We start from the raw sequence: 81,305 nt of genomic DNA, 5'->3' as shown, positions 1-81,305 counted from the left end.
TGGGTGGCTTTTTTGCGTTTTGGAAAAAAAAAGCACAGTCTGTGCTCATTTTTCGGATAATGAATTAACAACCGGCAATTCTCATAATTAAATGCGTATAATACCCTGCACCGGATTGCAGGACTCACCTGGCATCTGTTCTGATAACCAGATCAAAATGAATCAACGGGAGCATACACAGTGAAAAAACTCACCATTAAAGATATTGCAGCTATCTGTAATGTCGGTAAATCCACTGTCTCCCGTGTGATAAATAACGAACAGAACGTCAATGAAGAGACCCGTCGTAAAGTCCTGGCAGTCATTGAGCAGAATAATTTTACGCCATCAAAATCAGCACGGGCGATGAGAGGATTAACGGGCCGGACATTTGGTATTATTGTTACCCGGCTTGATTCATATTCTGAGAATCAGGCAATTCGCGCGATGCTGCCGGTCTTATATAAAAACAATATTGACCCTATTATTCTGGAAAGCCAGTTTGATCCTGCAAAGGTTGATGAGCATCTGTCTATGCTTGAAAGACGAAAGGTGGATGGCGTTATTTTATTTGCATTTACCGGTCTGGACAGAGAGCAATTAGCCTTCTGGCAAAAAAATATCGTTGTTATTGCCCGTCCGTTTGAAGGGTACACCTGTGTCTGTAATGATGATTCCGGAACTGTAAATCATTTGATGAATTATCTTCATCAGGAGAAGAATTTTACAGCCATCAGTTATATCGGTGTTAATGAACACGATGAAACAACCGGGTTATTACGTTATCAGTCTTATAAGCATTATTGCGAAAAATATAACATAGTATCAGATGCGGCATTAGGTGAATTAAATTATGAAAGCGGTTATCTTCTCGCTGAAAATATCGTACTGAAACGCCCTCAGGCCATATTATGTGCGACTGAATCATTGGCATTTGGTGTCAAAAAATATCTTCTTCATCATCAGATTAATACTATTTTTGTTGCCTGTATCGGACGCAATGACTTATTAACCTTCCTCTTTCCGGATGTAAAAACATGCCGCCTGGGCATTAGTGAAACCGGTCAGAAATCTGTCAACCTATTGATTGATATGGTTAATGGCAATTTTTCACCCAAAATACACTTAGTCCCGTCACCTTCGTTTACTTGTTGATTTTATTGAGTTAAACAAACTTTTGTGTGATGCTTGTCCCGTAATGGGATCGTTCCCATTGAGCCATTCCCATACTGAACGTATTTTAAAAAAGAGACGTTTTATACGGGGATGGGGATATGGAGATTAATGTTCATAGTGATGAGCTGGATCAGATCATCAGATTTACCGGCGGAAAGGAAAATATCAGTACAGTATCTCATTGTCTGACACGATTACGCTTTGTATTAAATAATCCTGAACTGGCAGATATTGAGTCTATTAAGCAAATACCCGGGGTTAAGGGGTGTTTTAATAACGCAGGTCAATTCCAGGTTATCATCGGCATGAATGTCGGTGACTACTACCGCGGTTTAATTGAAAAACTCAATATATCTGAATCAGATAAAGAAAAAACCAAGGTTGCCGCCAGAAAAAATATGAAATTCTGGGAGCGGCTTATTGCCAATCTGGCCGAAATTTTTGTTCCTTTGCTGCCGGCATTAATCTGTGGTGGTTTATTACTGGGACTCCGGAATGTTATCGGTGAAATGCCGATCCGCGATGATAAACCGCTGACGGCGTATTATGACTGGCTAAAGCCAATATATGATTTCCTGTGGTTACCGTGTGAAGCAATATTCCATTTCCTGCCGGTGGCTATCTGCTGGTCGGCAACCAAAAAAATGGGTGGTTCTCCGATCCTGGGTATTGTGCTGGGCATTACATTAGTATCACCTCAGTTGATGAATGCTTATGGTATCGGCAGCCAGACACCGGATGTCTGGGATTTCGGCGTATTTACCATTCAGAAAGTGGGATATCAGGCTCAGGTGATCCCGTCTATTCTGGCCGGTTTATTCCTTGGCTGGTTTGAAGTGAAATTACGCCGCCGTATCCCGGAATATTTAACACTGGTGGTTGTACCGATCATCAGCATTCTGGTTTCTGTGGTAGTGGCTCATGCCATTCTGGGGCCGTTCGGACGTGCTGCCGGTAATCTTATTTCGGATGGTGTCCGCTATTTAATGCTGGGTGATTATGCATTAATCGGCTCAATGATATTTGGTTTTTTCTACTCGCCGCTGGTCATTACCGGGTTGCATCACACCACGCTGGCTATTGATATGCAGTTGACGCAAAGCATTGGCGGAACACCTATCTGGCCTATCATTGCACTATCAAATATTGCCCAGGCCTCTGCGGTTGCCGGCATCATTATTATGAGCCGCAAAAAGGACGAACGCGAAATAACGATTCCGGCGGCAATATCTGCCTATTTGGGTGTGACCGAACCGGCGATGTACGGTGTAAACCTGCGTTACCGTTTCCCGATGCTGTGCGCCATGATTGGTGCCGCATTGGCAGGATTAATTTGCGGTTTTGCGCATGTGTTATCCAATGGTATTGGTGTCGGTGGTATTCCGGGAATTCTGTCTATTCAGCCTGCTTTCTGGGGTATTTACCTTGTTGCCATGATAGTCGCCATTGTTGTTCCGATCTTATTAACAATGATGATGTATCGTTATCAGCAGCGCAAAGGCACCCTGGTAACTTCTCTGTAAATTAATAAAGTGAATTTAATATGTGCTATCTGACTGTGTCTGTAAAAGAAAGTGGGGCTGATATTTTTTCCGGCAGCGATAAATATGACTATGCTTTTTGCTGGCGTGAGATATCCGTTAAAACATGTCTGGATATTTTAACCGAAATCAGCCGTGATTTTCCCGGTATTAAAGGTGGTGTCATTACGGGGGAGCGGGTGCCGGATTATCCTGCATTTTGTGCTGAACTTGCCGGTAATGCCATTATTGATCTGGAAAAGTCATTTTCGGAAATCTTCAATGTGCCTTTCGTTGCACAGCAGGGAACGAGCGTATTGACAGAAAACGATCTGGCGCAGGCACTAAAACAGAAATATGAACAACTTTGCTGGAATATCGATTATTCCGGGTTTACGGCGGGCAAAGAAGAATACGCTGCGGAATCATTATTAACCACCGCAAACGGATATCTTGGGGTACGCGGGGCACTGCCGGATATGCGGGCAGGTGAGGCGGCGTACCCGGCAACCTATCTGGCCGGTTGTTATAACCGCGCTGAGTCAGATGTCGCCGGGAATACGGTATCCAATGAAGATTTTGTGAATGTTCCTGATGCCCGTTCTGTCCGGATAAAAATTGGCGATGGTGAGTGGTTATCGCCGGAAAATTGCCGCAATAAAGTGCTGTACCGGAACCTGTGTTTAAAAACCGGTATTCTGGCGCAGACCTGGATTGCAGAAGATTCCCGTAAACACCTGATTCAGATTAACAGCCGGATGCTGGCGGATATGTCCTGTCCGGAACGGTTTGCGGTTGAATACAGCTTCACGCCCCTGAATTTTGATGCGGAGATTACCGTTGCCACCTGTATTGACGGCACGACCCGTAATTATGGTGTGGAACGTTACCGCAGCCTGACATCAGACCATTACCGGGTATTGTCCCGCGGGGCGGAAGGCAGTTATGTACAGTTAAATGCACGGACACTGCAATCGGGTATCGGTATCGGTGTGACCGCAAAAATAAGCGGGGATTTTTTCACTGACAGTGAGATTCAGATAAAAGAAAGCCCTGATAAAGTACAGCAGCTTATTACCTGTCATGCGAAAAAGGGAAAAACATACCGTCTTGAGAAAAGTATTAACATCCGTCTCTCTTCTGTTTTTCCGGATAACTGGGCTGATGCGGATAAAACAACGCTGACGGATTTTGCCGTTCAGGCAGAAGCGTCTGAGCAGGCATGGAAAAACTTATGGGATAAGGCCGATATTGTTATTGACGGCGATTTAATGTCTCAGAAGTTATTACGTTTGCATATCTTTCATCTGCTGTCATCGTGTTCACCTTACAGTAACGCAAAATATAAGCTCGATGTGTCGGTGACGGCCCGCGGATTACACGGAGAGGCTTACCGGGGGCATATTTTCTGGGATGAAATCTTTATCCTGCCTTTTTATATTATGCATTTCCCGCAAACGGCCCGCCAGTTGCTGATGTACCGTTATAACCGGTTACCGGGAGCGCGGAAAATTGCACAGGACAGCGGTTGTCAGGGCGCAATGTATCCGTGGCAGTCCGGTCTGGACGGCAGTGAGCAGACACAATCGGTGCACCTGAATCCGCTGAACGGTCACTGGGATCCGGATTACAGTCATCTTCAGCGCCATGTGTCTCTTGCCGTTGCTTATAATATCTGGCTGTACTGGAAAAATACCGGTGATGCGGAATTCATGCGGCTGTACGGTATGGAAATGCTGACAGATATTGCCCGCTTCTGGCTGAGTAAAGCTGAATATGATGAGGTTACCGGGCGTTACTCTGTCAGCGGCGTGATGGGGCCGGATGAATTTCATGAGCATATCAGCGGCAGCAGCAGCGCCGGGCTCAAAGATAATGCCTATACCAATATGATGATCTCCTGGCTGTTTTCCGTCCTGGCTGAACTGTATCCGCAGTTTAATACCGGCGGGGAAGACACCGCGTTTATCCGGGAAATTCGTCATGCCGGTCAGCATTTATCGCTGGTCATTGCTGATGATGTCATTGCTCAGTTTGACGGGTATTTTTCCCTGAAAGAGATTGACTGGGAACACTACAGGAATAAGTACGGCAATATTTACCGGATGGACAGAATATTGCGTGCGGAAGGTAAAAGTGCGGATAATTATAAGGTGGCCAAGCAGGCAGATACGTTGATGATATTCAATAATTTTTCCCGTGATGATGTCACCGGGATATTGAATAACATGGGCTATCACTTAGGTCGTGATTACGCACAGACAAACCTTCATTATTATTTAAAACGAACCTCTCACGGCTCCACATTATCCAGAGTGGTGCATGCACAACTGGCCTGTGATACCGGGTTGCACGATTTATCCCGGGAATTGTATCAGCAGGCACTGCGATCGGATTATGGTGATATTCAGGGCGGAACCACCGCTGAAGGTATTCACACCGGTGTTATGGCCGCGACAATCAATACGGCGGTAATGTCCTATGCCGGGGTGGATATTCGTGGTGACCGTTTATCCGTTTCCCCGTCATTACCGGCGGAATGGAAATGTATCAGTTTTAATTTACAGCATCGCGGTGTTCATTATTACTTTTTAATCTCACCGGCATCGGTATCCGTCACGGCGGATAAAGAGGCATATATCGATATTGATAATGAAACTTATCAGATTACAGCAGGCATACCGTTTTCATATAATTATATAAAGGAATATACATCATGAAATCAGGATTTTTATTCGATCTGGACGGTGTGATTGTTGATACAGCAAAGTATCATTATATTGCATGGCGATATATAGCCAATAAGGCAGGATTTGATATCAGTGAGGAGTTTAATGAAAACCTCAAAGGGATCAGCCGGATGGAATCATTAGAAAAAATATTAGAGTATGGCCGTCAGTCGGATATGTACAGTCATGAGGAAAAGATATTACTGTCGGATGAGAAAAATGATTATTATGTGAAATTACTCGGGGAGTTATCCGAAAAGGATATTTTACCCGGGGTTCATGATTTTATTGTCCGGGCTAATATGCTTAATATACCGTGTGCCGTTGCATCGGCATCCCGTAATGCACCTTTTATTTTAAAAAAACTCAATATTGATAATTATTTTAAATCCATTGTTGATCCTGCATTGTTGAGTAAAGGTAAACCGGACCCTGAAATATTTCTGAAGGCAGCGTCATCTGTTAATGTCCTGCCGCAGGATGCAATAGGTTTTGAGGATGCGCAGTCAGGTATTACTGCGCTGAACAGGGCGGGTGTTTTTTCAGTCGGCGTCACCGCAGATCATGCATTATTACGTGGTGCTGATCTTATTATTTCGTCGTTTGAAGAAATCACGCCTGAATATCTATTAAAAATAAAACAATAATTAAATTTCTGATAATAAATTTTTCTGATGAAGGCCCGGCATATTTATATGCCGCAGCCACCTGATCGTCGTGAACAAAGGTAAATATAATGAAACTAACGAAATTAGCATTGATAACAGGGTTTGCTGTTTCTGTGTTCCCTTTTTCTGCCGGTGCTGAAACATCATTAAGTGATATTGAGGCGCGTCTGAACAGTCTTGAAAAAAGAGCGGCTGAAGCAGAAGCCAGAGCTGTGGCGGCAGAGAAAAAAGCAGAACGTCTGGAAAGTTTAATGGCTCAGAATACGGCGCCGGCCGGCAATACCGGTAAGGAAAATACATCGGGTTTCAGTAATATCGTCAGCGCAGATAACGGTAAAGGGTCACTGAAATTATACGGTGATGTGGAGTTCAATATAGATGCTGCCAGCCGGAAAGGGCAGATTACCTCAATGCATACACAGACCGGGCACGGGGCCGATGATTTCGGTGATAAAGAGCGCTGGGATATTAACGGACGGATACTGATTGGTCTTGACGGGCAGCGGAAACTGGATAACGGCAACTATGCCGGCTTCAGTGTTCAGCCGTTAGCGAATATGACCGGTAATATCGGGCTTGATGATGCCGTATTCTATTTTGGTAAAGAAAATAAATGGAAATATAAAATCGGCCGCTATGAAGCCTATGATATGTTCCCGCTGAACCAGGATACGTTTGTTGAACATTCGGGTAACAGTGCCAATGATCTCTATGCTGACGGGTTTGGCTATATCTATATGATGAAAGAAGGGCGCGGGCGGAGTAACCACGGTGGCGGAATGAACCTCAGCAGCCAATATGATAACTGGTATTTTGAGGTGAATACGCTGGTTGAGGATGGCAGTCGTGTCTTTAAAGATCAGGAATATCATGGCCGTAAATTACAGAATAAAAAGAATGTGATTTACGTTCGTCCTGTGGTGGCATGGAATTATGATAATGTCACGATTGCGGGTGCTGTGGATGCCAACGTCATCAGCAATGCCTACGGTTTTGATAATGCTGACGGCAAATTTACGGATCAGTCGCGCCGTACCGGCTATGGCCTGACCATGAAATGGGATACCCTGAAAGATGACCCGGAGAACGGGGTGGTGGTTAACCTCAGCACGGCTTATCTGGATGCGAAGAATGAAAATGACTTTTCAGCCGGGACGAATATCTTATGGCGCAAGTTCCAGTTGGGTTATATCTATGCGCATAATGATATTAAATCCTATCAGGTTGTGAATGCATTTGATGACAGTCAGTATGATACGTTAAATCCGGGCCGGTATAATATTCATACCGTATTCACGTCGTATGAGTTACCGGATATATTGGGCATGGATAATTTTAAAACCTATCTCGGTGCGTATTATTCCCATATTAACGGGAAAGGGGATATGACGATGGTTGACAGTAAAGATAACGACCGTTACGGGGCGCGTGTCCGTTTTAAATACTTATTCTGATCCTCTCTTTTCAGAACAAAAAAATACCGGGATTTTCCCGGTATTTTTTATGTCCGTATTATATCTTCGGCATTTTATCAAACATACTTTTCATCTCTTCCGGGAAACCGGAGGAAAGCGTTGTCCGCAAATCTTTCATGGCGGTATCGAAATCTTTCGGACGCTCAGCCTGCTGCATTTTCTGATGAGCATCCAGATTATCCTGAAGACCATCGAACATTTTTCCCATTTCCTTCATCATCTGGTCACAGGATTGATTAACGTTCTTCAGTATTGAACGGGAGGCATCCGAACCGGACATACTCATATTTTCAACCCCTTCCATAAAGGGTTTCTGTAATTCTGAAGCCGAGTTGTTTCCTGATTCAGTACTGAATTTCAGTACTGACTGTACATTTTTCGGATCTAACATAATAACTGTCCTTTTCGTTTATCAGATATTACCCGGGCAGGAAAATTGTTTTAATGCCCGTGACCACAACGGATAATCCTTCATTGTTGAATTAAGCTCGACAATAAAGAACCCTTTCACCTGACCCATTGCCATAGTGAGCTGACGGCTGTTGCTGCTCAGTTGTACCGGGTTACCGGCGTCATACATCCGGAAAAGTGCCCACGGCCCGTCAAAGCTGACCGTTTCCACCTGTCCGTCCTGTGTTTTGAATGTCAGACGTGTATAAATGCCGCCTTTGGGACCCGGCCAGTTAATTTTGACCGGCTCCTGATAGCCGTGGCTGTAGCGGATTATCTGACCGTCAATATCCAGTACGGCTTCCAGAACCGAAGGCGATAATGAGATCGGGCGGATAATCATGGACATCGACATCGAACCGGACGGATCAAAAAAGGAGTCCCGGATGCGGGCCGCGTTTTCGAATGATGCCACCGTTTTGGCTGACACCACGCCGCGGCTGCCGGGGTGGATCTGCCAGGGGGTTGCCCCGGTATTCACATAGGCAGCCAGATTTGAATCAAAGAAACTCTGGATTGCGCCGCCGCGTGCGAACATGCGGGTGAAATCTCCGATACCGACTTCCTCTCTCGCGCTGCGGTTAAACGGGTAGCGGCCGCTGATGGTTGTCCGGCAGGAATCGGAGGCAATGGATGAGGCACCACGGCTGAGATTCTCTTTACTTTTTTGCAGGCTCTGTTGTTCGCCCGTGGAAAGCAGATCTATCATGACACTGCGTACCGGCTCCGGCTGACGAAGCATATCATCACGTAACCGGTTGATTTCACTGTTTTGCGGCAGGATCTGACCGGCGCGCAGCGAGGCGGAGAGGGTGGCCAGTTTGTTGTAAACCTGGTCAAAAACCGTGAACAGCGGATCATTGGCTCCGGCCGTTTCGGCCTGACGCAGGCGGTGCAGCGCCTCAAAACGGGCCTCCAGACTTTTCTCCGGCGTGCTGCCCGCAGACCGGTCATTGCTGACTCCGTCCAGCAGCGAGCGGCGGGTCTGAGTCAGCTTGTTTTCCTGACGGGCAAACCATCCGGTGGCATCCTGCTGGTTTTCGCGGCTCAGTGTGGTTTGATCAATGGCAAACTGTACCAGCGCCGTCAGTGGTGAAGACGGTTCGGTAAACTGACGGGCGAGTTGCGCCGCATCATCAAGATCACTGATTGGCCGGACACGGATGTCTTTCAGGAAACTGTCCCACTGATTGGCATATTCAGACAGGTAGGCTTTCAGCGCTTCATTGGATAATGTCTGAATCGCCTCCTGTGTACCGATATCACCGCGTTTTTCGGTGTTGTCACTGAGTACCCAGTTTTCTTCGCTGATCATATCCGTGGCTGCATCCTGTAACTGCGGCAGGAAAACATCCTTATAGCCGGCTTTGGTGTAGAAACCGGAAACGGCGGTATCGGTTACCGTATTGGTGCTCTTGCGGCGCAGCATCAGCGATACACTGGGGCCTGCGGCGTCTGCCAGTGAGATATTCTGAATACCTGCGGGCAGCGGTTTATCTTTGATACGGTTAACCACCCGCAGATGGATCGGGGTTTTCATTGCATTAACGCGGGCGATACGCACCAGTTCCGCATTCATTTTGGCCGCCGGGGCGGTGGATGAGGTGTCACTGAATAATTCGTGCAGGTGATAGCGGAACAGGCGGCGGTCAGTTTCGGTATAGCCCTGTACCGCGTAGTTATCCCAGCGGATCATAAACCAGTTTTCCAGCGCCTCCGGCTCTCTGTATGACGGGTAAACCATCATCAGATAGACCTTAAGTGTGTCATATGCATCGGTATTGCCGCTGAGCGCACTCTGTTTCAGTTCATTGGCGATATAATTTTCCACGGCAGGCCAGAAGATTTTGTACAGATGGCGCCGGTAGGTCTGCTCCATCGCATTACTCAGCAGTTTATGCTCGAAATACGGTGTCAGCAGCGGCGGAGAGCTTTCCAGAAACTGCGTGTTGATATAGCCGAGCTGTTCATAAGCGGCAATCAGGTCATCATTAAACTGACTGGTGACCGGGATGTCGCGGACAATCCGTTTGGTTTCCTCAAAGCGGGCGCTGGCATAAGAAATAAAATCCGACTCCCAGAAGTAGCGGGAGGAGAGCAGCATCACCGTTGCCAGCAGTCCTGCCGTTACTGCGGAATAACGGGCGGCGGACATCAGCTTGTTGCGCAGCGGGCGGTAGCGGGCGCTGTGCAGCACACCGCGCTCGGTGATGGCCTGCATCAGCGCCGGGAAGTACATGCCGCCGGACTGACGCTCATCAAACAACCCGTCGCTGTCTGCATTATACAGGCTCTCACGTGCGATCAGCGGGATAGTACTGCCCATCCACAACTGACGCAGACAGCCGGTATAGCCTGTCGCAGAAGCCGGAAAAATCTGTTCGAGGAAGGAAAATAATGGTTTTTGCAGTGCGCCGAGCGATTCAATAAACAGCAGAAGCTGGTGGCGTAATCCGTCATCCGGCACATTGTGCAGGGTTTCCAGGATATAGTTGCTGACCCGGATCTGAAGCTGGTGATAGGTATTTTCATCATGAATAAAATTATTGCGGTGATCGTCTGTGCATTGCAGTTTGATCCCCAGACCGCCGGCGAGCAGGTCGTCATCGGCGATATTCAGGAATGCCTCACCGCCGGGCAGGTGGTCAATATTATTCAGCAGCAGGTAAACCGGAATATCGGACTGAAAAAGTGCCGCCATTTCCAGAATACGGATACGTAATGTGTCAGCCAGCGATTTGCGCTCGGTCAGCGGGGCATACAGCAGTGTACCGATATCCGCACACAAAATAATTCCGTCGATACCGGGGTAACGGCGGTGCTTGCGGATAAGAGAGTACAATTTCTGCCGTGCATTACCGGCATCGTCACTCTGTCCGTGCATCTGTACCCATTCTCCGGCGGTATCAATATACACGGCGCGCTCTGTCAGCCACCAGTTACAGTCAATTGTCGGGCCGATATCGGTTGTGCGGGATAACCCGTACTGCTCGGACAGCAGGAACTGCTCGCCGCTGTTATAAATGACGGAGGTTTTGCCGCATCCGGCGGGTCCCATCACCACAAACCAGGGCTTGTTGTTGATGTATTCACGGCTGAGATGGATTTTCATCCGTTCGCTGCGGGTTTTTTTGCCCGCCAGTGCAATAAACTGCAGTGTCCGGATAGCATCGGTAAAACGGGCAGTGACCCGGTCAAGCTGGATAATCTTCTTTCTCGGCTTCGGCAGCGGTGTCCGCAGAAACCGGAACAGACGGCTGAACAGGAAAGCCACAAACGGCCACAATGCCCAGAAAAGAATAACAGCGATAATAATCTGGCGTACCAGCACGCGGGCCAGCGGATAAAAGTTACCGATGGCAACCATCGGCCCGACCCACCAGATGATGTAGCTGAGAATCAATGCAATGATAAGGATGATAAATCGTCTGATCATAATACGTCCTTGTATACCGTTACTTCATCCAGGCCGGGAGCACAGGCGGTTCCGCTGAAGTGTTGTCATTATGATTACCTGCTGACGGTGCCGGGGTTCCGTTCAGTACCGCCGGAACATCGCCGTCCTGATAGCCCTGCATGGCCTGTTCCGCATCGCGTTTACCGATTTTCCATAAGATATCGACACGGCGGTTACGTTTGCGGCCTTCATCGGTGGTGTTATCCGCGATCGGATCGCTTTCCCCCCGGCCTGTCGCGGTGATTTCGCGGTTGTGAGTCTGATTAATCATGGTATTGGTCCGCAGAATATCGGCGACCACCACCGCACGGGCCTCTGACAGCTTCAGGTTATTATTGGCGGAGGTTTTGCGGAACGGGGTGGCATCGGTATGGCCGATGACTTCCAGATCCCCCGGCCACGGCGCGAGGGCGGCCCCCAGACGCTCGATATTGCGTTTGCTGAGGAAGTCTTCCGTCAGTTCGGATTTACCGGTCAGGAACGCACCGTCAGAGGTGAAAATCAGCAGCCAGCCGCGCGGATCTTTACGGACTTCCAGCCAGCCTTCGCTTAAGATTTGGGTCAGCGGGTTCGGCAGCGTTTCCATAATATTGATTTTGCGCGGCTCCGGCGGAACCCATGCCAGAATGTCATTGCGGATCTGGCGCGCCTGTTCATGGAGATACCAGGCGGAAATACCGTAGGCGATAACGGCCAGGATAAGCCCGGTAATGAGGATACGCAGTGCGGTGATAAACCGGTGTTTCGGCGGTTTGACGTTTTCCGCGCGGACATCGGATAAGAACAGCGTGGTGTTTTGTGCATAGAGCAGGCCGCTGAGGTGATTGCGCAGATCCATCAGCAATACGGCCCCGCGATCGATCATCCGGTATTTACCTTCAAATCCCATGGACAGGATCAGATAATAGAACTCCAGCACATCATGGTTATCCTGCGGATTGCTGATGTATTCTTTCAGATGCTCAAAACAGTTTTCGCCGCCCCAGGCATCTTTATGGAATTCCACCAGCAGACTCAGTCCCGTCATCTCCTCTTTTACCATGTCGTTAAAAATACCGTCGGTATAGGTACAGATAAGATAAGAGAGGTGGTTGATCTCCTCCGGCGGGAATCCTTGTCTGCGCAGATCTTTGCGGAAAAACTCCAGTTTCCGGACGATCTGGAGGCGGGCGCAGACAAAATCGGTCTGCGGCTCATTACGGAACCACTCAATCTGTAACAGCAGCGGCATCCCGGCTGAAATATACGGGTTATGCCAGAGACCGAACAGCGATGTATTTTGTCCGGTGGTACGGGTGCTCTGCTGACGTTCCCGCTGTTGTGCGGGGCGCATCGGCGGAAGCGGATTCTGTTTTCTCTGAGCCGGGTTCGCAGATGACAGCGGGGGATCTTCATTGGCCGCCGTGAATTCCGGCAGATCGTCATCCTGCGGTTGTGTGCTGCCCATCCCCCGCATACCGGCCGGAATGATACCGCCGATGGATGCGGCGGTGCTTTTGGCCTGCCATATCGGGTTGGTTAACGAGTGTTCGGCCTGTTTCATTCCTGTACGGGCCGCAGATATGGCACTCCTGATCTGGCGTTCAAACTCATTCATCCTACTCTCCCCTGACGCAAGCCCCACGCCTCAAAACGTAATCCGGGGAAATCACCGACAATACTCAGTGCTGCGGCACTGCCGGACAGCATATCTCTGTACATCGGGTCCGCGTTATCCACCTCAAAATAAACACTGTTCGGGTAATACGGGATGTGACGCGGCGGTGATGACATCGGGGTGATACGCACACCCGGTAACTGCAGGTCGATAAGCTGGACAATTTTTTCCACCGGCGCCAGTTTGGTCTGGGCTGGGAAATAACTTCTCATGGTATCGCCCGGCAGCTCTGCACTGACGATAAAGATCAGTTTCTCCAGACGTAACTGCGGATCATTCTGGTACAGATAGATATTGTCGCCGCGCTCGATAAACTGCAGGGCGATAGCCGGTGCCTCAATGACCAGTGACAGGGCACGGCGCAGCGCGGCAAACAGGCTGAAATATGCGTTCTGCGGCTCATTATGTGAATAGTGGAAATCCTGGTGCAGCGACGTATTCTCTTTACCCGGGATAATGCTCAGGCGTCCCAGCAGGCCCAGCAGGGTGAAAAACAGCCGCTCCGGATGAACCTGAGGCTGCGCCAGCAGGTGAGCCAGGCGCAGATGGTACTCACTCAGTGTCTGTAGCAGCAGGAGTTCCAGTAATTCAGTCAGTCCGCCGGTGGTCAGCGGCACATCCGGGCGGTAAACACTCTCCAGCCGCTGTACCATCAGGCCGAGCAGTTCGGTGACGGCACTTTTCAGCCAGCCGCAGGCACGGAAATCGAGCATCGGCGGCAGGAATTTATCATCCAGTATCAGGCGGCCGTCACGGGTTCTTTCGGTGATCCGCGCCACGGGCAGCAGGGATTCCGCATCGCTGATTGCACTCCGGACATTCAGCCGTGTACAGAGATCCCCGAGCTGGAGTGTCGCCATCTGCGGCGTGCCTTCGGAGGCCAGACCGGCGTTGCGGTCGCGGATGTCGGCATTAATCACACTGAAACGGCTCTGTCCCTTGCTTTGTGACAGATCGATAAAGGTATTCCCCGGCATATCCATCAGGGCGGAGAGACAGATAATTTGTCCCTGGCAGTCCGGACCCGGATCAAACGGCGGCGGCAGCGGATCATCACTGCCGAGATCAAACGGGGTTCCGTCAGGCAAAACACCGCGGGCACGGGTCAGGGCTATTTTTCCCTGATCGAGTAATCCGGTGTCGAGATGTATCTGACGAAAACCCCAGGCCAGAGCATCTGTGCTGCGGATACGCATATCCGTGAAATGTTCGAAATACCGCTCCTGCTGCTGAAAATGCTGAGGTTCCATCAGCATCCCTTCAACCCAGGCTACACGCTGTTTTAACAACATAATTATGTCCTCAGTTCCGTCCTCAGGCGTGGTGTCAGGGCTTATCTGAAACAGGTATCTTCATCTGTGTCAGACTGCGTTCCCGGACCACGACAACAACATTTGAATTTTTATTAACTTCCGTATTGATCAGAACAGTATTTTTATTTTTTCCGGGGATCTGAAACTCCGCGGCCACCAGCAGCCAGCGTGCCGTTTCCCGCGGGATCTCAAATGAATACCGGCGGGATTCACCGGGGCTTAAAATATGCTGCATCTGACGGATCATGACCGGGTCCGGTGCCGCCTCATCACAGGGGGCATTCCGGTAGAGCCCCGGCGGTATCCAGTCATCCCTGCTGATTTCAAATACACAGACCCGGATCGGTAATGAATTACCTCCGCTGTCAGTATTCACCCCGGCGGCGGCATCAATCCGCAGGCTGACGGTTCTGTCTGCCGGCAGCGGTTCCGGTGCGTCCGGCCAGATCAGGCTGCAACTGCTGAGAAGTACAATACCCGGTACCACCAGCAGGCTGCGTATCCATCTGCTGTGATCAGGCATTGATAAAATACTTTGTCTGGCTCGGGGCAATCTGGGTGCCGGGAGCGTTACAGTTATTCGTCATACTCATATCGCCCAGCCGGGTTGCGGGGCTGCCCTGAATAAAGTATTTGCCTGATCCCTGAACCGGTGTCATCTGCGCCGAGTGTGCTCCGGTGGCACCGAGAATAATGCCGGTGGAAATGGTTGATACCCGGATGCTCATCAGGTTCTGCTCGTTACCGCCGCAGCAGAAATAGTTGGCGACATTGGGTATCCCGGTGGCGTTCGGTGCGATGTTGGGTCCCGGGATCGGGATCATCGGTTCGCACCCTGAAAAGCTGATACCGCCTGCCCGTGTGTTTGCTGCTGTCATGTGATCACCCCATATGTACCTGGCCGCCATCAATACGAAGGACGGCACGTGATGTGATAGCGCCGATTTCATTGTCCAGAACCATGCTTTTTTCAGCATGCTGGGCAATGTGACCGGCTTCGGTGGCATCAAGATTCTCAACCTTTTTGTGGGCATTCTCCGCACTGACAAACAGAGAGCCGGCAATCTGGCGCAGTGTCTGTGCAACCCATTTTGAGGTGTGTGATACCAGGGAAAAACGGGATGTTTTCATGGTGATACTCTCCGTTCCTTCCAGTGCCAGTGACGGCGCGCGGATATGCAGCGGGGTATCCTGAGTACTGAGTGTCAGCGGGGCGGAGGCGGCGTGCCGTTCCAGAACCGACAGCACATAGGCGCTGTCACCCTGAACCATGGCACAGACCAGATCGCCTTTTTCCGGGACAATCAGGCACCCGGCCGCGACAGTCACGGCGGAATACGGATGTGACTGCAACAGCAGTCCGCCGTTATCGCCGGCAATAAGCCGTGTTGCGGCGATCACCGGGGTTTCCGGAGCGGAAAAAAGCGGTCTGCCGGATAAAACCGGTGTATCAGTATGATGTATTGTGTCAAACATAACGGCTGGCTCCTGGGGGTAAACGGGGGGACCCTGTGTCATCTTTCACGCCGGGCTGATGCCTGGCGTACCATAAATCAACGGATGCCAGCAGAGGCTCATCCGATTTCTGTCCGCGATCGGTCAGCCCGGTTTGCGCACCGTGCAGGCGGACTTTCTGTATCACCGCACTGTGCAGCGGCGTTTGTTTAAGCTGACAAAAACGCATATCGGTGCGGGTTAATGTGGTGTCATCCAGAATGCAGAGTGTGAGCACCGCGCGCACCAGAGCGGCGGAAATCAGTTGTGCGCCGCTCAGGTCACACTGATACAGCCCGGCATCAGTAAACTGGGCGCAGGTCAGTTGCGTGCCGGTCAGTGTGCAGTCGTGCAGTGATCCCTCATTGAACTGGGCGTAATGCAGATTACTGTTGTCGAAACGGCATTGTTCCAGCCGGGATTTGGCAAACCCGGCGGAGGCGAGATTCAGTTTCCGCAGATCGGCACGTACCAGATGACAGTTCTGCCAGACCAGGATGTCGCATTCATTGCCGGTAAACTGACAATCGGTCAGTGTGCTGTTACCGGAGACCAGCCGGGTAATCTGTGCACCGCTGCAGCGGAACTGTGTCACTGTGCAGCCGAACCAGTTGCTGTCCTGCATGAGGCCGCCTTCCGTATGCCAGTGACTGATCTCACAGTCATTCGCCGACCAGTAGCTCAGGCTGACCTCTTTCCAGCTGCTCTCACTGAGCCTGCCGCCGGAAATCATGCAGCGCTCCGACAGGCACTTGTCCGCACTCAGCGACTGTATGGTGGTCTGCTGAAAAGAGACACTGAGCAGACCGCACTCTGCCAGCGTGATGGTGTCTATCTCACACTCAATAAACGTGCAGGAATTTAACAGACTTTTACTCAGTGAAACGGCGGCGAATTTACAGCGCAGAAAACAGAGCTGATGCGCCTGCACATTATCCGTGCTGAGATGCTCAAAGCGGCAGTCTGTAAAATGCAGGTGTGACAGGGTGTCATCTTTCAGTTGTAACTGACTGAAATGCTTATCGCGAATCAGTTTCACCGGCTGCAAATCCATAATCTGTTTTGCGGTTTCGTTCATTCAGACCTCCTGTCAGACACTGAGCCGGAAGCGGCGCGGTAACAGATGGACGCCGTCCATCAGACATAAATCAAAGCGGGTGCCGGAATTGCCGTACATCATGGCCAGGTTTGCTCCGGCGAAATTGCACTGACGAAACGTACTGTCACGGAGATCGGCGTTATAGAGCATGGCCTGCTGGAGACTGCTTTTGGTAAAAGAGGCGTGGATCATTACCGCGTCTTTCAGGCGTATCCCTGCCATATCACAGTGACTGAACACGGCACCGGTCAGATTGCTGTCATCGGCACAGGTTTCGATCAGTTCGCATCCGGTAAAGCGGCACTGGTTTAACACGGCATTGCTGAAACCGGTTTTATTCAGGCGGCAGCCGGTAAAACTGCTGCCGGAAAAATCGGTATACTGACCGGATGTCACACTTTCCAGGCCGGAGTCCGTAAAGGAACACGCCGTCCAGTTACCGCCAATCAGGGAACTTTTGGTCAGACTGCACCCGGTGAAGCGCACACCGGCGGCCCCGGTTTTATCGGCGATCAGGGATGTCAGCGTGCATTGCCGGAAGTCCGAATGCGTCAGCCCGGCATGTGACAGCATTGCGCCGCTGATGTCACACTCCGTGAATTCACAGCGGGTTATCCGGGTGTCATTAATCAGGCATTTCGTCCAGGTGCTGCGGGTGAAGACTGTTTTTTCCAGCAGGCAGTCATCCAGCGTAAGATTTTCCCAGCTGGTGCCGGTAAATGTACTTCCGCTCAGATTACTGAGCTGAAAACGGCCGCCGGTCAGTTGTGAACCGGTTATCACTGCCCCGGCAAACAGGCAGGATGTAAACCGGCAGTGCTCAAAGCTGCACTGTGTCAGTTGTGATTCACTGAAATCACACTGATTAAAATGGCAGTGCTTAAAGGTTTTTCCCTGCAATGTTGTGTTGGCAAATGAGAGCGAGATAAAGTCCCGGTTTTCGGTTACCGCATCGCAATCCGGCGCCGGCTGCACTGTTTTCCGGCGCAGCGTATCGCTGACCGGCACGGCGGTTTCCTGCTCCGGCGGCAGGGCGAAGTATTGCTTCTGGTTCTCTTCATGAAGTGCAATCGCTTTTTCCACATCCTGATAAAACGTATCGGTATCCTGTTTTGTCAGAGGACGGGCAGTGTAGCGCTGAGAATCCGGGTGCTCCGCCATATCGCGGATCACATTAAAATGACTGTTTTCCGGCATCAGTTCGCGGTCGCGGAGAAATTCAAAATTAGCGGCATCCGTCCGGCTGCGGCGCTGATACACATCCTGATAATGTGTCAGCGGCCGTTCCGTACCATCATTATCCAGCGCGGCCAGCAGTGTGACCGCAGGGGCGGCAAACAGATGCGGCAACGGAATACTGCCGGTAAAGACCATCAGACAAAGATCATCATCCGGCAGCAGCCACAGGGTCTTTTTCTCCAGGGTGATCTCTTCTGCGGTTGCCGCGTCTTTACCGAACACCAATGCTCTGGCACGCACTGCCGGGAATGTACCGGAAATTACCGCGTCATCCGGCCGGAAGCCGTGCAGTTCAAACGGCACACTGCGCGGCCACTGAGCGGCGGAAAGCTGCTGCTGCGGCGGCGCCATCTGAAAATAACGGCGGTCAATGGCAGGCGGCAGACCGGGAAACCAGCTTTCCATATACTGTTTGTCTGTCATCACGTGAGCCACGGCATCAAGATGTCTGCGGCGGACATAAAAATCCGGCGGCACCGGCGACGGCGCGGCCAGGTCACTGTACGGATCTGCGGCGCCGTCAGCGCGGGCTTCCCTCAGCAGCGGCCGTGCACCGCTGCGGGCATTTTTGCCCAGCGGATTTTCTTTACTGCCGTCCCCGCCGGGGGCTTCGGTGTGATCCATCGCAACCCGGGTGAACGGGTCTCCCTCAAGACACCACGCCCGGCTGAGCGACCCGACCCGGACGGCAGCATCCAGCGCCGTCAGTGTCTGCCCGGTGCCGGCATGACCGGCAAGGATATATTCGGCATGCGGTTTCGGCTCAGCAGTATCTAACATACGGAAGGAAAGGGGGGCAGACTTCCATGCCTGCCAAATCTGTGCTTCAGTGACAAAGTGATCAGGGGCGGATAAATAACTGCCCGCAATCACACTGATACCTGATCGGCACTCCCTGCCAATCTGGTAGCTGTTTCTGAGTACAGCAAGTTGCTGAGGACGAATAATACGCATCATACTTCCCTTTAATTTTTGCTCTGCATGCCGACCGTTTTCAGGTCAATGCCGGTATCGGAATAACTGGCGCCGGTATAACTGAAAGAGAATCCGGTGACGGAGATACCGGAGCCTTTCGCTGAAATATCACTGCCGGTCACACTGACAGAACTGCCGGTGGCTGATACATCGCTGCCTTTCACCCCGACGCTGCTTCCTGTCGCGGAAACGGAAGAGCCGACCGCAGAGACACTGTTTCCGGTGACACTGGTGCTGCTGCCGGTAGTGCTGACACTGACCCCGGTGACACTGGTACTGCTGCCGGTGGTACTGACACTGACACCGGTGCTGGAGGTGCTGCTGCCGGTGGTGCTGACACTGGTGCCGGTATGGGAAAGACTCGATCCGGTGGCACTGTAGCTTTGGCCGGTTTTGGAGGCGGAGCAGCCGGTCATACTGGTGCTGAAACCGGTGAGGCTGTGTGAACTGCCGGTCATGGAACTGCTGGTACCGGTCATACTGGTGCTGCACCCGGTCCGGGAGTTGCTGATGCCGGTTGAGGAATCACTGCTGCCGGTGAAAGATATGGATTGCCCGGTAAAGGACGTGCTCACCCCGGTAAACGATGTGCTCACCCCGGTAAAGGAGGTGCTGACACCGGTAAGGCCGATACTGGCACCGGTCATACTGATGCTCAGGCCGGTCAGACCGACATTGATACCGGTGGCACTGAAATTAAAACCGGTGAATGAGAAATTGACCTCTTTATAAGAGACATGATTTTTAAACCAGTCTGTCGCGGTGCGCTTCACCACCTCATAGCGATCCTGGCCGGTGGTGGAGGAGGCGTTACGCTCAACGGTATATTGCATATCGCGTTCGGCGTGGATCATCACCCGCTCATTGTAGCGTTTATCATCAAAGGTGATCTGGCTGGCATGCTGCGGCATACCGTGACGCAGAGAACGGGAAACCAGACCGGAATAGTTGATATGCTCCGGTAACTGATACGGCGGCGGATTCTCGCCGTTATAGACAATACCGGTTACCATCGGTCTGTCCAGATCACCGTCAATATAGGTTACCAGCACTTCCTGGCCGACACGGGGCATCGCCAGCACACCCCAGCCTTTACCGGCCCAGGCCTGTATCACCCGAATCCAGCAGGAACTGTCCTCTTCGGTGGTTTTGTAGCGATCCCAATGGAAATGCACACGGATACGGGCATATTTATCGGTATGAACCTCAGAGTCCGGCGCACCGACCACGGTCGCGCTCTGAATTCCCGGGATCTGCGGACGCGGTGTCCGGCAGAGCGGACGGTAAACCTCATCATCATTCAGCGCACGGAACCGGCAGGAGACTCTGCGTCCGGTACTGCTGCTGTCCGGCCCGTCCTGGATAAACGTATAATCACAGCCGAGCACTTTAAATCCCCGGTTACGGGTTGAATCCGGGTGCTGATTCAGCTCAAACGTATGGCCCGGTTTCAGGCCGGTGGCATTACTCTCACCCTGTAAAATCTGGTTTTCACAGCGGAATGCCTCCAGGCGTTTGCGGGCAATCACTTCGCCCTGCTGCACATCATCATAACCGGCGGCATAGTCATACCATTCCAGCGGAATACCCTGTAAATGCGGGCGTTTTTCTTCCGCCTGCGTCTGAAGGGAGTGACGTGGTTTGAGAAAATCGAAATCGCGCAATACCACTTCACTGGCGTGTATCCGGCGGTTACGCCGGATGCGCTGGATACCTTCGCGGATAGCCCGGTGCTCTTCGCTGTCCGGCAGGAAACTCAGTGAGTCATAACCGTCACTCAGCGGTTTGAATTGCTGGTGGTCGGTGATCACCATGACATCCCGGTTGTCACTGTGGTCGATGTAATACCAGAGCCCGGCATCTTCCATCAGACGGCTGACAAAACTGAAATCGCTTTCACCGAACTGGACGCAATACTCTTTATCCGGATACGTGCCTTCCGTTTCAATGCGGTAATCCGCCACATTGTAACGGGTAAATATCTCTTCAATAATGGTGAGTACATTGCGGTGCTGGAAGATACGGCAGTTGCGGTTCTGCATCAGAAACCATAACCAACTGCGCAGTTCCAGATGATAAACATACTGATCCTGATGCTGCCCCTCATCACCGCCGGCCACCACCCGGGCAGTGAACGTGCGGCGGCTCTGATCCGGTTGTTCAACAGAAATAAGCGCCTTTTCACCGAGCAGTTCCCCGATATCCAGATCAGGATCCGGCACCTGAAACGTCAGGCGGTAAACCGGGTCCTGCGAAAGATGTTCCTGCGCGGTAAAGCTGAGCGGGAAGGCATCGATCCCGTTGAGCTTCTCATTATCAATTTCAATCAGGGGCATAACACTCATCCTTTCATTGCATATCGGGTTAATTGCATCAGGCTGCGGTGGTATACAGGGACTGAATCCGGATTGTCCCGTCCGGTTTCAGCCAGCCGCTGCGGCCCAGTTTTCCGCTGCCGGTGTGACCGGCCATATCAGGGGAAGTCCGGATAAGCAGCTTCACGTCCAGTACCCGGAGGTGTGAGACAAAATCGTTGCAGATAGCCACCAGAACGTTCAGACGTTCACTGCCGCGCTGGAACAGGTGATAGTGCTGACTGCCCACCGGGCCTATCTGCACATACAGGCTGTGTTCAACATCAAAAAACCGTTTTCCGGCGCGGGTTTTGCCGAGACGTCCCATTCTCTGGCTGGCGGTATTCTGCGGATCATCAATCCACATTCCCCGCCGCGCCTGAACGGTAACCGGCACGGCAAAATAGTGTGTCAGCAGTGACTGTAAGTTTTTCAGGATGCTCCGTCCGGGCAGGTAGCAGCCGGGAAATGCCTGCCGGAGCCGGTGAATATGGTCACCGGCAGAGAGTTGCGGTGAAATCCCGGTGACCTGATTCATCCGTTGCTGAAAGGCATTTTTGTTGTTTTTGTCATGGCCGGCCGCGACATGTAGTTGTGTCTGTGCGCGGTAGGAAAACAGCGCCAGGCGATGACTGATCAGCGCTGAAAAATCCTGAAAAGCATGACTGCGGCGCGCCAGCAATTCGGTACGGGCATGCTCGGTAATATGAATCGGCAGCGGACCATACGGGGCGAACATCCCGAAATGGCGGCACCAGACGGTAATTTCAGCGGCGCTGGTGACCGGATCGGCGGACTGGCGGATATCAGCCACTTCGCGCGGGGCGAAGCCGGTATCTGCCGTCTGGATTATCCGCAGCCGGGCGGGGGTGCTTCCGCGTACCACGCCGTTTGCCGCGAGCGCCGGGCTGACCCGTTCAATGCGGCGCATGACTTCGGCAAAATCCTGCCTGGCGCTGAGGCCGTTGATGCGGAGCGGTGTTTTATCTGCCATCAATCGGCTCCCATTGTGCAAGCGGTTCACCATCAACGTTAAGCTGCATACGCAGCGTCTGCCCCAGTTCGCAATACTCCGCGAGCGCATGGTGAAGGATACGGGCAAACAGCCACGCACCGCGGTCACTGTGATGATTACCCCGCAAATCGATGCTGATTTCAGCCCCGCGGCTCCAGGCGAGCGGTCCGGGCAGCGGGTTGCATTCAAAACGGTGTGAAATAACGGCGTGCCGCAGACTGTCTATCCTGCGCTGCTGACGGCTGTCATCCGGCGGACAGAACAGGGAAAGCCATTCTCGGAGCAGCTGGCTGTTATCCGGAAAATCCGGCAGGGCGTAGCGCAGCGGATTGACAGAGAGCAACTGGAGTACTTTCCACGCCTGTGTGCTGCACGGTACGCCCTGCGGGCGGGACGGTGTGCGCAGGATTTCCACCGGGCCTACCGGCAGAGCGGTATCCGGCCGGAACACCGGCTGTTGCAGGCGGGCAGGATCCAGGTGGCGATCACACACCAGTGCCTCAATGCTCAGGGAACGGACACTGTCCGGCGAAAAATTATCGGGACCGGCGGAGAGTGAGATAAACAGGCTGTCTTTCGGCATAGCCGGTGCGCTGTCATATTTGTCTTCTGTCACCCGGCGGACACGGCGCAGGCTGTAACCGGCGGAAACCGGCGGTTCGTCAAAGCGTGCATAGCCGTGCAGCGGGGAAAACGGCACATAGCCTTTATCTGCCAGCAGGCCGTCCACCTGTAACAGATGATGGATTTCATAAAGACCGGGATTGAGTTTATCGACGATAACCGGATATTCGGTATGCTCGCCGTTGACCAGCACCGGGCTGCACCGGCGGCGCGATAAATTAATCACCGGGGTGGAAAACAGACGGAAATCGTCCTTGCTGACATTACCGGTTAACTTGACCGGTGTTTTATCCAGCACAAAAATCATGTTGAATTCCGTGCACTTATCGCCCGCCTGTAAAAACGGCATCAGGCCGTGCAGTTCAACACTGAAAAAGCGGGACGGGGCGGCAAAATATTCCCGCAGCAGGCGGCTGCCCGGCAATTCCCCGCTGACAGCCGGTAATAATGCATCTTCTGCCTGTAATCCGGCCTGGCGGATCTGTCCCGGGTCCAGCAGATGCATGTGCGGCGTTTTATTATCCTCCCGGCACCACAGGATCACTCTCAGCGTATCGCTCTGGATAGCGGTCAGCAGGTGGTTGGCGTGCACGACATCACCCGCAAACGTCAGAGTCATCGGCGAGAAATTCAGTTCAGATAATGAAACAACGCCCTGTGTGTTCATCGTCAGCGAGATGTGCGCTCTGCCGTCCTGCATGCATTGCAGAACGGACTGCGGCAGTTGTGCTGACGGGGTGGTGGCGCATTCGGCATGTGCGATCACAAGCGGCTGGATATTCAGATCACGGCCGGTGGTAAAAGTGGCATTGCGGAATCCCGGCGAGGTATCGTGAAGTGTCAGTTTACTGCCGCGGGGCAGGGTGACATCCGAATGCCACTGCGGGGATGTCAGATCCGGTTCCACTGCGATGGTGGCGATGGAGGGCAGCGGAGTGAACCAGTAAGGCGCGAGGCGGTTTATCATCTGAATAGCCACTTCCGGCTGTTCATTATTGAGCCGCTCATGCACACGGGCGCTGAGAAACGCGGTGCCTTCCAGCAGGCGTTCGACAAAAGGATCAAGCACGCCGTCCGGCATCATGCCGAGATGCTGTGCCACCTGGGGATTGGCTTTGGCAAACAGCAGCCCCTCCTCCCGCAGGAAACGCAATTCCTCGTTGTATAATGTCAGAAAACGGTCACTCAGCATAAAGGCATCCTGTCGTTCAGATTAGTGTGCCGGATCAGATGACACGGACACTGCCGTATGAATAATCCAGGGCGATACGTAAATTCACGGACAGATCGTCATCCGGTAAATTGGTTTTGGCATAAATGTCGAAAAGCAGTGCCAGGGTCCAGGTTTCATTTTTATTCACAAACGGTGTGACCCGGATTGAGCGCGGATCCAGTCTCGGTTCAAATGTGGCAATGATTTGCTGTATTTTTTTTGCCAGCACTATCGGATCAGTATTGACAGGCACTTTCGCACTGAGTGTCGGCAGTCCGTAATTAATCACGGAATTCATACAGTATGTTTTTTTATCTAATGCTAATGAGGCGCTGTGTGCAGCATCATTTAATAACAACTCAATATCGCGTAATAAAACATCACGCCATTGCGGTAAATGTATTCTTCGTCTGTTCAGACTTAATTTATCAAATAACATTGGCGCTGATGATTTCATATTTCAGTTTCCGTAAAGGGAAAACCATACCCCGATACATTATTTATCCGTCTTACAGACAAATAATAATCGTGACATAGTTTTCCTGTATTACAGCCGGTTAAATACGGGCGTTTGCCTTCAGGTCATAGCCTGCTTTAATAACGGCACCCATAGAACCATCGTTTTTCTGTTCTTTATATTCCACTTCGATGCGGGCAAAGTTCAGACTGATAACATCGGTCGGCAGTACCGTATCCGCATCCACTTTAGTTTGCGGATCAAGCGGCATATTACCGACAGTTTTAAAGGTTGAGACCAGGCAGTTACTGAATGTGACGGTCATAAAATCCTGCTGACCGTTGCCGGATTTACGGCACACCAGTTTTGCCTGCGGAATATGTTCCCCGGTCGCACACATCAGAAACAGTTTTGGTGATGCTTTGTTACTGACCATGCGGAATTCAAAGTCTTTCATTTCCACTTTACCGGAGCCGCCGCCACTACCGAAACCCCAGCGTCCGGCGTTCTCTTCTGACCATTGCCAGGCCTGAAGCTGGATCCAGCCGCCATATTGCTGATCCGGAGATTCGCCTTCAACACCTTCAATTTTTAAAAAATAATCGACTAATGCTGTCATTTAATTCACTCCTGCATTGATATTACGACAATTAAATATATTTAGGATATAAAATATAAACATCATGTTCTCGTCCCTGAGAATGTATCTCCTGATGGAAAAACAGATACTCATTCGTGCTCAGCAATAAATCTTTTATTTATTATTTTCTTTACTTGAAGGTAATTTAGAGACCAGACGTAATGACACCGTCATACCTTCCAATTGATAATGCGGGCGTAAATAAAAATGTGCTTTATAAAAACCCGGATCATCTTCGACATCTTCCACATGAACTTCAGCAGCGGCTAACGGACGTTTTGCTTTTGTGGCTTCCGTGGAAATAGTCGGGTCACCGTCAACATATTTCATCAGCCAGTCATTCAGCCAGACCTGCATATCATCCCGTGAACGGAAAGAACCGATTTTGTCGCGCACAATACATTTGAGGTAATGCGCAAACCGGCAGGTGGCAAAAATATACGGCAGACGGGCGGATAATTTCGCATTCGCCGTGGCGTCCGGATCTTCATAAATGACCGCTTTGTGCAGTGTGCAGGAGCCGATAAAGGCCGCGAAGTCAGAATGTTTGCGGTAGACCAGCGGTAAAAATCCGGCATTGGATAATTCATTTTCACGGCGATCGGAAATCGCAATTTCAGTCGGACAGGTCAGTTCATAACCGCCTTCGTCTGACGGGAATGCATAAGCCGGTAATTCTTCCACCGACCCGCCGGATTCAATCCCGCGGATACGTGAGCACCAGCCATACTCCGCAAACGCCCGGTTGATATTCACACCCATTGCATAGGCCGCGTTTGTCCAGCTGAAGTCATTGACATCATACGGATTCACGACTTCTTCAAAGGCGAAATCCTCAATCGGGTTGGTTTTCTCGCCATACGGCAGACGGGAGAGAAAACGCGGCATGGTCATCACCAGATAGCGGGAGTCGTTGCTGTCACGCAGACGCCGCCATGTCGCATATTCCGGTGTGGTGAAAATCTTGCCGATATCACGCGGGTTCCCCAGTTCCTGCCAGTTATTCATCTGCATGATGGACGGTGCGGCGGAGGTAATAAACGGGCAGTGTGCCGCTGCGGCAATTTTGGAAATTTCCGTCAGCAGGGAGACACTTTTATTACTGTGATCAAATTCAAAGTCACCTATCATGCAACCGAATGGCTCACCACCAAACTGGCCGTATTCCTGTTCATAGACCGCTTTGAAGATCGGGCTCTGATCCCAGGCGGATCCCCGGTAGCGGCGGAGTGTTTTGGACAGTTCATCTTTGCTGATATTTAATACACGGATTTTCAGGGTTTCACTGACATCTGTATTATCAACAAGGTAGCTGAGTCCCCGCCAGGAGGATTCCAGTTTCTGATACTCTTTGTTGTGCAGTATCCGGTTCATCTGGGCGGATAATTTATCGTCAATTTCCGCGACCATGGATTCAATGGTCAGTACCACATCCCGGCTGACTTTTACTTTACCGAAATTGGCGTATTCCGCCAGGGTATTGATGGCACTGCGGACGGCGACAGAGGCTTCCGTGGTGCTGGGTCTGAATGAACGCTGTAACAGGATATCTAACTCACTCTGTTCACCGGGGGCGGTTAATACCGCCTTATCTGCAGCATTCGTACTTTGGGTTAATTGCTCGCTCACTCGTCGTTCTCCCCGTTCGCGTCAGTCATATCCGGTCCGGCAGCGGCAACAGTGGCTTTCGCATCATTCGCCAGGCGGACTAAGAAATCGGGCTGTTCCAGTAATTGCCGGATCACATCCTCTGCACTGGATTTTCCGTCCATATAGGTGATCAGATCCGTCAGATGTGCCCGTGCTTCCAGCAGTTTCTGCATCTGCGGGACCCGTGCGGCAATCGCGCCCGGCTCGAAGTCTTCCATCGACTCAAATTCCAGTTCAATATCCAGCAGCTCTTCCGGATTTTCACTGAGCATGTTTTCAACATAGAAGGCAAGACGGGGGCGGATGGCCCGCATCCGGGAATCAAAATTATCCTGGTCAAAAGTGAGGAACTGACGCTCTTCCACCGATGGCAGAGGAACGGCGCGATGTCCTGATAAATCCGTCATAACGCCGGTGACAAACGGAAGTTCAACTTTCTTTTGCGAGCCGTAAATCTCGACGTCATACTCAATCTGCACACGGGGTGCATTATTTCTGCCGATAAATTTCTGAGAGCTGATATCTTTGGCCATCTCACAATCCTCATTGCAATAAAGGAAATATTACTTTCCGGTAAATTGTTGTAATGTGCTGACTGACTCCGGAAGGAGTTTTTCAACGATTGAGGCGAAATCCATTCCAATCATTTGTTTGGATCGCTGGATAAATATCGGAACCGGGTGGCTGGGTTCATAACGCTGAAAATAATCAAGTATGCAGTCCAGCATAATTAAGACTTCCTGACGGGAGCGTAAGGTAATATCAGTCATTCTGACCGGCCCGTTTAATGAGGCCGTTACCGGTGTTTCCGGGGTGCTGCCGTCAGAGAGTGATTCCTGTGGTTCTGAATGGGTATCGGTATCAGAAAATGAGGCCAGCTGATTAAGGGTGCTGATACAGCGCGTCAGAAATTGTTTTAACGCGCTGCAGTCGAGAATATAACCGTCAGTATATTGATTGGCATACTCTTCAATTTTATCAAGTGACTGTATAACCGATGAAAAATACCCGGAAATATTACTGATATTGATATCATCACTGTTGGTGAGTGATGTTAATAGTGCACTCAGTGATGTGGCATAATTATCCCGTATTTCTCCGCTGTCGATGGAGGCGATATCATTCAGGGTATAATGATGGTCAGCGGTGATTTTTGTCTGCTTCAGTTCTGAAATGCATTGCGATGCGGATAACCATCCCAGTGCGGCGGCATGGCCGCTGCGGATATCACCATCCTCTGATTTCGGATAGAGTAATTCACTGTTATTTTCAACCAGTTCACTCAGGGTTTTTATTCCGCTGAATAATGATGAAATTCCGTCAATATACAGATTTGCCCGTAATGACCACAGCAGGACACGCAGATCTTTATACTGATATAATAACTCACTGGTTTTTTCTGATATGGTGATCCAGTTAATCTGCGGAAGTTCATCTTCTCCGGATAACGGATTGGCTGATTCTTCAGATTGAGTCAGAATAGCTTCAACCTCGCTGAAAATCGGGTCGAATTCCACACCGTAAATGTCGTGATCACTTGTATTCATTATCACATCCCACCGCTATTAACGTCCTGTTTCATTTCATCCTAATATCGGGGACTGTTTTTAATAAAGGGATAAATTTAAAATAATTATTATCACCTTGTAGGTTTTACGAGGACGAATCTTAATGTGATTTAATTTCACAGAGAGTGTCAAATACAAGGATTTGTCTTAAATTTATGTCGCATAAGTATAAAAAAACTACCGGGATATTGTTGATAATCCATTTTTTTCATGAGTTTATTAAGTGTTTTGATGTTGGTTGTCATTTTATGCTCTTGTATTTTGACATGATGTCTACACGGAAATATCATATTGTCATTGCTGGTTACCTGATGTAGTTATATATATTTATTCTGTTATAGTTATGTTATACCTTACAAATTAGTTAAAAAAATACAATTATCTTTATATTCAAATAGTATCAGGTCAGCAGAGGTATTGTTATGGGTATCAAAGGGTGTATCGACATCGCATGGGAGTTTTTGCGCCGAATTCCCGAGTATGAGGAAGACTGGAAATTACACTGCAACACATCCGGAACAGATCACTGTCATAACCCGCAAAGACAAACGGTATCCGATATAAATGCGGAAAAAAAATGGGGGTTGTTAAGGTATGTCGATCCTGAGTGTACAGCAGATAATGTTTTCTGGGCGGAAGGGCTCAGCAGACGCTCATTCAGAGTATTGCTGAGTCACGAAGGAAATTTATCAATAGAGAATATCTTAAAGAAAGAGAACATTGATTACAGAACGATCATTTTAAAAAATGGAATATACTGTATTAAAGTATTTAATAATTATAGTTATTTTCAGTTTTTTGTTAATCCCGGAAGTGATACTGAAAATATTTTTAACAGATATATTTATATATCACTTGAGTTAAACGGAAAAAAGCAAAATACAGATATTATTAATGATGTTCTTAATAATAAATCTAAATGTTCATCACTGTCTGAGGATAACCAATTCTTACTAAGAATTATGGATAGTCTGAATAAAGGTTACTCCCAGCGGGAGATTGCATCACATTTGTTCGGTCAGGAAATAGTTGATAATGAATGGACTCAGGATAGCTGGCTTCGTTCAAATATTCGCTATCGCATAAAAAAGGTGAACGATATTATTAGTCAGGGTTATCTCAATTATATCTGATTATGTTAGTTCACATTATTGTTTGAATGATTGATATACCTGTGCTGAATGTTTTGTATAATAAATATATACTGAACCCGGTAAAAAAAAGCTGCCGTCAGGCAGCTTTTCCGGGAACTGATGAGGTATCAGAAGTTATAGCGGATACCAATCTGTCCGTTGATTGGCGAATAAACCGCATCACCGGCAATGTGCTGTAATTCCATGAACATATTCACGTTGTTATAGCGGGCATTGAAACCGGCACCGAATTTACCGGTGCTGCCGGATAAATCCAGGTTAATCGTGTTATAACGGTTGAACTCAACTTCGTTACCGTCTTCGTACTGGTGATTCCACGCCGCTTTCACATACGGGGAGAACACCAGGCCATTATTAAAGCTGAAGTCTTTACCGGCATTGACACCCAGTTCGCTGGTCAATGAACGCTGATTTTTGATTTCAGCTTCCATTTCATTGCTCAGCGTGATGTTTTTGCTGCCCATCTGGTTATACGCTAACTGCCCGTAAGGCGTGATAAAGGTCTGGTTACTGAAGGTAAAGGTATAACCGGTTTCCAGCGCCATCCCCCAGACTGAGGTGGAGTATTTGTCACTGCTGACATCATAGCCGTTGGTGGATGTTGTCTTCAGTTTACTCTCAAAGTGGTTATATTTCAGTAAGGCATCCGCATACCAGCCATTGGTATTCAGATAAGTGGCATAGGCGCCGAAGGTATAGCTGTCGATATCACTGGTGCCGGACCAGCTGTTTTTGACGTCACCTTTATCAAATCCGGTGAATCCGCCCATAACCAGTTTGCTGTCACTGTTTAACGCTAACTGATAATCCGCACCCAGTTCCAGACCGGCGTGTTTGAGTTTGTACCGGATCTGATCTTTATCCACTTTGGTATTGCTGCCGATGCCCTGCATCCAGAGGCCGTTCTCAATACTGTCACTGGTACGCAGCATCTGCAGACGGGCACGCAGGTGATCCACTTCGTTGTTGTACATCAGCTGCGGCGCACTGGACAGTGCGAGTACTGCACGGGCACTTGGTGTCAGGCGATCGGTCGCGGTGAATGACCAGGTGGTGTCATTGCCGGCACCGGTACGGGTCTGAATATTATGGATGTAGGTACCGGCATCCATCAGATCGAGAATTTTGCCGTCCGCATCCTTCATACCAAATACCGCATTGCTGTCACCGTTCACGTTTTGCACATACGCAAAATCAGCAGACTGAGGGCGGTTCAGAACCGCTTCTTTACCGGTGTCCCGCTCAATGATGGTGACATAGTGCTGGCCATACGCATTTTCAGTATTGATAAAGTCAGAATTACCATTGAGGATATTGCTGTTCATGGTGAAATCTAACGTGGTGTTATCATACTGAGCCGGATCATTGTTACCCAGGTTATTGATATTCATCTGAGTATGGCCGGCCGGGTTGGTCCGGTGGTCAAAATTCACCGCTGCTTTACCGTTTAAGGTGCCGATAGTGACGGCATCGTGCTCCTGAGTACCTTCATAAACGGTGATGGAGCTTTTGCCTTTGGTCTGGCTAAGAGCAAGATCTTCCGCATACGCACCATTGGTGGTGGCAGCATACAGATCCAGATGGTTTTTGCCGTTAAAGATGGTTTTGCCGGTCGCTTTACCATTAGCCTCAACGATCATATCAATATCGCCATTGAGGGTGTTATTTTTCGCTTCACCGCCATTTTCAATGGTTAAGTGAGAATTACCGGTCAGGGTGTTATCGGTGGCCAGACCGCCTTTTTTAATCACCTGGTTAACGTTGTTCAGCTCGTTGGTGGTTGCTGTGCCGCTGACAATCTGCACTCCCGGTTTTTTGGCATCGGTATTATTAATGGTGTTGTTAACAGCGGTACCGTCAACATACTGATTACCATCGGTGATGTCATTTTTAACCCCGGCCATGCCGTCTTTCTTAACAATCTGATTGGTATTAATCAGTGTGTTATTGTCGGCGGTGCCGCTGATAACCTGCTCACCACGTTTATCGGCACTATTGGTGATGGTATTGTTTTCGGCAAAACCATCCACATACTGACTGCCGTTGGTAATGTCGTTTTTAATACCGGCAGTGCCGTTTTTGCCGACAAACTGATCGGTTTCGGTCAGTTTGTTATTATTGGCGGTGCCGTTGATAACCTGCTTACCACGGTTAGCGGCTTTGTTAGTGATGGTATTATTTTCTGCATAACCATCAACATACTGGCTGCCGTCAGTAATATCGTTTTTAACGGAGGCGATACCCTCTTTTTCAACGTGCTGATCAGTGTTGCTCAGGGTGTTATCTTCCGCTTTACCGCGCACAACCTGGACACCGTGCTCAGCACCGGTATTATCGATAACGTTTTTAACGGCAACGCCGGTTTTTTCAATAACCTGATCGGCATTTTTCAGTGTGTTGTCAGTGGCTTCGCCGCTGATTAACTGAAGGCCATGTGTTCCGGTGGTGTTATCGATGCTGTTTGTGGTGGCTTTGCCGCTGATAACCTGATTACCGTTGGTGATGCTGGTATTAATCGCTTCACCTTTGACAAATTGATCGCTGTTACGGAGTGTATTATTTTTGGCAACACCGCCGGAAGAGATATCCTGATCCGCGTAATCAAAGGTGGAGTCGATTGCCAGGCCATTACTGCCGACAGTCTGACCGGTATGTTTTACACCGGCTGTGCCGGTAAAGGTTGCATCAAGGGATATGGCTTTTTGGCCGTCTTTACCTTTGAGGTGCTGCGAGCTCTGACCGTTAAACGTTGCACCTTGTGACAGTGAGCGCTCACCGACATGCTGTTCGGCTTTACCGTTGAAGGTATCACCGGTGGCAACCAGATATTCACCATTATCGGCACCTAAACGGGGATCGTTAACAACAGTACCTTTAATGGTTAAGCTTGAACCATTGCTGTTATTGGTTTTTACATCACCAATATGCTGCCCGTCCAGATACTGTTTGGAATTATCATTATATGTACCGTTCCCGGTGCTGATAATAACCTCATCCCGGCGGTTGTTAGTGAAACCGTGACGGGCGGGTGTATATTGTGAGCTTGCATCAGATGGATTTTGATAATTGGCGCCCTGGTATTGGTCATAGGCATCATTGCCGGTGATAGTCACTACGGAATCACCATTAACGGTTAAATTATCTGCCTTACCATTGATGCGGACGCTGGAATCGGTAATAGTCAGCCCATCCACTTCAACCGGAGAATAATAATATTTGTAGTCATAGTTGGCTCTGGTACCGATAACATTACCGCTGCCATCTGTTACATTGGTGTAATATACGCTGCTTTCTGTTGCTGATTCCCGGCCAACAAATGTGGTTGTGTTCGGGCTGTTACTGACGGTACCCGTATATTTAATGGTATCGTTGGAATTGTTATGTCCGGTGATAACCGGACCGGGAGTGTTATTGTTGATATTAACAGTTTCATTAACAGTTGCAGCAATTACGGCTGACGCGGAAAGCGCACTAACTACCAATACGGTAATTTGTGAAAGTTTAAATTTCATAATAATGGCCTGTATTCGGAATAAAGGTAAAAGGGATAAAATCCTAATATCTATTATTATTAGGCAATTATAGTGTATTTACTACGCCGGAAATAAGGGGATTCCTATTGCGGGTATCTAATGGCATGAATGTATTATTTTTTTATTTTATGCGTGGGTATTTGCACTTAGACATATTATTTTCATTTTTACTTATCTTGATTCCTGGGTATTTTTATTATCAAAGTGACAATGAAAATAATATTTTCATGGCAATGTATTTTAAGTAATATTAATTTTAAGTTTTGTTATTTAAGAAAAGCATAAAGAGTAACGACGATATTTTAATCGAAAGGTTATTCATAATTTAAATTTCCGGTAAAAATATTATCGCCGGATAGTTAAATGTAACAAATTATTTTTGTATGTGATGTTGTTCACAAAATTAACACTGTCCGGTCACCGGATTTTTATTTCACCGATTGGTACAGACTGTAACCGGCAACGGCACCGGCAATATCCCAGACAAAATCTTTCACACTCCAGCCGGTACCGCCGGGGCGGCTGTCATAAAACTCCTTTGCAGCCCCCAGTGCAACGGAAAAACCGATGCCGAACTGTACACTGTGTCGGTGCTGCCAGTTCTGGTGATCGCCGTAAGCATTAGCCGCAATCGCGGTTGCGGCTGAAAAGGCAAAATGCTGGGCTTTATCGCGTCCGGTCCAGCTGTCATTGGCAAGGTGCATCGAACAGCCGGAAGTCAGCAGCAGGCAGAAAGAGACTGTCAGACGGGTACATAATGTAGCGGGCATAATTGTTCTCCGGGAAACAGATAAAAAAATCCCGGCGGGTGCCGGGACGTTTATATCAGAGGATCCGGCTTATCAGGCGATCAAGACGGACACGGCGCAGACGGCGCAGCAGTTTTTTGATCTTGACCGGATAGTCACGGATATTATCCAGTTCAGTGTAGCTGCGGATAATCGTGGTGTTGGTGCGGATATTGGCCAGCTCTTCCTGACGCTGTGCGAGCAGTTCCTGTTTCGGGTCACGGATAAGGATCGCATTTTCCAGATCCAGCCCCCAGGCACGCGGATTCAGGTTATTACCGGTGATCAGCTGCCACTGATTATCCACCCACATTCCTTTCAGGTGATAGGTGTTGTCGTCATCCTTCCACAGACGGATAGTGAGTTGCTCATTGTCAGAGAACCGCTGCAGACGCTGCATAAAGCGGCGCAGATTGATTTCATACAGATAAGGCAGCCCGCCGATGATTTTGAACGGCTCTTCCGGCGGAATATAGAAATCATTGGCGGTTTTATCACCGATAATAATTTCAACTTTTTTTCCGTCCCGCAGCAGGCGGCTGATAATGCGCACCAGCGCTGACGGCAGGTTGAAATACGGCGTGCAGATAACCACTTTTTCCTGTGCGGAACACATCAGGTGCTCAATGGTGTTATTGAGCATATTCTTTTTCCCGAGACCAATCAGCGGAGTAACAGCCAGCTGATCATCAGGCAGTGCCTGCGGGGTGAAGTGGTATGCGGCATGGCGCAGTTTCAGGCGGAAATCGCGGATCAGGTTTTTGATCTCCGGTGTTTTCACCCGGGTTTCGGTATCGAGTTTCTGTACCGCCGGTTCCGGCAGCAGCGTTTCATCAATAAACAGTTTCATTGCCGCCGCCAGTTCCGGATTGCGCAGGAAGTGGTAACGGTCATAGCGGTATTTATCATGCTGATACAGATAGACATTATTGATGCTGGCACCGCTGTAAATAACGGTATCGTCAATAATAAAACCTTTCAGATGCAGAACACCCAGCGCTTCGCGGGTATTTACCGGCACACCGGAGACAGGGATCAGCAGGTCAGGGTGAGATGCCGCAACGGAATGATACCAGTCGGCATTGGTGGCATTCGCTTCTGCACCGATACGCCCGCGCTGTGCGCGGTGCCAGTCAACAAAGACTTTGATATCCAGTTCCGGATTGGTTTTTTTGGCAGCATACAGCGCGTCAAGGAAATCCCGGCCTGCATCATCATGCTCAATATATAACGCAGAAATATAAATGGTTTTCTTTGCACCGGCGATTTCTGCCAGCAGACGGCCTTTAAAGTCGCGGGTATGGAACAGCGTTTCAACATCATCCGCAGACTGGGCTAACTTCGGCAGTTGTGCAAGGTGCTGTTGGTGTTTCGCGGATTTGAATTTTGACAACATCACAGTGCGAATTATCTCTTTAGTTATAGGCGGCGGTGACGGAATAAACAGGTACCGGGCCGGTAATGAAAAGATGAACAGATCAAAGCATTATATCACCAGTTTGTCTGATTGTGCGCAGCAATTCACTTTCTGCTTAAGTGACGGTTAAGTCTGTGCCATATATCACGTTGTCCGTTTTTGACTATTGCACTGCGGAAATTTCAGAATTCAGGTGAAGTGTCAGGTTGACGATACCGTCCTCAAACTGCGTTTCGACAGTAAACCCGAGCTTTTTTGCCAGTCGGATCATATTGCGGTTCTCCGGCATGGTGATGGCGGTCAGCAGGAGGATACCGCGTGATTTTGTATAGGTGAGCAGTTTGCACATCAGCTGATAACCCAGGGTATTGCCTTTCATGTCTGACCGCACCAGTACAGCAAATTCCGCTTCCCGGTTATCCGGATCCGACATCGCGCGGGTAACCCCGATAATCTGACCGCCGCTGTCCACCGCCACAAAGGCCATTTCGCGGTCATAATCAATCTGGGTCATTTTTGCCAGGTCGTCATGGGTAAATTCACTGATCTCACTGAAATAGCGGTAATAAAGATCTTCTTTGGTCACGCGGTCAATAAAGGCTTTCAGCAGGGGTTCGTCTTCCGGCAGGATAGGGCGGACATGCACAACCGCGCCGTCTTTTAACTGAAAATTCTCTTCCAGTTCAGCCGGATACGGGCGGATGGCCAGACGCTGACGACCATCACCGGCAGCCGGTGCCAGTGTCATGGTGGCATCCAGGACCGTGAATTCCGTGCCGGAGGCGAGCAGCGGGTGCAAATCGAGAGCCACCACCTGCGGGCAGTCAATAATCAGGTTGGACACCTGTACCAGTACCCGGCTCAGTCCTGCAATATCCAGCGGATTCAGGGCACTGCCGGCCGCCAGTTTGTTATTTTTAACCGCCTGAATGACCAGATAACGGGCAAGTGCCATATTGAGCGGCGGCAGGGCAACGGCGGCAGGGGACTCATCATCCCGCGGGCGGCTGGCATCCCCCAGCATAATCACCGGGCCGAAAACCGTATCCTGGGTCACTGAAATCCGCAGTTCCTGTGCGCCGGCGCGGTTCGCCATCGACTGAACAATCAGCCCGTCTATTTGCGCATCGGGGAAGTTTTGTGTCACCCGGTCAATAATCGCCGACGCCGAGGTGGCGACTTCCTGTTTATCCCGCAGATAAAGCATCACACCCTGGACATCCGATTTATGTGCGATATCCGGTGAGCGCAGTTTCAGTGCCACCGGGTAACCCAGTGTTTCGGCAATGGTAACGGCATCATCCGCAGAATGGGCAATCCAGGTCGGCAGAATATTCAGCCCGTAAGCCTCCAGCACCGGCTCAACCTCATAAGTATCCAGCACAGTATGCTGACGGCGCAGGGCGCTGTCGATACAGTGATGTGCCTGCTGCCGGTTGGCGGTCAGTCCTTCGGACAGTGCGGGGGTTTCTGCCAGCTGTTTCTGGTTGCGGCGGAATTCCACCATATGCATAAAGGCGGTCACGGCACCTTCCGGTGTGCGGTAAGTGGGGATCCCCGCCTCACCGAACAGGCGGCGGGCTTCCTGTGAGGAGTATTCGCCGCTCCAGTTGGTGAAAATTGTCAGCCAGCGGCTGCGCGGATGCTGCGCGATCGCGGCAATAATCCGGGCGGCGGTTTCTTTGCCCGGTGCAATGGCGCTCGGAGAGTGGAGGATCAGCAGGGCATCATGATCGTGGCTGCCGAGCAGAATATTCAGGGTGGCGATATAACGATCCACCGTGGCATCATCACGCAAATCCAGCGGATTACTGATCACAAAATCATCCGGCAGTACCGCCGCGAGTGCGGCGCTGCTTTCGTCGCTGAGACCGGCAATTTTCCCCCGGCGGCGGAACAGTTCATCCAGTGCCATTGCCGCTGGTGCCGCGCCGTTGCTCATAATGGCGAGGCGTTCACCGCGCAGCGGCTTCATAAAGGTCAGGGTTTCCACGGCGGAAAACATTTCGTGGGTATCCTGTACCCGCAGCAGACCGGCGCGCTGGATCGCCGCATCGTAGGCGATATCCAGGCTCGGCGTTTCACCGACCAGTAATTGCGTGCGCTGCGTGCGGCCGCTTTTGACCACCAGGATCGGTTTATTGCGTGAGGCACTGCGGGCGGCGGACATAAAACGCCGCGCATCATGAATATGCTCAAGGTAGAGCAGAATGGCACTGGTTTTGCTGTCGCGGGCCAGGAAATCCAGCATATCGTCGATATCAATATCCGCGCTGCTGCCGAGTGCGATAAAGTAGGAAAAACCGGTTTCCCGCTGTTGCGCCCAGTCCAGAATGGTGTTGGAAACGGCGGCGGACTGGGAAATAAACGCCAGTTTGCCTTTGAGCACCGGTACCGGGGAAAAACTGGCATTCAGCCCCTGCCAGGGGGCAAGTAACCCCAGGCTGTTCGGACCGAGCAGGCGGATATTATAGTGCTGACAGGTCTGTTTCAGCTCAGTCGTCTGTGATGCCGGGGCGGAGAGAATAATCACTGCACGGCAACCGAGTTCACCGAGTTCATTCAGCAGGGCAACATTACGTTTGGGGTGGGTGCAGATAATGGCCAGATCCGGCACCAGCGGCAGATCCGCGACAGACGGATACGCCAGCACCCCCTGCACTGAGCGGCGTGACGGCGTGACCGGCAGAACCGGCCCGGCAAAACCGCCGCTGAGCAGATTGCTCATCATCCGGGAACCCGCCCGGTTGGGCTTTTCGGATGCACCGATAACCGCAATGGATTGAGGCCGGAGTAATGCTTCAAGGCCGCGCTGACTCATGGTGTTCTCCTCAGACCGGATTCCCGTGTGCTTTAATTTAGCCTAAAAGCAGCTCCTCTGCTCTGATTTGTGCCACCGGAAGATGTGACTTACCCTTCAAATACTGACGGCGGAAGCAGGTGAAGTGATCCAGAAGCTGTTTTCCGGCTGCGGTATCACCCGCCATCATCAGTGCCGCAGCGGCCACTTCGGCGGTACAGTGCTGATCTTCCCGTGCCGCAACCCGCAGCAGATAATCTTTCTGCGCCAGATCGTTGATGGAGAGCAGCGGGATGTTATCGAGATACGGGCTTTTACGGAACATTTTGCGTGCTTCCGGCCAGGTGCCGTCGAGCAGAATAAACAGCGGCGGCTTTGTCTTTTCCGGCACATCACTGAACACCTGACGCGGCGGTGTGGCATACGCCTGAGGGAAAATCAGGTATGGCTGGCGGGTGTCATCTTTCAGGAGCGCGAGCAGAGCCTCGTCCGGTTCGGTGCGCGACCACAGAAAGGCCTGAGTGTCCGGCAGAACATCGGCGATCAGCTTCCCGGTATTGCTGGGTTTGAGCGGCTCGGTATCATACATCAGCAGGCAGAACTGACTGCGCGCATCCCAGGTCTGTATGGTGTCGCACAGACAGTTTTTTTCGGGTAATAAGCAGTAATGACAACGGACTACACGGCATCCCCGGGCACGGAAAACGCGGGTGGATTGTGCCAGACGCCGCTGGCGTAACTGGTAAACAGAATTGGTCTTCATTTTTATCGGCTGGTTTCACAAAAAACAGTATGCATTGTACTGTTAACGCTGCACAATAGCATGATTTTTCGCGGGGGCGCCTGAGTTCAGTGCCTCCGGCGGGGGCGGCCGGTGATCATAACCGGCAGGTCCGGACGATATCGGGTAATCTTCGCCCCCGGAAATGGCGTGGGAGAAACACATGAACGACTCTTTAAATGGTAAAAACGGCAAAGTGAAAGTCATGTATGTCCGCAGTGAGGACAAACAGGACGATCAGAAAAAATCAGACAGACGCGGCGGACGGGGCCCGGATCGCGGTGACCGCAACAGCCGCGGCCCGCGCGGGGATCGCAATGAACGCAGCAATCGCGGAGAACGCAGTGACCGCAGTGATCGCGGCGAACGCAGAGGTCAGGGAAGTTATTCCGGTGACGATCGTTCACCGTGGAAAACCGTGTCCCGCCAGCCGTCAGAAGACGGAGAGGGGCTGATCCCGGATCACGGTGGTATCAGCGGCAAAAGCCAGATCGACCCGGCGCAGCTGCGCCGTCAGCGTCAGGAAGAAACCCGTATTTACGGGGAAAATGCCTGTCAGGCCATGTTCCGCAGCCGTCCGGAGCGCATTGTGCGCGCCTGGTTTGTTCAGTCAGTGACACCGCGTTTCCGTGATGCCCTGAAATGGCTGGCGGCAAACCGCAAAGCTTATCATGTGGTTGATGAGGAAGAGCTGGCCAAAGCATCCGGTACCGAGCATCACGGCGGTGTCTGTTTCCTGATTAAAAAACGCGGCGGTGTGAGTGCGGAGACCTATCTGGAAACCGCCGGTGAGCAGGATTGCGTGCTGGCGCTGGAAAACGTCGGTAACCCGCATAATCTCGGCGGTATTATGCGCAGCTGCGCTCACTTCGGTGTCAACGGTGTGATCCTCCAGGATGCCTCTGTGCTGGAATCCGGTGCGGCTGTCCGCACAGCGGAAGGCGGTGCCGAGCATCTGGTCGGGATTGATGCCGATGGTCTGACTGATACGCTGGATTTATTCCGCAAAAAAGGGTACGCCATCGTCACCACCTCCAGCCACAAAGGCAGCACTGATCTGGCGAAAGCCACACTGCCTGCAAAAATGGTACTGGTACTGGGTGAAGAGAGTGACGGCCTGAGTGACGCAGTCTGGGAAGGCGGTGATATGCGCCTGTCCGTCGGCGGTACCGGTAATGTGGAAAGCCTGAACGTGTCCGTTGCGACCGGGATTATCCTGGCACGCTGGTGGCAGCAGAATAAAGTCAGCTGATACCGGCTGATTATGATGAATGAAACCCGGCATTCGCCGGGTTTTTTAATTGATAAGATGGAGTGTCAGCAGGTTTTTGATAGCGTCTGAGTCCAGTGCCCGCTGATATCTGCCGGGTTCACCGGTAAAGCTGTCAAAAGGTCGCCAGCATTTGATCCGTCCGTCATCTACGGACAGTTTTCCGGCCATCAGCACATCACCTTTATTATTAATGATGTTCATGAATGTTTTTTCTGAAATATAATGCTGAAGATTATTTGTCGGTGATAAGGGTAATACACAGTTCACCTGATCGATATATTCAGTCAGAATATAGAAATAGACATCACCACGCAGGCACAAATAAATATCTCTCGTTATATTATGACGAAAATAATAATGCTCAGCAATTTTTGTCAGATGATAATCCGTCAGGATCGTATCATGCTGTTTATTCTGATTACCGGGAAGATAGTTGTGAATATCCCACTTGGGTATATTACAGAGATTTATGAATTTATCTAACAATGCGCTCATGGATATCCTGCAGTTTGTTCACCTGTCTGTCAGCGTGCCAATCATAACGGCTGTGCGGGGATGGTTGCTATTAGTATCAGATATTAATATTATAAAAAAACCATGCCGGAGCATGGTGCAAAAATGTGCATTAAAAAATAAAAATGATGGCAAACAGTATTAATGATGCTAAATCATGGTCACACTTCCTTGTGAATATAATATTAATAATCATACGTTATATTACTAGTGCAGCAGATAATGACATTGTGCTGCGGTAAAATAAGAATAGCAATTTAATGGTTTTAATAGCAAGGGATTATTCTATTAATAATAGTTGTGTTTTATTATTGTTTAATTAATTTTTGGATGAATGTATTTTGTTTTTTATATTAAAAATATCAATAAAAATAAAGGCACCGCAGTGCCTTTATGCTTTTACTTAATGCGCGCCGCCACCGCCGCCACCGGCAGTAAACGGAGGTTTGGCAAACCAGACCAGCAGCATCAGTACCAGGAAGACACCGGCAGAGAGCCAGAAAATCTCGTTCGCAGAGATAATCAGCCCCTGGTCGGTGATCACTTTGGCGATATAGGCCGATGATTGCTGCTGCGACATCCCCATCTCACCCAGCGTATGGTACATCTGCTGGGTATCCGGGCTGAACGGGTTGATATGCTCAGCAAAATTGGCGTGATGCATGGACTCCCGCTGTGTCCACAGCGTGGTGGTGATCGATGTCCCGATAGCCCCGGCCAGTGTCCGCGTAAAGTTTGACAGGCTGGATGCCGATGCCATTTTCTCCGGCGGCAGGCCGGAAAGGGTAATGGTGGTCAGCGGCATAAAGAAACAGGCGATCGCCAGCCCCTGCACAAACTGCGGCCAGGCTGCAGCGGCAAAGTCCATGCCCGGTTCAAACGTATAGGCCCGCCAGTAGAAACAGACGGTATACATAACGAAGCTGAATGTCACAATGATCCGGTAATCCACTTTATGGGCATATTTACCGATAAGCGGCGTGATCAGCAGCGGCAGAATACCGACCGGCGCGGAAGCCAGCCCCGCCCAGGTGGCAGTGTAGCCGAATACCCCCTGTAACAGCTGAGGCAGCAGAACAATGGTGCCGAAATAGAGCATATAGGCCAGGCTGAGGCTGAGACAGCCTATCGTGAAGTTGCGGCTCTTAAACAGAGACAAGTCCACCACGGGGTGGTCGTCCGTCAGCTCCCAGACGATCAGGAAGGCGAGGGCAACCACGGCTATCACGGTCAGGACAATAATCTCCGTCGAGTTAAACCAGTCCAGCTCCTTGCCCTGGTCGAGCATAATCTGCAGGCAACCAACCCCCACCACCAGCAGGATCAGCCCGACAGTATCAATCGGACGGATTTCCGTTTTGGTTTCCCGGCCTTCCAGGGTTTTTGCGGTCAGCATCATGATCACAATCCCGAACGGCACGTTAATGAAGAAAATCCAGCCCCAGTGATAGTTATCACTGATATAGCCGCCGAGGATCGGCCCGCAGATCGGGGCGATAACAATGGTGACTGACCAGAGGGCCAGTGCCATGGTACGTTTCGCCGGCGGATAGTTATTGAGCAGCAGACTCTGTGACAGCGGGATCAGCGGCCCGGCCACCAGACCCTGGATCACACGGAAGAAAATCAGCATGCCGAGGCTGTTGGAAATACCGCATAACCAGGAGGAGATGGCAAACAGCGCGGTTGACCACATAAACAGACGCACTTCGCCGATCCGTTTGGCCAGCCAGCCGGTGATCGGGATGGAGATGGCATTCGCCACCCCGAATGAAGTAATTACCCAGGTTCCCTGAGAGTTAGAAGAACCCAGGTTACCGGCGATTGTCGGGATCGCCACGTTGGCGATAGTGGAGTCAAGCACCTGCATAAAGGTCGCCAGTGACAGGGCGATCGTCATCCAGGCCAGTCTTGCTCCGGTCAGTGGCGCCTGCATAACCCTGACTCCTTACTGACCGGCATTGCGGCTGATAATCTCAGTGATCATCTGATCCGCCGGTTGCATATCAATGCTCAGGGCACTGGTATGATAGGCCGGATCGGAGCGTACGCTTTTCGACAGCACCGGGCCGTCAGTATTCTGCGTGTCCACCGTGACATCACCGGAAAGACCGATACGCAGCGGGTATTGTTCCAGCTGTGCCGGATCCAGCGCGATACGCACCGGCAGGCGCTGTACGACTTTAATCCAGTTACCGCTGGCATTCTGTGCAGGCAGCAGGGAGAAGGCGCTGCCGGTGCCCATATCCAGCCCGGTAACGGTACCGGTGAAGACGACTTTATCGCCGTAGAAATCAGTGATCACTTTGGCAGGCTGCCCGATACGCATGGTGCTGAGCTGGGTTTCTTTAAAGTTGGCGTCAATCCACATGCCGGTGGCCGGAACCACGGCCATCAGCGGAGTGGCAGGCGTTATTTGTGCGCCGACCTGCACGCTGCGCCGGGAGACATAACCGTCTACCGGGCTGCGGATATCGGTCCGCGCCAGTGCCAGCCAGGCGTTGCGCACTTCGGTAGCGGCCTGTTTCACTGCAGGCTGTTCGCTCAGCGGGGTATCGAGGATCACGGCTTTGTTGGCATTAAACTGCTCGGTGGCAACATCCAGCTGCGCTTTGGCGCTCACCACAGCTTCGCGGGCGTGCTGAAGTTCTTCTTTGCCGATCACATTCTGTGCGCCCAGCACTTCGCGACGGCGCAGATCGTTCTGCAGGCGGGTCAGTTCTGAACGGCGGACGTCGATACCGGCCAGCAACTGACGGCTGTTGATCATCTGCTGATGTGTCTGACGGACGCTGTTTGCCAGCGCGACCTGTGCTTTTTCCAGCGCCAGACCGGCATCCCGTTTATCCAGCTGAACCAGCAGCGTTCCGGCGGTCACATAATCGGTGTTATCCACACTGACCGTCGTCACACTGCCGGATACCTGTGACATCACAATCACCTGGTTACCGGTGACATAGGCATTATCGGTCGATTCATGGTGGCGGAGCACCATAAACCAGTAAACGGTGTAAGCCGCACCCAGTAATACAAACAGTAATGTCAGTAACATCAGCGCATTACGGCGTTGTCGTTTTTTGTTACGGACAGGGGGCTGGGCAGCCTGAGTTTCCTCACTGACACTCATCAGTTATCTCCGGATATTGTTCTTTTTTTAAGGTGTTGCATGACATAACCACAACAAAGACAGGCTTGCTATTGTCGTTACTGTGATAAACGACAACCGCAAGCCGGGATGGTCAGCGCATCAATTGATGGCAGAAATGTCAGCCTGTGAAGGATAAAGGATCCGGGCCAACAGAAAAGGTTTTTTTACACCTGCTTATTGAGAAAAGCTCTTATTCATTAACCTTAAACAATAAAAGGTTATTTAGTTGTCGCCCTTATCGAGCTGAATAAGCAGTTTACGCATCAGTTTCTCCAGATTTTTCTGTTCATCATTGTCCAGTGCTGACCAGATATGACGCAATGAATCATGCTGAGGCGGAAGAAGGTCATGCAGAAAATCAGAGCCTTTTTCTGTCAGGTGCAGATGCAGACAGCGGCGGTCATTATGGCTCTCTTTGCGCTCAATCCAGCCGTTTTTCTCGAGTTCATCCGCAATACGGGTAGCATTGGTGCGGGAAGAGCCGAGCGCGGCACTGAGTTCCGAAGGCTGAATACTGTGAGATTCTTTAGTATCCAGAATCATCAGCGCCATGAACAATGTTTCGTTGATGCCCTGAGATTTCAGCATATTGTTACGTTTTTCTAATAATTTACTCTGAACGTGCATTGAAAGCCGGGTCAGCAAAATTTCCTGATACGGCAGATCCGCACCCAGACTCTTTTGTTGTGAAATCCGGCTGTTAAGCAACTCTTCTGTCGGTGTAAATGAACTTTCCATTATTGAGATACCTTATTAGTTTCTGTTGGTATGTTAACCCGGCTATGACCCGCGAAATGGCCGGTCAAAAGATTAATTTAACAATTATAGCAGGTTAATATCACTACATTTCTTTTGATAATGCTAACTGATTCATAAATTTTATGAATGTTAGTCACAAATATCACTTATTATTTAGCAAATGACTTACATTTTCATTACCGGGTGGCTGACTCTGATTATGCGTAATTTTCGCTTCATAAATTACGTCAATTTTTATTAGTGAACCATGATAATGAAGAATATCAAATGATCTGCATTGCCGTTATGGCAGTGATTATCGCTGTGGTATCTATTTTACGTGGTCAAAAATTATTTTCTTTGATTAACAGTGTTATTTGTAACTTTTTATGAAGGGATAATCTACAAGTGGTAGATTATTATGCGATATTTGTTCGATTTTTGAGTGGAAAAAAGCACCTGAAGGTGCTTTTTCCGGAGGAATCAGGTGTGTGATGTCTGCTGACGGGCCGGAGCGTCATCAGACTGCGGTACATCATACTTCTTCCCGGCAAGCCAGATCACCAGCCCGAGGGCACTGACCGCTGCGCCGCTGCAGCAGACGCCATCCCAGCCGTAGTGGCTGTAGGCATAACCGGACAGCAGTGAGCCGAATGCACCGCCGCAGAAATAGCAGGTCATATAACCGGCTGTCAGGCGACTGCGTGCCTCCGGCATCATCCGGTAGAGGGTACTCTGATTGGTGACATGCACTGCCTGCACCGCCAGATCCAGAACCACCACCCCGGCGACAAAGGCGGCGACAGAATAGCCGCTCAGTGCCAGCGGGATCCATGAGAGCAGCAGGAGCAGCAGACCGGCGCTGGTGGTCAGGCGGCCTTTGCCTTTATCAGCAAAACGCCCGGCAGGACCCGCCATCAGCGCACCGGCAGCACCGGCGAGGCCGAACAGCCCGATAGTGCTCTCAGAGTAATTAAACGGAGCCGATGCCAGCAAAAAAGCCATTGAGGTCCAGAGCAGGCCGAACGCGGCAAACACAATAGCACCGAGTGCGGCGCGGACACGCAGAACCGGGGTGCGGACAAACAGCACCACAACGGAGGCCAGCAGCTGACCGTATTTCAGCTCAGATACCTGTTTGTACTGCGGCAGACGCAGATACAGGATCAGGGCCAGCAGAACCAGCAGCCCGGACGCTGCCCAGTAAACAGTCCGCCAGCCGCCGAATTCTGCCAGCACTCCGGCGACGGTCCGTGCCAGCAGGATGCCGAGCAGCAGGCCGCTCATAATGATCCCGACGGCCTTGCCGCGATGCTGCGGTTTGGCGATAGTCGCCGCCAGCGGGATAAGGATCTGTGCCACGACGGAGAACATGCCGGCCAGTGCGGTACCCAGCAGTAACTGCCAGAGGGTCTGTGACAGAGCGGAAATCACCAGCCCGGCAGCTGACAGCAGTGTCATGGTGACAATCAGGTTGCGGCGCTCGAATTTATCCCCGAGCGGCACCAGAAACATCAGACCGGCAGCATAACTGAGCTGAGCGGTGGTGACGATAAATCCGGCCATACCGGCGGTGACGCCGAATTGCACGGCAATCGTCTCGAGTAAAGGCTGTGCATAATAGTTACTGGCGACTAACAACCCGGTTGCTATTGCCATCAGGCAGATAAGCTGAGGTGTCAGAACCGCATCAATGGTCTTCTTTTTCATGATTATTATAAGATTGATTGAGTATGAAATGATTACGGGTACTACGGAGCGTTACTATATAGAAAGCAGACCGGAAAGGGTATCGATTTTGTGAGGTTGATCACGTTTCATTGAGAATAAAAAAGCGGCCATACTGTGATGGCCGCCGGGAGGATTTTTCAGATCCGGTTATTTATCAGCGGCTTTGCGCGCCTGTTCAATCCAGCCGTCAAATTTCGCCTGATTAGCTTTAATCCAGGCATTGGCGTGACGTTCAATATCCGCCTGTGAATTTTCGCCGTTATGCATGCGCAGGTTCTGGGCGTTAATTGCCGAAACCGGCAGTTTCATGACGGCAAACAGTTCTGCGGCCGCCGGGTTCTGCTCAGCCCAGGCTTTGTTGGCCGCGATATGCATAGTGCTCGGCGGGAAGCCGTAGTTTTTGCCGTTCGGCAGTTTGGTGTCAATTTTCTCACCGTCCGGCATGGAGGAGAACGGCACTTCCAGCCAGACCACATCACGTCCCGGTTTCAGGACATCACTGATCCAGTACGGCGTCCAGGTATAGTAAAGCACCGGTTTGCCTTCTTTGTAACGGGTGATGGTGTCTGCCATCATCGCGGCATAGTTCCCCTGGTTGTGCTCAACGGTGTCTGTCAGCTTATAGGCGTTCAGATGGTTGTTGATGGCGGCCTCACAGCCCCAGCCCGGGTTACAGCCGGTCAGATCTGCTTTACCGTTGCCGTTGCTGTCAAACAGCTTGGCGATTTCCGGGTCTTTCAGCTGTTCAATATTGGTGATGTGGTATTTCTCAGCGGTTTTTTTGTCAATCAGATACCCCTGAGCGGCGTTCACGACATAATCCCCTTTGCGGTAGAATTTATCGTCACCTCCGGCCGCCTTGTACTGGGAATTGTGCAGCGGCACCCAGCTTACTGCCATAAAGGTGGCATCACCGTTGGCGATTGACGCATAGGCCACGTTGTAATCCACTTCCTGGATCGGCTGCACGTCGTAGCCGAGTTCTTCCAGTGCTTTGTTGACGATAAGGGTCTGAAAGGTTTCTTCAGTAATGGTGCTTTGTACAGGCAGCACTTTGACCCCTTTGCCCGGCTGTGCGGTGTCCGCGAAAGCCTGAGTACCAATGAGTGCCGATAAGGCGATTGCTGCGATTGCTGTCTTACGCATCGTTTTCCCTCTTGTTGTGCCTGCCGCCGCGATAACAGCGGCAGGGTGATAATGAGCGGGAGCGGAGGCTCCCTGCCGTGTGTTACGGCGCGCGGCGGAACGGACGGGTAATAAGCCCGGCAGGGCCGGTGTGATACCAGCGGCGGCCGGCTTTGCTGCGGGAATCTTTCCCGAGTGATTGTGTCAGGCGGTCAAGAATAATGGCGAGAATGACAATCCCCGCACCACCGACAGACGCCAGCCCCATATCCAGGCGGCCGATACCGCGCAGTACCATCTGCCCCAGGCCGCCGACGGCGATCATGGAGGCGATTACCACCATGGACAGTGCCAGCATCAGAGTCTGGTTGATCCCGGCCATGATGGTCGGCATTGCCAGCGGCAGCTGTACTTTAAACAGCATCTGGCGCGGGTTGGCACCAAAGGATTCTGCGGCTTCGACCAGGTCAGCGGGCACCTGACGGATCCCGAGGATAGTCAGGCGGATCACCGGCGGCAGGGCGAAGATAATGGTTACCACCACACCCGGTACGTTACCGATACCGAACAGCATAACAATCGGCACCAGATAGACGAAGGCCGGTGTTGTCTGCATGGCATCAAGCAGCGGACGGATAAATTTCGCGGCGCGTTCATGGCGTGCCAGGGCAATGCCGGTAGGCAACCCGATGATAATACAGAACATCAGGGCGGTCAGAACCAGTGACAGAGTCACCATTGCTTCATTCCATGCCCCGATGGCACCGATAAAGGTCAGTGATATCACGGTGGCAAGCCCCAGCCCTTTGCCGCTCATCTGCCAGGCGAGCAGAGCAAAGATAAGAATGGCGATCGGCGCCGGAATGGCGGTCAGTCCCTGTTCAAAGGTCGTGAGCACAAAGTCGATCGGCACACGGATGCCCTGAAAGACCGGACGGAAGTGCAGCACAATCCAGTTGATGGCATCGGTCACCCAGCTGTCAAACGGGATCAGCGAGTGATCAAACGGGTTAGCCCAGTCAAAAGCAGGGCCGGTATCTGCCGGTGCGGCATCCAGCCAGTCACTGCCGCTGTCGGCTGCGCCGCCCCACGGGTCGGCATCCGCACCACCGGTATCGGCGGCACTTCCCCACGGATCACTGCTGTCTGCGGCGTCCGGGACGGTCTGTGATGATGAAGGATCCGGCTCTGATGTCGCCGCCCACGGATCCAGTTCTGTATCCTGTTGATTATTCCGGCTCATTCGGCGTCTCCTTATCTAAAGCCTGCAGCAGCATCCCTTTTGAGATAACCCCGGCATAGCGGTTGTTGTTGCCGACCACCGGAACAGCACACGGTGACTGCGCGACAACGGTCAGCAGCTCATTGAGCGGCGTGTCGGCGCTGACCGCCTGCGGCTCGCTCAGAATGGCATCTGTGATAGGTTTTTTCGCTTTCAGTGCCGCCTCCAGTGAGGCAACAGAAACAATACCGGCAAATTTTTGCCCGCGTTCAATCAGATAGCCGTATTCGCGGTCATCATCATTGAGGACTTTCAGTGCTGAGCGCGGGCCGAAGCCCGGCGCCACGTGCAGCAGCGCATCCGCACGGCGGCGGGCAATATCTTTGGCGCTGAACACATGACTGATATCCACACCACGGAAGAAGGTACGGACATAATCATTAGCCGGATTATTGAGGATCTCATCCGGGGTGCCGACCTGCACCACCACGCCGCCCTGCATAATGGCGATACGGTCGCCGATACGCATGGCCTCGTCGAGGTCATGGGAAATAAAGACGATGGTGCGCTGTTTATCGCCCTGGAGGCTCAGCAGCTCATCCTGCATCTCGGTACGGATCAGCGGGTCAAGGGCGGAGAATGCCTCATCCATCAGCAGGATATCCGGGTCATTCGCCAGCGCGCGGGCAAGCCCGATCCGCTGACGCATCCCGCCGGACAGCTCATCCGGATAGGAATTCGCCCACTGCTCCAGGTTGACCTGTTTCAGCGCATCCAGAGCGCGTTCATGACGTTCCGCTTTGCTCATCCCGGCCAGTTCCAGGCCGAATGCGGTATTGTCGATCACCGACATATGCGGCATCAGCGCAAAGGACTGAAACACCATGCTGATTTTTTTGCGCCGTACCTCACGCAGTGCCTGATCGGAAATCACAGCGATATCTTCGCCGTCAATCAGCACCTGGCCGCGGGTCGGTTCTATCAGGCGATTGAGAAGACGAACTAAGGTGGATTTCCCTGAACCGCTCAGTCCCATGATGACGAATATTTCGCCTTCTTCAATGGCCAGATTGGCGTCCTGTACGCCGACGGTAGCACCGGTCTTTTCAAAGATATGTTCTTTGTCCAGGCCCTGTTCTAATAATTCAAATGCCTGTTTCGGGTGCTCACCGAATATTTTATAGAGATTTTTAACTTCGAGTTTTATTGCCATGCAGTATATCCATTCAGAATAACGTGGATGTGAAATAGGTAAATGTGGATCCTCTCCCTGAAAAAAAGCGTTATTTACCCTAGCATACGAGATAATGCTGACAACCCCTTGTTTATGATAATTAATCAAAAAGAGCGGATATATTTTTGGTGTAAAATCACCGGTATCCGGTAAATATTCCATTTCATTAATATGTGAATAATTTGCGGGGAATAAGAAAGAGAGAGCAGCGGAAAGTTAACCAGGCGCTTGTTTTAACCGCTTTTTATCCGGAATGCCGGAAAAGGGAATATGATGATATTCCGCCGGATAATTCCGGCGTCAGTAAGTTGTGAGATTCATCGCGAAAACAGGGAAAAAAAATCACTCCACATTAAATATATTTATTAATAATGATGTGTAATTAATGGTGCAATAACGGATATTTAGGTTAAGTAAGAAAACAACTCGATAAAAATATCCTGATATCGGGAAAATACCCCCGTAAAAATTGATGATTCAGGTTATTTTGTGAGCGAAAAATGCACTGATACAAATATACTGTAATATCAGTGCATTAATAAAACCGGTATTTATAGTACGATACTTAAACGGAAGTGATTGATTTAAAAATCCCAGTCCTCATCTTCTGTGTTCACCGCTTTACCTATCACATAAGAAGAGCCTGAACCGGAAAAGAAATCGTGATTCTCGTTGGCATCCGGTGACAGTGCCGATAATATTGCCGGGCTGACATCCGTCACACTCTCCGGAAACAACGCTTCATAGCCTAAGTTCATCAGTGCCTTATTGGCGTTGTAATGCAGGAATTTAATCACATCCTCAGACCATCCGGCACCGTCATATAATTTCCGTGTATAACTGACTTCATTTTCGTATAAATCAAATAACAGACTGAAGGTGAATTCCTTTATTTCTTTGCGGGTTTGTTCGTCATAATTCTGTAATGAACGCTGGAATTTATAACCGATATAATAGCCGTGTACTGCTTCATCCCGGATAATCAGACGGATCAGATCGGCAGTATTTGTCAGTTTGGCGCGGCTTGACCAGTACATCGGTAAATAAAATCCGGAATAGAATAGGAAGGATTCCAGAAACACACTGGCAACTTTCTTTTTCAGCGGGTGCGGGTCACGGTAATAGCCGAGGATAATCGCCGCTTTATTTTGCAGCGTGGGTTCCTCTTCACTCCAGCGGTAGGCGTCATCAATTTCCTGTGTGGAGCAGAGCGTGGAGAAAACCGAGCTGTAAGAGCGGGCATGTACCGCCTCCATAAAGCTGATATTGGAAAGTACCGCTTCTTCATGCGGCGTCAGGGCATCTGGGATAAGTGCCGGTGCGCCGACGGTATTCTGAATAGTATCCAGCAGGGTCAGACCGGTGAACACGCGGATAGTCAGTTGTTTCTCTGCCGGAGTCAGTGTCTGCCACGACGGAATATCATTGGAGAGCGGCACTTTTTCCGGCAGCCAGAAGTTGCTGGTCAGGCGGTTCCAGACCTCAAGGTCTTTGTCATCCCCGATCCGGTTCCAGTTAATCGCGGAAATGCGGCTTAATGTGGTCATGATAATATCCTGAAATAAACGGTTTATACGGCGCAGGAAACACAGCCCGCCACTTCGGTGCCTTCCAGCGCGGACTGGCGCAGGCGCACGTAATAGAGGGTTTTTATCCCTTTGCGCCAGGCATAAATCTGTGCGCGGTTGATATCGCGGGTGGATGCCTCATCACTGAAAAAGAGGGTGAGGGATAAGCCCTGATCAACATGCTGCGTGGCGGCGGCGTATGTATCGATAATCTTTTCCGGCCCGATTTCATAGGCATCCCGGTAATACTCAAGATTATCGTTGGTCATAAAGGCGGCCGGGTAATAGACACGGCCGAGCTTGCCTTCTTTGCGGATCTCAATACGGGCCACAATCGGGTGAATGGAGGAGGTCGCGTGATTGATATAGGAAATCGATCCGGTCGGCGCGACTGCCTGTAAGTTCTGGTTGTACAGCCCGTGCGCCATCACACTCTCTTTCAGCTGCTGCCAGTCCGCCTGTGACGGAACGGTAATACCGGCATCAGCAAACAGGGCGCGGACTTTCTCTGTCGCCGGTTCCCATTTCTGTGTGATGTATTTACTGAAATACGCCCCGCTGGCATAGGCTGACTGCTCAAAGTTACGGAAGGTCTGCTGCCGCTCAATCGCCAGCCGGTTGGAGGCTTTCAGGGCATAATAGGCGATGGTTAAAAAATAGATATTGGTGAAATCAATACCTTCTTCTGAACCATAATGAATATGCTCCCGCGCCAGATAACCGTGCAGGTTCATCTGCCCGAGCCCGATAGCATGAGAACCCTTGTTACCGTGATCGATGGACGGCACACTGCGGATCTGACTCATATCTGACACCGAGGTCAGTCCGCGCACGGCGATTTCAACGGAGCGGGCGAAATCCGGGGAATCCATCATTTTCGCGATGTTCAGCGAGCCGAGGTTACAGCTGATATCGCGCCCGGTGTGGCGGTAACTCAGATCATCATTGTATTCACTGGCGCTGTTAACCTGGAGTATCTCCGAGCAGAGGTTGCTCATATTAATGTAGCCGGCGACCGGGTTTGCCCGGTTCACATTGTCCTCAAACATAATGTAGGGATAACCGGATTCAAACTGGATCTCCGCCAGGATACGGAAAAACTCACGGGCATTGATTTTGCGTTTGCGGATGGCCTTGTTATTCACCATGTCCGCATAGTGCTCTGAGATGCTCAGTTCTGACATCGGTTTGCCGTAAATCCGCGCCACATCGTACGGGGAGAAGAGGTACATCGGCTCATTATTTTTGGCCAGCTCAAAGGTGATATCCGGGATCACCACGCCGAGAGACAAGGTTTTGATACGGATTTTTTCATCCGCGTTTTCCCGCTTGGTATCGAGAAACGTGAGGATATCCGGATGGTGCGCATGCAGATATACCGCCCCGGCGCCCTGGCGTGCCCCCAGCTGATTGGCGTAAGAAAAGGCATCTTCCAGCATCTTCATCACCGGCACCACCCCGCTGGACTGGTTTTCAATCAGTTTGATCGGCGCACCGGACTCACGCAGGTTGGTCAGCAGAAATGCCACGCCACCACCGCGTTTGGAGAGTTGCAGGGCGGAGTTCACACTGCGGCCGATGGATTCCATATTGTCTTCGATTCGCAGCAGGAAGCAGGAGACAAATTCACCGCGCTGTTTTTTGCCGCAGTTGAGGAAGGTCGGGGTGGCGGGCTGGAAACGTCCGCTGATGATCTCTTCCAGCAGATGCTCTGCCAGTTGCGTATCTCCCCGCGCCAGTGTCAGCGCCACCATGCAGACGCGATCTTCAAACCGCTCCAGATAGCGCTGGCCGTCAAAGGTTTTCAGGGTATAACCGGTGTAATATTTCAGGGCACCGAGGAAGGTCGCAAAGCGGAATTTTTTGCTGTACGCCAGCCGGAACAGATTTTTAATAAATTCAAAATCATATTGTGCGATAACGTCAGCTTCGTAATAGTTTTCATTAATCAGAAAATCGAGCTTTTCCCGCAGGTTGTGGAAAAACACGGTGTTCTGATTCACATGCTGGCGGAAGTAGTGGTGTGCCGCCGTCACATCTTTATCAAACTGGATCCGGCCCTCTGCATCATACAGGTTGAGCATAGCATTCAGGGCGTGGTAATCCGTGTATTCAGTGGTCATCGTGTTATCCCGGAATCAGGTAAGCAGCACTCAGCAGGCGGTCTCTGCGGCCTGCTGCTGCCAGAATTGGTGTAAGCCGCGGCGGACGTTATTGACATCCGCCTGTGTGCCGAGCAGTTCAAAACGGTATAAAAACGGCACCTGACATTTGGCGGCGATAATGTCACCGGCGATAGCATAAGCGCGGCCAAAGTTGGTATTCCCGGCGGCGATCACACCGCGCAGCAGCGCCCGGTTTTCAGGGCGGTTAAGAAAGCGGATCACCGGACGCGGCACCGCGCCGCTGTGATGGCCGCCGCCGTAGGTCGGCACCAGCAGCACAAAGGGTTGTGTGGCAGTGAGATCACCGTCTTCCGGCAGCCGCGTGGCCGGGATCCCCAGTTTTTCCGTGAAACGGTGACAGGTTTCTGAACGGGTGGAGAAATAAATCAGTGCCTGTGTGGTCATGGTGCCTCCGGTGTGTGCGGTTCAGAGGGCGGCAAGTTTGTCGGGACGGAACCCGGCCCAGTGATCCTGACCGGCGATCACCACCGGCACCTGCTGATATCCCAGTGTGCGGACATGCAGATACGCCTGCTCATCCTGAGTAATATCAATGACACTGAACGGAATGTTTTTCCGTGTCAGCATCTGGTAAGTGGCATTGCACTGCACGCAATCGGGTTTGCTGTAGATAGTCACTGTCATGGCGGTTTCCCGTGGTTTTCATTGCCCGTTATGAGCAGATGTCGTGGGTTAACTGTGTTTTAAATACTATATGTAGATATTAAATATATCAACCACACTATATATGGTGTTTTTATATTTTGAATGATTATCACTATTATTAATCGGAATATGCGTAAACACATGATGAACTGTCTGCACGGTGAATATGAGGAGGGGGAAAATCCGCAGCGACAAATGTCCCCGTCAGGCGTACAATAAAAAAATCTGAACTGTCTTTTGCAGACAGCTGAATTTATTGGCATCTGAACTGAAATCACACATTTATTATGGAATTAGCCCCGTCTTCCCGAACTATCCGCATACTCCTTGCTTCTGATACCCCGCTGATTGATGTCCGCGCGCCGGTTGAATTCAGCCGGGGAGCCATGCCTGCCTCACACAATCTGCCGCTGATGAATGATGAGGAGCGGGCCGCTGTCGGTACCTGCTATAAACAGCAGGGCGCTGAAAAAGCGCTGGCACTGGGACATCAGCTGGTCAGCGGTGAACGCCGTGAGCAGCGTATAGCGGACTGGCTGGCGGCTTGTGCGGAATATCCGCAGGGGTATCTCTGTTGTGCCCGGGGTGGCCAGCGCTCGCATATCGTGCAGCAGTGGCTGCGGGATGCGGGAACGGAATACCCGCTGATCACCGGTGGTTACAAAGCACTGCGTCAGGCGGTGATTCAGGTGACTGAAGAACTGGTGGCGCGTCCGGTGATCCTGATCGGCGGCTGTACCGGCAGCGGTAAAACCACGCTGGTGGGCGAACTGGCTGACGGTATCGACCTGGAAGGGCTGGCGCATCACCGCGGATCGTCTTTCGGGCGTACGCTGGAGGCACAGTTTGCCCAGGCGACATTTGAAAACCATCTCGCTGCCGCCATGATAAAAAAAGAAGAAACCTGTACCCGCTGGGTGCTGGAAGATGAAGGCCGAGCCATCGGCGCCAACGGCCTGCCGGAGCCGCTGCGGGCACAAATGGCACAGGCATCGCTGGTGGTGGTGGAAGATCCGTTTGAGCGCCGCCTGGAACGCCTGAAAGAAGAGTATTTTGACCGCATGACTTATGATTTCACCGCCGCATACGGCGAAGAAAAAGGGCGTGAGGCATACAGTGAATACCTGCATCACGGGTTGTCCGCTATCCGGCGGCGGCTCGGCACGCAGCGGGCAGCGGAACTGACCGCGCTGCTCGGCAGTGCGCTCGCGGAGCAGTGGCGCAGCGGTAATACGGAAGCCCACTTCTCGTGGCTGTGTCCGCTTCTGGAAGAATATTACGACCCGATGTACAGCTATCAGCTGGACAAAAAAGCTGATCGCATCCTCTTTCGCGGTACCTATGAGGCCGTCGCCGACTGGCTGAAATAATTCGTTCTCTTATCATCCGTCACAAAGCTGTTCACCGGGGGATCATTTTCCGGTGAACTGACTTGCATGAATTCATTTGTCTCGTTATTTTCTCTGTTGTGAGATGAATGACGTAAATGATGTTTGTCTCTTTATCACAATTAGGTTTTGCTATAGCAAAACCAGCACAAAGGGCAAACGTATGGCGACGACTTATATAAAGGCTCCAACCGGATTTCCCCGCCGTTTTATCATTATCAGCGCGGATGAGCAGGGGATCACTGAACTGGGATTTGATGATACTGCGCCGGAGCAGAGCGGCAGTGATAACCCGCATATCAGACAGTGTATTCATGAGCTGGATGAATATTTCGCCGGGAAACGGCAGGATTTCAGTGTAAAACTCAATCCGCACGGTACTGAATTCCAGACCAGGGTGTGGGCGCAGTTATCGACCATTCCGTTTGCGATCACCTGGTCTTATAAAGATCTGGCGCTTAAGCTGGGCTCTGCCAATTACTGCCGCGCGGTCGGTATGGCAAACGGGCGTAACCCGATTTGTCTGATTATTCCGTGTCACCGGGTGATTGCACATGACGGTTCAATGGGCGGCTACAGCAGCGGCCTGGATATCAAGCAGTGGCTGTTACGCCATGAAGGTATTATCTGAGTAAAAAGGTGACAACTCCTGCTGACCGTTGAAATAACCAGGACAAATCCTCTGGTATATCAGCGGAATATCTCTCACAATGTCACTATCCGGCGGGTAGTTTAGTCTCGAACCAGATTGCCCGGCAGGATCAATACAGTCTGAAAACGGCTGGCCGGGTACTGATGAAGTACTATCACTTGTAAAAAGGTTTTTTTGAATGTCAAAACGCAAAGGTAACGTGAAGTGGTTTAACGAAGCAAAAGGTTTCGGTTTTATCACTCCGGAAGACGGCAGCAAAGATGTGTTTGTTCACTTCTCTGCAATTCTGAATGATGGTTTCAAAACACTGGCAGAAGGCCAGAAAGTGGAATTTGAAATCGTTGATGGTGCGAAAGGCCCGTCTGCCGCAAACGTTGTCTCGATCTAAGTTGTAACACGCTATACCGTAGCCGTTATTTTAATTCGACATTACCGTGACGAAAACCCGTTACTCACCATGGTAACGGGTTTTTTTATATCAGCGCCGGTTAGCAACCTGGCTGAGCCAGACACTGCCGATCACCACGATAACCCCTGAACACTGTAACAGGCTCAGTTGCTGATCCAGCACAAACCAGCCCAGCAGCACTGCCGTCAGCGGGCTGAGAAAACCGAGTGATGCCACAGAGTTTGGTCCGAGGATTGCCAGTCCGCGAAACCAGAACAGATAGGTCAGTGCCGCGCCAATCAGTCCCAGATACAAAAATCCGCTGATATTGAGCAGTGTCAGCGGCGGCAGTGCCGGTTCAAGCAGCAGAGAGACCGGCAGCAGCAGTAATCCGCCTGCGGTAAGCTGCCAGGTGGTAAAGGTCAGCGGTGAGACGTCCGGCTGCCAGCGGCGGCTCAGCACCGTACCGGCGGCCATGGAGAACGCACCGGCTAATCCGGCAATAATACCGATAGTGTCAAGTTTTGCCTGCGGTGTCAGTAACAGCAGCGCCACCCCGCCTATCCCGCACAGTGCGCCGAGCACCGCCGGGGGCTTCAGCACATTGCCCAGCACCATGCGGGAGAGCAGCAGCACAATCAGCGGCTGAATGGCCCCGACTGTTGCGGCGACACCGCCCGGCAGGCGATAGGCCGAGACAAACAGCAGCCACCAGAACACCGCGAAATTCAGTGCCCCGAGCACGAAAATCCGCCCCCACCAGATCCCTTTCGGCAACCGGCGGATAAACAGCATCAGCAGCAGACCGGCGGGTAAGGCGCGCAGCATGGCAACAGTCATCGGGTAGCCTGCAGGCAGCATTTCGGTTGTTATCAGGTAAGTACTGCCCCAGACGGCGGGAGCCAGTGCTGTCAGGCATAAAACGCCGCTACGTTTCATCATTTACTCATTAATAATGTGATATGGAACGCATCATAATCCGCATCCGTTGCGGGGGGAATAGCGGCAGCGGGGCAGAGCACAAAAGACATACATCATTGAGATGTTTTCCGGTCAGGTAAAACGCCGGTAACGGGCAGGCGAACGAAAAGCGTAAGCGCCATGGATGGCGCGATCCGAGCGCACAGGGATGTGTTTACAGCGACTTTTCGTTTTGCCCGTTACCCGCGTCATCACCGGAGTGGCATAAAAAAACCGCCGTTTTTCAGCGGCGGTTTCCGGTATTCGCAGAACAGCGGGAAATTATTTAACTTCTTCGCCTTTGGCCTGCAAATCAGCATGGTAAGAAGAGCGGACAAACGGGCCGCAGGCGGCGTGGGTGAAGCCCATTGCCATTGCTTCGGCTTTCATTTCCTCAAACTCTTCCGGGCTGACATAACGCTGAACCGGCAGATGGTGACGGCTCGGCTGGAGATACTGCCCCAGGGTCAGCATGGTCACGCCGTGACGGCGCAGGTCGCGCATCACATCAAGGATCTCTTCATTGGTCTCGCCTAAGCCGACCATCAGACCGGATTTGGTCGGGACTTCCGGATGGGCTTCTTTAAAGCGCTCCAGCAGTTTCAGTGACCACTCATAGTTTGCACCCGGGCGTACCTGGCGGTAAATACGCGGTACGTTTTCCAGGTTGTGGTTGAAAACATCCGGCGGGGTGGCGGTCAGAATTTCCAGTGCTTTATCCATCCGGCCGCGGAAGTCCGGTACCAGGGTCTCAATTTTAATTGCCGGGCTGTGGTCGCGGATAGCGGTGATACAGTCAGCAAAATGCTGTGCGCCGCCGTCGCGCAGGTCATCACGGTCAACAGAGGTGATCACCACATAACGCAGTCCCATGTCTTTGATAGTCTGACCGAGTTTCTGCGGCTCATTGGCATCCGGTGCATTCGGGCGGCCGTGGGCAACGTCACAGAACGGGCAGCGGCGGGTGCAGATAGCCCCGAGGATCATAAACGTGGCGGTACCGTGGTTAAAGCATTCGCTCAGGTTCGGGCAGGAGGCTTCCTCACAGACAGAATGCAGGCCGTTACGGCGCATTGCATCTTTGATCCCTTTGATTTTATGGGAATCAGCCGGAAGCTTGATTTTCATCCAGCTTGGTTTGCGTAATCGTTCGGTCGTCTCTGATACCAGGTTTTTGACCGGGATAAGCGCCATTTTATCGGCATCACGGTATTTGATACCGCGTTCCATCTGAATTGGTTTACTCATGTTGATGTCATTTCCGGTTAGATTCATCGGATAGTGATTGATGAGCGCCGTGGTGACGGCCTGCCTGCTGAATGTAACAAAGTCATCAATCTTTTAAAAATCTTTTTAAAAATGTTAAAAAAATTATAACACTATTCTGCGGCAAGTTGGAATCCTAATTGCCTGCAGAATTGTGCGGTCAGCACGGGCTGAACATCCGCAAGGGTAATACCGGGAACAAAATCAGCCATTTGTGTCATGGCGAGACCGGCATAGCCACACGGATTAATGCGGTGAAAAGGTTCGAGATCCATATTGATATTGAGTGCAAGGCCGTGGAATGAGCGACCATTGCGTATCCGCAGACCGAGTGAACAGATTTTGTTACCCGCCACATAAACACCGGGGGCATCCGGGCGCGGGTAAGCCTCAATATTCCATTGTTTCAGTGTCTCAACCACTGAGTTTTCCAGGGCGGATACCAGTTCCCGCACACCGATTTTGTCACGTTTAAGATCAATCAGCACATACATAACCTGCTGTCCCGGGCCGTGGTAGGTCACCTGGCCGCCGCGATCGGACTGGATCACCGGGATATCGCCGGGGGCAAGGACATGCTCGGCTTTACCGGCCTGACCCTGGGTAAAAACACGTTCATGCTCAACCAGCCAGATCTCGTTGCCGGTTTCCGCCGTACGCTGTTCAGTAAATTGGTGCATGGCTTCAGAGACAGGATGATAAGGCCGCAGGCCCAGCTGACGTAAAATGATGGTGTTATTTTGCAAAATGGTATCTTCAGTTCGGTATGCCGGGCCAGCAGTATAACGCGCACGGCAAATGCGTACCAGTGATGCGCATAAAATGTTCAGAAGGATAAAAAAAGGCCGCCCGGAAAGGCGGCCGCAGGCCGTTGACAAACCCGCAGGGGTTGGCGACGACCGACAGAGGTTGTGAAAATAAACCAGGAAAATCAAGTTATTGATTTTCGGCTGATAACACAAAGCAGGAAAAACTACGTTTTATCCTGCTTTGTCAGCAATCTTAGGCCGCTTTGAAAGGCGGCCTGAAATGATGAAGAAATGACGGTGTTACAACACCATTCTCACGCGCTCTAACGCGCCTAATTCTTCGTACAGATTCTCGATCTGCTCAATGTGTGTCGCGTCAATGGTGACAGAAACGGAATGATAGGTCCCTTTGCTGCTTGGTTTGATTGACGGACTGTAGTCACCCGGCGCGTGGCGCTGGATCACTTCCAGAACATCATTCACTAATTCCGGTTCAGCGGCACCCATCACTTTGTAGGTAAATGAGCAGGGGAACTCTAACAGTTCATTGAGTTTGGTTTTCATGGGTGCTCCTTAATAAAGCAAAACGTCAGATGAACTAAATATGGGGATAGTTCATCTGATTTCAAGTCTCAGCCGAACCAGCGGTGAAACAGCAGACGGATATAGTCGATCAGACGACTGAAGAAGTTCCCTTCCGGGACGGCTTCCGTCACGACCAGCGGCCGGGTTTCAATGATCTGGTTGTCGAGCTGGAAGTTAATGGTGCCGACCACCTGGTTTTTCGCCAGCGGCGCATGCAGTTCCGGATCGATCAGGACAAAACCGGCTTTCAGATCTTTCAGGCGGCCGCGCGGAATGGTGAGATAAACATCATTTTCCACTCCCAGCTGCACTTTGTCTTTGTCCCCGAACCAGACGATTTCAGACACCAGCGGGTTGTCTTTCTGCATCGGTTTGACCGTTTCAAAGAAACGGAAGCCCCAGGTGAGCAGTTTCTTGCTTTCCGCATTGCGGGCTTTGGCAGATTTGGTGCCCATCACCACGGAGATCAGACGCATATCCCCTTCGGTGGCAGAGGCGACCAGGTTATACCCCGCACCGTTGGTGTGACCGGTTTTAATCCCGTCCGCATTCAGGCTTTTATCACCCAGCAGGTCGTTACGGTTTTGCTGGGTAATATTATTATAGGTGAATGAGCGCTCTTTATAGATAGCATATTCATTCGGCACGTCACGGATCATTGCCTGACCAATGAGCGCCATATCCCGCGCACTGCTGTACTGGCCGTCGGCATCCAGGCCGTGAACGGTTTTAAAGTGGGTATTTTTCAGACCAAGCTGCGCCACATACTGGTTCATCTGACCGACAAACGTGTCCTGATCACCGGCAACAAATTCCGCCATCGCCACACAGGCATCATTACCGGATTGCAGATTGATGCCGCGTGTGAGATCCGCCACGCTGACGCGCTCGCCCGGTTTGAGGAACATCAGCGAGGAGCCGCGGAATACCGGGTTACCGGTCGCCCAGGCGTTTTCCCCGATGGTGACCATGGTGTCCGGGGTGAATTTACCGGTGTTCATTGCCTGGCCGATGACATAGCTGGTCATCATTTTGGTCAGACTGGCAGGGTCACGGCGGACATCGGCATTTTTTTCCGCCAGTATTTTGCCGGAATGGTAATCCATCAGAATATAGGATTCCGCTTCAATATCCGGAACAGGCGGGATGGTGGTATTCAGATTCGGAACATCAGCGGCAGAAGCTGCGGCGCTCAGTGCCAGGGTCAGACCGAAAGCGGCCAGGCGCCCGGCGCGGTGTTGATAAGTCGTTGCGTATTTCATGAGTGTTAAAACAACATTGATGATGCCGGTGAAAAAGAAACGCTATCATAGCAAAACAGCTATGACAGCGCGTAGTGTTATCACTGCCTGCTTTTACGGTGCCAGGATAAATGAATTCATATTCAGCTGCTGCTGAAGGCGTCCCTGTACTTCGGCGGCCCGCTCACGGCTGGTAAACGGCCCCAGCTGGACACGGAACATATCACCGGAGGATTCAGTCATACCGGGCACACCCAGTTTGTCGCTGAGTTCTTTCTGCCACTGTGATGCGCGCTCCTCGCTCGCCACTGCACCTACCTGGACTCGGTAACCATTCACCGCAGCCTGTTGTGGTGCAGGAGAGGCTGTATTTTCAGTTTGTGTTTCTGCCGGTGCCGCGGGCTGTTTCACGGTCGGGATCAGCGCGGATTCCGGCTGCGGCTGTGCCATAACAGGACGGCTGCTGATCGGCACCACCGGGGTGGTGTTGGTTACCGGTGTCCCCAGCGCACTGGTTTTTCCCAGTTCCGGGCGGCCCGGTAAAGCATAGCTCTGTTTGGCGACCACGGTACCGACAGTCCCGGTTCCGCTCAGGGAACCGTCTTCCGCCACCACAATCGGGTCAATTTTAATTTTGGTGTTCGGCAGCAGGTTCAGGCGATCTGCCACAGCCCGGGAAAGCCCGATCTGTTTGCCCGGCATATACGGGCCGCGATCGTTAATCCGTACCACCATCATGCGGTTATTCGCCATATTGGTGATCCGCGCATAGCCCGGGATCGGCAGTGTCGGGTGGGAGGCGGTCAGTTCGGCGCTGTTGATGATCTCACCGGTGGCTGTCCGGTTGCCGTTCTGGGCCTGACCGTAAATCCAGGCATAGCCCTGCTGACTGAAGTTTTCCGGATCACGGACAATCTGATACTGCTGACCATTACGGACATAATCATTATTTGCGCCCGGATGCAGCGGCTCATAAGCCGGTACGGCGCCGAGGATCTCTTTTGCCGGGCCCGGCGGCGGTGTCTGTTTGACCGGCGGCTGCACTGACGGGCAGCCTGCCAGCAGGGCGGCCATCACGGTGACCGCAATCCATTGTAAACGCATGAAAACCTCGTAATGTATTATAAGCTTTTTGACAGCATCTTACGGTGTGTATGAATTGACATGACAATACCAAACCCTGCCATTAATACAATAAGGGCGGAGCCGCCGTAACTCATCATCGGCAGTGGTACACCGACCACCGGCAGGATCCCGCTGACCATACCGATATTGACAAACACATAGACAAAAAAGATGAGCATCAGACCGCCCACCATTACCCGTCCGAAGGTATTCTGAGCGCGGGCGGCAATCATCAGCCCGCGAATAATGATCAGCAGATAGAGTACCAGCAGGAAGATCACCCCCACCAGCCCGAGCTCTTCCGCGAGGACAGCAAAGATAAAGTCAGTATGACGTTCCGGCAGAAATTCCAGCTGGGACTGGGTGCCCAGCATCCAGCCTTTGCCGGCCAGCCCGCCGGAGCCAATGGCAATTTTTGACTGAATAATATGATAACCGGCACCGAGCGGGTCGGTTTCCGGATCGAGCAGCATCATCACCCGGCCGCGCTGGTAATCGTGCATCAGGAAAAACCAGAGCAGCGGAATAAAGGCGGCAAGCAGCAACACGGCGATCCCGATAAGACGCCAGCTCATCCCGGCCAGAAACAGCACAAAAATACCGGAGGCGGCAACCAGGATAGACGTCCCGAGATCCGGCTGTGCAGCGACCAGCAGAGTCGGTACCACCACCAGCAGCAGGGCAATGGCGGTATTTTTCAGGGTCGGCGGACACTGGTCGCGGTTCATAAATCGCGCCACCATCAGCGGAACCGCAATTTTGGCAATCTCGGACGGCTGAAAACGGACTATCCCCAGATCCAGCCAGCGCTGCGCGCCTTTACTGATCTGCCCGAAGACATCAACAAAAACCAGCAGGAGTACACAGACAATATAGAGATGCGGTGCCCAGGTTTCATACACGCGGGGCGGAATTTGCGCCAGGATCAGCATAATAATGATGCCGGAGAAAATCTGCCCGAGGCGGCGCTCCATCATCTCCGGATCCAGCCCGCTGGCACTCCACAGCACAAATGCGCTGTAAACCAGCAGGATCAGCAGCAGTACCAGCAACGGGAAGTCGATGTGCATGCGGGTCATCAGGGATACTTTGCGCGGATTATCAGTCATGGGCATTACTCTGTTTCACTGCCGGGTGGCGACGGCGGAGCATCCGGCAGTACCGTGTTGTTATCACCCAGCAGGACGTGATCAAGGATCTGGCGGACCAGGGTACCGACTGCCGGGCCTGCACCGCCGTTTTCCAGAATAATGGTCACCGCCACTTTCGGGTTATCATACGGTGCGTAGGCAATCATTAATTTATGGTCGCGCAGACGTTCCGCCAGTTTGCTGGCGTTATAGGTTTCATAACTGAACACCTGTGCCGTACCGGATTTGGCAGCCGCTTTGTACGGTGTACCGGCAAAGAATTTGCGGCCGGTGCCGTTCGGGGCATTGGCAACGCCGAACATCCCGGACTTGGCCAGCTCCCAGTAACCGGAATGAATGTCACCGATAGCAATATGTTCTTTCTGCTCATACGGCAGCATGCCGTTACCTTCTTTGGTACCGAGCAGCAGGTGCGGCGTTTTCACCACACCATCATTGATCAGGGTATTAAGGGCTTTCGCCATCTGAATAGGCGTTGATGTCCAGTATCCCTGACCGATCCCGACCGGGATGGTATCGCCCTGATACCACTGTTTTTTATAGCGCCGCTGTTTCCATTCACGGGTCGGCATCACGCCGTTGTACTCTTCGATCAGATCAATACCGGAATACTCGCCGTAACCGAAGCGGGTCATCCAGGCGGACAGGCGGTCGATCCCCATGTCATACGCCACCTGATAGAAGAAGGTATCTGCCGATTCAATAATCGATTTCACCACGTTCAGGTTGCCGTGACCATAGCGTTTCCAGTCGCGGTAACGTTTTTCCGATCCCGGCAGCTGCCACCAGCCGGGGTCAAAAATGGTGGTGTTACGGGTGATCACGTTTTCGCTGAGTGCCGCCACTGAAATAAACGGTTTCACGGTGGATGCAGGCGGATAGAGCCCCTGGGTGGTACGGTTGATCAGCGGACGATCCGGGTTGTTGAGCAGACCCCGGTAATCCGGACCGGAAATGCCGTTCACAAACAGGTTCGGGTCATAACTCGGGTTGGACACCAGTGCGAGAATTTCGCCGTTACGCGGATCACTGACCACGACAGCCGCCCGGCTGGTGGTCAGCAGCTTTTCGATATACATCTGCAACTCGAGATCAATCGTCAGATAGATATCTTTCCCGGCCTGCGGTGCCTGCTCGTGTAACTGGCGGATCACGCGGCCGCGGCTGTTGACTTCCACTTCCTCATAGCCGGTTTTGCCGTGCAGGACGGATTCATAATAGCGCTCAATGCCCAGCTTACCGATATCATGGGTGGCGGCATAGTTCGGTAAAATACCGTCTTTATCCAGGCGTTCGACATCTTTGTCGTTAATTTTTGCCACATAACCAATCACATGGGTCAGGGCAGAGCCGTAAGGGTAGAAGCGGCGCTGATAGCCTTTGATTTCCAGTCCCGGAAACCGGTACTGATTTACCGAAAACCGCGCCACCTGAATCTGGTTGAGCGGGGTTTTCAGCGGAATAGAGGTAAAGCGGCGCGAACGGCGGCGCTCTTTTTCATAATTCGCGATATCTTCGTCGGTCAGATCGACAATCTCGCGCAGCTCATTCAGTACGTCCGGCAGGCCGGTGACTTTCTCCGGCACGATTTCGAGCTGATAAATGGTTCTGTTTTCCGCCAGCAGGGTACCTTTGCGGTCATAAATCAGACCACGGCTCGGCGGAATCGGAACCAGTTTGATCCGGTTATCATTGGAGCGGGTCTGATAATCTTCATGGCGGTTAATCTGGAGATGATAGAGATTCACCACCAGTACGGCAGACAGAATAACAATACCGATAAATGCAACCACCGCACGGCGGATAAACAGGGCGGATTCCGCGCTGTAATCGCGGAAGTCCATCCGTTGCTTGTGTTTTTTCTTATCGCCGTCAGGCGCGTTCAGACCGGGCACTGCGGTTATTCCCTGTGATACGGATGATTGGCAGTAATACTCCAGGCGCGGTACAGACTCTCCGCCACCAGCACACGCACCAGCGGATGCGGCAGGGTCAGCGGGGAGAGCGACCAGCTCTGCTCAGCGGCGGCTTTACAGGCAGGCGAAAGGCCTTCCGGGCCGCCGATAAGCAGGCTGATGTTGCGTCCGTCCTGTTTCCAGCGTTCCAGTTGCCCGGCCAGCTGCGGGGTATCCCAGCGTGCGCCGGGAATATCCAGTGTGACAATCCGGTTGCCTTTACCCGCCGCCGCCAGCATTAACTCACCTTCTTTTTCCAGGATCCGTTTGATGTCTGCGTTTTTCCCCCGCTTTCCGGCCGGGATTTCGGTCAGTTCAAACGGCATATCTTTCGGAAAACGATGGAGATAATCCTGAAATCCGGTTTCGACCCAGTCAGGCATTTTGGTGCCGACGGCAATGAGCTGTAACTTCAACACTCAGCTCCAGAGTTTCTCTAATTCATACATACGGCGGCTTTCATCCTGCATCACATGCACGATAGCTTCACCGAGATCAACAACAATCCAGTCGGAAATGCCCTGACCTTCCACGCCGAGCGGCATCATACCGGCCTGACGGCAGTCAGTGATGAGGTTATCGGCGACAGACGCCAGATGGCGGCTGGATGTACCGGTACAGATAATCATGTGGTCGGTAATGCTGGATTTACCGCGTACATCAATAGTAATAATGTCCTGTGCTTTGGAGTCTTCGAGTTTATCAATAATAAACTCAAGTAATTCTGTGCCTTGCAAAAGGTTCACCTTATATTCCGGATAAATAGATAACAGAACACATCCCCGTCAGTCGTACCGCCGTGGCAGTTCAGGTGCGGGGTTGCTGTGTGCCGGGGGATAATCGCTATTTTACGTTACAGAGGGCAATTTTGCGAGGCTCACCCTGCGTTGCCGCCGGCACCGCAAGAATAACAGCGAACAGGGGGAATACAAAGCAGTAAAGATTAAAGAAATATCAGGAAATGTACGGACAGGGAAAACAGAAACAGTGTACTTTGTACTATAGTCACTCCGTAACAGATAAAAAGGCGGAAAATATGACATATCAGCGACAGACGGAAAATGATGATGAGGAAGCGTTGTGGCGGCAGCAGGCACAGCAGGAACTGATTCAGGCACTGAATCCGCCGCTCAGTGCGGGCGGTCTGATCCGTCTGCACAGCCGTTACAAATACGCGCTGATGGCTTATTCACCGCAGATATATAAAAGCAGCGGGCGACTGTTATCACAGGCGGGAACACTCTCCCCGGCTGAACTGGCGGAAACGGCGGCGGTCTGGCAGCAGATGTTACTCACTGCATTTTCACAACCCGCGACCCGCGCCAATATGACCAATGCACTGATGCATATGCAGGGGTATTTCAAACGCCTGCTGAGCCCGGCAGAAAAACAGCAGATGAGTGCGGCGATTGAGGCTTACCGTACCGGAACCGGCTCTGCGGCGGCGGTAAAGCATCTGTTACTCACCACTGCCCGTCACTATCAGACAGATTATCTGTGTGAGCAGGCTATCCTGCAGCCGGTGACAGCGGCTCAGTCACACTCCGGGCGCAGCAGTGTGTAGCGGTCGCCCATATTTTCATAGCCCCAGTCACACATCAGCAGCAGAATCGGGATCAGCGAACGGCCTTTTTCTGTAATGGTGTATTCCACGCGGGGCGGCACTTCGGCAAAGACCGTCCGGGTCAGCAGGCCATCCGCTTCCATCTCGCGTAATTGATTGGTTAATGTTTTTTGTGAAATATTGACAATATAAGCCCGTATTTCCCCGAAACGCTGAACGGTTTTTTCAGATAATAAATTTAATATTAACGGTTTATATTTCCCGCCGATAACCGACAGCGTCACTTCTATTTCACTGACCACTACAATTTTCTTTATTTTATCGTCCATTAGTTACCTTCAGGTTACTTTGTGAAATAAATCTGCCTTCTTGATATATGTAAAGCAAGGCATAAAATCATGCAACTTTATTTATATTTTCAGGATAAATGCAATGAAAAAATTAGTGGTTATTACCGGCGCCAGTTCCGGTATCGGTGAATCTGTGGCAAAACGGATGAGTCAGGCCGGACATCCGGTCTTATTACTGGCACGCCGCAGCCGGATTACCGAAGGGTTTCATCTGCCGGACAGCCTGTGCCGCAGCGTGGATGTGACCGATCTTGCGGCAATGAAAGCCGCCATAGCAGAAGCGGAAAGTCTGTACGGCAAAACGGATTTATTAATTAACTGTGCGGGCGTTATGCTGCTGGATAATCCGTATGATCAGGATTATGCCGAATGGCAGCAAATGGTGGATGTGAATATTAACGGTGTTCTGACCGGGATTAATATTGTATTGCACGATATGGTTGCGCGTCAGGAAGGCACCATTATTAATATCAGTTCGATTGCCGGGCGAAAAACGTTTCCGAGCCATTCCGTGTATTGCGGAACTAAATTTGCCGTTCATGCAATAACGGAAAATATCCGTGAGGAAGTGGCTCCGTCAAATGTCCGTTTAATTACCATAGCCCCGGGCGTGGTGGAAACACCGTTATTAAGTCATACCACCAATGAGGAAATTAAGCAGAATTACCAGACCTGGAAAAAAGAGATTCAGTCAGGCCTGGATCCGGAAAAAATCGCGGATTGTATTCAGTTTGCTTATCAGCAACCGCAGGATGTGTGCATCCGTGAGATTGTGATTGCCAAAACCCGGCAGGCGGGGTGAGTCAGCGGTACAGTCCCTGTGCCAGAATGTAGTTCTGAACGGCGGGAGCCAGCTGATCGCTGCAGTCCTCGCCGTTTTTCAGCCGTTCGCGGATATTGGTGGCAGAAATCGGAAACAGTGGTGTATCAGCCAGGAAAATATAACCGCACGGTCGTTTATGCAGGCTTTCCGGCGTGGTGACCAGATGCTGCACAAACCAGTCGGCCAGCTGTTCGGACGGAAAATCGAGCGAATACCCCGGCCGTTTGCAGACCAGGATATGGCACAGGGTCAGGATCTTGTCCCATTCATGCCAGGTATCAATCGTGAGCAGGGAATCCTGCCCGATAATAAAAGCCAGCGGCCGCCGTGAACCAATTTCTGCCCGGTACTGACGCAGTGTTTCCACGGTATAGGAGAGGGCATCGCGGCGCAGTTCGCGGTCGTCCACCAGGAACAGCGGATCGCCGTTAACAGCCAGTTGTGCCATCATCAGCCGCTGTTGCGCATCCGCTTTCGGTTGCGGACGGTGCGGCGGGACATTGTTCGGCAGTAAAATGACCTGTTCCAGACCGGCTTCCGCCGCCATGGCTTTCACGGTATTGATGTGCGCCTGGTGGATCGGGTCAAATGTGCCGCCGTACAGCGCCAGAATCCGGTTATCCGCGTTGTTCGTCATAGAGGATCTGTCCTGTGTGTGCTTTACCGCTCAGGAGCAGTGTCAGTGTCAGTAAGTCATCACTTACGGATTGTCCGTAATCCTGCTTGAGACGGATTTCAATACGGGTGATCAGCGATATCGCCACCTGCAGGGTATGCGCATCAAGGCGATCCAGTGCATCGGTTATCATACCGCGGCGGTTCTGCCAGATGCGGTGCTTGTCAAACAGGGTACGCAGCGGCTGGTTTCGGCTTTCACGCTGTAATGTCAGTAACTGCATCACTTCCCGCTGGACGGTGCGCAGCAGGATCACCGGCTCGTTATCTTCCGCCAGCAGCTGAGTCAGGATATGACAGGCGCGTTTACTTTTGCCGGCCAGCAGGGCATCCACCCAGTGATACGGGGTAAAGTGTGCCGCATCATTCACCGCTGCTTCCACGCGGGGCAGGGTGAGTTTGCCGTCGGGATAGATCAGCGCCAGCCGGGAGAGTGCCTGTGACAGCGCCAGCAGATTGCCTTCGTAGCAATAGCAGAGCAGGCGGACAGCCTGTTCATCCGGCTGCAGCTGTAACAATGCGGCCCGCGCGGTAACCCATTGCGGCAGGCGGTTCAGATCCGGTGTCATACAGGCGATATACACGCCATCCTGTGCCAGTGCTTTAAACCAGGCACTGTTTTCCTGGGCTTTGGTCAGTTTATGGCCGCGCAGTATCAGCAGCAGATCGGGATGCAACTGCCCGGCCAGCCGGAGAAGCTGTTCGCCCATCGCGGCATTGGGGCCGTTTTCCGGCAGATACAGGGTGAGTGTCTGCCGTCCGGCAAACAGACTGAGTGACCGGCAGACAGAAAAAATCGCATCCCAGTCAGTATGTTGTTCAAGTGAAAAGGTGAAATGCTCGTCAAATCCCTGTTCCTGCGCCGCATGGCGGATAGCATCCCGGGATTCCTGGAGCAGTAACGGTTCGTTCCCCCAGAGGAGGTAACGTTCACGCAGCCCCGAACGGAGCTGCGTGATAAGTTGCTCAGGTGAAACTTTTATCATGCCTTCGGTGCGACAATCTCAGCCGCTTCGGCATTTTCAGCCTGTTTCTGCTGTTCTGACGGCTGGATAATCAGCAGTTTACGAACCAGACGGGCGGCGGCCTGCTCACGCATTTCCTGGCGGATCATATCTTTTTCCGCATCTTTTGCGAGGGCTTCCAGCGGGTTATCGAAGAATGAGCGGTCAACGCGGACGTTGATCGGATAGACCGACCCGTTCGGCATAATGACCTGGGCATTCAGGTAATAAACCAGTTCTTTCTCAGCGGCTTTACCGTCCTGGAAAATAGATACCGTCTCTTCCGAGTCTTCGGAAGAACTGGTGATCTTCAGAACCGGGATGGTGGCATCACCGCTTTCAATAATCTGAACGTTATTCAGCAGCAGTTGCTGGCGGATAGCACGGGTCTGCTCGCCATACGGATCACCGGTGCTGATTTGCAGTTTCTGCAGTTCAGGCGGGATTTGCGTGGTGCCGCGCAGATGAAAGCCGCAGCCTGCGGTGACCAGCACCGCAAGCCCGAGCAACAGCGTAATAATGCGATGTCGCACGATATCTCCTTAATTAACCCACGACCAGGTTCAGTAATTTACCCGGCACATAAATGACTTTGCGAACACTCACGCCTTCGAGGTATTTCGCCACATTCGCTTCCTGCGAGGCCAGCGCCATAACAGCATCCTGCTCCGCATCGGCGGCAACCGTGATACGACCGCGGACTTTACCGTTGATCTGGATAACAATCAGTTTGGTATCGTCAATCATTGCTTCTTCGCTGGCGACCGGCCACTGTGCATCATCCACATCCGTTTCGTGACCCAGCGCTTTCCACAGGGTGAACCCGGCGTGCGGGATAATCGGAGACAGCATACGGATAACCGCATCCAGCGCTTCCTGCATCAGTGCACGATCCTGCTCCGTTTCCTGAGGTGCGCGCTGCAGTTCATTGAGCAGTTCCATAATCGCCGCGATGGCAGTGTTGAATTGCTTACGGCGGCCTGCGTCATCGCTGACTTTGGCAATGGTTTTGTGCAGTGAGCGGCGCAGATCTTTCTGTTCCGGTGTCAGGCTGCTGATATCCAGCGGCGCGGTTTTGCCTTTCTGAACATGCTCATACACCAGACGCCATACACGGCGGATAAAGCGGTTCGCGCCTTCCACGCCGGACTCCTGCCACTCGAGGGTCAGTTCAGGTGGTGCCGCAAACATCATAAACAGACGAACGGTATCCGCGCCGTATTTTTCCACCATAATCTGCGGATCAACGCCGTTGTTCTTCGATTTTGACATTTTGCTCATGCCGGTGTGAACCAGCTCGCGGCCTTCTTTATCTGTTGCCTTGATGATTCGGTTTTTATCATCACGCTCAAGAATGGCCTCTTCCGGAGACACCCACACACGGTGGCCGTCAGTGTCGGTATAATAGAAGGAATCGGCCAGTACCATGCCCTGACACAGCAGGTTTTTCGCCGGCTCATTTGAGTTCACCAGACCGGCATCACGCATCAGTTTGTGGAAGAAGCGGAAATACATCAGGTGCATAATCGCGTGTTCGATACCACCGATATACTGATCGACCGGCAGCCAGTAGTTGGCCGCCGCCGGGTCCAGCATGCCTTTGTCATAGTCCGGGCAGCAGTAACGGGCATAATACCAGGAGGATTCCATAAAGGTATCGAAGGTATCGGTTTCACGCAGTGCAGGCTGACCGTTGATGGTGGTTTTTGCCCACTCCGGATCGGCTTTAATCGGGCTGGTGATACCGTCCATGACCACATCTTCCGGCAGGATAACCGGTAACTGATCTTCCGGAACCGGTACCACGGTGCCGTCTTCCAGGGTTGCCATCGGGATTGGTGCGCCCCAGTAACGCTGACGGGAAACCCCCCAGTCGCGCAGGCGGTAGTTTACTTTGCGCTCACCGACACCGAGTGCCACCAGTTTGTCCGCAATCGCGTTAAAACCGGCGGTGTAATTCAGACCATCAAATTCACCGGAGTTGAACAGGGTGTTTTTGCCGGTCATTGCCGCTTCACTGATATCCGGTGCGTTGCCGTCTTCACCCAGAATGACCGGTTTGATTGATAAACCGTATTTGGTGGCAAATTCCCAGTCGCGCTGATCGTGCGCCGGAACGGCCATCACGGCGCCGGTACCGTATTCCATGAGAACAAAGTTGGCGACCCAGACCGGAACTTTTTCGCCGGTCAGCGGGTGAATGGCAAACATACCGGTTGCCACGCCTTTTTTCTCCATCGTGGCCATTTCAGCTTCGGCCACTTTGGTATTACGGCACTCGTCGATAAAGGTTTTCAGTTCCGGATTGTTCTGCGCAGCCTGCTGTGCCAGCGGATGACCCGCCGCCACCGCCAGATAAGTGACACCCATAAAGGTATCTGGGCGGGTGGTGTAGACACTCAGTTTTTCGGTGCTGTCCGCGACATCAAAGGTGATTTCCACCCCTTCGGAACGGCCGATCCAGTTGCGCTGCATGGTTTTGACCTGCTCCGGCCAGTCTTCCAGCGTATCCAGATCATTGAGGAGTTCTTCGGCGTAAGCGGTGATTTTGATAAACCACTGCGGGATCTCTTTGCGCTCAACCGGGGTGTCACAACGCCAGCAGCAGCCGTCGATAACCTGTTCGTTGGCGAGAACCGTCAGGTCATGCGGACACCAGTTCACGGCGGAAGTCTTCTTATATGCCAGACCTTTTTCATACAGTTTGGTGAAGAACCACTGTTCCCAGCGGTAATATTCCGGCGTACAGGTGGTGACTTCGCGATCCCAGTCGTAGGCGAAACCCAGCTTTTTCAGCTGCTGTTTCATGTATTCGATATTGGCGTAGGTCCACGGTGCTGGAGCGGTGTTATTTTTTACCGCAGCGCCTTCCGCAGGCAGACCGAACGCATCCCAGCCAATCGGCTGTAAGACGTTTTTACCCAGCATGCGCTGGTAACGTGACATCACATCACCCAGGGTGTAGTTACGCACGTGACCCATGTGTAGTCGTCCTGAAGGGTATGGCAGCATAGACAGGCAGTAGTATTTTTCTTTACTGTTATCTTCAGTCACTTTAAATGTTTGTTTTTCCTGCCAGTGACTCTGGACTTGTTGCTCTATGTCTTCGGGACGATATTGTTCTTGCATGGCACCGGTATTCCTGTGGTGATGAACTGCCGGACACGGACTGACAACCAGACCGGGCGGACAGCATGAAAATATTGGGTTTCGTTAATTTCTGACCCGTTAGCATAGCCGATATGCCCCTGAGGGAACAACAGTTAAGGGCGTAAAGGGATGAAAAAAGCAGGGGAATGACAAAGAGAAGAAGAAAGGCCGGTCTGTGACCGGCCGGTCAGAACATCAGTGCAGAATTTTGGCCAGAAAATCTTTGGCACGATCGGATTTCGGGTTGGCAAAGAAATCCTCTTTTTTGCTGTCCTCGACGATTTTGCCTTCATCCATGAAAATCACGCGATCCGCCACTTTACGGGCAAAGCCCATTTCATGGGTGACCACCATCATTGTCATGCCTTCGTGTGCCAGTTCAACCATCACGTCCAGCACTTCGTTGATCATTTCCGGGTCGAGGGCAGATGTCGGCTCATCAAACAGCATGGCGACAGGATCCATACACAGGGCGCGGGCGATAGCCACACGCTGCTGCTGTCCGCCGGACAGCTGGGACGGGAATTTATCCGCATGGACAGACAGCCCGACACGCTCCAGCAGTTTCAGCCCTTTTTCTTTTGCTGCCGCTTTATCGCGCCCCAGCACTTTTACCTGTGCCAGGGTCAGGTTTTCCACAATGGAGAGGTGCGGGAACAGCTCAAAGTGCTGGAAGACCATGCCGACTTTGGAGCGCAGTTTCGCCAGATTGGTGCGTTTGTCATTCACCTGAATATCATTGACGAAAATTTCGCCCTGCTGCACCGGCTCAAGGCCGTTGACGGTTTTTATCAGCGTGGATTTACCGGAGCCGGACGGGCCGCACACCACAACCACTTCCCCTTTTTTGACGTCGGTCGAGCAGTCGGTTAAGACACGGAACTGACCGTACCATTTGGAGATATTTTTCAGGGAGATCATGACACAGTCCTTCTCTTGAGATAATTAACCAGCATTGACGCACCAAAGCTGATAACAAAATATACCGCACCCGCAAACAGCACCATCTCGATTTGTGTTCCGTCACGTTCGCCGATATTGCTGGCGGTGCGGAAGAAATCGGTCAGGCTGAGCACATACACCAGCGAGGTATCCTGGAACAGGACAATTCCCTGGGTCAGCAGCAGCGGGATCATCGCGCGGAATGCCTGCGGCAGCACCACCAGACGCATGGTCTGCATTTTGGTCATCCCGAGGGCGAGTGAGGCGGAAGTTTGTCCCCGTGACACACTCTGAATCCCGGCGCGGATAATTTCAGCATAATACGCAGCTTCAAACAGGGAAAACGCTACCATAGCTGAGATCAGACGGATATCTGTTTTTGGTGATATGCCAAGAACATTTTGGACTAAGTTAGGCACAATCAGATAGAACCACAACAGCACCATCACCAGCGGAACGGAACGGAAAGCATTCACATAGAGAGCAGCCAGCCAGCTCACAATCTTTATGGATGACAGGCGCATCATGGCCAGTATCGTGCCCCACAGGATGCCGACAACAATCGCTGTAACCGTGATTTTCGCCGTAATAACCAGCCCCTGTAACAGGAACGGCATACCCGGCATCACTGAACTCCAGTCAAATTCGTACATCAGTGGCCTCCTGTCCCGGGCAGACGCACCCGTTTTTCCAGTAAATGCATGGCCAGCATAATAATAACGTTGATGCCGACATAGGCGAGGGTGATTGCGGTAAAGGACTCATAAGCTCTGGCAGAGTAATCCAGTAACTTCCCGGCCTGTGCGGCCATATCGACCAGCCCGATAGTGGAGGCAATCGCGGAGTTTTTTACCAGATTGAGCATTTCCGATGTCATCGGCGGAATAATAACGCGGTAGGCATTCGGCAGCAGCACATAGCGGTAAGTCTGCGGCAGTGTCAGCCCCATTGCCAATCCGGCGGCTTTCTGGCCGCGCGGCAGCGACTGAATGGCGGCACGTACCTGTTCGGTCATACGGGCGGCGGTAAACAGCCCCAGACAGAGGGTGGAGGAAATAAAGAACTGGATATTCGGGTCGAGATCCATTTTAAACCAGTCGCGCAGGGACGACGGCAGGAACTCCGGGATCACCAGATACCAGGTGAAGAACTGGACGATCAGCGGCACATTACGGAAAATTTCCACATAAATGGTGCCGAGTGAGGAGAGAAACTTATTCGGTACCGTACGGAGAATACCGAACAGGGATCCCACCAGAAAGGCGATAATCCAGGCACAGATTGACAGCAGCACAGTGACCTTCAGGCCGGACAGGATCCAGCCGAGGTAAGTGGTGTTGCCGAAGGGGGCGGGCTGAAAAAAGATGCCCCAGTCCCAGTTAGCTGACATAGCGCGGCTCCCGGTAAAAGAACGAACTCCCTGTATAAGACGGATAACCAGTGGTTACCGGACAGACAGTGTATTTGCATGCAACGGACTGCGGTTTATCGTCCGCGCCCGCGTCAGTTGTGAACGCGGGTGCGGCGGTCTTAGTTATATCCGCAGTCCGGACGGCGCAGCCGGTCAGGCTGTCAGCCGTCGTGGTGATTATTCAAACGCCTTGTCATTCGGCGCTTTGAACAGCCCTTTCATTTCATCGGATAATTCAAAGTTCAGGTTGAGATTCTTAGGCGGAATCGGTTGTTTGAACCAGCGGGTATAGGATTTTTCAGCCTCACCGGAGGTTTGTGCATCAGAAACAGTTTTATCGATCAGCGCTTTGAACTGCGGATCATCTTTGCGCAGCATACAGCCGTAGGCTTCTTCGGACTGCGGTGTGCCGACAATCACCCAGTTATCCGGCTTTTTCGCTTTGGCGCGCTCACCGGCCAGCAGGGCATCATCCATCATAAAGGCGACCGCACGACCGGACTCCAGAGTGCGGAAGGCATCTCCGTGATCTTTGGCGCTGATAATGCGCATTTTCATCTGCTTCTCATCATTGAGTTTGTTGAGCAGCATTTCAGACGTGGTACCGGATGTCACCACCACGTTTTTCCCGGCGAGATCGGCAAAGTCTTTGATGCCGGAGTCTTTACCGGTCAGCAGACGGGTACCGACCACAAAAATAGTGTTGGAGAAAGCGGCCTGCTGCTGGCGCGCCAGGTTATTGGTAGTGGAGCCGCACTCAAAATCGAATGTGCCGTTCTGTAACAGCGGGATGCGGTTCTGGGAAGTGACCGGGATGAGTTTGACCTGTAAATCCGGTTTATTCAGGGTCTTTTTCACTGCATCAACAATATGGTTGGAGTAATCCTGGGAATATCCGACCACGTTTTGCTGGTTATCATAATAAGAGAAGGGCACGGAGGATTCGCGGTGACCGACAACAATCACGCCGCTGTCATTGATTTTTTTCAGTGTACCGGCCAGTTCTTCAGCAGAAACCGCCGCACTGGCAAGCGCGGCTCCGGTGACCAGGACAGACAAAACTAACTTGCGCATAAACAACTCCTTTTCGGGAAACGGTGTAAGGACGTGTGTTGCTCTTGTGGTTGTGTTGTTAAAAATAGAACATAATTGTTAATTAATGGAAGTTAATTTGTTTTAAATCGGGAGATCCCTCTCACTCTGTCCGATAAAGATGTGCAAATTACACACAGAACGTACGCTCATATTAAATTATGATATTTTTGGTTGGTTTGGTTTTATATGCTGTAATTGTCGTGATTATCAGCCTATTTATGGTTGTTTTTGCTGCCGGGCGGGATGCTGTTACGGCCGAGAAGTGTTATTGCGTCATAATCCGCTGTTGTAACAATCCGGCTGTACGGTGAAAACATCATATTGCGGTTAAATGTGTAAAGTTATGGTTATCCGGTTGTCTGAAATCACAGGCTGTGTAAGATAAGCGGTAACTATCGGGGAGCGGGCTATGCTGAAGCAACGCAGGCAGGGTTATCTGCTGCTGTTTTTCACATTATTCTTTATCCTGTTGTGTCTGACACAACGGGTATCTGGTGCGCCGCGCATCAGTCTGAGCCCGTCTGCGGATTTTACCACGCCGGTGCTGCTCAGTGATGCGGAAACCGGCAGCGCCAATCCCGGCGGTACCTGTGATATCAGTGCCAAATCGCTGAGTACGGTGCCGCAGTTCCCGGCAGAACCTCTCTTTTTTGCCCTTCTTTTCTTCGTCATGACGGCGGTGATTGTTCCTGTCCGTTACCGTTCGCGCTCATGGCGTCAGCATATCCCGCCGATGCGGCTGCGCAGGCATCTCCATTTCTGTGTGATGAGGGATTAGCAACCGGCACGCTTTATATTGTCGGGTTTTTTGCTTAATTCGGAGATGAAAAAATTATGCGTTCTGTATTAACAGCATTTGTGCTGTTTTTGTTCACGCTGACCACGGTGCATGCGGCTGATACCGGCTGGATCGAAATGCCGCACAATGATCACGCCCGTGTCAGAGTCACATCAGATCAGTGGAAAGACGGAAAACTGCGTCTGCTGCTGGCGGTTGAGTTACAACCCGGCTGGAAAACCTACTGGCAGTCACCGGGTGAGGGGGGCGTTGCCCCTGAACTGACATGGCAGGAGACATCCGCTGATACACAGTGGTTCTGGCCCGCACCGCAGCGTTTTGACGTCGCCGGGCTCTCCACTCAGGGCTACGGCGGCAGTGTGGTGTTCCCGCTGGAAGTCACGGCGGCTCCGGCGCTGCAGGCGCTCAGCGGAACACTGACCTTATCCACATGCAGTAATGTCTGTATCCTGACCGATTATCCGGTCTCACTGGATACGTCTGAACCTGCACCGGACGATTTTGATCGGCAGTATGTGATGGCGATGCAGCAGGTTCCGCAGACCGGTGGTGATATCACTGTCGGCGGCAGCCGGATAAACGGCGGGACGCTGACGATGGTACTGCACCGCCCGGGCGGCTGGCAGGATCCGCAGCTGTTTTTTAATGCCGATAAAGACACCATTTTTGCCGCACCGTCATTTACCCTTTCCGGGGATAACCTCACCGCCACCGTTAACGTAACGGATGACTGGGGGGAAGTGCCGTCAGATCTGAACGGAAAACCGCTGTCGGTCGTTGTGACAGACGGCCCGGCAGCGCAGGCGCTCACCACGGTGATCGGCAGCGGGCCGGATATTGCGGCCGCATCCGGCAGTGATACCTCTTTTATCATGCTGTTACTGTTTGCATTGCTGGGCGGGCTGATCCTCAACGTTATGCCGTGTGTTCTGCCGGTGCTGGCGATGAAACTCGGCGCTGTGCTGTATGTGGAAAACCGCGAACGGCGGATGATCCGCACCCAGTTCCTGGTCTCCTCCTCCGGTATTATGGTCTCCTTCTGGATCCTCGCGGCGCTGGTGTCGGTATTACGTCTGACACAAAGTGCGGTCGGCTGGGGTATTCAGTTCCAGAACCCGTGGTTCCTCGGCTTTATGGTGGTGGTAACCTTACTGTTCAGCGCCAATCTGTTCGGTGTTTTTTCTATCCGTCTGAGCAGTAATGCAACCACAAAACTGGCGACAGCGGGCGGCAAAGGGATGCGCGGCCACTTTATGGAAGGTATGTTTGCCACGCTGCTGGCGACCCCCTGCACCGCGCCGTTCCTCGGTACTGCCGTTGCGTTTGCGCTGGTGGCTCCGTATTCACAGCTGTGGATGATCTTTACCGCACTGGGATTGGGGATGAGTCTGCCGTGGCTGCTGATCGCCGCATTTCCGGGAATTGCCAGAGCCCTGCCGAAACCGGGCCGCTGGATGAACGGTCTGCGTCTGGTGCTGGGTGCCATGATGTTTATTACAGCACTGTGGCTGATCAGCCTGCTGATCCCGCACACCGGGCCGGAAACCGCTGCGGTGATGGTGGGGGTCGTGCTGCTGGTACTTGCGCTGCTGGCTTTCCGCCGTACCGGTATTAAGCGCGGAACGGCGGCGCTGGTGGCACTGCTGGTGGCCGGTGGTGTCTGGGCCGGTATCAATATGACGGATGACCGGCAGCAGAGCCTGGTCCGTGATCAGGTGGACTGGCAGCCGCTGACGGAAGAGGCGGTGACTACCGCGCTTTCTCAGGGGAAACGGGTTTTTGTGGATGTGACCGCCGAATGGTGCGTAACCTGCAAAGCAAACAAATACAATGTATTATTACGGGATGATGTTCAGGACGCACTCCGTGAACCGGATGTTGTCGCACTGCGCGGGGACTGGACCAAACCGTCACCGGATATTAATGCGTTTTTACAGAAACGCGGGCATCTGGCAGTACCGTTTAATCAGATTTACGGCCCCGCTTTACCTGATGGTGAAATCTTGTCACCATTGCTGGATAAAGAAACACTCTTACATCTGTTAAATCAGTCACAAGGAATTGAACCATGAAAAAAACACTCGCGGCTTTAATGATTGCTCCGCTTATCTTTACAGCCACAGCTCACGCGGCCGCTTTTACCGCTGACCAGGAAGCGCAGGTGCGTGAATTGGTTCGTGACACGCTGGTCAAAAACCCTGAAATTCTGGAAGAAGCGATTGCGGCACTTCAGCAAAAACAGACCGAAAAACAGACTGCACAGATGAAAGATGCCGTTAAGGCGAATGCTGACGCGTTGTTTAATGATAAGTACACGCCGCGTATCGGTTCAAAATCACCGAAGCTGACCATTGTATCTTTCACCGATTATAACTGTCCGTACTGCAAACGTTTTGATCCGCAGCTGGAAGCGATGGTGAAAAAATACCCTGACGTGGCGGTAGTCTTCAAACTGCTGCCGTTCAAAGGGGAAAGTTCCCTGAATGCCAGCCGCGCCGCTCTCTCTGTGTGGGAAAGCAAGCCGGAAGCATTCGCACCGCTGCATAACCGCCTGATGCAGAAAAAAACTGCACTGACTCAGGATGATATCAACAGTGCACTGAAAACCGCGAAAGCGGGTGATGTGAAAGTCACTGATAACAGTATGAATACCATGCGTATGAACATGATGCTGGCGGAACAATTAGGTGTTCAGGGAACCCCTGCGACCCTGATTGGTGACGTGATGCTGCCGGGTGCCGTGGATGAAGCACAGCTGGATGCCATTATTAAGGAACAGCTGGCTAAGGTTAAATAATGCGGTTACTGCGCAGATGGGGAAAGGAATTTTTCCTGCTGCTGGTGATTTTATTTATTGCGTCACAGGCGATGGACTACTGGCGCAAACCGCAGGCACCGGATTTAAATACGGTGCCTTCACTGACACTGACAGACGGCACACCGGTGTCCATTGCGCAGATGAGTGCGGAAAAACCGTTACTGGTCTATTTTTGGGCATCCTGGTGCGGGATCTGCAAACTGACCTCACCGTCAGTCAGCGAACTGTCTGAGTCCGGCTATAATGTGGTGACAGTTGCTATCCGCTCCGGTGACGATGACCGGCTGGCGAAAGGGATGGCAGTAAAAGATTACTATTTTCCGGTGATTAATGATCCGGATGGCCGTATCTCTCAGCTCTGGGGTGTGAATGTCACGCCGACCTTTGTGATTTATCACAAAGGGGAGATAGTCAGTTATACCAGCGGCTGGACCAGCCGGTTGGGTATGATGGCCAGGCTGTGGCTGGCAAAATAATCAGTCTGAAAATAAAAATCCCGCCGTGAGCAATCACGGCGGGATTTTTTTATCTGCGGAATATTTTTGTATCAGCGAAAATGCAGGCCGCGTTCTGTGCTCTTTCTGCGTTTTATCAGAGCAAGACCCA

70 protein-coding genes (1 of these 70 only partly in view) are annotated in these 81,305 nt (G+C 51.6%); 16 read left to right on the top strand and 54 right to left on the bottom strand.

The window, feature by feature from the left end; translation table 11 throughout:
- Positions 1–180 precede the first annotated feature (180 nt).
- From treR to U868_RS0112430, 5 genes are all read left to right on the top strand, one after another.
- Positions 181–1,134 (top strand): trehalose operon repressor TreR, encoded by a 954-nt coding sequence (gene treR, locus U868_RS0112450; protein ID WP_025153579.1) that lies wholly within the window; start codon positions 181–183, stop codon positions 1,132–1,134.
- 119 nt (positions 1,135–1,253) lie between these two features.
- Positions 1,254–2,678 carry a PTS trehalose transporter subunit IIBC gene (gene treB / locus U868_RS0112445; protein WP_025153578.1) on the top strand — a complete coding sequence of 475 codons (1,425 nt, stop codon included), beginning with the start codon at positions 1,254–1,256 and terminating at the stop codon, positions 2,676–2,678.
- A 20-nt stretch (positions 2,679–2,698) separates the two neighbouring features.
- Complete coding sequence (locus tag U868_RS0112440; protein WP_025153577.1) at positions 2,699–5,395, top strand: glycoside hydrolase family 65 protein; 2,697 nt, start codon at positions 2,699–2,701, stop codon at positions 5,393–5,395.
- On the top strand, positions 5,392–6,051 hold the full coding sequence (pgmB, locus tag U868_RS0112435) for a beta-phosphoglucomutase (protein ID WP_025153576.1): 660 nt from the start codon (positions 5,392–5,394) through the stop codon (positions 6,049–6,051). Before U868_RS0112440 ends, pgmB begins: the two co-directional genes overlap by 4 nt.
- An 89-nt stretch (positions 6,052–6,140) precedes the next feature.
- Entirely contained in the window at positions 6,141–7,526 is a 1,386-nt protein-coding gene (locus U868_RS0112430) for a carbohydrate porin (protein WP_025153575.1), read from the top strand.
- Positions 7,527–7,584: 58 nt separating this feature from the next.
- On the opposite strand, the gene U868_RS0112425 is transcribed toward U868_RS0112430, so the two are convergent.
- The 17 genes from U868_RS0112425 to U868_RS0112345 form a co-directional block, all read right to left on the bottom strand.
- Positions 7,585–7,938 carry a DUF6277 family protein gene (locus U868_RS0112425; RefSeq protein ID WP_025153574.1) on the bottom strand — a complete coding sequence of 118 codons (354 nt, stop codon included), beginning with the start codon at positions 7,936–7,938 and terminating at the stop codon, positions 7,585–7,587.
- Between the two features lie 21 nt (positions 7,939–7,959).
- Positions 7,960–11,364: a type VI secretion system membrane subunit TssM gene (tssM, locus tag U868_RS0112420; RefSeq protein ID WP_025153573.1), complete on the bottom strand. Its 3,405-nt coding sequence runs from the start codon at positions 11,362–11,364 to the stop codon at positions 7,960–7,962.
- 88 nt (positions 11,365–11,452) lie between these two features.
- Positions 11,453–13,051 carry a type IVB secretion system protein IcmH/DotU gene (gene icmH, locus U868_RS0112415; protein ID WP_025153572.1) on the bottom strand — a complete coding sequence of 533 codons (1,599 nt, stop codon included), beginning with the start codon at positions 13,049–13,051 and terminating at the stop codon, positions 11,453–11,455.
- Positions 13,048–14,403: a type VI secretion system baseplate subunit TssK gene (tssK, locus tag U868_RS0112410; protein WP_025153571.1), complete on the bottom strand. Its 1,356-nt coding sequence runs from the start codon at positions 14,401–14,403 to the stop codon at positions 13,048–13,050. The genes icmH and tssK overlap by 4 nt, the downstream gene beginning before the upstream one ends.
- A 34-nt stretch (positions 14,404–14,437) precedes the next feature.
- Entirely contained in the window at positions 14,438–14,947 is a 510-nt protein-coding gene (tssJ, locus tag U868_RS24110) for a type VI secretion system lipoprotein TssJ (protein WP_025153570.1), read from the bottom strand.
- A complete protein-coding gene (locus U868_RS0112400) occupies positions 14,940–15,302 on the bottom strand; it encodes a PAAR-like domain-containing protein (protein ID WP_025153569.1) in 363 nt (120 codons plus the stop codon). Before U868_RS0112400 ends, tssJ begins: the two co-directional genes overlap by 8 nt.
- Before the next feature lie 4 nt (positions 15,303–15,306).
- Positions 15,307–15,900: a DUF3540 domain-containing protein gene (locus U868_RS0112395; RefSeq protein ID WP_025153568.1), complete on the bottom strand. Its 594-nt coding sequence runs from the start codon at positions 15,898–15,900 to the stop codon at positions 15,307–15,309.
- Positions 15,893–16,996 (bottom strand): pentapeptide repeat-containing protein, encoded by a 1,104-nt coding sequence (locus U868_RS0112390; RefSeq protein WP_025153567.1) that lies wholly within the window; start codon positions 16,994–16,996, stop codon positions 15,893–15,895. The genes U868_RS0112395 and U868_RS0112390 overlap by 8 nt, the downstream gene beginning before the upstream one ends.
- A gap of 12 nt (positions 16,997–17,008) precedes the next feature.
- A complete protein-coding gene (locus U868_RS24565; protein WP_162817235.1) occupies positions 17,009–19,213 on the bottom strand; it encodes a DUF2169 family type VI secretion system accessory protein in 2,205 nt (734 codons plus the stop codon).
- Positions 19,214–19,221: 8 nt separating this feature from the next.
- Positions 19,222–21,567 carry a type VI secretion system tip protein VgrG gene (gene vgrG / locus U868_RS0112380; RefSeq protein ID WP_025153566.1) on the bottom strand — a complete coding sequence of 782 codons (2,346 nt, stop codon included), beginning with the start codon at positions 21,565–21,567 and terminating at the stop codon, positions 19,222–19,224.
- 37 nt (positions 21,568–21,604) lie between these two features.
- Positions 21,605–22,579 carry a type VI secretion system baseplate subunit TssG gene (tssG, locus tag U868_RS0112375; protein ID WP_025153565.1) on the bottom strand — a complete coding sequence of 325 codons (975 nt, stop codon included), beginning with the start codon at positions 22,577–22,579 and terminating at the stop codon, positions 21,605–21,607.
- Entirely contained in the window at positions 22,569–24,416 is a 1,848-nt protein-coding gene (gene tssF, locus U868_RS0112370) for a type VI secretion system baseplate subunit TssF (protein WP_025153564.1), read from the bottom strand. The genes tssG and tssF overlap by 11 nt, the downstream gene beginning before the upstream one ends.
- Positions 24,417–24,450: 34 nt before the next feature.
- Complete coding sequence (locus tag U868_RS0112365; RefSeq protein WP_025153563.1) at positions 24,451–24,894, bottom strand: type VI secretion system baseplate subunit TssE; 444 nt, start codon at positions 24,892–24,894, stop codon at positions 24,451–24,453.
- Positions 24,895–24,994: 100 nt separating this feature from the next.
- Positions 24,995–25,513: an Hcp family type VI secretion system effector gene (locus tag U868_RS0112360; protein ID WP_025153562.1), complete on the bottom strand. Its 519-nt coding sequence runs from the start codon at positions 25,511–25,513 to the stop codon at positions 24,995–24,997.
- Positions 25,514–25,648: 135 nt separating this feature from the next.
- Complete coding sequence (gene tssC / locus U868_RS0112355; RefSeq protein WP_025153561.1) at positions 25,649–27,163, bottom strand: type VI secretion system contractile sheath large subunit; 1,515 nt, start codon at positions 27,161–27,163, stop codon at positions 25,649–25,651.
- Entirely contained in the window at positions 27,160–27,717 is a 558-nt protein-coding gene (gene tssB / locus U868_RS0112350) for a type VI secretion system contractile sheath small subunit (RefSeq protein ID WP_025153560.1), read from the bottom strand. Before tssB ends, tssC begins: the two co-directional genes overlap by 4 nt.
- 30 nt (positions 27,718–27,747) lie before the next feature.
- Entirely contained in the window at positions 27,748–28,731 is a 984-nt protein-coding gene (locus U868_RS0112345) for an ImpA family type VI secretion system protein (protein WP_025153559.1), read from the bottom strand.
- Between the two features lie 443 nt (positions 28,732–29,174).
- On the opposite strand from U868_RS0112345, the gene U868_RS0112335 reads away from it, so the two are divergent.
- Positions 29,175–29,885, top strand: a complete 711-nt coding sequence (locus tag U868_RS0112335; protein ID WP_025153558.1) for a DNA -binding domain-containing protein — start codon at positions 29,175–29,177, stop codon at positions 29,883–29,885.
- A 128-nt stretch (positions 29,886–30,013) separates the two neighbouring features.
- Here the strand turns inward: U868_RS0112335 and U868_RS0112330 are convergent, their stop codons facing one another.
- From U868_RS0112330 to U868_RS0112305, 5 genes are all read right to left on the bottom strand, one after another.
- Positions 30,014–33,418 (bottom strand): autotransporter outer membrane beta-barrel domain-containing protein, encoded by a 3,405-nt coding sequence (locus tag U868_RS0112330; RefSeq protein ID WP_025153557.1) that lies wholly within the window; start codon positions 33,416–33,418, stop codon positions 30,014–30,016.
- Between the two features lie 449 nt (positions 33,419–33,867).
- The gene (locus U868_RS0112320) at positions 33,868–34,209 is read right to left on the bottom strand and encodes a YfiM family lipoprotein (protein ID WP_025153556.1); all 342 of its coding nucleotides are present in this window, start codon (positions 34,207–34,209) and stop codon (positions 33,868–33,870) included.
- 55 nt (positions 34,210–34,264) lie between these two features.
- The gene (gene pssA, locus U868_RS0112315; RefSeq protein ID WP_025153555.1) at positions 34,265–35,623 is read right to left on the bottom strand and encodes a CDP-diacylglycerol--serine O-phosphatidyltransferase; all 1,359 of its coding nucleotides are present in this window, start codon (positions 35,621–35,623) and stop codon (positions 34,265–34,267) included.
- Between the two features lie 184 nt (positions 35,624–35,807).
- A complete protein-coding gene (locus tag U868_RS0112310; protein ID WP_025153554.1) occupies positions 35,808–38,465 on the bottom strand; it encodes a bifunctional acetate--CoA ligase family protein/GNAT family N-acetyltransferase in 2,658 nt (885 codons plus the stop codon).
- A 37-nt stretch (positions 38,466–38,502) separates the two neighbouring features.
- On the bottom strand, positions 38,503–39,207 hold the full coding sequence (locus U868_RS0112305; protein ID WP_025153553.1) for a tRNA-uridine aminocarboxypropyltransferase: 705 nt from the start codon (positions 39,205–39,207) through the stop codon (positions 38,503–38,505).
- A 181-nt stretch (positions 39,208–39,388) separates the two neighbouring features.
- On the opposite strand from U868_RS0112305, the gene U868_RS0112295 reads away from it, so the two are divergent.
- A complete protein-coding gene (locus U868_RS0112295; protein WP_025153552.1) occupies positions 39,389–40,477 on the top strand; it encodes a tRNA/rRNA methyltransferase in 1,089 nt (362 codons plus the stop codon).
- A 45-nt stretch (positions 40,478–40,522) separates the two neighbouring features.
- Here U868_RS0112295 and U868_RS25520 read toward each other — a convergent pair whose 3' ends face one another.
- From U868_RS25520 to nrdH, 12 genes are all read right to left on the bottom strand, one after another.
- Positions 40,523–40,699 carry a hypothetical protein gene (locus U868_RS25520; RefSeq protein WP_162817234.1) on the bottom strand — a complete coding sequence of 59 codons (177 nt, stop codon included), beginning with the start codon at positions 40,697–40,699 and terminating at the stop codon, positions 40,523–40,525.
- A 715-nt stretch (positions 40,700–41,414) separates the two neighbouring features.
- The gene (gene emrB / locus U868_RS0112285; RefSeq protein WP_029991091.1) at positions 41,415–42,947 is read right to left on the bottom strand and encodes a multidrug efflux MFS transporter permease subunit EmrB; all 1,533 of its coding nucleotides are present in this window, start codon (positions 42,945–42,947) and stop codon (positions 41,415–41,417) included.
- A gap of 12 nt (positions 42,948–42,959) precedes the next feature.
- Positions 42,960–44,138 carry a multidrug efflux MFS transporter periplasmic adaptor subunit EmrA gene (gene emrA / locus U868_RS0112280; protein WP_025153549.1) on the bottom strand — a complete coding sequence of 393 codons (1,179 nt, stop codon included), beginning with the start codon at positions 44,136–44,138 and terminating at the stop codon, positions 42,960–42,962.
- Positions 44,139–44,381: 243 nt separating this feature from the next.
- Positions 44,382–44,897 (bottom strand): transcriptional repressor MprA, encoded by a 516-nt coding sequence (mprA, locus tag U868_RS0112275; RefSeq protein WP_025153548.1) that lies wholly within the window; start codon positions 44,895–44,897, stop codon positions 44,382–44,384.
- 483 nt (positions 44,898–45,380) lie between these two features.
- Positions 45,381–46,607, bottom strand: coding sequence for an MFS transporter (locus U868_RS0112270; protein ID WP_025153547.1), 1,227 nt, complete (start codon positions 46,605–46,607; stop codon positions 45,381–45,383).
- A gap of 168 nt (positions 46,608–46,775) precedes the next feature.
- Positions 46,776–47,774, bottom strand: coding sequence for a glycine betaine/L-proline ABC transporter substrate-binding protein ProX (gene proX / locus U868_RS0112265; protein ID WP_004235570.1), 999 nt, complete (start codon positions 47,772–47,774; stop codon positions 46,776–46,778).
- 82 nt (positions 47,775–47,856) lie between these two features.
- Positions 47,857–48,996 (bottom strand): glycine betaine/L-proline ABC transporter permease ProW, encoded by a 1,140-nt coding sequence (proW, locus tag U868_RS0112260; protein WP_025153546.1) that lies wholly within the window; start codon positions 48,994–48,996, stop codon positions 47,857–47,859.
- Complete coding sequence (gene proV / locus U868_RS0112255; RefSeq protein WP_024474192.1) at positions 48,983–50,188, bottom strand: glycine betaine/L-proline ABC transporter ATP-binding protein ProV; 1,206 nt, start codon at positions 50,186–50,188, stop codon at positions 48,983–48,985. Before proV ends, proW begins: the two co-directional genes overlap by 14 nt.
- 605 nt (positions 50,189–50,793) lie before the next feature.
- The gene (gene nrdF / locus U868_RS0112250) at positions 50,794–51,756 is read right to left on the bottom strand and encodes a class 1b ribonucleoside-diphosphate reductase subunit beta (protein ID WP_029991089.1); all 963 of its coding nucleotides are present in this window, start codon (positions 51,754–51,756) and stop codon (positions 50,794–50,796) included.
- A gap of 23 nt (positions 51,757–51,779) precedes the next feature.
- Positions 51,780–53,900 carry a class 1b ribonucleoside-diphosphate reductase subunit alpha gene (gene nrdE / locus U868_RS0112245; RefSeq protein ID WP_025153544.1) on the bottom strand — a complete coding sequence of 707 codons (2,121 nt, stop codon included), beginning with the start codon at positions 53,898–53,900 and terminating at the stop codon, positions 51,780–51,782.
- A 30-nt stretch (positions 53,901–53,930) separates the two neighbouring features.
- Entirely contained in the window at positions 53,931–54,347 is a 417-nt protein-coding gene (gene nrdI, locus U868_RS0112240) for a class Ib ribonucleoside-diphosphate reductase assembly flavoprotein NrdI (protein WP_025153543.1), read from the bottom strand.
- Positions 54,348–54,368: 21 nt separating this feature from the next.
- Positions 54,369–54,587: a glutaredoxin-like protein NrdH gene (nrdH, locus tag U868_RS0112235; RefSeq protein WP_025153542.1), complete on the bottom strand. Its 219-nt coding sequence runs from the start codon at positions 54,585–54,587 to the stop codon at positions 54,369–54,371.
- Between the two features lie 308 nt (positions 54,588–54,895).
- Between nrdH and mnmH the strand changes: the two genes are divergently transcribed.
- From mnmH to cspE, 3 genes are all read left to right on the top strand, one after another.
- Positions 54,896–55,978 (top strand): tRNA 2-selenouridine(34) synthase MnmH, encoded by a 1,083-nt coding sequence (gene mnmH, locus U868_RS0112230; protein ID WP_025153541.1) that lies wholly within the window; start codon positions 54,896–54,898, stop codon positions 55,976–55,978.
- A gap of 181 nt (positions 55,979–56,159) precedes the next feature.
- Entirely contained in the window at positions 56,160–56,627 is a 468-nt protein-coding gene (locus U868_RS0112225) for a methylated-DNA--[protein]-cysteine S-methyltransferase (RefSeq protein ID WP_025153540.1), read from the top strand.
- A 199-nt stretch (positions 56,628–56,826) separates the two neighbouring features.
- Positions 56,827–57,036, top strand: coding sequence for a transcription antiterminator/RNA stability regulator CspE (gene cspE, locus U868_RS0112220; RefSeq protein WP_004235583.1), 210 nt, complete (start codon positions 56,827–56,829; stop codon positions 57,034–57,036).
- 90 nt (positions 57,037–57,126) lie between these two features.
- Here cspE and U868_RS0112215 read toward each other — a convergent pair whose 3' ends face one another.
- From U868_RS0112215 to rsfS, 10 genes are all read right to left on the bottom strand, one after another.
- The gene (locus U868_RS0112215) at positions 57,127–57,978 is read right to left on the bottom strand and encodes an EamA family transporter (RefSeq protein ID WP_430623533.1); all 852 of its coding nucleotides are present in this window, start codon (positions 57,976–57,978) and stop codon (positions 57,127–57,129) included.
- A 300-nt stretch (positions 57,979–58,278) separates the two neighbouring features.
- Positions 58,279–59,244, bottom strand: a complete 966-nt coding sequence (gene lipA / locus U868_RS0112210) for a lipoyl synthase (protein WP_025153538.1) — start codon at positions 59,242–59,244, stop codon at positions 58,279–58,281.
- 131 nt (positions 59,245–59,375) lie between these two features.
- On the bottom strand, positions 59,376–60,008 hold the full coding sequence (gene lipB / locus U868_RS0112200) for a lipoyl(octanoyl) transferase LipB (protein ID WP_025153537.1): 633 nt from the start codon (positions 60,006–60,008) through the stop codon (positions 59,376–59,378).
- Between the two features lie 303 nt (positions 60,009–60,311).
- On the bottom strand, positions 60,312–60,575 hold the full coding sequence (ybeD, locus tag U868_RS0112195; protein WP_004235588.1) for a DUF493 family protein YbeD: 264 nt from the start codon (positions 60,573–60,575) through the stop codon (positions 60,312–60,314).
- A gap of 68 nt (positions 60,576–60,643) precedes the next feature.
- Positions 60,644–61,858, bottom strand: a complete 1,215-nt coding sequence (gene dacA / locus U868_RS0112190) for a D-alanyl-D-alanine carboxypeptidase DacA (RefSeq protein WP_025153536.1) — start codon at positions 61,856–61,858, stop codon at positions 60,644–60,646.
- Positions 61,859–61,951: 93 nt separating this feature from the next.
- Positions 61,952–62,941, bottom strand: a complete 990-nt coding sequence (gene rlpA / locus U868_RS0112185; protein ID WP_025153535.1) for an endolytic peptidoglycan transglycosylase RlpA — start codon at positions 62,939–62,941, stop codon at positions 61,952–61,954.
- A 17-nt stretch (positions 62,942–62,958) separates the two neighbouring features.
- Positions 62,959–64,071: a peptidoglycan glycosyltransferase MrdB gene (gene mrdB / locus U868_RS0112180; RefSeq protein ID WP_025153534.1), complete on the bottom strand. Its 1,113-nt coding sequence runs from the start codon at positions 64,069–64,071 to the stop codon at positions 62,959–62,961.
- A 5-nt stretch (positions 64,072–64,076) separates the two neighbouring features.
- A complete protein-coding gene (mrdA, locus tag U868_RS0112175) occupies positions 64,077–65,957 on the bottom strand; it encodes a peptidoglycan DD-transpeptidase MrdA (protein WP_029991086.1) in 1,881 nt (626 codons plus the stop codon).
- Positions 65,958–66,013: 56 nt separating this feature from the next.
- Positions 66,014–66,484 (bottom strand): 23S rRNA (pseudouridine(1915)-N(3))-methyltransferase RlmH, encoded by a 471-nt coding sequence (gene rlmH, locus U868_RS0112170; RefSeq protein WP_004235593.1) that lies wholly within the window; start codon positions 66,482–66,484, stop codon positions 66,014–66,016.
- Positions 66,485–66,487: 3 nt separating this feature from the next.
- Positions 66,488–66,814, bottom strand: coding sequence for a ribosome silencing factor (gene rsfS, locus U868_RS0112165; protein ID WP_080694358.1), 327 nt, complete (start codon positions 66,812–66,814; stop codon positions 66,488–66,490).
- A 290-nt stretch (positions 66,815–67,104) separates the two neighbouring features.
- Here rsfS and U868_RS0112160 point away from each other — a divergent pair, with 290 nt between their 5' ends.
- The gene (locus U868_RS0112160; protein ID WP_025153531.1) at positions 67,105–67,632 is read left to right on the top strand and encodes a YbgA family protein; all 528 of its coding nucleotides are present in this window, start codon (positions 67,105–67,107) and stop codon (positions 67,630–67,632) included.
- Here the strand turns inward: U868_RS0112160 and U868_RS0112155 are convergent.
- On the bottom strand, positions 67,602–67,961 hold the full coding sequence (locus tag U868_RS0112155; RefSeq protein ID WP_025153530.1) for a winged helix-turn-helix transcriptional regulator: 360 nt from the start codon (positions 67,959–67,961) through the stop codon (positions 67,602–67,604). The genes U868_RS0112160 and U868_RS0112155 overlap by 31 nt on opposite strands.
- A gap of 103 nt (positions 67,962–68,064) precedes the next feature.
- Between U868_RS0112155 and U868_RS0112150 the strand changes: the two genes are divergently transcribed.
- Positions 68,065–68,784 carry an SDR family oxidoreductase gene (locus tag U868_RS0112150; RefSeq protein ID WP_025153529.1) on the top strand — a complete coding sequence of 240 codons (720 nt, stop codon included), beginning with the start codon at positions 68,065–68,067 and terminating at the stop codon, positions 68,782–68,784.
- 1 nt (position 68,785) lies between these two features.
- On the opposite strand, the gene nadD is transcribed toward U868_RS0112150, so the two are convergent.
- The 8 genes from nadD to U868_RS0112110 all read right to left on the bottom strand — a co-directional run bounded on the left by nadD (position 68,786) and on the right by U868_RS0112110 (position 77,067).
- Positions 68,786–69,442: a nicotinate-nucleotide adenylyltransferase gene (gene nadD / locus U868_RS0112145; protein ID WP_025153528.1), complete on the bottom strand. Its 657-nt coding sequence runs from the start codon at positions 69,440–69,442 to the stop codon at positions 68,786–68,788.
- Positions 69,423–70,466 carry a DNA polymerase III subunit delta gene (gene holA / locus U868_RS0112140; protein ID WP_025153527.1) on the bottom strand — a complete coding sequence of 348 codons (1,044 nt, stop codon included), beginning with the start codon at positions 70,464–70,466 and terminating at the stop codon, positions 69,423–69,425. The genes nadD and holA overlap by 20 nt, the downstream gene beginning before the upstream one ends.
- Positions 70,463–71,017 (bottom strand): LPS assembly lipoprotein LptE, encoded by a 555-nt coding sequence (lptE, locus tag U868_RS0112135; protein ID WP_025153526.1) that lies wholly within the window; start codon positions 71,015–71,017, stop codon positions 70,463–70,465. The genes holA and lptE overlap by 4 nt, the downstream gene beginning before the upstream one ends.
- A gap of 13 nt (positions 71,018–71,030) precedes the next feature.
- Positions 71,031–73,613: a leucine--tRNA ligase gene (leuS, locus tag U868_RS0112130; RefSeq protein WP_025153525.1), complete on the bottom strand. Its 2,583-nt coding sequence runs from the start codon at positions 73,611–73,613 to the stop codon at positions 71,031–71,033.
- Between the two features lie 216 nt (positions 73,614–73,829).
- On the bottom strand, positions 73,830–74,555 hold the full coding sequence (locus U868_RS0112125; protein ID WP_025153524.1) for an amino acid ABC transporter ATP-binding protein: 726 nt from the start codon (positions 74,553–74,555) through the stop codon (positions 73,830–73,832).
- Positions 74,552–75,229 (bottom strand): glutamate/aspartate ABC transporter permease GltK, encoded by a 678-nt coding sequence (gltK, locus tag U868_RS0112120; protein WP_025153523.1) that lies wholly within the window; start codon positions 75,227–75,229, stop codon positions 74,552–74,554. The genes U868_RS0112125 and gltK overlap by 4 nt, the downstream gene beginning before the upstream one ends.
- Positions 75,229–75,966 carry an amino acid ABC transporter permease gene (locus U868_RS0112115; protein ID WP_004235603.1) on the bottom strand — a complete coding sequence of 246 codons (738 nt, stop codon included), beginning with the start codon at positions 75,964–75,966 and terminating at the stop codon, positions 75,229–75,231. Before U868_RS0112115 ends, gltK begins: the two co-directional genes overlap by 1 nt.
- A 198-nt stretch (positions 75,967–76,164) precedes the next feature.
- Complete coding sequence (locus U868_RS0112110) at positions 76,165–77,067, bottom strand: glutamate/aspartate ABC transporter substrate-binding protein (protein ID WP_024474175.1); 903 nt, start codon at positions 77,065–77,067, stop codon at positions 76,165–76,167.
- A 424-nt stretch (positions 77,068–77,491) separates the two neighbouring features.
- Here U868_RS0112110 and U868_RS0112100 point away from each other — a divergent pair, with 424 nt between their 5' ends.
- From U868_RS0112100 to U868_RS0112085, 4 genes are read left to right on the top strand one after another with little or no spacing between them, the layout of a single operon-like run.
- Positions 77,492–77,860 carry a hypothetical protein gene (locus U868_RS0112100; protein ID WP_025153522.1) on the top strand — a complete coding sequence of 123 codons (369 nt, stop codon included), beginning with the start codon at positions 77,492–77,494 and terminating at the stop codon, positions 77,858–77,860.
- Between the two features lie 56 nt (positions 77,861–77,916).
- Positions 77,917–79,953 carry a protein-disulfide reductase DsbD domain-containing protein gene (locus tag U868_RS0112095; RefSeq protein WP_025153521.1) on the top strand — a complete coding sequence of 679 codons (2,037 nt, stop codon included), beginning with the start codon at positions 77,917–77,919 and terminating at the stop codon, positions 79,951–79,953.
- Positions 79,950–80,678 (top strand): DsbA family protein, encoded by a 729-nt coding sequence (locus U868_RS0112090; protein ID WP_025153520.1) that lies wholly within the window; start codon positions 79,950–79,952, stop codon positions 80,676–80,678. Before U868_RS0112095 ends, U868_RS0112090 begins: the two co-directional genes overlap by 4 nt.
- Positions 80,678–81,175 carry a protein disulfide oxidoreductase gene (locus U868_RS0112085; RefSeq protein ID WP_025153519.1) on the top strand — a complete coding sequence of 166 codons (498 nt, stop codon included), beginning with the start codon at positions 80,678–80,680 and terminating at the stop codon, positions 81,173–81,175. The genes U868_RS0112090 and U868_RS0112085 overlap by 1 nt, the downstream gene beginning before the upstream one ends.
- Before the next feature lie 71 nt (positions 81,176–81,246).
- Here U868_RS0112085 and lnt read toward each other — a convergent pair whose 3' ends face one another.
- Positions 81,247–81,305: the 3' end of an apolipoprotein N-acyltransferase gene (lnt, locus tag U868_RS0112080; protein WP_025153518.1), read on the bottom strand. The gene runs 1,495 nt beyond the window's last position; 59 of the gene's 1,554 nt are visible here — the last part of the coding sequence; the start codon falls outside the window, past its right edge; its stop codon occupies positions 81,247–81,249.

It is taken from the genome of Morganella morganii H1r (genome assembly GCF_000633515.1).
Classification (GTDB): Bacteria; Pseudomonadota; Gammaproteobacteria; order Enterobacterales; family Enterobacteriaceae; genus Morganella; species Morganella morganii_B.
Note: the sequence above shows the minus strand (reverse complement) of the source record. Positions and strands in the feature narration are given on the sequence as shown.

Coding starts and splice junctions, on each gene's coding strand:
- treB (WP_025153578.1), top strand. CDS start 1,254: ATGGAGATTAATGTTCATAGTGATGAGCTGGATCAGATCATCAGATTT.
- U868_RS0112440 (WP_025153577.1), top strand. CDS start 2,699: ATGTGCTATCTGACTGTGTCTGTAAAAGAAAGTGGGGCTGATATTTTT.
- pgmB (WP_025153576.1), top strand. CDS start 5,392: ATGAAATCAGGATTTTTATTCGATCTGGACGGTGTGATTGTTGATACA.
- U868_RS0112430 (WP_025153575.1), top strand. CDS start 6,141: ATGAAACTAACGAAATTAGCATTGATAACAGGGTTTGCTGTTTCTGTG.
- U868_RS0112425 (WP_025153574.1), bottom strand. CDS start 7,938: ATGTTAGATCCGAAAAATGTACAGTCAGTACTGAAATTCAGTACTGAA.
- tssM (WP_025153573.1), bottom strand. CDS start 11,364: ATGGTTGCCATCGGTAACTTTTATCCGCTGGCCCGCGTGCTGGTACGC.
- icmH (WP_025153572.1), bottom strand. CDS start 13,051: ATGAATGAGTTTGAACGCCAGATCAGGAGTGCCATATCTGCGGCCCGT.
- tssK (WP_025153571.1), bottom strand. CDS start 14,403: ATGTTGTTAAAACAGCGTGTAGCCTGGGTTGAAGGGATGCTGATGGAA.
- tssJ (WP_025153570.1), bottom strand. CDS start 14,947: ATGCCTGATCACAGCAGATGGATACGCAGCCTGCTGGTGGTACCGGGT.
- U868_RS0112400 (WP_025153569.1), bottom strand. CDS start 15,302: ATGACAGCAGCAAACACACGGGCAGGCGGTATCAGCTTTTCAGGGTGC.
- U868_RS0112395 (WP_025153568.1), bottom strand. CDS start 15,900: ATGTTTGACACAATACATCATACTGATACACCGGTTTTATCCGGCAGA.
- U868_RS0112390 (WP_025153567.1), bottom strand. CDS start 16,996: ATGAACGAAACCGCAAAACAGATTATGGATTTGCAGCCGGTGAAACTG.
- U868_RS24565 (WP_162817235.1), bottom strand. CDS start 19,213: ATGATGCGTATTATTCGTCCTCAGCAACTTGCTGTACTCAGAAACAGC.
- vgrG (WP_025153566.1), bottom strand. CDS start 21,567: ATGCCCCTGATTGAAATTGATAATGAGAAGCTCAACGGGATCGATGCC.
- tssG (WP_025153565.1), bottom strand. CDS start 22,579: ATGGCAGATAAAACACCGCTCCGCATCAACGGCCTCAGCGCCAGGCAG.
- tssF (WP_025153564.1), bottom strand. CDS start 24,416: ATGCTGAGTGACCGTTTTCTGACATTATACAACGAGGAATTGCGTTTC.
- U868_RS0112365 (WP_025153563.1), bottom strand. CDS start 24,894: ATGAAATCATCAGCGCCAATGTTATTTGATAAATTAAGTCTGAACAGA.
- U868_RS0112360 (WP_025153562.1), bottom strand. CDS start 25,513: ATGACAGCATTAGTCGATTATTTTTTAAAAATTGAAGGTGTTGAAGGC.
- tssB (WP_025153560.1), bottom strand. CDS start 27,717: ATGGCCAAAGATATCAGCTCTCAGAAATTTATCGGCAGAAATAATGCA.
- U868_RS0112345 (WP_025153559.1), bottom strand. CDS start 28,731: ATGAATACAAGTGATCACGACATTTACGGTGTGGAATTCGACCCGATT.
- U868_RS0112335 (WP_025153558.1), top strand. CDS start 29,175: ATGGGTATCAAAGGGTGTATCGACATCGCATGGGAGTTTTTGCGCCGA.
- U868_RS0112330 (WP_025153557.1), bottom strand. CDS start 33,418: ATGAAATTTAAACTTTCACAAATTACCGTATTGGTAGTTAGTGCGCTT.
- U868_RS0112320 (WP_025153556.1), bottom strand. CDS start 34,209: ATGCCCGCTACATTATGTACCCGTCTGACAGTCTCTTTCTGCCTGCTG.
- pssA (WP_025153555.1), bottom strand. CDS start 35,623: ATGTTGTCAAAATTCAAATCCGCGAAACACCAACAGCACCTTGCACAA.
- U868_RS0112310 (WP_025153554.1), bottom strand. CDS start 38,465: ATGAGTCAGCGCGGCCTTGAAGCATTACTCCGGCCTCAATCCATTGCG.
- U868_RS0112305 (WP_025153553.1), bottom strand. CDS start 39,207: ATGAAGACCAATTCTGTTTACCAGTTACGCCAGCGGCGTCTGGCACAA.
- U868_RS0112295 (WP_025153552.1), top strand. CDS start 39,389: ATGAACGACTCTTTAAATGGTAAAAACGGCAAAGTGAAAGTCATGTAT.
- U868_RS25520 (WP_162817234.1), bottom strand. CDS start 40,699: ATGAACATCATTAATAATAAAGGTGATGTGCTGATGGCCGGAAAACTG.
- emrB (WP_029991091.1), bottom strand. CDS start 42,947: ATGCAGGCGCCACTGACCGGAGCAAGACTGGCCTGGATGACGATCGCC.
- emrA (WP_025153549.1), bottom strand. CDS start 44,138: ATGAGTGTCAGTGAGGAAACTCAGGCTGCCCAGCCCCCTGTCCGTAAC.
- mprA (WP_025153548.1), bottom strand. CDS start 44,897: ATGGAAAGTTCATTTACACCGACAGAAGAGTTGCTTAACAGCCGGATT.
- U868_RS0112270 (WP_025153547.1), bottom strand. CDS start 46,607: ATGAAAAAGAAGACCATTGATGCGGTTCTGACACCTCAGCTTATCTGC.
- proX (WP_004235570.1), bottom strand. CDS start 47,774: ATGCGTAAGACAGCAATCGCAGCAATCGCCTTATCGGCACTCATTGGT.
- proW (WP_025153546.1), bottom strand. CDS start 48,996: ATGAGCCGGAATAATCAACAGGATACAGAACTGGATCCGTGGGCGGCG.
- proV (WP_024474192.1), bottom strand. CDS start 50,188: ATGGCAATAAAACTCGAAGTTAAAAATCTCTATAAAATATTCGGTGAG.
- nrdF (WP_029991089.1), bottom strand. CDS start 51,756: ATGACCACATTAAGCCGCATTTCCGCGATTAACTGGAACCGGATCGGG.
- nrdE (WP_025153544.1), bottom strand. CDS start 53,900: ATGACCACTGAATACACGGATTACCACGCCCTGAATGCTATGCTCAAC.
- nrdI (WP_025153543.1), bottom strand. CDS start 54,347: ATGACCACACAGGCACTGATTTATTTCTCCACCCGTTCAGAAACCTGT.
- nrdH (WP_025153542.1), bottom strand. CDS start 54,587: ATGACAGTGACTATCTACAGCAAACCCGATTGCGTGCAGTGCAATGCC.
- mnmH (WP_025153541.1), top strand. CDS start 54,896: ATGGAATTAGCCCCGTCTTCCCGAACTATCCGCATACTCCTTGCTTCT.
- U868_RS0112225 (WP_025153540.1), top strand. CDS start 56,160: ATGGCGACGACTTATATAAAGGCTCCAACCGGATTTCCCCGCCGTTTT.
- cspE (WP_004235583.1), top strand. CDS start 56,827: ATGTCAAAACGCAAAGGTAACGTGAAGTGGTTTAACGAAGCAAAAGGT.
- U868_RS0112215 (WP_430623533.1), bottom strand. CDS start 57,978: ATGATGAAACGTAGCGGCGTTTTATGCCTGACAGCACTGGCTCCCGCC.
- lipA (WP_025153538.1), bottom strand. CDS start 59,244: ATGAGTAAACCAATTCAGATGGAACGCGGTATCAAATACCGTGATGCC.
- ybeD (WP_004235588.1), bottom strand. CDS start 60,575: ATGAAAACCAAACTCAATGAACTGTTAGAGTTCCCCTGCTCATTTACC.
- dacA (WP_025153536.1), bottom strand. CDS start 61,858: ATGAAATACGCAACGACTTATCAACACCGCGCCGGGCGCCTGGCCGCT.
- rlpA (WP_025153535.1), bottom strand. CDS start 62,941: ATGCGTTTACAATGGATTGCGGTCACCGTGATGGCCGCCCTGCTGGCA.
- mrdB (WP_025153534.1), bottom strand. CDS start 64,071: ATGACTGATAATCCGCGCAAAGTATCCCTGATGACCCGCATGCACATC.
- mrdA (WP_029991086.1), bottom strand. CDS start 65,957: ATGGACTTCCGCGATTACAGCGCGGAATCCGCCCTGTTTATCCGCCGT.
- U868_RS0112160 (WP_025153531.1), top strand. CDS start 67,105: ATGACATATCAGCGACAGACGGAAAATGATGATGAGGAAGCGTTGTGG.
- U868_RS0112155 (WP_025153530.1), bottom strand. CDS start 67,961: ATGGACGATAAAATAAAGAAAATTGTAGTGGTCAGTGAAATAGAAGTG.
- U868_RS0112150 (WP_025153529.1), top strand. CDS start 68,065: ATGAAAAAATTAGTGGTTATTACCGGCGCCAGTTCCGGTATCGGTGAA.
- nadD (WP_025153528.1), bottom strand. CDS start 69,442: ATGACGAACAACGCGGATAACCGGATTCTGGCGCTGTACGGCGGCACA.
- holA (WP_025153527.1), bottom strand. CDS start 70,466: ATGATAAAAGTTTCACCTGAGCAACTTATCACGCAGCTCCGTTCGGGG.
- leuS (WP_025153525.1), bottom strand. CDS start 73,613: ATGCAAGAACAATATCGTCCCGAAGACATAGAGCAACAAGTCCAGAGT.
- U868_RS0112125 (WP_025153524.1), bottom strand. CDS start 74,555: ATGATCTCCCTGAAAAATATCTCCAAATGGTACGGTCAGTTCCGTGTC.
- gltK (WP_025153523.1), bottom strand. CDS start 75,229: ATGTACGAATTTGACTGGAGTTCAGTGATGCCGGGTATGCCGTTCCTG.
- U868_RS0112115 (WP_004235603.1), bottom strand. CDS start 75,966: ATGTCAGCTAACTGGGACTGGGGCATCTTTTTTCAGCCCGCCCCCTTC.
- U868_RS0112100 (WP_025153522.1), top strand. CDS start 77,492: ATGCTGAAGCAACGCAGGCAGGGTTATCTGCTGCTGTTTTTCACATTA.
- U868_RS0112095 (WP_025153521.1), top strand. CDS start 77,917: ATGCGTTCTGTATTAACAGCATTTGTGCTGTTTTTGTTCACGCTGACC.
- U868_RS0112090 (WP_025153520.1), top strand. CDS start 79,950: ATGAAAAAAACACTCGCGGCTTTAATGATTGCTCCGCTTATCTTTACA.
- U868_RS0112085 (WP_025153519.1), top strand. CDS start 80,678: ATGCGGTTACTGCGCAGATGGGGAAAGGAATTTTTCCTGCTGCTGGTG.